Here is a 115343-nt window from a genome sequence, read left to right on the forward strand (position 1 = left end):
CATCGTTGATCACCTTGGCCACACCGGCGGCCAGGCGCGGCGCCATGGACTTGTCCAACAACCCCTCGTCCGTGTTGATGACGGCGGTGGCCTTGTTGATCTCGCCCAGCCAGAAGAACGGATCGCGCGGCACCGGGGCCGGCGATTGCGCCTGCTGAGCCGAGGCGGCCTGGGCGCCGAGCGACAGGGCAAGGGCGGCGCCCAGGGTGGAAAGTAGATGTCTCATGGCCTTCTCGTTATAGGGGGGTGGGGGAAAAACAGTGTATCGGCGGGGCCACCCGCGGCAAATACCGGATTTCACGGAGTCGGCCGCAGCTAGGCCGCAGGCATCGGAGAAAATCCCTTGCCCCCTTCAAAAGCGGTCTGCCCATTGATCCCAATGTGGCATGAACCAACCGACCGCACCAATCCTAGACTTCCCCTTCGCCCCCTGGCCGTTCAGCCGGGTTTTCACACAAACGCGGAGTGAATCATGAATGCATCGCCGGCCGGCCTTCGACCCGCCGATTTCTTTTCCCCCACCATCGCGGCGCTGATCTCGGTGCTGGTGAACTATGGGGGGACCTTCGTCCTGGTGTTCCAGGCCGCCGAGCTTGCCCAACTGTCGCCCGCCCAGACCGCGTCCTGGGTCTGGGCGGTATCCATCGGCGTGGGCGTCACGGGCGCGCTGCTGAGCTTGCGCTACCGGGCCCCCATCATCACGGCCTGGTCGACGCCCGGGGTGGCCTTTCTTGCCACCGTGATGCCTTTCACGCCCTACGGAGAAGTCATCGGGGCTTACGTGATTTCGGCGCTGGGCTTCATCGTGCTGGGCCTGTCCGGCGCCTTCGACAAGCTCGTGCGCATGATCCCGGGCGGCATCGCCGCCGGCCTGCTGGCGGGCATCCTGCTGCAATTCGGCGTCAATGCCTTCGGCGGCGCGAGCGTCGATCCGGTGCTGGTGATCGTGCTGGTGATCTCGTATGCGCTGCTGAAGCGATTCACATCGCGTTTCGCGGTGGTCGGCATTCTCGTCATCGGCGTGGGCCTGCTCATCGCGCAGGGCCGGATCGATTTCTCGGCGATCCACCTCAGCCTGGCCGCGCCAGTGTTCGAAATGCCCCGGTTCTCGCTGCAGGCCCTGCTGGGGGTCGCGCTGCCGCTGTTCGTCATCACGCTGACCGGGCAATACATGCCGGGCATGCTGGTGCTGCGCAACGACGGCTACCAGACCAGCGCGAACCCCATTCTTACCGTAACGGGCCTCGGATCCCTGATCATGGCGCCCTTCGGGGCGCACGCCTTCAACGTGGCGGCCATCACCGCGGCGATCTGCACCGGCAAGGACGCGCACGAGGATCCCGCCAAGCGCTACGTGGCGGGGCTGGCCTGCGGGCTGTTCTACATTCTGGTGGGCACCTTCGGCGTCACGCTGGCCACCCTGTTCATGGTGCTGCCCAAGGCGTTCATCACGACGCTAGCTGGGCTGGCGTTGCTGGGCGCCATCGGCGGCAGCCTGGCGAACGCCATGGCCGATACGCGTACCCGTGAAACCGCGCTGATCACCTTCCTGGCCACCGCCGCCAACGTCACGATGCTGGGCGTGGGCGGGGCGTTCTGGGGGCTGGTGGCGGGCCTGACCGCGCACCTGCTTATCCACGGCGGCCAGCCCCGGCTGGCCGGCAGCCCGGCCAAACCCTGACGCCCCCGCGCCCCCGCCCGCCCCGCATCTCCCATACAGGAACGGCCATGAACGGTATCGCCCGGCGCTTTCCCCTGCCTTACTGAGACCGCGCCGGGCGGCGCCCCCGGCGCGGCGGCGGCTTGCTGCCCAGCGCGTTGGCCAGGCGCAGCATGGCCGCTTCGATCTCGTAGGCCGTCAGCGAGGCGTACCCCAGCAGCCAGCCCTGCTTCCGGTCTTCGCCGGCGTACAGCCGGCTGAGGCCGGGCAGTTGCAAGCCTGCCCCCGCCGCCCGCCGGATGGTCTCCTCTTCCGACCATCCGCGCTCCAGCAGGCAGGGGATCTGCAGCCCGCCCGGCGGCCGCGCGGCCGTCGCAATGCCGCCGAGATGCCTGCCTATCGACTCCAGCAGCGCCTCCCGGCGTCCCGCATAGAGCTTGCGCATCGCGCGCACGTGCGAGTTGTAGTGGCCATCTTCCATGAAACGCGCCAACGTCAGCTGAAGGATCTGCGGCGTGTGGCCGTCCATGATGCTGCGCGCGCGGGCGAACGCGCCGACCAGCTCCTGCGGCAAGGCCATGTATCCCATCCTGAGGCCCGGATAGAGCGTCTTGCTGAAGGTGCCCAGGTAGATCGTCCGCTGGTGCCGGTCCAGGCCCTGCACGCACGCGGTCGGCAGGCCGTCGTAGTGGAATTCGCTGTCGTAGTCGTCCTCGATGATCCACTTGCCGTTCGCCGCGGCCCAGCCGGTCAGCTCCAGGCGGCGCGCCAGCGACAGCGTGGCGCCCGTCGGATACTGGTGCGACGGCGTCACATAGACGCAGTTGGCGCCGCTGCGGTCCGCCTTCAACAGATCGGTGCGGATGCCATGAGCGTCGACGTCGACGGGGACGATCCGGGCCTCGGCGGATTCGAACGCCTTCCTGGCGCCGAAGTAGCCGGGGTTCTCCATCAGGATGGGTTTGCCTGCGTCCGCCAGCAATTGCGCGCACAGGAACAAGGCCTGTCGCGTGCTGCTCAGGACCAGGATCTGCGCCGGGGCGACCTTGGCCCCGCGCTCCAGGTTCAGGTAGGCGGCAATGGCCTTGCGCAGCGGCTCCGCGCCTTGGGGATCGCCGTGCAGCAGAACGCTGGCGCGGTAATCCTTCAGCACCTGGCGCTGCAGGCGCTCCCAGACGTCGATCGGAAAATTCCGGGTCTCGGGCAGTCCGGTGGCGAACGCCTTGATCGATTGCTGGTCGGCGACGCCGCCGCTCTCCAGAATCGCCCTTCCGCGCCGGCTCAGGCCCGCCCCAGGCTCCGCCGCGCGGCTTTCCGGCTCCGTTCTTGCGCGCCGCCGCGCCGCCCCGCGCAACTGGATTCCCACCGAGTCGGACACGTAGCTGCCCGAGCCCTCGCGGCGGACGATGTAGCCATCGCGATGCAGTTGCACATAGGCGTTTTCGACGGTATCGCGGGCAACGCCCAGCGACTTTGCCAGCACGCGGGTCGCGGGCAGCTTCGCACCCGGCTCCAGCGCGGCGTCGAGAATCAGCGCGCGCAGCGCCCGCTGGATGCGCTGGTTCAGGTCCAGACGCAGGAAATCCGCGTCGTTCAAGCGCATCTTCAGCGTCTCGAGCTCGAATGTCTTTGCCATGCGGTCTGCCCAATTGGGTAAAACTGGCCTGCCAGGACCGGCCATTCTATCCGTAGCCTCCGGAAGGCCGCATCGCCATCGCGGGCGCCAACGCGCCCCGGGGCCCGGGGCCCAGGCAATATGGGATACGCACCAGGCACGGGCGGATTCCATGCCCGATACGCCTGCCGCCTACCGTTCGCCGTCGAATGGCCGCCGAAGCGGCCGTCGGCACGCAATGCAAGCCGATAGCGACGCCGTCAACGGCCGTTCAGAGCCCGTCCAGCCACAGATCGAGCGCCTGGCGCGCACTGCGCGCCAGCGCCGGGCCATGCCGTTCGGCGTCGCGGCGGATGGCGGCCGGATCGACGCCGCGCAGGCTCAGTTCGCAGGCGTGGCCGATCAGCCATTGCTCGATCTTCGATGCGTCGGCCTCCAGGTGGAATTGCAGGCCCAGTATCCTCGGCCCCAGCGCAAACGCCTGATTGGGAAAGCCCGGCGTCTCGGCGAGCCGCCGCGCGCCGTCGGGAATGGCGAACTGGTCGCCGTGCCAGTGCAGCACCGGCACGGACTGGACCGCCCGCAGCGGCGACTCCAGCCCTTCCGCGGTCAGCGTCAAGGCCGCATAGCCGATCTCCGAGCGCCCGGTCGGCGCCACCTCTGCGCCCAGGGCCGCCGCCATCAGCTGCGCGCCCAGGCAGATGCCGAGGGTCGGCCTGTCCCGGCGCAGCCGTTCTCCGATCGCGACCAGTTCCTGCTGCAGGAACGGATAGCGGCCGGTTTCGTAGACCCCGACGGGCCCGCCCAGGATCACGGCGAGATCGGCGCCAGCCACGGCCTCGGAGTCGATCGCATCGACGCCCGCCTCCAGGTACTGCACGCGGTAACCCCGGTCCGCCAGGGCCGGCGCGAGAATGCCCAGGTCTTCGAAAGGAACGTGGCGGACCGCGAGAGCAAGGCGGCTCATGGCAATGGCTCCGGCCAGCGGAAAGCGTGGCCGTCCGCGTTGCTCGGCGGTTCTTCCGGGACGGATTTGAACAGCGTTTCCGAGGCCAGAAGGCGGATGCCGGCCGGCGAACTCTCCAGCAGCCGCCGCTCGCCGGCGGCGACCTGCAGGCTGACCTGGTAGCCGTCCGCAGGCGGCAGGCGCGACGCGATTTCTTTGCTGTCAGCCAGCGTCGAGGCGGCGGTCGATTCGAAATGGCCGACGAGCCGGCCATTGCGCATGATGACGAGTCGATGAACCGGCATGGAGGCTCCTGTGCGACGGGGTGGCGATGACGGCGCTCAGGCCGCGGCATCCGGGCCAGGGTCGGCCGGCCAGTAATACGAATCGGGTGTGTTGCGGGCGCCGAAGATGGCTTGCCCCACGCGCACGACCGTCGCCCCTTCCTCGATGGCGATCTCGTAGTCGCCGGACATGCCCATCGATAGTTCGTCCAGGCCGATGCCTTGCGGACAGTCCTGGCGCAACCGGTCCCGCAGCGAACGCAGAAGGATGAAGCATTGCCGCACGCGCGCAGCTTCGGCCGAAAACACCGCCAGCGTCATCAGGCCGCGCACGCGCAGCGCGGAGAAGGATGGCATCTGCCCCAGGAAGGCCGCCGTCTCATCCGGATGCAGGCCGTACTTGCTGGCCTCGCCCGACGTATTGACCTGCACGAACACGTCCAGCGCGCGGCCCTCGGCCTGCAGCCGCCGGTCCAGCGCCTCGGCCACGCGCAAGCTGTCCAGCGCCTGGAATTCGGCGGCGTAGCGCGCCACCAGTTTGGCTTTGTTGGTCTGCAGATGCCCGATGACCGACCATTTCAAATCGGCCAGATCAGCCATGGACTCCCATTTCCGCGACACTTCCTGGAGCTTGTTTTCGCCAAGGTAGCGGCAGCCCGCCGCATAGGCCAGCCGGATCCGCGCCTCTTCCACCGTCTTGCTCACGGGCAGCAGGCGCACGCTTGCGGGGGCGCGTCCGGCACGCTGGCACGCCGCCGCGATGCGGCCGTTCACCGTGGCCAGGTTGCGGTGGAAGTCCTCTACCGATTCGGCCTTCGGCCAGCGGCCGTGCTGGTCGTGCTGCGTCTGGGTATCGCTGCCCAGGTCCTGGATGTCTTGGTTCATGCCTGCACCTCGCGTAGAAGCATAACGCGCGGCGGAAGCGATTTCGCGTCCGCCGGTTTTGTCATAGGTCAAATACTATCATGACCTATCATTATCGATGCGACCTGAGGGATGGCGCGCCGCTAGCCGTTGGCTGCCAGCCACAAGCGTGGAGACATGCCCACCCGCTGCCGGAACGCCTTGGACAAAGCGGATGCGCTGGCAAAGCCCAGCTCCGCCGCCACCTGTTTCACCGGCCGGCCGGTGCGCATCATCGACGCCGCGAGGCTCAGGCGCCAATCCGTCAGGTAGGCCGCCGGCGTGGTGCCGGTGGCCTCCTTGAAGGCCGCCGCAAAGGCGCTGCGCGACATGCCAGCGACCCCCGCCATTTTCGCGAGCGGCCACTCGTCGCAAGGCGCGCGGTGCACCGCTACCAGCGCCCTGGCCAGCCGCGGGTCCGACAGGCCCATGATCAGGCCGTTCGTCACGCCGGCTTCCGCCGGATGATCCAGGATCCACCTGAGCAACTGGATCAGCACGACCTCAAACAGGCGGTCGGCCAGCAGCCGCGAGCCGCAGCGGACGTGGTCGGCTTCGGCGAAGAGCAGGTCCAATGCCGGACCCAGCCCGTCGACGGCGGCCAGCGGCACCCGGATCAGCGGCGGCAGCGACTGCACGAGAGGATTGCGCTCGCCACCATCAAAATCGAGCGCCGCGCAAGTAAAGTCCGAGCCATCCACGGGCGGGTTCACGAACTCGTGCCGCAGCGCGCGGGGATAGAAAAGGAGCGTTGGCTCGTCCAGGCGCAGGCGCGGCACGGGGGTCTCGCCCGGGCGATGCCGCAGTTCCATTTGGCCGCGCCGCAAGACGTGCAGGAAGCCGCGCCCCGGCACCGCTTCGAACGCCTGGGTGCCGCAAAGCGTGCCCGTATGGAACAGCGTGGCCCGCACGCGGAAGCGGTCCAGCAGCGCCGAGAGCCGGTCTACCTGGGAAAGCGCGACATCATTCATGATTTGGACGCATGGACATTTTTTATGGACATAAAAGCACCATTCGTCCAGACATTCTACGTACGATTCCCACTAACCACCCGACAGGGATGGCCTCTTTTTCATTTCCAGGAGTTACCGTCATGTCCCGAGTCCCCCTTATCGACGCCAGCGCCACCACCGCTGACCGCCAGGCTCTGCTGGAGCAGATCCACGGCGCATTCGGCGCCACGCCCAACATGTTCCGGGCCGTCGCCAACTCGCCCGCGGCGCTCAAGAGCATGTGGGGCGCGTTCGGCGCGCTGGGCGCGGGCGTCATTCCCGCCAAGCTGGGCGAGCAGATCGCGGTGGCCGTTGCCGACCGCAACGCGTGCGAATACTGCCTTGCGGCCCATACCGCCCTGGGCCGCAAGGCCGGCGCCAGCGCCGAAGAAATGTCCGCCGCCCAGGGCGGCAATGCCGCCGATCCCAAGACAGCGGTGGCGCTGCGCTTCGCGCTGCAACTGGTCGAGGCGCGCGGGCAGGTTAGCGACGCCGACGTGCAGGCCGTGCGCGCCGCAGGCTTCAGCGACCAGGAGATCGTGGAGATCCTGGCGCACGTCGCGCTCAATCTGTTCACGAACTACGTCAACGTGGCCTTCGCCGTTCCGGTCGATTTCCCGGCGGTGAAGCTGCGCCGGGCCGCGTAGGAGCGGGCAGGACGGGGCGCCTCGCGGCCCCGTCCGCTCTTGCTAGCCCAGGCTGTCCCGGATATCCCTGGCGAGAGCCTGGCACTGGCCCGGTTCAAGGCCGGAAACGGTAATGCGCAGCCCCCTGACGGGCTCCTGCACCCCGAACGCCTCGCCATGGCGCACCAGCCAGCCCCGATGAGCCAGAGCCAGGGCAACGGCCTGATCATCGGTGTCCAGCGGGATCCAGAGGTTCAGGCCATCGCCCTGCGCCGCGCAGGGGATGCCGTGCTCCCGCAAGGCGTCCTCCAGCATCCGCCGCCGCCGGGCATAGTCCTCGCGGGCCCGCGCCATCTGCCTGGCCACCTCGGGCCGGCCCAGCGTGACCTCCACCATGTCCTGCAGCAGATGGCTGACCCAGCTCGTGCCGGACGCCAGCCGCAAGCGCAGCTGCCGGGAGGTCGCGGGATCGCTCGCGACCATGGCCAGGCGCACGTCCGGCCCCAGCGTCTTGGTCAGGGACCTGACCAGCGCCCACCGCTGCGCGCCCGACGCCAGCACCGAGTGGTATTCCGAGTTGGACAGCAACGCGAAGTGGTCGTCCACGATGACCATCACGTGCGGGTACTTCGCCAGCACGCGCGCCAACGCCCGCGCTCGCCGGGCGCTCAGGCTGCAGCCGGTCGGGTTGTGCGCGCGCGGTGTCAGGATGACCGCTTGCGCGCCCTTGCCCAGCGCGGCTTCCAGGGCCTGAACCTGCATTCCTTCGGCATCGACCGGCACCCCGGCCGCCTGCAGGCCCGCGATGCGCAGCATATTGATGCTGCTGAGAAAACAGGGGTTCTCGACCGCGACCTTGTCGCCCGCGACCAGGTGCGAGCCAAGCAGCCGCTCGATGGCGTCCACCGCCCCGTGGGTCAGGTTGATGTCGAACGGCGCGGGGCAATCCGGCGCGAACCAGGCCCGCGCATAGTGTTCCAGGCCCGCGTTGACGGTGGGTTCGCCGTAAAGCCGCGGCACGTAGGGCCGGGTGGCAAGCGCCGCGGTGATGTCCGGCAGCCAGGCCGGGGCCGGATTGCCGCTGGCCAGATCCACCAGCGGCGAATTCGTCAGCGCGCCTTCCTGCTCGCCGGGGCCGGAGGGTTCGCGGATGAGCGTTCCCAGGCGCCCCTGTGTCACGGCGATGCCGGCGGCCGCCAGCCGCTTATAGGCGGCGGCGACCGTATTGCGGTTGATGTCCAGCTCGACCGCCAGGTCGCGCACGGGCGGCAGGGCCTGGCCCGGCCGCAGCTGCCCCGACTGGAGCAGCGCACGCACGCAGTCGAAGATCTCGGCGGCGGTCTTTCCTTGTATTTTCATGTCGTCCCAAGACAATGCCGTTCCAGGCGATGACAGCCCTGAGGCCATGTCGAGTCAATGCGCAAGTTTGACACGATTTGTCTTAGGACAACATCGCGCGGCATCCGGCGCCGCGCTATAGCGCTTCGGGGCTTCCCTTCAGCCGGATCTCGGCCACAGTCCTATCGCCGCGCTGCTCCAGCGAGAACGCGTATCTGCCGGCGTATCGCAGCGCCAGCCGGCGGCAAAGGTTGCCCAGCCCGCCCCCGCCCTTGGCAAGGTCGAAAGGCGCGTGCAGCTCGCCCGGGTTGTCGACTTCGATGATCAGCTCGTCGCCCTGGAGCCGGGTGCGGATCCGGATCTGGAAGCGGTCATGCTGCGACCGCATGCCGTGCTTGATCGCGTTCTCGGCAAGCCCCTGCAAGGTCATGCGGGGGATGCTGAGATCCAGCGTGGCCGGATCGATCTGGCAGCGGCATTCGAGCCGCTTGTCGAAACGCAAGGCCTGTATGCGGATATAGGCCTGGGCGGCGTCTATGTCTTCTTCCAGCCGGGAAAGCCCGCGCCCGCGCCGGTCCAGCGAGTAGCGCAGGTAGCCGGCCAGGCTGCGGGTCATCTCCTCGGCAATCGCGGGCCGGTCGGCAATCTCCGCGACGATGGTATTGAGCGCGTTGAACAGGAAATGCGGTTCGATCTGCAATTGCAGGTGTTCGAGCTCCAGCCTCAGGGAGCGGGTTTCCGCCTTCATCTTGGACATCCGCTCGGTGCGCGCGGCAAGCTCCGCCGAAACGCCGAAATAGATCAGCGTCCAGATGGACAGGATCCCCATGTAGTAGATGAAACCCAATCGGTACTGGTTGCCGGGGATCACCCGGACCGTTTCCGGCGAAAACAGGCCATGGATGGCGTAGGCGATGAACGCCAGCAACGCCGACGCGGCGACGCACAGCAGCACCGCACAGGCCGCGACCAGGATGGGCGCGTCGTTCTTGTCCGACCGGCGTCCATGCAGCACGGCAGCCCCGCTCGTCAGGGCGAACGCCAGCGGCTCCAGCCCTATCGTGAGCCAGAACGCGGCGACCGCATTGCCGAACACCGCCAGGCGGATGAAGAAGCCCACGAACGCCAGGAACACCCATCCCACGATCTGGGCGCGCCAGAACCCCGGCGCGGAATCCCCTTGGCTAAGCCCCTGGCTGACGGATGTGAAGATCATGGACTCCCCCCTTGAAACCAAATTCCTGCGGCGGACCGGGTTCACTGAACACCCATATGGCCTTATATTTATCCGCGTGCTGGACCGGAAAACTATACCCGCCTCGTCCGGGCGGCTGGGAGGAAAATGCTGCGCGTGCTGATCGTCGACGATGAAGCCCCAGCGCGGCGCTACCTGCGCCGCCTGCTTGAAGCCTCGGCCGACGTCCATGTCGCAGGTGAAGCCTCCACGGTCGAACAGGCGCAGGCAATGCTCCGGGATCTCAGTCCGGATGCCGTTTTTCTGGATATCGAACTCACGTCCGGCACCGGATTCGACCTCCTATATGGTCCCGCCCCCACGCCTGCCATCGTTTTCGTCACCGCGCACGACGACTACGCCGCCCGCGCCTTCGACGTCCAAGCCGTCGACTACCTGCTCAAGCCCGTCCGCCCGGACAGGCTGCTCCAGGCGCTGGCGCGGCTGCGGCCCCGTTCCGCGGGCTACCTGTCCATGCGGACGAAAGCCGGCACGAAACTCATCAAGGTCCAGGAGCTAACGCTCGTGCAGGCGCAAGGAGACTACGTGCTTCTGTGCGGCGCCGACCGCGCGAACGAGCTGATGCACATCACGCTCAAGCGGCTCGCGGCGCAGCTGCCGTGCCCGCCCTTCTGCGCCCTGTCCCGGTCGGTGATCATCAATCTCGAGCATATCTCCCATCTGTCGCAGCTTTCCGGCTCCCAGACCGAAGTGGCGTTCGTCAACGGCGTCGCGCCCGTCGTCCTGGGCCGCGTCGCATCGCTGCGGCTGCGGCGGGCCGTGGCGCGTTCCTGAGCGGCGCTCAGAACGGCACCATCACCTTCAGCGTTGCGCTGTTGCTGCGCACGTGCTCGGAGAATTGCCCGTCGTACTGCAGGCGGAAGTCCACGCCGCCCGCGTTCATCACCTGCAGGCCCGCCCCTACCCTGCCGACCACGTCGTCGATGGGCAGCGTGGTGTCGAACGATCCCGTGCCCGCCGGGGCGCCGCGCAGGCGCGCGCTCGAGGTCCAGTCGTCCTGGGACAGGAAAGACACGCCTGCGTACAGGAATGGACGCAGCATGGCGCCGTTCTTCAGTTCCGACCGGCCGCCGAACTCGATCATGGGCGACACACCCATGACGAAGCGGTCGCTGCTGTCGACCGACAGCGCCAGCGGATTGGAGCCCGATTCCGTGTATGCGGGCATGCGGCTGTAGCTGAAGTCCAGGTCCACGTAGGGTTTCACGTACATGTTGCTGTAGGCGAAGGTGCGCGCCGCGCGCAGGCGCGCGTTGAAACCATAGACGTCCGGCCGGCTGGTGAGCGTGTCCTGGTAGCCCGCGATGTCGATGTCGCGGTCCATGCGATAACCGCCGTAACCGCCGCCCAGCGCGGCCGAGAACACCCACGGCCCTTCCTCGCGCTTGAGCACCACCCCGGCATAGCCGCTGTCGCCGTTGCCGCGCACGCTGCCGTCGCTGGCGCGCACGTGGCTGTTCTCGTAGGCCATGGAGCCGCCCAGGAACCAGCCGGGGCTGACCTCGCGCTGGCCGCCGAACTGGTACGTGACGGTGTCGTAGTCGAAACCCGCCGTGCCTCGGCTGCCGTCCTGGTTCGTGGCCCGGCCGGTCACCTGGCCCCAGAAGCAGTTCTGCTCTCCGGTCAGCGCGTCCACGCCGGTGAAGGTCGGGCACGACATCATAGCCCCGGTGAACTGCCCCAGATTGGCAGCGGACTGCACGGCCGGCGCGATGGTCACGCCCGGAGACAGGTTGGCGACGCTGTCGCCATACGCGCCCGCGCCCTGGCGCGACGCCAGGTCCAGCTGCGCGAAGAGCGGCGCCAGCGCGGAGTTTCCGCCCGCGTCCCAGATGCGCTGCAGATGGCCGGCGACCTCGCTCTGATTTCCCTTCAACTCCATGGAAGGCGCGCTGAAATTGGCCGACGCAACGCGAATGCGGGTGTCCGGCCCGGCCTGGCTCGCTTCGTAGTCATAGACCGGGCTGTCCACCGCGGTAAGCGCTCCCTGCGAACTCCCCTGCACCGTCACGACCGAAAGCTCGCGATTGGGCAGCAGCGCCTGCGGCAGCACGTCGATGCCTCCCGCCAGGCTGGCGTCGCCCTCCACGACCATGCGCGAGGACCGCAGTTTGTCGAAGTCCACATCCGCGCGCAGCACGCCGCTGCCGGACTGGGTCAAGCTGCCGCTGACGGTAAGGGTCTGGAACTGGCCGGGCTTACCGATCACGATCAGCCCGTCATTGTGGACGTCGGCATTGTAGGCAACGGCGTCGGTCGCTACCGCGCCTGCCTCGTTGTTCAAGACGCAGGCGTTGCTGCCGTCGGCGTTGTTGCACAGCGTGCTGCCGGCCAGCTTGCCGGCGTTATCGATGGTCAGCCTGGAACCCGACGAGGCGCCGTAGCCGTCGTAGCGCACGGCCACGCCCGACAAGGCGCCCACCGAAGCGCCGGCATTTACAACCAACTGGTTTTCCTTGCCTGCGGCGATCCACACGCCGCTGCCCGATCCCGAGCCGCCCTGCACATCTCCGTTGACGACGACCCCAACCGGATCCACCCATGCCTGGCCGTCGCTTTGCGCGAAGATGCCCGCCGATCCCTCGCCCGTGGCATTCAAGATTCCCCATTGCTCGACGGAGACGGGGCTCGCAGTGCCGTTCTGTCCGGCGGCTCCCGCGAATCCGCCCTGCGGGCCGCCGGCAAGCCCGCCGCCGCCGCCGACCGATTGCGCGACGATGCCGTGCGCATTGGCGCCGGTGGTGGTCAGGGTGCCATTGAAGGAAACGTTGACGGTGTTGCCCCCGCCGCCATTGGAATTGACCGACACCGACTGCCTGTTGAAGCCCTGTGAATTGAACTGGATGGCTTGGGACACATCGCCGATGATGCCTCCGCCCCCGCCGATGGATTGGGCGACGACGCCGTGAGCGCCCGCTCCGCGTGTCGTCACGCTGCCGGTCAGGTCGAGTTTCACGCCGCTAGCGTTGGCGCCGGAACCGCTGTTGCGCTGGCTGCCGAGCTGGAGCGAGCTCACGCCGTCCGCGGCGCCAGAGGTCGCGACACCGCCGCCAGCGCCAATGGACTGCGCGATGACGCCCATCGCCCTGTCGCCGTAGGTGTTCAGGTTCAAACCTGCGGAAATCGTGACTGGGCTGCCATAGCCGCCTCCGGCGCTGTTGCCCGCGACCATCCCGAACTGCAGGCTGCCGGGAGTTGCCGCCGAACCGGCGCTGCCCGCCATGGCGATGCCGCCGCCGCCACCGATCGATTGCGCGACCAGGCCGTAGGCGCTATCGCCCTTGGTTTCGATATTGGCCCAGCTGCCAGGCGTAACGGTGATGCTTCCGCCGAACTCGTTCGTGCCTCCCAGCAACAGTTGGCCGCTCGCTCGCGGGGATCCGGAGCCCGCCATGCCGCCGCCCCCGCCGATGGACTGCAGGACGATACCCGCCGCGCCGTAGCCGGCAGTGTTGAAACCATTGCCGCCGTCGTCATTCAGCGCGGCCGTGATGGCGCCTCCCGAGCCGCCGTTGCCGCCGCGGCCGCCGACCGCCAACGTCACATTGGACATGGAGAGGCTGGACGACACCGTGGAAGCGCCGCCCGCGCCGCCGCCCCCGCCGATGGATTGCACCACCGCCGCGTCCGCATAGTCGCCGTAGGTCTGGGTGTATGCGCCCAGGACGGCGGGCGCGCTGCTGCTGCCTATGGCGCCGCCATTGCCGCCCGCCCCACCCGTTCCGCCCACGTATACGTGGAATTGATAAGTGGTTCCGGAATCGTTCACCGAAGGCAGCGGAGAGGTCGTGGCGCTGTTGCCGCCCACCGCGCCGCCCAGACCGCCGGAGCCGCCGATGCTCTGCACCAGCAGGCCGTCCGCATCGGCGCCATAGGTGGTGATATTGCCGTCGCTGTTCAGGTCGATCACGCCGCCATTGCCGCCGCCCCCGCCGCCGCGGCCGACTTCCACGGAACCGTTGAAGTCCGTGGTGCTGTCCTCTTCGGTCGCCTGGACTTCCAGGCCCACCTGGCCGCCCTGCGACGCGCCGCCCCCGCCGCCGATGGATTGCACCAGCACGGCGCGCGCGCCGTCGCCATTCGTGGTCACGGAGCTAGCCGAATCGATGGTCAGGCTGGCAAGCCCGCCATCGCCGCCCGAGTTTCCGGTGCCGCCCAGCGCCATCGAGATCGACACATTGGCATCGGTATTGGCGCTGCGGCCCGTGGCCGACCCCACGCCTCCGGCCCCGCCGCCGCCGCCCACGCTCTGCACCAGGACCCCATTGGCGGAGTCGCCTGCGGTGGAGACGTTGCTGCCCGTCATCGTCAGCGTCGCGCTGCCGCCCGTGTTGCCACTGCCCCCGCTGCCGCCCAGCGACGCCTGCAGCGACCCGCCGATCGAGTCGCCCGTGCCGATGACCGTCGACGTGGCGGACGCGCTGCCGCCCATGCCCCCACCCCCGCCGATGGCCTGCACGATCACGCCCTGCGCGTTCGCGCCCTGCGTCGAGACCCCGGCGCTGGTCAGCGTTGCCGCCGCCGAGTTACCGGCGCCGCCCGAGCCTCCCGTGCCGCCCATGGCGAAACTGACCGCCACGCCGAACGAAACATCATCGGCAGGCACCGCAATGGTCATGGCCTGGGCCACCGACGCGCCGCCGGCGCCGCCGCCTCCGCCGATCGATTGCGCGATCACGCCATGCGCGTCGCTCCCGCTGGTCTTCACGCTGGCGTTGCTCACGTTGGCCTGCGCCACCCCGCCGGCGCCGCCGTCGCCGCCCGTGCCACCCACCGCCACCGCCATGGAGAACCCCACGCTGGCGTCGTAGGCCGAGGCCGCGCCGCCCGTTCCGCCGCCGCCCCCGATCGCCTGCGAAACAATGCCATAGGCATGATCGCCGCCGGTGGAGACCGAATATCCGTTCAGGTTGGCCGTCGAATTGCCGCCCGCCCCCCCGCCGCCGGCCGTGCCGCCGATCACGGCCACGCCATTGGCGCCGCCGCCATCTCCGCCGCCGCCGCCAATGGATTGCGTCAGTATCCCCATGGCCCCGGAACCCGAGGTGCTCAGGTTGCCGTCCTGATTGACGGTCACCGTGCCGCCGGCGACCGCGCTCCCGCCCGCGCCGCCCACCGCGACGATGCCGCTGCTGGGGCCCGCCGTGCCGCCGCCCCCGCCGATGGCTTGCGCCACGATGCCGTGCGACGAGGCGCCGAACGTCGTGATGCCGGTGCGGCTGTCGATATTGACCGTGCCGCTGGCGCCGCCGTTGCCGGCATTCGCTCCGGCATCGCCGAACAGTTCGAAATTGCCGGTGGTAGTGCCGCCGATGCCGCCCATGGACTGGCCCAGGATGCCGATCGAATTGTCTCCCTGGGTCTTGATCGTGCCGCCGGCGATATTGTTCGTTGCATCGCCGGTTGTCACCGTGACCGCGCCGCCCGCGCCGCCCACGCCGGCGTTCTCCGGCGTGAAATCGACAAGGCCGCTGCTGGTCAGCACGCCGCCGCCCCCGCCGCCGTAACTGCGCGCGACGACGCCGTGCGATTGCGTGCCATACGTCGAAACGCTGGCGGTGCCGCTCATGCCGATCTGAACGGGGCCGCCCTTGCCGCCGTCGGCCCCATTGCTGTCTTCGCGCCCCGCCCCGCCGTTGCCGCCCTGGCTGACCACGCTGACGCCGGGCAGATAATCGCCTGTGGTCGTGATCGAAGATCCGTTGTTCAGCGTGACGCTCGCCACGTAATTGGACGTGCCCCCCACGCCGGCAATCTCGCCGGTGGTGTTGGTGATGGTCTGGGGGCCGTCGCCGCCATCGCCGCCCAGCCCAACCACCACGATGCCGCCGGACAGGCTCGACAGGGTCGTCGGCGCCGGCACCGAGTAGCTGGTGACTGAGATCTGGCCGTTATTGACGGCCGCGACCGTGCCGAACCCGCCGCCCGCTCCGCCGTTGTCGCTGCCGTCGCTGGACGTGAATCCCGCATTGCCCTGGCTGGTGGCGTACAGCCCCCGCACGCCGTTGGTCAGGAGATTGCTGGTAGCGCTGCCGGGAACTTCGACCTGCACATCCACCTTTCCATTGTTCGTGATGATGGTGGTGCCGTCGGGGTTCCCGCCTCCGCCCGTGCCGCCCCAGCCGTTGGCCACGCCGCCGGCGCCGCCGATGGATTCCGCGCCGATGCCCCAGGCATAGCGGCCCGCATTGTTGGACGACACCGAGACCGAACCGGTATTGGTGATGTTGACGATGTCGCTGTTGCCGCCATTGCCGCCCACCTGGTCGCCCGTCGCGGCGCTCATCTGGTCGGCGCCCAGCCCGCCGATGCTGGCTCCGTAGATGCCCACCCCGCCATAGGGCAGGCTCTGCAACGTGACGCTCCCGTTGTTGCTGATGGTGACCGGCGAACCGTTGCCGCCGCTGCCCCCGCTGCCGCCTCCGATGTCGTCCGGAGGGGTGCCGCCCGTGCCGCCCACCGAGGCGCCGTAAATACCGAATTGGGCGCTGCTGTCGTCCCAGATGCCGGGCGCGGTGCCTTGCGCGGCCTCGGCGGGAGTGCCGTTGGCCTCGATCGATTGGTTATTGGTGATGGTGATCGTGCCGCCCCAGCCGCCGAACGTGCCGCCGTCGTCGCCGTCCGGCGAACCGGTGCCGCCTTTCAGGCGCACCAGCAGCGCCGCCTGCTGGGGATTGGGCCCCAGGTAGCCGTTGTTGACCACGATGTAATTGCCGCCATAGCCGCCGCCGCTGGTGCCAGTGCCCGTGGCGCCGGTGTAATCGACGGTCAGGTTGCCGCTCTCGGTGGAATCGACGTTGCAGGTGGTCGTCGAAGAAGTCGAAGAGCTGGGCGTCGGGCAGGAGATGTCCGCCATCGCAGGCTGGGCCAGGATCAGCCCCACCGCTGTAGCCGACAGGGAAGAGAGCAGGCTGAAATGCGGCCTCGCTATTCTCGGGCTCCGTCCGAATACCGTCGTTACATTCCGGCGTATCGTCAGGCTGGTCGTCAGCTTCTTCATCGCTAATCCTTTGCGGACAGCTCCGGCCGTCACTCAGCGGAAGCTGTTTCGATTTAAATCGAAGAAGTTTCGATTTTTATCACCGCCCCAAGACAGATCTCAGCGTTTTTCGACGAAACGTGGATTCGGCTCGACAAAACGGCGCGCTGCTATCTGCAACGCGGCATTCGAGCCTAATTTGATAGTATTTGTTTCATTTGAGCGGTGGGTATACGTAAGCGATTGCACCAGCCCGCAAGGCCGGCGCGTCACATCCCGCTTCGTCACGCGTCGCATCGCTGGCTGGCGAGATCACGCTCGCCGAACCGCTGGCCAACGGCGCCCTGGTGGCGGTCGCACTGCAACAACAGGTGTTTGCCGAACGCACGCTGCAGATGCAGACCGCCAGCCACGTCACGCTACCCGACACCACCGAGAGATTCGTGCGGCACATGATCCAGGCGCTGGCCGCCGAATCCGGCGGCCCCCGCGCCTGACCCGCGTATCGCTACGCGCGCGGCGCGTCGGGATCCTCGCGCGCCTCCAGTTCGTTGCCCAGCACCTCGGCGGAGTCCTCGCTGGGCGCTTGCGGTTCCAGGCGTCGCCGCGTATGCCCCGCCGCGCGGGCGTCCTCGCCCTCGTCGGGACGTTCGGCCTGCAAGGTCACATTGGCCGCGGGCGCAAACCCGCGCTTGTCCTGCCCGAAATACACCACGGTGTGCGGGTACGGCAGTTCGATGCCGGCGGCGTCGAAATGCTTCTTCAACAGCCGGTTGTAGCCGCGCTGCACGGCCCACTGCATGCCGGGCGTGGTCTTGATCAGGATCCGGATGGTCACGCCCTTTTCGTTGACCGCCGTGACGCCTGCGACCGTCATCTCTTCAAGGATCTCGGGCCCCAGCACCGTGTCGGTCATCAGCTCTGCGAAGGCCGCGCGCAGGTGCACGATCGCGTCGTCTACGCTTTCGCGGTGGGCGATGGTGTATTCGCCCAGGTGGTACGAGAAATCGCGCATGTGGTTGGCCACCACGTCCACCGAAGAGAAGGGCACCAGGTGGTAGCCGCCGTCCAGCGTGCGGATGCCCACGGAGCGTATCGTCATCTTCTCGACCGTGCCGAACACGCCCGCCACCTGCACCACGTCGTTCTCGTTCATGCCGTTCTCGAGCTGGATGAAGATGCCCGTGATGATGTCCTGCACCAGCTTCTGCGCGCCGAAGCCGATGGCCAGGCCCACCACGCCGGCACCGGCGATCAGCGGGCCCACGTCGATGCCGATCTGCGACAGCAGCACCATCAGCGTCATCGTCACGATGACGATCAGCGCGGCGTTGCGAAACAGCGCCAGCAGGGTGCGCTCGCGCGCGCTGGGCATGCCCCGCCCTTCGCTCTGGCTGAGACGGTGTTCGATCACGCTGGCGACCACGGTCCAAGCCAATGCCGCGATCAGCAGCACGATGGCGATGTTCAGCACCATCTTGATGGCCGCGCCGCCGGCATCCGACGCCAGCCAGCTCGACAGGTCGAAGGCGTGCCAGGCGTCAAGAACCAGCAGCACCAGGACGATGCGGATGATCAGGCCGATCAGCTTCAACATGGCCGGCACGTAGGCGTTGACGCGGGCCTCCAGCAGCGGCAGGCGCTGGCGCAGGTCCGCCGGCAATTTGATCGGCTTGGCCAGCACGGCGTTCAGCAGTAGGATCAGCAGGCTGCCCACGCCGATGACCAGGAGCGTCTGCGCGGTGGCGCGGGCCATGAATGGCAGCGCGTTGGTCGGGTCTATCTGGCTGACGACCAACAGAATCGTGAAATAGCCGATGCCCAGCACATGCCACACTCGCGACAGGATGTGCAGGCGCGATCCCATGAACGTGGTGGCGCTGGCGGCGCGGCGGTCCAGGCGTTCGCGCACCGTCTGGCGGTTGCGCCAGATGACCCGCACGGCATATGCGTAGACTGCCAGCATTATGATCAGGTTGGCCAGCCTGCCCAGGGCGGGCGACAGCGAGGCCGACACCACGGGATCGACCAAGAGCGTGCCGTAGCCGGCCGCCACGACGATGCGCAGCAGCCAGGCATTCCAGTACTTGGCATGCTCGTCGGCCATGGGCAGCAGGCGCAGGTGCGGATGCTTCACGGCGAATACCGTGCGGACCGCCACCTTGACGATCTCCACCGACACGAAAGCCTTCAGGAACACGGCCGCCAGCGTATCCAGCGTCCCGCGCCCGGGCGTGCTCCACAGGGCCGCTGCTCCGCCTGCCATGGCGGCAAGCACCACCACGCCCACGTCGATGGCCAGCGCGCCCACGATGGCCCCCGCGCGCCGGTACAGCACGCGCATGGAGGCCGGCGCGCCGCGCTTCGGCGGCGTTTCGGACGCGCGGCCCTGCTCGGCCACCCAGCGGTCGATGCGGGTGTAGACGTACATGGCGATCATCCGCAGCAAGATGAACGCAATGATCGTGACCGCGGCGGCCAGCACCAACGGCAGCAGGGCATGGCCCGCGGCGCCGCTGTCCATGCGCAGGCTGCGCCCCGAAGCCAGTGCGCGCATGTCTTCCACGCCCTGGCCCATATCGGTGGCCAAGCCGGTCAGAAATCGCTGCACATCATCGGCCATGCGTTCCCGCAGCCCGGGCGCTGCCGGCTGCGCGGGCGGCGCAGCCGCGCCCGCGGTGCGGGACGAAGCCGGCTTCGTCCCGGACGCCTGCCCCCGCAACTCATCCACCAGCGCCTTGCGCGCCTCGGGATTCTCCAGCAGGTCGGCCAGCGCGGCCGGCGTCAGCCCGGAGGCCGGCGCGGCCGTTTCCTGCGGCAGCAACGGCATCGCAGCCTCTGCCTTGGCCTGCCAGCCAAGCGATACGCAACACAGCATCACTGCCAGCAGCAGGGCCGCCAGCCACGGTCTTTCCCGTCGGCGCCGCCAGAAACTGGCGGCATGCGTGCAGGGCAGGAAAGAAATCGATGCTGTCGTCGCGGATCTAACCACTAAAGAGTCTCCTATACGATCAAGGCCCAGGGAGCGGCGCGCGGCCGCGGTCGCGCGGCCGCCACAGGTCCGATGATAAAGGCCACCCGGCCGCGACTCCGATTTCGAAGCGAAAAAATGGTGTCAGACTGAACCCGCGCGTGTCGAGTTTCTCGACCGGCCGTTCTGGATCGCTGCGAAGAAGAAGGCCGTGGTAAGACCGAACAGAACAAGTCCGTTCACCGCTTCGATGGCTCCGATGAGCCGCCAGTGAGGCGGCAGGAATGCCGGCGCGTGCCCATAGCTGGTTATCGCCTCCAATGAATAGAGGATCGCCTCGGCCAGGTTGGGCACGGCGCCGATATGCACATACAGGAATGCCCACGCCAGCGCTTCCAGGGCATGGACGACCGCGGCGAACAACGCAAAGATCGCGACGGAAACGCCAAACAGGATCTTGCTTTGGGCCAGATGGGCTGGCGCGGATGCCAGCAACCTGCCCATGGCCAGAAATGCCGTCACGTGCACGACGATCGTCGCGACGAACAGGGGCAGGCCCAACAACCAGTCGTCTTCCCAACTCATGCGACGCCTCCTGGCCCGGACGGGCCGATCACCCGGCTCGATTCGCAAGGTATCCCTTCAAACGAACAGGAGATTGTAGAGGCAGTTTATGCGAGTGGCTGTTCACCTTTTGGGCTAAACCGCACTCTTCGCCGCTATGCCGTGGACGATTTCCGTGGCGCAGCCCGGTCCGTCGGCGTTGTGCAAAGCAACAAAAAAGCCCGGCCCAAATCCCGATTCTTTTCGTTGTTGTAAAACGGCAGCACGGACCATCGGCTGGTCCCGGCGCCTGTAATATCGATCCACCAAGAAGAAAACGGCGTCTGCAAGGCAGGGAAACGCCGGAAGATTCACGCCACTACAGGGGAAGGGTAGTCATAAGTGAATCAAGCCACCACTCATTTGACGCCACCGCCCGCCCGGCCGGACCTACACTTCGGAACGCGCGCGCCACCGGTCATTTCAGTCACGACCCTGGCCGGCATATCCGGACTGATACGAAATACCTTTGGCGACAAGATCCTGAGGCAAGCCAAGCAAGCCGTGATGCTCGACTTCGAGCTGATCGAAAACCGTGAGTGCTTCGTCCCGCAGGCCCTCATGACCGATTTCCTCTGGGAGATCGAACGACGCTCCGGCGGCGTGAACCTCGGCCTGTTTTCCGCTCCGCACCTGTCGCTGACGACGTACGGGCGCTGGGGCGAATATGTCCTGGCCGCCGACAGCCTGGGCGAGGCCCTGGCCCGCGCGGCCTCCTCCTTGACGTATCACAGCACCGGCGACCGGATGAGAGTCTCCGTCGAGGGAGGCATCGCCCGCGCCAGCTATTTCACTGCCACGCGAGGGCGCCCCGGCTACGTACACATTGCAAGTGGCACCGCCATCGTGTTGCTCAGCATTCTGCGCACCTACCTGGGGCCGGACTTTCTGCCGGATTGGATCGAACTGGACATCCCGCGTCCGGCGGCTGTGGCCCCGTTCGAAGACGTATACCAATGCCCGGTGGTGTTCGACACCAATGCCGTATCCGCGTGCATCGACGCCCGCCTGCTTGAGCGCCGCGCCCACGGCCGCCTCCAGCCGCGCTTGGTAACGGTCGAAGACGTGGCGCGCGCGATTTTCGAACCCACCGGCCTGGGAAATTTCATGGGAGTCGTCGTGGCGCACATCCACGCGCAGGTTCAAGCCGGCTCCGTATCCATCGACAGCACGGCACGCGCGCTCGACACCAGCGTGCGCACGCTGCAACGGATTCTGCGGCGCGACAGCGGATCCGACTTCCGAGAGCTGGTGAACGTCGTCCGCATGCGGCGGGCCAAGGAGTTGCTTGCGGGCACCAGCGCATCGATCACGGAGATCGCGATGGAATTCGGATATTCCAGCCCGGCGAATTTCGCCCGCGCCTTTCGCAACGCCGCCGGGCTGGCGCCGCATGAATACCGGCTGAGCCTGGGTCTGGAGCGCGGAAGGCCAACGGAAGCTGTTCCGCAGGATACCCCGGGGGCTCGACTGTAACGCCCTGGACTACGCTTTCAACGCCATACTCACTTCGGCCTGGGATCCTCAATCCCCCGGTCCGGCACCGTCAGTTCTCCCCGCCGCAGCCGCGGCAGGCAATTGACCATGGCGCGCGCCACATTGCGCACTTCCTGCTGCACCGCCTGGTCCCTTTCCAGTTCGTCATGGCTGGTGGCATAGGGACGGTAATAGCCGATATAGCGCTCCAGCCGCGAGGCCGCGCCGGCGTCGATCAGCCCCATCCAATCGAGCCAGTCGCTCAGAGCGCGCCGCTGCCCTTCGATGCCGGCCACGTCGCCGTGCACCACCAGCCCGTAGGCACGGCCGGCCAAATGCTTGGGGTACGGCCAACCCGCCAGTTCGACCTGCTTGGCCTTAAGCGGATCCTTGCCGCCGGTGAGCGTCGGGTCGGGATTGCCGCCATCGGCGCACACCAGTCGGTCGATCATCAGCTTCAAGGGGCTGGGCGACTGGTACCAATACGTGGGCGCGACCAGGATCACGCCGTGGGCCGCCACCCATTTCTCGTAGATTTCCGCCATGGCGTCGTTGTCCTGGCCCAGCGAATGATTCGGGTAGCAACTGCAAGGCCAATGGCATAGCGGCATCGCGGTCGAGACGCAGCCCTTGCAGGGGTGGATCTGGCACTGGTATTCGTACACCAGGCGGCTGAGGTCCAGCATGTCTGCATGCAGGCGCGCCGCCCGCAATTCCTCCATCACGATGCGCGCCAGCCGCCAGCTCTTGGAGACCTCGCCCGGACAGGTGCCGTCGTTGCGCGCGGCGCCGACGATCACCAGCACACGCGACGGCGTGTCCGCATCCTGCTGCACTTGCGCGGCGCGCGCCAGTCGGTCGCGCGTCTCCTTCCATTCGACCGACAGGTCGAAATCGGGATCGGAGAATTCGGGGCCCGCCTTCACGGTAACGGGCGACTTGCGGCCCTGTTCGTAGGCGTCCCAGGCGATCGCCTCCAGGCGCTCCAGCGCCTCCCGCTCGGCCTGGAAGGCCGGATCGTAGAAGCGCCGCATGAAGCGCTCGCGGAAAGCCTCGCGCGCGAGCGGGCCCGGGTATTGGCCCTTGCGCACGGTTGGGGTCGGCTTGCTCATGTGCGCGCGGCGAAACAAGCGTTCGAGTACGGCATGTCGGTCCTCCCGGTACAGGCAGGTCCCACGAGCAGCAAGCGGCGTGCCCGGCCCTTCCCCGCCGTTATTGGTGCGCGCAGCACAACAGAGTGCTTCCGGCGCCGGGCCTACCGCGCGCAAGTCGCCGGACCTACGATGCCTTCACCATCAGCGCAGTCCTCTTCCCAACCGGAGCACACTCATGGCCAAGCACATCATCACCACCACAGACGGCACGCAGATCTACTACAAGGACTGGGGCGCAGGCCCGGTCGTCACTTTTTCTCACGGTTGGCCGCTGAACGCGGACGCCTGGGACGGGCAGATGCACTTCCTGGCGCAGAACGGCTTCCGCGTCATCGCGCACGACCGCCGCGGGCATGGACGCTCGTCGCAGCCCTCGTCCGGCAATGACATGAATGGCTACGCCGACGATCTCGCGCAGCTGATCGAGACGCTCGACCTGAAGAACATCACGATGGTGGGCCACTCCACCGGCGGCGGCGAAGTGGTGCGCTACATCGGCCGCCACGGCACCGGGCGCGTGGCCCGCGCGGTGCTCATCGGCGCGGTGCCGCCGGTGATGCTGAAATCGGCCGCCAATCCCGAAGGGCTGCCGCTCGAGGTCTTCGACGGCATCCGCAGCGGCGTGGCGGGAGACCGCTCGCAGTTCTACAAGGACCTGGCCATTCCCTTCTATGGCGCCAACCGCGCCGGCTCCAAGGTCTCGCAAGGCGAGCTGGACCAGTTCTGGCTGTGGAGCATGCAAAGCGGCCAGAAGAACGCCTATGAATGCGTGAAGGCCTTCTCCGAAACCGACTTCACCGAAGACCTGAAGAAGGTCGACGTGCCCACGCTGTTCATGCATGGAGAGGACGACCAGATCGTGCCCGTGCACGATTCCGCGAAGAAGGCCGCGCGGCTGGTGCAGCACGCCAAGGAAATCTATTACCCCGGCGCCCCCCCACGGGCTCACCGCCACCATGCAAGACCGCATCAACGCCGACCTGCTCGCCTTCATCCGTACCCCGGCCTGAGCGCCCCACTCTCCTGGAGATTCCACCATGCTTGCCATAGACAACGCCTTGCCCCCCAGCGTCGAAACGCCCATCGATCTGGTCCCGTCCCGCTACGCGGTGCAGATCGGAGAAATCGATGCGCTGGTGGTCAGCGACGGAGTGCTGCCGCTGCCGACCTCGACGATGGCCACGAATGCCGATCCGGCCGATCTGGCGAACTGGCTTGATTACATGTTCATGCCGCCCGACGCGTTCGACTGGCCGCTGAACGTGATGGTGGCCCGCAGCGGGGACCAGACCATTCTTATCGACGCCGGGCTGGGCGGGCAGTTCGCGGGCTTCCCGCGCGCCGGGCAGTTCCCCCAGCGGCTGGAAGCGGCCGGCATCGCGCTGGAGTCCGTGACGGACATCATCATCACCCATATGCACATGGACCACGTGGGCGGGCTGCTCGTGCCCGGCGTGAAGGAGCGCCTGAGCCCCGACGTGCGCATCCACGTGTCGGCGACCGAAGTCGAATTCTGGACCTCGCCCGACTTCTCCCACACCGTCATGCCCAAGCCCGTGCCGGCAGTGCTCCGCTCCACCGCCACCAGCTTCTACAACGAATACCGCGGCCAGCTGCGGATCTTCCAGGACAGGCACGAGGTTGCGCCGGGCGTGATCGTCCGCCTCACCGGCGGCCACACCCCGGGGCACAGCGTGGTCGACCTGGTGTCGGGCGATGAACGGCTGACCTTCGCCGGCGACGCCGTGTTCCCGGTCGGCTTCGACCACCCCGAGTGGCACAACGGCTTCGAACACGATCCCGTGGAATCGGCCCGTGTCCGCATCGCGCTTTTCCAGGAACTGGCGCAGAACCGCGGCCTGCTGGTGGCCGCCCACCTGCCGTTCCCGTCCGTCGGGCGGGTGGCGGTCGATGGCGAAGCGTTCCGCTGGGTCCCGGTCATCTGGGACTACTGATCGATACACCGCTCGCGCGTCGGCCGGCTGCTGGTAGCGCCGGCCGCCGCGCCCATGAAGGAATGCAGATACAAAAACTCTCTGGCAAGACCGCCGTCGTCACCGGCGGCAGCAGCGGCATCGGCTTCGCCGCGGCGCAGGCCTTCGTGGCCGAAGGCGCGCGCGCCGCCAGCTACGACGCCCAGTTCGCCACCAACACGCGGGCCGTGTTCGAATCGGGCCGCCCCGCGTTCGAGCAGGGCATGGCCTCGGCCATCCCCCTGGGGCGCCAGGCACATTCGGAAGAGCTGGCGAGCGCCGCTGTATTCCTGGCTTCGGACGACAGCAGTTTCGTCACCGGGGCGGACCTGCGCGTCGATGGCGGGATCGCACTGACGTAGCGCTCAAGGCAGCCCGGCATGCGCCTACATATAGCAGGGCTACTGCCGAAAGCGCTCAATAGTGAGCCCATCGAGGTCGATTTCAGGCTCGCGGCCGCATACCAGGTCCGCCACGACCCGGGACGTTCCGCATGCTTGGGTCCAGCCGTTCGAGCCATGTCCGCTATTGAGAAACAGCCCGTCCCAGCCAGAGATTCCGAGGATGGGGGGCCCATCCGGCGTCATAGGGCGCAGCCCCGTCCAGAACGTAGCGTTCTCGTAGTCGATTCCGTTGGGGAGCAGGCTGCGCGCCACCCGGACCAGCACATCTCGACGATCCGCCTTCAATGACAGGTCATGGCCAACCAGTTCGGCCATGCCTGCCACGCGGATTCTATTGCCCAACCGAGAAATCATGACCTTGTTGTGTTCGTCCATGACCGACATGGTGGGCGCTTGATCAGGATTGGTCACCAGCGCGGTAATGGAAAAGCCCTTGAGCGGATATACGGGAAGCTTGATCCCCAACGGAGCAAGCAATGCCGGAGCCTGGTTGCCCAAGGCGACAACCGTGGCATCGGCCTTCAGCGCGCCGGAAGCGGTCTCGCAGCCCACCACCCGGCCGCCCTCATGCAGCAATCGCCTTACCTGGGTGCCAAAGTGGAATTTCACGCCCTGGCCCCGAAGCCAGGCGGTCAATGCCTGGCAGAAAATGTGGCTGTCGCCCGATGCATCGGACGGCAAATGAAGGCCGCCCGCCACCTTGGAGGTGGCCTCCCGCAAGGCCGGCTCGACCGCCAGCGCATCGCGTCCGTTCAACACATTGTGCGGAATGCCGAATTCCTTCAGCGCGCTGGCAGCGATGTTGCCGTACTGGCATTCCGCTTCGGTCTGGAATAGTTGCAACACGCCTCCTGCATGAAAATCGAACGCGATCGGCGTCTCGGCCATAAGCCGTTTCAGACAGGCAAGGCTATAGTGGGCCACGCGCTGCATGCGCAGCTTGTTGATGCGAAATCGCGTCGCATTGCATTCCATCAGCCATCGCCTCGTCCAACGGAGCCTTTCAAGTTCCGGCCAAAGCGAAAAACGCACAGGGGGGTCGGCCTTCAACGCCATCTTCAATACCTTCATCGGCATTCCCGGCGCGGCCCATGGCGCAGCGAAGCTCGGGCACAAACCGCCAGCATTGCCGAAGCTGGTTTCCATTCCGGCCGCCGAGTGGCGCTCCACGACTTCGACTTCATGGCCTTCTCGACAAAGATAGTAGGCCGTTGCGGCGCCGACCACGCCGGCTCCGAGGATGAGAACTTTCATGGTTGTCCTGGTCGATCCCTATATCTGCGGCGTTGGCGGAATGCGCAGGCCGGCAATGCCATGCCTGACCGGGTCCAAGACTAAAGGTTATCGAAGGGAAATTTATTTCATTGTTTTGACGTCAAACCGTGCGAATGGGAAAAAAATTCACCTGCTCTGTTGTTAGCATTGACAGTGCGTTGGATGTCCGCAGTCGATCCGGGTCTTTGGAATGCGCGATCCCTGGGCCAAAACCTTGTCAAATCATGTCTAAACAGATTCGCCGCTTCCCCTCGCTCTCCCACTGGGGCGCATTCACCGCAGTCACGCAGGGCGGCCGGCTGATAGATTGCGAGCCGTTCGCCCACGACAGCGCCCCCTCGGACATCCTGCGATCGATGCCCGCCATGGTCCACTCGCCTCTACGGGTGGACCGGCCAGCCATTCGCAAGGGATGGCTGCGCGATCGGCACCTGTCCGACGGGAGCGAGCGCGGGCATGACGACTACGTGGAGGTCAGTTGGGACGAGGCCCTTGCTGCCGTCCATTCGGAACTCCAGCGAGTCAGGGCGGCGCATGGCAGCGAGGCCATCTTCGGTGGCTCATATGGCTGGTCCTCGGCAGGCCGGCTGCACCATGCGCGTACCCAGACGCACCGGTTCCTGAACGCCGGCGGCGGCTTTACGAATCAGGCGGGGAATTACAGCTGGGGCACCGCGCAGTTCCTGCTTCCCCATGTGATCGGCACCTATACGCCGGTGACTGGCCGCGTGACGGACTGGAACAGCGTCACGGGCCACACGCGCCTGTTGATCGCATTCGGCGGCATGCCGCTACGCAACACTCAGATCACGTCGGGCGGCGCCGGGGACCATCCCTTGCGCGGGCAACTCGAGCGGGCTGTAGCGGCGGGCATTGAGTTTGTGGTCATCAGTCCAACCCGGGGGGATGTTCCTCCCGGCGTTCAGGCGCGCTGGATTCCCATTCGTCCCAATACGGACGCCGCCTTGATGCTGGCAATGATCCAGACGCTGGTCGCCGATGGCATCCACGACGAAGAGTTCCTCCAGGTCCATTGCATTGGATTTCCGGCCTTGCGCGATTATCTGGAAGGCAAGACGGACGGAATCCCCAAAACGCCGGAATGGGCCCAGACGATCTGCGACGTCCCTGCCGAGACGATCCGGGCGCTCGCGCGCCAGGCGCGCAACGTTCGCACGATGATCACTTGCGCATGGTCATTGCAGCGCGCCCATCGCGGCGAACAGCCGTACTGGGCCAGCATTGCGCTTGCCGCTGCATTGGGGCATATCGGGCTGCCTGGCGGCGGTTTTGCGTTTGGACATGCCTCCATGAACGGCGCCGGAAACCCGCGCATGGAGATTGCGGGGCCGGCCATGGAATCGGGGCGCAATCCCACCGGCTCGGTGATCCCCGTTGCCCGGGTCACCGACATGCTGCTGCATCCTGGCCAGCACTACGAATTCAATGGGCGTGAAGGCGCCTATCCGGACATCAAGATGGTGTACTGGGCTGGCGGCAACCCCTTCCATCACCAACAGGACCTGAATCGCTTCAGCCGGGCATGGAGCCGGCCGCAAACGATTGTCGCTCACGAGATTTGGTGGACACCCATGGCGCGCCGCTCGGACATCGTGCTGCCGGCCACCACCACACTGGAAAGAAACGATATCGGCGGCTCCACGCGCGATCGCCATGTATTCGCCATGCACCAGGCCCTGGCGCCGATCGGCTCCAGCCGCAATGACTTCGACATATACCGGGAACTGGCCGCCCTGGGCGGCTATGAGCAGAGTTTTACGGAAGGCCGTGGCGAGATGGAGTGGATACGGCATATCTTCGAATCCATGGCTCGGGCATGGCGCGGCAGTGGCCATACGGCCCCTGATTTCGATGCATTCTGGAACCGGGGATTCGTGGAGATCCCCGAGCCGGAAAGACCATTTGTGCTATTCGAAGAGTTCCGCCGGGATCCCGAGGCAAATCCGCTGCGTACGCCGTCGGGCCGCATCGAACTGTATTCGGAAAAGATCGCCGGGTTCGGCTATGCCGATTGCCCGCCCCACCCGACCTGGCTGACGCCGGAAGAGTGGCTAGGATCACCCAAGGCAGCCCGGTGGCCGCTGCACCTGCTCACTCCCCAGCCCGCGGGCAAGCTCCATTCCCAGATGGACGGCGGCCAGGCATCGGTAGATCTGAAAATCAATGGCCGGGAAGCCCTGCGCATCTCGCCGCCGGACGCAAAAGCTCGCCGCATCGGCCAGCATGATCTCGTCAAGGTCTACAACGACCGGGGCGCGTGCCTTGCAACCGCGCTCATCGACGCCGACCTCAAGCCTGGCGTGGTGGCCCTGCCCACCGGAGCATGGTTTGACTCGGTCGACGAAAGCCTGGAACTACACGGCAATCCCAACGTGTTGACGATCGACGTAGGCACGTCCCGCCTGACCCAGGGAAGCAGCGCTCAGTCCGCGCTGGTGGAGGTGGTGCGGTGGGAAGAAGCCGCGCCTTTGGTCCAGGCCCTGGAGGTACCGGCGATTGTCAGATCTGGCAGCGCCGCATAGGCATGATCCTGAGCCGGAAGCGGTGCTGCCCTGAAGCGGTCAGAGCGCCCCTCGATGGGGCGCTCTGGCTTATGGGCAACCGACTCAGTCCGCGGTGATATTGGCCTGTTTGATGATGGCGCCGTATTTGGCCGTCTCGGCCTGTATGTACTGCGCGAAGTCCGCGCTGTTCCTGTAGGAGCTTTCAAAGCCGAGGTTCTCGAGCTGCTCCTTCATGCTGGCGGACGTCGTGACCTTCTGCGCGGCGGCGTCCAGCTTCTTGAGAATCGGCTCCGGCAACTTGGCGGGGGCCCACAAGCCATACCAGGAATAAAACTCGAAATCCTTCAGCCCGGCTTCCCGCATCGTCGGAACATCCGGAAGCAATGGGCTGCGCTTGTCGCCGGTTACCGCCAACGCGCGTATCTTGCCCGACTTGACCATGGGCAGCGAGGAGAGCATCGGATCGGCGAGCGCGTGAACCTGCCCGCCGATCAAATCGGTCAAGGCAGGGCCGCCGCCTTTGTACAGGACGATCGGGACCTGCAGATCGGAAAGGCCGGCTTCATATGCGAACTGCGCGATGGCGAGGTGCCCCGCCGAACCAAAACCCGTGGTCGCAAAATTGTATTTGTTGGGTGCCGCCTTCACTACGCCGACGAATTCCTGCACGGTCTTGGCGGGAACATCGTTATTCACACTGAATATCAACGCGCCCTGGGCGAGACCGCTGATCGGGGTGAAATCCTTCACCGCATCGAAGGTCATCTTCTTCCCATAAAGCAAGGGATTGATATTGTGGATCGACGCGTTCAGGTACAGCGTATAGCCATCTGGCGCCGCACGCGCGACCACGCCTGCGCCCACCATCCCGGACGCACCCGCCCTGTTGTCGATGATGACCGATTGCTTCAGCTCCTCGCCAAGCTTCACCGCAAATATGCGGGCCAGGCCATCGACGGAACCGCCGGGGGGATGAGGCACCACGATGGTGATCGGACGGCTGGGATAGGAGGCGTCCGGCTGCGTTTGCGCCTGCACCGAACCCAGCCAGGCCAGGCCACCGACAACCGCCGCAATGCCTTTGATGCAAGAGCGGCGAGAACGAAAAGGGATATTAGGCATGACGAACGGTCTCACTGAAAATAGTTATGCAACGAATACCGCCCTCCCTCCTCTGACCCGCAATCCATGAGAGAGGGGCGTGGAAAGAGGAATGATCGTAAGCGAATCAGTAGGTGCCGGGATAGGCGGCGCCGTCTATTAAGATATTCTGGCCGCATATATAGCCGGATTGGGCGGCGCAGATGTATGCGCAAAGCGCGCCCAATTCCTCGGGCTCCCCGTAGCGTCCAGCCGGATTATTGGACCCGCGCTCCGCCCATAGCTGCTCAAAAGTCTTGCCGCCCGGCTCCAGCATCCCTTCTATGTGATGCCGCTGCGCATCGGTGGCGAAGACGCCCGGCAACAGGTTGTTGATGGTGACGTTATGCCGCACCGTCTGGCGGGCCAGGCCCGCAACGAAGCCGACCAGGCATGAGCGCGCGCCATTAGACAGGCCGAGTTCAAGCTGCGGGGTTTTAACGCTGCGTGAAACGATATTCACGATGCGGCCGAAGCGGCGTTCCATCATGCCGTCCACGATCCTTCGAATCATATCGATCGGCCCAAGGGCCATGGCGTCGAGGGCCGAATGCCAGTCGGCCTGGGTCCATTGGCGAAAGTCGCCGGGCGGCGCCCCGTCTGCGTTGTTGACGAGAATGTCGGGCGCCGGGCAAGCCGAGAGAGCCGCCTCCCGTCCTTCATCCGTGGTGATATTGGCAACCACATACCGGACCCGGGTTCCCGTGGCCTCCGTGATCTCGTCAGCCGCCTTGGCCAACGTGCTTTCCGTGCGCGCCGCAATGGTCACGTTGACACCTTCGCTCGCCAACTGATGGGCGCAGGCGCGGCCCATTCCCTTACTGCCGCCGAAAACCAGCGCATGGCGGCCTCGAATTCCCAAATCCATAGCGTTTCCTATTCCAAAGGCGCTGCCCAAGCCATGACATGAGGAGGCCGGAAGGAGTTCCGTCAGTTGGAGGCCGCAAGGCAGGCCTTCTTCAAACGCAAATCCTTTCCGGACTCATCCTGCTTCGGATCAAGCGGCCTTCAGCTGCAGCGAGCTCCAGCCGTACTTCTTGTCGAGGCCCAGCGCTTTGACCGTGCGCAGTCCCTTGAGCAAGGGCTCGCCTTCCAGCGCGCGCAGCGGCTTGCGCAGTTCGCCTGCCGGCAGGCCCACGGCCTTCATCAGCGACTTGATGGCCACGGGATTGATGGCCGAGTACGAGTAGTGCAGCAATTGCAGATTGCGCAGATAGGACTCGCGGAAGCTGGTGCTGACCTCGGGCGACGTCCAGGGCTGGGAAATCTCCGCCAACTCCGCCGGAGCGATGTTTCCAGTCATGTTGGCCGTGCCATGGCCGCCCAGGCTCATGGTCGGCACGACCAGGCCCAGATTGGGCGAATCGCAGCACATCACGGAGACGTCGGGCGCGCCATATAGAACTTGCGCCACCTGGCCCACGCGCGTGGTGGATTCCTTGTGGACCACATAGTTCGGGTGTTTGAAAATGCGCAGCAACTGGTCCCAGTGCAGGTCGCTCTTGACGCGCGGGGGATTGTTATAGATGCCCAGCGGCAGGTCGGTTGCGTCGGCGACTTCGAGGAAATAGCTTTCGATGTCCGATTCGGACGCGCAGATATACGCGGGCGCGGCCAGAATGGCGCCATCGGCGCCGTTGGCCCGCGCAAAGCGCAGGTAATCCATGGTGGCATCGGTGTTGTTGCCCGTGCAGCCATAGAAAAGCTTCATCTTGCCGGTCTTCATCTTCGCGGTTTCCACGATGATGTCCTGGCGCTCCTTCTGCGACAGCATGGACACCTCTCCCGTGGATCCCATGATGAGGACCGCGCTGGTGCCGTTGTCTTCCTGGAACTTCAGCAATTCCCGGAAAGCTTCGTAATCGGGGCTGCCGTCCTTGTTGAAGGGCGTAATCAGAGCCACGAAGGACCCGGTGATCTTCATCTTGCTCATGTGTACTCCAGTAATGGAAAAGTCAAAAATGGCAGAGACGCTCAAGCCGAACGAACGACTTCTTTCCGAGCATCCTGCTGCGCCTCTTTGCAGGCAACCATCGCAGCCAGACCCTGGTTCAGGTCGGCGATCAGGTCTTCCGGATCTTCCAGCCCCACGTGCACGCGTACCGCCCTGCCCTTGTAGGGCCATCGGTCGCCGTGGTGCTTTCCCGGACTGAACGGGATGGCCAGGCTTTCATAGCCGCCCCACGACACGCCGATCCCAAAATGATGCAACGTATCGACGAAAGCTGCCACTGATTCGTCATCGCTTGCGCGCAGGACCACGGTGAACAGGCCGCTCGCGCCCCTGAAATCACGTTTCCAGATGGCATGGCCCGGATGCGATGGCAGCGCCGGATGCACCACGGCCTCGACCTCGGCTTGCTGCTCCAGCCACTGCGCCACGCGGATTCCCGACGCCATATGTTTCTGCAGCCGCACGCCCATGGTGCGCAGCCCGCGCAACGCCAGGAAGATATCGTCGGGGCTGGCCGTCTGCCCCATTTCTTGCGTCGTCTCCTTGACCTTGGGCCAGGAGGCTTCGTTGCAGGTCACAACGCCGAGCATGGCATCCGAATGGCCCACGATGTACTTGGTGGCGGCGTGGATCGACACATCGACGCCATGCTCGAAAGCCTTGAAGAACAATGGCGTGGCCCAGGTGTTGTCCATGACGACGAAAGCGCCGTGCGCGTGCGCGGCCGCCGCGATGGCGGGAATATCCTGGATTTCCAGTGTTTCGGAGCCTGGCGATTCGACGAATACGACGCGGGTATTGGGCTGCATGAGCGATTCAATGCTCTTGCCGCAAGCGGGGTCGTAGACCTGTACTTCCACCCCGTAGCGGCTAAGCACGCGATCGAGGAAGGAGCGGGTCGGCGAATAAGCGCTATACGACACCAGGATATGGTCGCCGGCCTTGAGCAATGCGGTGAGCGCCGTGGCGATGGCCGCCAGGCCCGAGGGAAATACCAGCGAGCGGTGGCCTCCCTCCAGGGTGGCCATGGCCTCCTCGAATGCATGGGCGGTGGCGGTTCCATAGCGGCCATAGGTGGTGGCGCCCGGCTCTTGCGCGGCGCGGGCGCGCTTCATGCCTTCCCATTCCGCCATGCTGCCGGCGAGAATCGTCGACGCCCTGCAGATCGGGGTATTCACCAGGCCGCCAAACCGCTCCGGATGCCGGCCTGCGCTGACGAGTTGAGTATTTTCCCTCATGAACTTCAATCTCCGTGGATACGCAGCCAGCGCTTCTGCGGGAAGTCGAAGGCCACTGATGACGCGATCAAGTTTATGGGGCCAGTCGGTGAAAACTCTTCGATTTTTTACCGCTTCCGACGGAAAAAAGAGAAAAATAATCACCGCCGAATTCCGACAATCCTTGCGACGGCGGACAGGACGTAGCAAGATCAGGTTCAACTCGGATCTTGATCCGCCCCTATTTTCAGTATTTGCGCGGTCAGTCCATGTCCCGCAACAACCGATTTTCAAACCTGATGGGATCTGTCAATGTCCAATACTTCCATCCATCCGCCGCAACGTAGCGAGGCCCAGCGCATAGGCGTGCCCCGGGAAACCTTCCCCTTGGAAAAGCGCGTCGCCACGGTGCCCGACGTCGTCGAGAAACTGATCAAGCTTGGGTTCAAGGTCGCCGTCGAATCCGGCGCCGGCGAAGCCGCGAATTTCAGCGACGATGCCTATCGCGCCGCTGGAGCCGAGATCATCGATGGCGCCGCGGCCCTCTGGGCCGCCTCGGACATTGTCTTCAAGGTACGGCCGCCCAGCCCCGATGAAGTCGGCCTGATGCGCGAAGGCGGCATGCTCATCGACTTCATCTGGCCGGCCCAGCACCCCGAGCTGATGCAGCAGCTGGCCGCCCGGAAAGCCACGGTACTGGCCATAGACTGCCTGCCGCGCACGCTTTCGCGCGCGCAGAAGATGGATGCGCTGACCTCCACCGCAGGCGTCAGCGGCTATCGCGCCGTCATCGAGGCGGCCAATGCCTTCGGCCGCTACTTCAACGGCCAGATCACGGCGGCGGGCAAAGTGCCGCCAGCCAAGGTCTTCATCGCCGGCGCGGGCGTAGCGGGCCTGGCGGCCATCGGCACGGCCGCCAACCTGGGCGCCATCGTACGCGCCAACGACACCCGGGCCGAGGTGGCCGACCAGGTCAAGTCGCTGGGCGGCGAATTCGTCAAGGTCGACTACGAGGAGGACGGCGCTGGCGGCGGCGGATACGCCAAGGTCATGAGCGAGGGCTTCCAGGCCGCGCAGCGCCAGATGTATGCGCAGCAGGCCAAGGACGCGGATATCATCATCACCACCGCCCTGATCCCCGGCAAGCCGGCGCCCAAGCTCATCACGGCCGAGATGGTGCAGAGCATGAAGCCCGGCAGCGTGATCGTGGACATGGCCGCCGAACAGGGCGGCAATTGCGAACTCACCGTACCCGGCGAGGCCGTGGTGCGCCACGGCGTGACCATCATCGGCTATACCGACCTGGCTTCGCGCCTGGCCAAGCAATCATCCACGTTGTACGCCACCAACCTGCTGCGCCTGACCGAGGAGTTGTGCAAGGCCAAGGACGGGCTGGCGATCGTCAACATGGAAGACGATGCGATCCGGGGCCTGACGGTGATCAAGGACGGCGCCATCACCTGGCCCGCACCGCCACTGAAACAAGCGCCCCCACCCGCGCCCAAGGCGGCCGCCGCCCCGGTGGCCGAGAAGAAGAGCGGCCACGGCCATGGCGCCCGCGCCCCCATGTCGGCCAAGACGCTGGCCCTGGTCTTCCTCGTGGCGGCCGGGCTGTTCGCCTGCGTAGGCGCCTACGCGCCCGCGGCCTTCCTGGGCCACTTCACGGTGTTCGTGCTGGCCTGCTTCATCGGCTACATGGTGGTGTGGAACGTCACGCCCGCGTTGCATACCCCGCTGATGAGCGTGACCAACGCCATCTCCAGCATCATCGCGATCGGCGCACTGGTGCAGATCGCGCCGCCCGAAGCCGGCACAGCCGGCCGGCCGGACGGGCTGATCCTGTGGCTCGCTTTCGCCGCGCTGGTGCTCACGGCCATCAACATGTTCGGCGGCTTTGCCGTCACACGCCGCATGCTCGCCATGTTCCGCAAGTAATGACTATCAGAGCATAAGGAAAACGAACATGTCCCAATCGCTCGCTACCGTCGCCTACCTGGGCGCGGCCATTCTCTTCATCCTCAGCCTGGGAGGGCTGTCCAACCCGGAAACCTCGCGCCGCGGCAACCTCTTCGGCATGATCGGCATGGCTCTGGCCGTGCTGGCCACAGTGCTCGGCCCGCGCGTCGGCTCCTCCGGCATCGCCTGGATCGTCGGCGCGCTGGTCATCGGCGGCGGCATCGGTCTCTACGCTGCCAAAACCGTGAAGATGACCCAGATGCCCGAGCTGGTCGCGCTCATGCACAGCTTGGTGGGTCTGGCCGCCTGCCTGGTCGGCTACGCCAGCTATGTCGATACCTCGGTGCAATTCCAAGGCGCGGAAAAAGCCATCCATGAGGTGGAGATCTATGTCGGCATCCTGATCGGCGCGATCACATTCAGCGGCTCCCTGATCGCCTTCGGCAAGCTCAACGGCAGGATCGGCGGCAAGCCGGTGCTGCTGCCGGGCCGCCATTGGCTCAACCTGGCGGCGCTGCTGGTGGTGATCTGGTTCGGCAGACAATTCCTGAACGCCGCCGAGCCCGGCGCGGGGATGACGGCACTGGTCGTCATGACGGCGATCGCGCTGCTGTTCGGCGTGCACATGGTCATGGCTATCGGCGGAGCCGACATGCCGGTAGTGGTTTCCATGCTCAACAGCTACTCGGGCTGGGCGGCAGCCGCCACGGGCTTCATGCTGAGTAACGACCTGTTGATCGTCACCGGCGCGCTGGTGGGTTCTTCGGGCGCCATCCTCTCCTACATCATGTGCCAGGCGATGAACCGCAACTTCATCAGCGTGATCGCCGGCGGCTTTGGTTCCGGCGCGCCGAAAAAGGCCGCCTCGGGCGACAAGGCCGCAGAGCCGCAGGGCGAGGTGGTTCCCGTCAGCGCCACCGAAACGACCGAAATGCTGCGCGAAGCCAAAAGCGTGATCATCGTGCCCGGTTACGGCATGGCGGTGGCCCAGGCTCAGCACACGGTGTACGAGATCACCAAGGCCCTGCGCGAAAAAGGCGTGAACGTGCGCTTCGCCATCCACCCGGTGGCCGGCCGTATGCCGGGCCACATGAACGTGCTGCTGGCCGAGGCCAAGGTGCCCTATGACATCGTGATGGAGATGGACGAAATCAACGAGGAGTTCCCGGACGCCGACGTGGCCATCGTGATCGGCGCCAACGACATCGTGAACCCCAGCGCGGCGGAAGACCCGACGAGCCCGATCGCCGGCATGCCGGTGCTTGAAGTATGGAAAGCCAGGCACTCCATCGTGATGAAGCGATCGATGGCCTCCGGCTACGCGGGCGTGGACAATCCGCTGTTCTACAAAGAGAACAACCGCATGCTGTTTGGGGATGCGAAGAAGATGCTGGACGAGGTGCTGTCCGCGCTCAGGGGCTGACCGGCCCCGCCCGTGCCGGGCGCCATCGTGGCCATGGCGCCCGGCACGGACGAAATGCGTCAGCCTCGCGCACCGGACCGGGACCGGGACTGGGACCGGGCTCGTCTCGGCTTGCTTGTGTCTAGGAAGCTCCAGCGGCCCGCGCGCTCTTCGATGATTGTGGGAAATGTCTCCAGGCAAAGCTTGTGAAGCGCGCGCACGAACGGATTCGATTTCAGGAACATGGCTTCGCCGAAGTAGATGGGAATCCGCGGCGCGTTGGGGAGCGCGATGCAGTTCAGGCGCCTGTCCGACTCGTCGATGCACCAGGTGGGCAGCAAGGCGAAGCCCAGGCCTTCGTCGACGCAGCGCTTGACGCTCATGCTGGTCGAGGTAGATACCGCGACCCTTGGCTGCTCGTTGCCGACCGACAAATAGTCCAGTGCGATATTGCGCAGCATCTGGCCCGGTTCATAAGTCACCAGCGGCCGTCCGAGCGCCCATTCCGGAACCGCCGTCTCATCGGGCGGCGCGGGCCAGCTCGAAGGGAACGCCAGCGCCGGCTGATAGTGGCAGATCACGCGCTGCGGAATCACCGTATCGCCAAAATAGCGCTCGCTCAAACACACATCGAGCGTGCCATTGCGGATCAGCTCCGGCAGCGAAACGTCTTTTTCGTAGCCGACGATCTCGACGTTGGGATACATCCGCTGGAATTTTGTCAGCACCGGCGGCAGCAAGTAGAAAAAAATCGCGTGCGGCATTCCGATACGGATGACCGGCCGCTCCTTATCGATCAAGCTGCCCAGGCGCGTCAGCATGACATCGAACTCCGGCGCCAGCAGCCGGTAAAGGCTGGTGCCGCGCGGAGTGAGCTTGATCGACTTGGCGCCCCGCCCGGCCACCACCAGCTTCTCGCCGACGCGCTGCTCAAGGCGCCGGATGTGATTGGCCACCGACTGGTAGGTGATGTTCAGCCTGCGCGCCGCGGCGGAATAGGTGCCCTCCTGTGCGACAAGGAAAAAAGTCTGTGTGAGAGTGAGGTCCACCTCTTTCATCGTGCCTCCGGCTTCCCGGCTCAAATATAAAATTTCTTGTAGGTTTGGATCGATGAATTGTATCGCTCCAATCTGAGGCCATCTATAACATCGACTTCAGGTTTGGCCTCCGAACCGCGCAGCAGCTGCATGCTTGCCGTGCAGAAAGGAGGGTAAGCAGAGTGAGCCATTGACAGTCGTCGCTGACTCTCCGACAAAAATATGCAGTCGCCTTGTGCGCGGCTCGGGCCAAGCGCGGGGGTCAACGCTATGGACAAGAAAGATCGATGCATCCTCGCGCTGCTTCAGGCAGACGCGCGCCTCTCGAACAACGAAATCGCGGAACGGGTCCACCTTTCGCCCACCGCCTGCTGGAAGCGGATTCAACAATTGCAGGCGTCCGGGCTCATTCGCCGTCAGGTTTGCCTGCTGGACAACAACAAGGTGGGGCTGGGCCTGACGGTGTTCGTCTCGATAAAAACGAACCGCCACGATCTCAATTGGCTTGAAAAATTCGCGCTCGGCGTCAAAGACATGCCGGAAGTCATGGAGTTCTACCGGATGACCGGCGAAACCGACTACCTTCTCAAGGTGGTGGTGCCCGATATCGCAGGGTTCGATCTCGTCTACAAGAAGCTCATCCGGGTCGCCGAATTGTTTGACGTCAGTTCGAGTTTCGCGATGGAAGAGCTGAAGTACACCACGGCCTTGCCGCTTGATTATCTTTGACTCGATAAGCGCGGCAGGCAGCGAAAATACGGCGCGCCACGTCGGTGAGCGCAAAACATACCGAACTTGCTCGACAGACCGGCCGTTCGGCATTCGCGCGCGTTCCGTCTTAAAATAGCCGCTTTTTGCCGAAAGAACCGTCATGGCCATAGCCATGAAGGGCTTTCATCCTTTACAAATAAGTGTGGTGAAGATGAACAAGCCTTTCATTTCGCTGTGCCCTGAAATCACCCGGGCGCACGCGCTGACTCTGATGGATTGGTTGGAAGACGAACGCGTCACCTGCTATCTGAGCGATTCGCGCCATGTCTCCCGCTTCATCGAGCAAGCCATCGATCGGACCCAGCTGCCGATCTTGACTCATCTGTTCAACCAGGGCGGCCGCTTCTTCATGGCCTATGACCGGCATGACGCCCCGGTGGGTTTCGTCCGCCTCATCAAGACCGGCCCGGACTGCGAGATCGTCCTGGTCATCGGAAACAGCGACAACTGGGGCCGGAACCTTGGCGCCAGCACGATCCGCGAAGGCATGAAACTGGCCTTCCTCGACATGCGGTCCGAGAAGCTCATCGCCAAGATCCATCCTGACAACGCGCGCTCGCTGAAGGCCTTTCTGCGCATCGGCTTTCTGCTTGAAGGCGAAACGCCGACATTGAAGTCACTTTCCATGACTGCGGGGCGCTATCTCCGGCTCCTGCGCGAAGGCGCCGTCGGCGACTCCAACGATATCTACATCACTGAGATCGACAAGGCCCGGCTCAAGAGCCTGATCGAGCTCGAACAAGGCCCGGCGATCGTCGAACTCGAGCACGAGCTCGAGCGGGCCATTGTCGTCAAGCCGCAGCAGGTGGCGCGCAATGTCGTCACGATGAACTCCAGGGCCTTGCTGCAGCTGGACGACGAAGAAATGGAAGTGGCCCTGGTCTACCCTGAAGACGCGGATAGCAGCGCCGGTAAGTTTTCCGTGTGTTCCGACGTCGGCGCTGCCATCCTGGGCTATCAGGAAGGCGACGCCATCGATTGGCGGATTTCGGACCGGACCCGCCGGATCGGGATCAGGAAAGTGCTTTACCAGCCGGAAGCCGCGGGCGATTTCCACCTGTAGCTCGGCGCTCACGGATCAGGCGCGCTGGCCTTCGAAAGGTATGACGGGGCCGCGCTTTCCGTCACCATCCCAGCCAACAAGCATGTAGGGAACCTTCATGCTGCATTACACCTGTCTTTCCGCCCACGCCCAACTTCTGCCTCGGATACGGACTGGGACCCGGACAACGGCGGCTTCGACGGCTGGGCCGAATGGTTTGAAGAGCTGCCGCTGCTGTTCCTGTACCTGATCGGCGATGCACATCATCCGCCGCGGGTGATGGCTCTTATTTGATTTACCAGCCTGCCGCTTGACAACGCGCGACCCGTTTAGTTGTCTCTCAACGCACGCCCATACTTTGATGAAGCACGCCACTCAATCGCGGCGCAGCGGCGGGCGGGCAGATTCCCTTGCCGAAACACTCCCTTATTTGGAAAAACGTCAATGGTGCCTGGTTTTTGCACCGCGTTTATGCATCGGATTATCTTCTGCCCATTGAGAATATTGACGCCACGATAAAGGCAGTCAGCGATTTCAATCAGACAACCCTTCAGCAGCGCGGCGCTGAGCATCTGGCATTCAATAGTCGATATGACCCTATACGGAAAAGATTTCGTCGCAATTCTGCCGACACAAAACCGAACTTATCGAGGCATTACATCAAGGCATCCGGGAATTTTCAGGAGAAAAGAATTCATATATGGATCGCTACGTAGAAAAATTATCCAAGAATTCTAAAAACGACCTGACCAATGAATTTATAAGTAACGCAATCATTTCACTTCGGCGCAAATATGTGGCGGATATTTACGCTCAGCAGGGTCGATGCATAGGATTTATGCGTATCCAATAAGACTTCGAGAATTTTCTTAGTTTTTTTTGTTACCCCACTTCATAGAATTCTTAAGCTCCTCAAAACAAGGCGCGCAAGCAGGTCGCGATAGGTTCATATGCGGCTTGCGGGGGTTTCCACACCAGCATTCTGGTGTCCGGAAACACTTTCTTGATCTTCAATCAACAAAGAGTCAACTATGAAAAAACTCGTTCTGAGCCTGGCCATTCTGTCCGCATGCGGCGCGGCTGGTTTCGCCCAAGCCGCCCCGGCCGACGGCGCGAAAGGCCTCATCAAGTTCACCGGCAACATCAATGCAGACACGTGCACCCTGAGCAGCCCGAACGGCTCTATCGCCGGCAAAACCCTGACCGTGGACATGGATGAAGTCCCCGCCGCCTCGCTGGGCACCGAAGATGCGCCCTCGACGTCGGGCACGGGCCTGAACGCCGAGGCGAAGGATCTGGATCTGGACATTCAGTGCGCCACCGGCACCAAGGTCTCGATGACACTCACCCCGTCCGCCATCTCGGGCAAGGGTATTGCGGTGGAAGGCGGCGCCAAGAACGTGCAAATCGTGTTGACGCGTGACGGTTCCTTGGTGGACTTCACGAGCGGTTCCGCTGACGTGAACGCCAACGCCGCAGTCGACGGCAAATTCCGCGTTCCGCTGAAGGCCTACTACACCCGCGTCGCCGGCAAGGCAGTTGCCGACGTCACGGTCGGTAAGGCCAACGCGACGGTCAACTACGTTCTGAAGTACGAGTAAGTCTCGATATGCCGCGGCGAGTCGGCGAGCCGGTTGCGCCGCGGCGAAAACGAAGGGAGTGCAATGACATCTTTCGCCCAAATTCAACGTGTGTTGGTTGGCGGCCTTGCCGCGGCAACATTGCTGTATGGAGCGTGCGCACAGGCATCAATCTCTCTGAGCGCCACCCGCATCATCGTGCTGGAAAGCAAACAGGAAGCTTCCATTTCCGTCCGCAATAGCGGCACTCCTGTGCTTGTCCAGTCATGGCTGGAATCGAATACGGCGGGCACCTCTGACGACCTGCCCTTTGCAGTCACGCCGCCTCTGGCCAAGGTCGCGGCTCCTGGCCAACAGTTGATGCGCGTGCTTTACGCCGGGGGCCACAGCGGCCTTCCCCGCGACCGTGAGTCGGTCATGTGGTTGAACGTGCAAGAAATCCCCCAGTCGACTGGCGGGGACAATCAACTTCAGATCGCAGTTCGGCAGCGGATCAAGGTGTTTTTCCGCCCGACCATGATCGAGGGCGCCTCCACCGACGCGCCAGGTTCTTTGCGCTGGGCCGTTGCGCAGGACGCAGGCCGGCCGGCGCTCAAGGTCACCAATCCCAGCATGTACCACGTCTCGTTTGCTTATTTGGGCATCGTCGGCGGTAAGGAATTGCCGACGCCAGAGATGCTTGCCCCTGGCGAGACACGCTTGCTTCGCGCCGACGGCGTCGCGCGCAACTCCAAGATCAGTATCCGAATCATCAACGACTTCGGTGGCGTTGACGCCTTTGACGTTCAACTGTCTGGGGAAGACGCGACGTCTCCTGCAGCAGTCCAAACAGACTAGTAGTGGCGGGGCGCCCCCTTTCTCCTGCGCCCCGTCTTACACATTCCCGGGTTCGGACAAACATTCCGCTGCGAATCAGCGGACAGGGATCCCTTACGCCTTGTTTTTGTGCCGGCCCGCCAATTTGGTCGCCACCTATGCCACGCAATTACGAGTTCCGTCGCCACGACACATCCCCTAATCATGTTCTTCGTCGCTGGCTGGCAGGCATGCTATGCGCCTCCCAAGCCGTGGCTACCGGCGCGTGGGCGGACCCGGGACCTGCGCGCCTGGCGCAAGACGGGGCAGCGGTTTCACCCAAGCAGCGGCCGCCCGTGCAGGTCGCTGCGCTGGATGGCGTGATCGTCGGCTACAACACGGCTTTCCTGTACGGAATGACTTCCACCACGGATATCCGGACATTGCTGGCCGGCTCAGGCGTTCCTCCAGGGTTTCAACGCGTCGACCTCTACATCAACCAGATGCTTGCCGGCCGCCTGGATGTCGAATTTGCACACAACCCGAAAAGCGATGAAGTCGAACCGTGCTTTTCCGCATCGATGCTGGAACAGGGCGGCGTAGACCTGGCCAAGTTGCCCGGTCCTTTGGACCCAAACGCCACATGTCTGCGCATACAGGACGTCATACCTGATGCAAGCGCTGCATACGATATGGCAAGCCTGCGTCTGAACGCGAACGTGCCGCAGATCTACATGACTTCGCTTCGCCGCGGCTATATCGATCCTTCCCTCTGGGAGCCAGGCGCCAACGTCGCATTCCTAAATTACAGCCTCAACGCTCGTCGCAATAAGTCACGCTACAACAACTCCCAAAATGATCTCAGCGCCAGCGTACGCTCAGGCGTCAACCTGGGCGAATGGCGCTTGCGCAACGATGCGTATCTGAGTTCAGGAAGCCGTCGGCCATCCAACTTCACTAGCCAGAACACCTATCTGCAGCGCGGTTTCAACGCCATCAAGAGCCAGATGGTGGCGGGAGAGGCCTACACTTATTCGCCCTTGTTCGATAGCGTGCGCTTTCTGGGCATGCAACTGGCCTCCGATGAAGCCATGCGTCCTGACGAGGAACAGGGTTACGCGCCGGTCATTCGTGGTACCGCGGAAAGCAACGCGACGGTCGAAGTCCGCCAGAATGGCTATTTGATCTATACGACTACCGTTGCCCCTGGGCCGTTTGCGATCACTGATTTACAGCCTTCTGGCACGAACGGCGACCTTGAAATTGTCATCGTTGAGGCCAACGGCACTCGCCGAGTATTCCGACAGGCTTTCTCGAGCCCCCCTCTGATGGTCCGCGAGGGGCGGGTCAAATACAACGTTGCCGCCGGTCAAGTGCGCCTGGATCGGCGTCAGCGGGAGCGGCCGGGTTTCATCAGTGGATCGATGATCTACGGTCTGACGGCGAACTCAAGCCTGGCGGCTGGCCTGCAAGCCTCGCCTGGGTATCTATCGTACTCGTTGGGTGCGGGCCTCAACACGCCGGTTGGCGCCGTGTCCCTGGACGCCATTCACTCAAGTAGCAATGCCGGCGGTTCATCCGCAAGCGGCGATCGCCTCAACCTTCGCTATGCAAAATTCGTCGAAGCGACGGGGTCCCAGGTCTCCGCCAATATGCAACATGGCCTGCGCGAAGGATTCCGCTCACTCTCCGATCACGTCGAGCGGAATGGTGCGCGATCTGGGTCGCGTTGGAACTCGGGGCACGGAAGTCGACAACGTTTGGACGGCTACGTATCTCAACCTATTGGCGACGGCTATGTCTACCTGAACGGGTCCTACGGCAAGAATTGGAATGGAACCTCTTCCCGCAGCGTGTCGCTGGCGTATAGCAATTCGATAGGCAGGCTGAACTACAACCTCTCCTACACTCAATCGAGGAACATATATTCGTCATGGGAGAACGGTCGAGATTCCCGCCGTGACAACACGGTCATGCTCACACTCAGCATGCCGTTGGGAGGTACAGGCAGCTCTACGTACGCATTTTCCACTCTAAGTCGACAAAGTGCCGGGACAAGCGCACAGGCAGGCGTGTCCGGTTCACTGCCGCTCGAACGAAATGTCAGCTATACCGTAGCCGGCAACAAGGATACAGATGGCCAGCGCGACGCCTCAATCGGCGTGGGTACCGCAGCCTCCTTCGGCCGTCTGAATGCAAGCTACACCCACGGCGATCGATACCGCGCTAGCAACTTTTCGGCGTCGGGGTCCATCGTGGCCCACTCGGGCGGCGTCAATCTCGGACAAGGTTTGAGTGAAACGTTCATGCTCGCCAAGATCGAACCGCCGGTATCCGACGTAGCAATCTCCAGCTTTGCCGGCGTAGAGACCGGGCGCAATGGTTACGCAATCATCCCCAGTGCCACTCCTTTCCGCGGCAACTGGGTGACCCTCAAGACGCAAGGGCTATCCAAGGATGTCGACATCACCAACGGCACGCAGATGGTGGTGCCTACGCGGGGCGCGGCAGGACTGGCCAAGTTCAAGGCGGTAACCGGACGCCGCGTTCAATTTGAACTGCATGGGGCCGACGGCCAACCCCTGCCGTTTGGCGCGACAGTTGAAGAATGGGATGGCACTAGGCTGGGGATTACCGATCCGCGCGGACGTGTCCTCACGCTACTTCCGACGGACCGCGAACATGGCGAACTCGACGTGCGCTGGAATGAGGCTACATGCCGGGTTGCCTATGCACTACCGCCCAAGCTCGAAGGCGAGAATTATCAGCGCTTGACCCTCACATGCTCGACACCGATTCCGCCTGCTCCCGAGAATAAGGGGCCTGGGTCGATTGCGGCAGGAGATCCACGGCGCGACAAGGCAAGTGCTTCATAAGCAAGAAGGGTGGGATCTTTCCCACCTTTTTTTGCGTCAACGTCCCGGCATGAAGCCTCATCATCGGCAAGGCGCAATAAGCAGTCGACAAGGCAGTGCACTGAACCAATGCGCCCCGGATCAACCCTCCGTCGGCAGGATCAAGCTCTTCATAGCTTGCCTCTTCGCAAACCCCTGATCCATCTCTGCGATCTTCCTGGCATTTTCCAATCGCGCCGTGGAACGCGACTGCTCCGTCCTTTTAAGCGCAACGCATACCGAGCAAAAGGTGCTGAGCAAAAAAATGAAGCCATCATGAAAAATGGCTATCACTTCCCAATAGGCACGGTGGGCTAACGTAGCGCTCAATTTCCATGGTCGCGGCACAGTTCACAGCAATTCTCCCGCAAACAAAAAAACCTGGCCCCCTCGACGGGGGCCAGGAAATTTTCTTCGGTTCACGGAGTTTCAGTTGCAGCGGAGGTTCAACATACCGATATGCGCGTGGAGCTCTAAATCGGAAACTATCCGGCGTTGCTCGACGTCACTTGTAGTTTATCGTGAAGGTTGCATTTGCATTTGCACTTCCAGACGTTGGCGCTTGATCCATTGACGTTCCAACGTAGCGCGCCCTCAGCTTGATGTCTACCGGCACATTACCAAACTCGCCAACCATCCACTGATTTTGCGCTCCGCTTTCCGGCCCGTAGTGAACAAGCTCCCCGTTTTCTCGCAAAATTTCTATGCCGACGTTTTTTGCCACGGAATCTTTGGTAAGAGAAAGCGTGCTTGAACGATTGGAGGGATTCGTCGAATCCGAGAACACGATGAACATTCTGGTCGTTGAACCCCGATCTCCGCCTGAGCACCGCAATCGTATATTGAAGTCTTTTGTTGGCCCGGCTCGCTTACCTGAAAGCGAGCTGGCTTCGCCTTCCAGTTCGACGCTGACCAACTTTGTTTCCAGCGCGCACGAGGGAACTCGCGGCTTGACCTCAATTCCATCGCCGGCAAGTGATATACGCCGTACGGCATACCCCGTATTTACTAGAGTAGATTCCGCTACCAATCCCTGTATTTTTCCGCCCGCAGTGATCTTGCTGATCTTGACCAATTCCACCGTGAATTCGTCGGCGGGCAGCATGATGAGCACACGCTCAGAGCCGAAGTCTTTGTATTGCGGCCACCATTCTTGGTTAAAACCACCTTTGATTCGAATTCCTATGCCTTGTATCCCAGTTAGGTAAGTATTCCAACCACCACCGGTCCGACTCGTCTCAACCGAATAGACCAATGTACCAACTGCGTACGGACATACCAGTCTTCCCCCCTGACCAGTAGCCCTCGAGTTGCTCCGGTAGATTACCGTTCCATTTGCAACATTGGGGTCAAATTCTTCCGCATTAAAAACCGGTAGGGTCCAGTCCAAACGCGGTGCGGGGGTTCCATCATTCAGCGTCAGCTTGCAATCAGTGTGGGCTGAGGCAGCCGCTGAAAGAAAGGCAGATAAGATAAGTAACCCAATTCGCGCAGAAATTTTCGACGAGTTCTTTGATCGAAGTCGCAAGATTGCCATTGCTCATCCAGTAGCATTTTTGTCATGGCATCGTATCTGGCAGAAGCGTGCGCATGCTTAGGATTATTCCTAAAAGCCCAGCAATCGACCGGCCGGCTAAAGAAGGGTAAGCAGAGTGAGCTATTGGCAGCCGTCGCTGGGAGTTGGTGCGGGAGCAGTTGCCGCAGTGGGTACGGACTTCCCGAGGCGGCAAAGCACGGGTTGGTCGTCCCACTTCTGCCAAAGAAGACACCGCCAATGACACCGATGAGTTGGAGAGAGTGGGCCGCGGGAAGCGACATCCTGGAACAAGCAGGAGCAGACAGGCCCTACGCCGCAACCGCCCGGGCCAGCATCTGGATGGACAGCGGCGCGCAGCCCTCGGCATCGTTGCTGATCGTCACGTAGGCCGGTTGGCCCGCGCCCGTGATTCCGCGGATCGTACGCGCCAGCACCGTGCGAGTAGAGATATCCTCACTGAGGATGGCATTGAACGGATCGTGCTTTTTCTGCGCGTCGGCATAACCATACGCGCCGAAAATGCGGTTCAGGTTCCACCGGCAGACCAGCGGCCCCGGCCATAGCGCGCGCAGTATCGGCAGTTGCGCTTCGATCGGCGGCATCTTGCCATGCAAGCCCAGGCAGAAAGTGGCCCCTTGCGCCTTGAGCGTATCGACCAGCGCCTGGCCCAGCAGTTCAGGGTCCCGCACTTCCACCGCGACGATCACGGCGCCATGCGCGGACAATGCCGCCCGGACAGCCGCCAGCATGTGGCCCAGCTTCTCGAACAGCGCTGCCGGGCGACTCAGCCACCCCCAAGGCAGAGGACTCAACTGGAACACCAGGACCCCGAGCTTGGCGCCCAGGCCTTCGAGCGTGGGCCGCACGAATTCCTGGACGACCAGCGACGGATCGAGGAAAGCCGGGTTGACCGCGCGCGCCCTGCCCTCTTCGCCACGCGCCTGAGCGTCGGTAATGCTGGCGGGACACTTGACGACGAAGCGGAAGTCGTCATCGACCTGCCCCGCGTAAGCAGCATACTGGCTTGCCGTCAACGGGCGCCAGAACGTGCGGTCCACACAGACCGTGCGCAAAAGCGGATGCTGATGGTAGGCGCCAAGACCATGCTTGGACAGCGTGCTCGAATCGTATTCTCCATCCCAGACCAGCCCTTCCCAGCCGGGATATGACCAGGTAGAAACGCCGAAGCGCAGCTGTGCCGGAAGCTGCCGCGCGAGCGCGCCCAACTCCTGCGCCGCAGGCGCGGGAATCACCTTGGCCATGCTCCGCAGGAGAGAAAAGTCCGGCTGGGCTTCAGACGCCGTCTGATTCGAGGAGTGGGCAGGAGGCTGGAGCGGCGCATCTCCGAAAAGATCGTCTTGCATATTTGTCATGTGGCACGAGAGCAGGCTAAAGGGTACTTGAATAGCGCCGGACATGTGTCCTCACCATCGATGGCAAGCAGAGCCTGTCGCTTCCGACACCTTGCCAAGGCGATCAAACCCTCGTCAGCCTCAAACGACGAGGAATCGACATGAGCGCGCAGGACAATACCCTGGAAGTCTGGCTGAATGGCGTTCAATATCGCGGTTGGCAACCGCGACGACCACCTTCGCAATCACGGCTTCGTGCTTGGCAAGACAGGATGGAGACTTGCTCCCGCGTTTGACGTCAATCCGAATATCGACAAGGCCGAGCATGTCTTGAATATTGACGACGTCGACAATCGACCTAGCCTTGAAACTGTCCTCAACACGGCTGCTTTTTATGGGTTGGACGATGTGCAAGCTCGACAGATTGTGGATAAGGTAGTCATGGTTGTCGATCGTTGGCAGGACGCTGCTCGTCGGATGCGCATTAGCGGTGCGGATATTGATTTGACTGCGGGGGCGTTCTCGGCAAATAAAGCATAGAGAAGATGGCTGCCGTGCGGACGACTGCTTTCGACCGAGGCGGTGTGCCCCCCTTTGACGCTGCTACGGTTGTGTAGATAGAGTTTTGGTATCTCGATTCCGGGAGTCGACATGCCCCGATTCATCGAAGGTCAGGACCGGCAGCAGGTAGCGTTGATCCAGGAATGCCTGGATGACTTTATCGCCGACGACATTGACGAGTACTAACCTCTATCAACACATCACCAAGCATCCAGGCGGATACGTGCTACCCCTGCAGAAAATCGCAGCGAAATCTGGCCCCGGGGCGTCTGGCGCACCTGGGGACAATCTTGGGACACTGCGCCCTATAAGCGGCCACCAGCCGTCCGCATGCCTCCCGGACGGGCGCGCAGTAACTGCTTGATATTTGGTGAAAAGTGGAGCGGGTGATGGGAATCGAACCCACGCTTGAGGCTTGGGAAGCCGCCGTTCTACCATTGAACTACACCCGCCTGGGTGTCGTGCCCTCGGCGCAAAGCCGAAGCAGAGGCGGCGATTATAGCGCGGGATTTTCATTGCCGGGCGCGATGGCCGCGCGGCTATTCGGCCGCCGTGCCAAATATGTCCCTAATTTAGTGCGTCTGGGCGACACCCGTCGCCCCGGCCTCCCACTACAATTCGGGCTATGAATACGAACACCCCCGAGAATCCCCCCGCGACGCCCGCGGCCGCGCAGGCCCCGGCTTCCGTGAACACCCCCGAAGCGCCCGCCGCCGTTTCCCCCCAGACGCAGGCCGCCCTGGCCAGCGCCGCGCATGCGCCCAACAGCCCGGGCGCCACGCATATCCGCAGCTTCGTGCATCGCCGCGGCCATATCACGCAGGGTCAGCAGGCCGCGCTGGAACGCCTGATGGACCAGTGGTCCATCCCCTACGCGCCGCGCCGGCTGGATCCGGCCGCGGCGTTCGGCCGCGAAGCCCCGACGGTGCTGGAGATCGGCTTCGGCATGGGTGAGACCACCGAGAAGATCGCGCTGGCCCGCCCTGGCGACAACTTCCTGGGCGTGGAAGTCTTCAACGCCGGCGTGGGCTCGCTGCTGCGCCGCATCGAAGACTCCAACATCCAGAACCTGCGCATCGTCCAGCACGATGCCGTCGAGGTGGTGCGAGACATGATCGCGCCCGACTCGCTGGCGGGCGTGCACGTTTATTTCCCGGATCCGTGGCCGAAGAAGCGGCACCACAAGCGCCGCCTGCTGCAACCCGCGTTCGTGTCGCTGCTGGCCAGCCGCATCGCGCCCGGCGGCTACATCCATTGCGCGACGGACTGGGAAGATTACGCGGTGCAGATGCTGGAAGTGTTGAGCAACGAACCGCTGCTTGCGAATACCGAGGACGGCTACGCGCCGCGCCCCGACTACCGCCCTCCGACCAAATTCGAGACGCGAGGCCTGCGCCTGGGCCACGGCGTCTGGGACCTGATCTTCAAGCGAGTCGCCTAATGCTCTATCCGCCCATCGAACCCTACCGCCAAGGCACGCTGGATACCGGCGACGGCCACCAGATCTATTGGGAACTCTGCGGAAATCCGCAGGGCAAGCCGGCCGTGTTTCTGCACGGCGGCCCGGGCAGCGGCTGCTCGCCCGTGCACCGCCAATTGTTCGATCCGCAGCGCTATAACGTGCTGCTGTTCGATCAGCGCGGCTGCGGCCGCTCGCAGCCGCATGCCAGCCTCGAAAACAACACGACCTGGCATCTGGTGTCGGACATCGAGCGCTTGCGCACCGAGGTGATGGGCGCGGAAAAGTGGCTGGTGTTCGGCGGGTCGTGGGGCTCGACGCTGGCGTTGGCCTATGCGGAAACGCATGTGTCCCATGTCAGCGAACTGGTGCTGCGCGGGATTTTCGGATTGCGCCGCGCGGAGATCCAGTGGTTCTACCAAGAAGGCGCGTCGTGGCTGTTCCCCGACCGCTGGGAAGAATACCTGGCGCCCATTCCGGAAAGCGAACGCGGCGACCTGGTGGCGGCCTACCACAAGCGTTTGACGGGCGACGATCCGGCCGAGCAGCTGCGCGCCGCGAAGGCATGGAGCAAGTGGGAAGACAGCACCATCACGCTGCTGCCCAGCCCGCGCCATCAGCAGAGCCACGCCGCCGACCGGGCGGCGCTGGCCTTTGCCCGCATCGAGAACCACTATTTCGTGAACGCCGGCTTTATGGAAGAAGGCCAGCTGATCCGCGACGCCCACAAGCTGCGCGGCGTTCGCGGCACCATCGTCCAGGGCCGCTACGACGTCTGCACTCCCGCGCGCACCGCCTGGGACCTGCACCGCGCCTGGCCCGAGGCGGACTTCCACCTGGTCCCGGACGCGGGCCACGCCTTTGATGAACCCGGCACGCTGGCGCGGCTGATCGGCGCGACCGACGCCTACGCGCGCTAACTGGCAAGGAGACCTGCATGCACATCACCCTGAACGGAGACGCCCGGGAGTTCCCCCTGGACACGACCGTGAACGAACTGCTCGAGACCCTGGGCTATGCCGGCAAGCGCGTGGCCGTGGAACGCAACGGCGAGATCGTGCCCAAGAGCCAGCACGCGCAGACCCCGCTGGCCGATGGCGACCAGATCGAGATCGTGGTGGCCGTGGGCGGGGGCTGACGCCTACGCATCGCGCACGTTGTCGCGCGCCGAGCATTGCAAACGAGGGCCGCTGATGTAGCGGCCCTCGTCGCATGTAGCCCGCTGCCGGATGCGGTTTAGGTCCACGCATGCGCATTCCCTGCAAAGTGGCCAGCATTCTTGCGTAGTCTGCCAACAGGCTAGCAACCTGTTACACGTTAACCCCTCGTCGCATGGGGAATCTGCGAGTCATAATCGTTCCTGCTGGTTTCGCACTATTGTCTTGCTGTTGTTCTAGCGTTGCACATCGCCCCACGGGGCAGAGGAGGCATCATGGACACCGCAGTCATCGTCAACCTGATCATCCAGCTGGTCGCCGGCGCCGCCGGGGGCAACGGTCTGGGGAAAATGCTTCAGCAGTTCAATCTGGGGCCATTGGGCAACACCATCGCGGGCGCCATCGGTGGCCTGGCGGGGGGTTCCTGGCTGGCCCCCATGATCACCGCGGGAGCCGGAGCGGTTGCGGCAGGCAATGCGGGGCTGGATCTTTCAGCGATAGCCGGTAGCGTGGTCGGCGGCGGCGTCGGTGGGGCCGTGCTTACCTTGATCGCCGGCATCGTGCGCAAGATGTTCGTGGGCCACAAGCCCTGATGGCACTTCGTTTTCTCACCGCAACATAGATAAAGGAAACACTATGGGTCTGCTCAATTTCATCAAGGACGTCGGGGAAAAGCTCTTCGGCGCCAGCGAGGCCAAGGCCGCGACGGCGGACGAATTGAAGAAAGAGCTGGATAAGCACGGCCTGAATGCCGATGGCCTGCAGATTTCGGTCGACGGCGACAAGGTCACGGTGGCGGGCGAGGCCCTCAGCACGGAAGCGGCCGAGAAAATCACCCTGGCCCTGGGCAACACCGTCGGCGTCGCGCAGGTGGACAACCAACTGAAGGTGAAGCAGGCCGCGCCCGAAGCCAAGATGTACACGGTGCAAAAGGGCGACAACCTGTGGAAGATCGCGGAAGCGCAATACGGCAAGGGCCAGGGCGCGAAAAATACGCTGATCTTCGAGGCCAACAAGCCGATGCTGACCAGCCCCGACAAGATCTATCCGGGCCAGGTGCTGCGCATTCCGCCCTTGGCTTGACCCACGGAAACGAACAAGCCGGAAGGCACCCATGCGCTTTCCGGCTTGCATCGCGGCAGCGCCCCCTGCTCGCCGCGATTACTTGGCCAGACGCAATGTCTGGCCATTTTTTTGGCGATGAGCCTGCGGCACCACGCAAGCCGCGCCCCTGTGTCTGACACCCGTACGAGATGCTCGTCCGGCTCAAGCAGACGCTGCCGGGTGTCTGACACCGGCGGAAGCTTTATGGACTGTTGGCGCCTTAAAGTAGTGCCATGGGTGTCTGACACGCGAGGTGTCAGACACGCGGAATCACCGGAAACGGCCCATCCCCTTCATGCCGCCCATGGCACGCATCATCTTGGCCATGCCGCCCTTCTTCATCTGCTTCATCATGCCCTGCATCTGGTCGAACTGCGCCAGCAGGCGGTTGACCTCTTGCACGGGCACGCCGGAACCCGCGGCGATGCGGCGCTTGCGCGACGCCTTGATGAGTTCGGGCTTGGCGCGTTCGGCCGCCGTCATGGAGTTCAGGATGCCTTCGGTGCGGCGCAGCTGCTTTTCAGCCTGACCGCCCTGCAGCTGGCCGGCTGCCTGCTGGAACTGCGCGGGCAGCTTTTCCAGCAGGGAGCCCATGTCGCCCAGCTTCTTCACCTGGCCGAGCTGGTCGCGGAAGTCGTTCAGGTCGAACTTGTTGCCCGACTTGATCTTCGCGGCCAGCTTCTGGGCTTCGGCGATGTCGATATTCTTCTGCGCCTGCTCGACGAGCGACACGATGTCGCCCATGCCCAGCACGCGCTGCGCCATGCGCTCGGGGTGGAACGGCTCCAGGCCGTCCAGCTTTTCCGATACGCCGACGAACTTCAGCGGCTTGCCGGTGACGTGGCGCACCGACAGGGCGGCGCCGCCGCGGGCGTCGCCGTCGAGCTTGGTCAGGACAACGCCGGTCAGCGGCAGCGCGTCCGCGAAGGCGCGCGCGGTGTTGACCGCGTCCTGGCCCTGCATGGCGTCCACGACGAACAGCGTTTCCACCGGTTTGACGAGGTCATGGAGTGCGCGGATTTCGCGCATCATGGCTTCGTCGATGCCCAGGCGGCCGGCCGTGTCCAGGATCAGCACGTCGTAGTGGTGGCGGCGCGCGTGGTCCACCGCGTTGCGGGCGATATCTTCGGGCTTCTGGCTGGGGTCGGACGGCAGGAAGTCCACGCCCACCTGCGCCGCGACGCTCTTCAACTGGTCGATAGCGGCCGGACGGTACACGTCGGCGGACACCACCAGCACTTTCTTCTTGCCGGTCTTGCGGCCGTGCTGGGTATGCTGGCCTTCGGTGAGCCAGCGCGCCAGCTTGCCGGTGGTGGTGGTTTTGCCGGCGCCCTGCAGGCCCGCCATCAGGATGACGGCGGGCGGCTGCACAGCAAGCGAGAGCTCACCGGAATCGGCGCCCAGGTCGCCGCCCATCAGGGAGGTCAGCTCCTTGTGGACGACGCCCACCAGGGCCTGGCCCGGGCTGAGGCTGCCGGCGACTTCTTCGCCCAGCGCCTTTTCCTTTACCCGCGCGACGAATTCGCGCACGACGGGCAGCGCCACGTCGGCTTCCAGCAATGCCATGCGCACTTCGCGCAGCATTTCCTGGGTGTTGGCCTCGGTCAGGCGAGCTTCCCCGCGCAGCGTCTTGACGACGCGCGAAAGGCGTTGAGTTAGGTTATCGAGCATGAGAGGCGTTTCCGCTTAAACTAGTTGATTGAACGGTGGCCGCAGGCGCGGATTCTGCGCTTTCGGGTGGCATGCACCCCAAGGCCCCATCCAGACAACGGTTTCTATGTCACTAGGCATTGTATTTCACACGGCGGCTGCCTTGGCGTACGCAGTGCTCGGGGGGTCGCTTTGGATCCGCCTGGCCGGCGCGGGCGGCGTGGAGCAGACGGGCAAGGTCGCCCGTCTGTGCCTGCTGGGAGCCCTGGTTCTCCATGGAATCGGGCTGCAACAGTCGATGCTGGGCTCCCAGCATTTGTTCATTGGATGGGCCCTGGCCCTGTCCGCCGCCATCTGGCTGGGCATGGTGGTGTTCTGGCTGGAAAGCCTGGTGGTCCGCATAGACGGCCTGCAACTGCTGCTGCTGCCCGCCGCCACGGCCGCCAGCGGCCTGGCCGCGATCTTTCCCCAGGGGCAATTCGTGCCCCACGCCAACGACGCCTGGCTGCGCGTGCACCTGCTGATCGCGCTGGCGGCCTATGGCCTGATCACCATCGCCGCCCTGCACGCCATGATGATGGCCCTGCTGGACCGCCACCTGCACCGCCCGCTGGACGCGCCGGCCGAACGCAGTATCGTGGGCCGCGTCCTGGATTCCCAGCCACCCCTGCTGGTGCAGGAGCAGCTGCTGTTCCGCATCATCTGGATCGGCTTCGTCGTGCTGACCCTGGCCGTGGGTACGGGGTCGGTGGCGTCCATGAAGCTGACCGGCAAAATCCTGCCGTTCGACCACAAGACCGTCTTCACGCTGCTGTCCTGGCTGACGTTCGGCGTGCTCCTGGCGGGCCGCCATGTCTGGGGCTGGCGCGGCCGCGTCGCCCTGCGCTGGACGCTGACGGGTTTTGGTTTCCTGATTCTGGCCTATACCGGCAGCCGGTTCGTGCTGGAAATGATTCTGCACCGAGGTTGACGTGGGCAAGCTGCTGTTCTGGATTTTTGTGGTCATCGCGGTGCTGTTCGTGGCCCGCATCGCCGGCCGCATGGCGGCGGCGAAGCAGGCCGGCGCGCAAACCAACCGGACGGCCGCCCGCGGCCGGGCGCCGCAGCCCAAGCCGGTGGAATCGATGGTGCGCTGCGCCCACTGCGGCATCCACATGCCGCGTTCCGAAGCCCTGCTGCAGAACGGCCAGACCTGGTGCAATGCGGAGCATGCTCGGCTGGGGCCCCGAAAGCACTGAGAGGGGTGTCAGACACCCTTGCGGCCTGCCAGCAGCTTGAAGGCCGTCTCATCGGGTGTCAGACACCGGCGGCAGCATCTGGAACGGATCAGGACCTCTCCTCGGGGGCTGACACCGGCGGCAGCATCTTGGAACGAGCCAGCGGCTCTCCTCGAAGGTCAGGCACCGGCGGCGGCAGCTGGAGCGGGTCGTCAGGTGTCTGACACCCGAGGAGACGGCCTTCAGGCGGCGCTGCCCGCCCACGGGTGTCTGACACCCCGCCATCTCCCCATCAAATAGAAGCCTGCCTTTTCCCACGGCATAATGCATGTTGGACTCCACACATGCTCCCTTCCCATGGCCTTGCGACTGGATCGTCATGGCTGGCTGGCGCCGGCCCCAGGTGTTTCGCTCCTGCCCTCCCCCAACCGCGACACGCGGCCCGCGGGCGCGCAGGTGTCCCTGCTCGTGCTGCACAACATCAGCCTGCCGCCCGGCCGGTTCGGCGGACCGGAAGTCGCCGGGCTGTTCCTGAACACGCTGGACTACGGCTCGCACCCCTGGCTCGAACGCCTGCGCGGGCTGCGGGTATCCGCGCATTTCTTCATCCGCCGCGACGGCAGCATCATCCAGTTCGTCTCCACCGACGAACGCGCCTGGCACGCGGGCGTGTCGCGCTATGCGGGCCGCGAACGCTGCAATGACTTTTCCATCGGCATCGAGCTCGAAGGCACCGATACCCTGCCCTACGCCGATGAGCAATATCTGGCGCTGCGCAAACTGACACCGGCGCTGCGCGCGCGCCACCCCCTGGCGGCAGCCTGGGGCCACGAGCACATCGCCCCGGGGCGCAAGACAGACCCCGGGCCCGCTTTCAATTGGACGCGCTTTTCGCGCGACAGCGGTTTTGCGCGGCGGCAGTTGCCGCCCGCCTGACACCAAAAGGACTGGTTATGTTGAAGATCTGGGGACGCCTGACTTCCGTCAACGTTCAAAAAGTCATGCTGGCCGTGCGCGAGCTTGCGCTGCCGCATACCTTCACGCAGGCCGGCGGGCCGTTCGGCGTCGTCGACACGCCGGAGTTCGCCAAGCTCAATCCCAACCGCACCGTTCCCGTCATCGACGACGGCGGCTTCGTGCTGTGGGAGTCCAACGCCATCGTGCGCTATCTGGCTTCGCGCTACGGCGTGGGCACGTTGTGGCCCGAAGACGCCTGCCTGCGCGCGGACGCCGACCGTTGGATGGACTGGCAGGCCACGGAATGGCAAGGCGCCATGGGCCCCGCCTTTCTCGGCCTGGTCCGCACGCCCGAAGACAAGCGCGACAAAGCTGCCATCGAAAACTCGGTGAAGCGCTCGAATGCGCGCGCCCTGGTCCTGGACCAGGCCCTGCAAGGCCGCGAATTCATCGCCGGCCGGCACCTGACCATGGGCGATATCGCCCTGGTGTGCTCGGCGCACCGCTGGCTGGCCCTGCCGATCGAACGCCCGGACACGCCGGCGCTGTCCGCCTGGTACCGCCGCGTCATGATGCGCCCCGCCCCGCAGGGCGTGCTGACGCTGCCGCTGGAGTAAGGAACGCGGGCGCGACGAATCAGGCGCGCTCGACTTTCCATCCCAATTCGGCCGAGATCCCCGCCGCCGCGCCCTGCACCACGGCGACCATTTCCCGCATGCGTTCCAGCGACATGTACGGCACGGTGCTGGACACGCTGATCGCGGCCACGATACCGCTGGACGCGTCCCGCACCGGCGCCGCCACGCAACGGATCGATGGCTCGTTGTCTTCGAGGTCGAAGGCATATCCGTTGGCCGCATATTCGCGCATGCGTTCGCGGAAGGCCTCCCAGGTCTGACGGCCGCCGGGCGCGCGCGACGAGACCGGCGCGCCGATGCGGTGCAGCGCCTTCCACTGCGGCTCTTCCGTATCCAGCAACAACGCCTTGCCCACGCCCGTGGCGGCCAGCGGCATGCGGTGCCCCACCCGCGAACGCATCTCCAGCCCCTTCTTGCCGGGGATTTTCTCTAGGTACAGCACGTCGTCGTTGTCGCGCACGGCCAGGTGGATGGTGTCGCCCGTCAGTTCCGCCAGGCTGTCCAGGTACGGACGCGCCAGCGTCGCCATCGGAAAGGCTTCGCGCGCCTGGAATCCGAGTTCGATCAGCTTCGGCCCCAGCACATAGCCCACGCCAGGCAGGGAACGCAAATAACGCTCCTGCACCAGGCAGCTTGCCAGCCGGTGCGTGGTGCTGCGCGCCACGCCGATGCGCGCGCAGATCTCCTTCAGGTCGCGCGCGCCATCGGACACGGCCTGCACGACGGCCAGGCCGCGCATCAGGGTCTGCGTGCCCGCGGGCGCGGCGGCATCAGGATCCAGGGTGGAAGAAGGTTCGGGAATAAGCGTGGCGGTCATGAAAAGTCGGAACTGGGCGGCAAACAAGGGAAGAAGCATACCTGGCGCACCCGCGCCGGCATGCGGGAAAAAGACGGAGCTTCCAGGCGATACCTGACGGCTGGCTCAGGGGCGCATGGCTTCCAGGCCTGCTTTTATTCCCTGTATGTGGGATTTAATTCTATATTTTGAGATTTTTCAAGCGCTGATCTAGAATTTTTCCCATCGCCCGTCAGCGCCCCCGAACGCCGGCCGGCCTCAGACAACAAGGTCCGTGCACCCCTGCCGCAGTGGCAGCCGGGTATACGGCCAAAGCCGAGACAGATTTCTGATGACTACCGGATTGCCCGCCCGCGCGGCGCTTATCGCGCTGGACTGGGGCACCTCATCGCTGCGCGCCTACCGCCTGGACGGCGCCGGCCGCACGCTCGACACCCGCCATTTGCCCTGGGGCATCATGCGCCTGCCGCAGCCGCTGCAGGACGGCGCGGCCACCATGGCGCTATCGGGCTTCGAACTGGCTTTCGAGCAGGCTTGCGGCGACTGGCTGCGGGCCGAACCCTCGCTGCCGGTGATCGCCTGCGGCATGGTCGGCAGCGCCCAGGGCTGGAAGGAAGCCGCCTACCTGGACGTGCCGGTCGACCTGGAACGCATCGGCACGCTGCTCACCGTCGTGGCGCGCCATGGCGCCACGCCCGTGCACATCGTGCCCGGCCTGATCCAGCGCCACGGCCTGCCCAACGTGATGCGCGGCGAAGAAACCCAGGTTTTCGGCGTGCTGTTCGACCAGGCGGACGGCGGCGCGGACAGCGTCCTGATCGGCCTGCCCGGCACCCATTCCAAGTGGGTCAATGCTCGCCGCGGGCGCGTCACGCATTTCGATACCTTCATGACCGGCGAGGTCTACGCCGCGCTGCGCGGCCACACCATCCTGGGCCGCACCATGGCGGACGCCCCCAGTGCGGACATGGCCGCCTTCGAACGCGGCCTGAAGGTGGCCGGCGCCCCCGCCGGCCGCGCGGGCGTCCTGTCCACCGTGTTCAGCACCCGCGCGCTGGGGCTGACCGGCGAACTCGCGCCCGAATCGCAGGCCGACTACCTGTCGGGCCTGCTCATCGGCCATGAGATCGCGGCGCTAGCCGAGATGCTGCGCCAGCAAGGCGAGCTGCCCCGCATCGTGCTTTGCGGCGAGCCCGCGCTGTGCCGGCGCTACATCCAGGCCATGCGGCACTACGGCCTGGGCACGCCCGAGCAGGCCCAGGACGCTACCGAACGCGGCCTGTGGCACCTGGCCGTCAGTGCGGGACTGGTCGCCTCCCCATCATCGGCTCACGCCTAGGAACCGAACATGAACCATCCTGGTCTGCAATCCGCCATGGCCCACTGCGGCCTGATCGCCATCCTGCGCGGCATTACGCCCGCCGAGGCCGAGCCCGTCGGCCAGGCGCTGTACGAGGCGGGCTTTCGCCTGATCGAAGTGCCGCTGAATTCGCCCGATCCGCTGGACAGCATCCGCGCCATGCGCGCCGCCCTGCCCACCGACTGCCTGATCGGCGCGGGCACCGTCCTGAACCCGGACGATTGCGCCCGCATCCAGCAGGCGGGCGGCGAACTGATCGTCATGCCGCACAGCGACGCCGCTGTGATCCGCGCCGCCAAGCAGCTGGGCATGGCGTCCTGCCCCGGCGTGGCCACGCCGACCGAGGCCTTCGCCGCATTGGCGGCGGGCGCCGACGTGCTGAAGATGTTCCCCGCGGAGCAACTTGGACCTGCCGTGCTGAAAGCCTGGCGCGCCGTGATGCGCCCGCCCATCGCGCTGGTGCCCGTGGGCGGCATCACGCCCGGCAATCTTTCCTCATACGCCCAGGCGGGCGCCAGCGGCTTCGGCCTGGGCTCCGCCTTGTACAAACCCGGCCTGTCGGCCGACGCAGTCGGCCAGAACGCGCGCGCTTTCCTCGCCGCGTGGCAAGGCGCCTATCCCGCCCAGGAGACCCAAGCATGAAGATCACCAAGCTCACCACCTACATCGTGCCGCCCCGGTGGTGCTTCCTGAAGATCGAAACGGACGCAGGCATCGTCGGCTGGGGCGAGCCCGTCGTCGAAGGACGCGCGCATTCCGTGGCTGCGGCCGTCGAAGAGCTGTCCGACTACCTGATCGGCAAGGATCCCCGCAACATCGAAGACCACTGGACGGTGCTGTACCGCGGCGGCTTCTATCGCGGTGGCGCCATCCACATGAGCGCACTGGCCGGCATCGATCAGGCCCTGTGGGACATCAAGGGCAAGCATCTGGGCGTGCCGGTGTCGCAGCTGCTGGGCGGCAACGTGCGGGACCGCATCCGCGTGTATTCGTGGATCGGCGGCGACCGGCCCGCCGACACGGCCGCCGCCGCCAAGAGCGCGGTGGAGCGCGGCTTCACCGCCGTGAAGATGAACGGCACCGAAGAGCTCCAGTACATCGACTCGTTCGACAAGGTGGAAAAGTGCCTGGAGAACGTGGCCGCGGTGCGCGACGCGGTCGGCCCGAATGTCGGCATCGGGGTGGACTTCCATGGCCGCGTGCACAAGCCCATGGCCAAGGTGCTGATGAAGGAGCTGGACCCGTTCAAGCTCATGTTCATCGAAGAGCCCGTGCTGAGCGAGCATTACGAGGCCCTGAAGGAACTGGCGCCCCTGACCTCCACGCCGATCGCGCTGGGCGAACGCCTGTTCTCGCGCTGGGACTTCAAGCGCGTGCTGTCCGAAGGCTATGTCGACATCATCCAGCCCGATCCGTCGCACGCCGGCGGCATCACGGAAACGCGCAAGATCGCCGCCATGGCCGAGGCCTATGACGTGGCGCTGGCGCTGCATTGCCCGCTGGGCCCCATCGCGCTGGCCACCTGCCTGCAGATCGACGCCGGTTGCTACAACGCCTTCATCCAGGAACAGAGCCTGGGCATCCACTACAACGCCGCCAACGATCTGCTGGACTACGTCAGCAACCGCGAAGTCTTCGCCTACGACGACGGAATGGTCGCGATTCCCCAAGGCCCGGGCCTGGGCATCGAGGTAAATGAGGAATACGTAAAGGAACGCGCCGCCGTGGGCCACCGCTGGCGCAACCCCATCTGGCGCCACGCCGACGGCAGCTTCGCCGAGTGGTAAGCCGATAAAGAGAAAGAGGAGACTTCCCTTGTCCACCGCTACCCACGCCGGCCTGCAGGGCGCCCAGCGCCCCACGCGCAGCCGGTACCTCATCATGGTGATGCTGTTCATCACCGTCGTCATTAACTACCTGGACCGCAGCAACCTGTCCATCGCCGCCCCCGCCCTGAAGGACGAGTTCGGCCTGGACACGGTGCATGAAGGCCTGATCCTGTCCGCTTTCGGCTGGACCTACGCCGCCATGCAGATCCCCGGCGGCTGGCTGGTGGACCGCGTGTCCCCGCGCCTGCTGTACGCGGCCGCGCTGATCCTGTGGTCGGCGGCCACGTTCTTCATGGGCTTCGCCGGCAGCTTCGTCATTCTGTTCGTGCTGCGCCTGGCGGTGGGCGCGCTGGAAGCGCCCGCCTACCCGATCAACAACCGCGTCGTCACCACCTGGTTCCCGGAGCGCGAGCGCGCCACGGCCATCGGCTTCTACACCTCGGGCCAGTTCGTCGGCCTGGCGTTCCTGACGCCGGTGCTTGCCTGGCTGCAGCACCACTACGGCTGGCACATGGTCTTCGTCAGCACCGGCCTGCTGGGCATCGTCTGGGGCGTGCTGTGGTTCATGATCTATCGCGAGCCGCGCCAGTTCAAGGGCGCGAACACCGCCGAGATCGAACTGATCCAGCAAGGCGGCGGCGTGGTCGACCTGGACCGCCGCGCGCGGGAGAAAAAGGCCCCGTTCAGCTGGAACGACCTGGGCCTGGTAATGAGCAAGCGCAAGCTGTGGGGCGTCTACCTGGGCCAATTCTGCCTGACGTCCACGCTGTGGTTCTTCCTGACCTGGTTCCCCACCTATCTGGTGAAATACCGCGGCATGGACTTCATCAAATCCGGGTTCCTGGCGTCGGTGCCGTTCCTGGCGGCGTTCATCGGCGTGCTGTGCTCGGGCGTGCTGTCCGACTTCCTGATCCGCCGCGGCGCCACCGTCGGCCTGGCGCGCAAGCTGCCCATCATCCTGGGCCTTTTGATTTCCACGTCCATGATCGGCGCCAATTTCACCGATTCCACGCCCTGGGTCATCTTCTTCCTGGCCGTGGCGTTCTTCGGCAACGGCCTGGCATCGATCACCTGGTCGCTGGTGTCGACCCTGGCCCCCGTGCGGCTGCTTGGGCTGACAGGCGGCGTGTTCAATTTTGTGGGCAACCTGTCGTCGATCTGCACGCCGATCGTGATCGGCTTCCTGGTGACGAAAGAAAGCTTCGCCCCCGCGATCGTGTACGTGTCGTCGCTGGCCCTGCTGGGCGCGCTGTCGTACATCCTGCTGGTGGGCAAGGTGGAGCGGATCGAGGCCTGAGGCCCCTCTCCGGGCCTGCCTAGCGCAACAGCGTCTGCGCCAGATGCACCCAGAAGCTGCCGCCCACCAGGATCAGGTCGTCGTTGAAATCGTAGCCCGCGTTGTGCAGGGCGGCCCCTTCGCCCGCGCCGATGTTGATGTAGCACCCCGGCACCCGCTGCGCCATGAAGGCGAAGTCATCCGCCGCCAGAATCGGCGGATGATCCACGGCGCAGTCCTCGCCAAAGTGCCGCTGCGCGACTTCGCGGGCGTCCCGTGTGGGTTCCTCGGCATTCACCAACACGGGATAGCGGGCCCCGGCTTCCTGTATCCGCGCGCTTGCGCCGAAGCAGGCAGCCTGGGCCTGCACGATATCCCGGATGCGGGCCAGGATCAGGCTCCGCTGCGCCTCGTCGTAGGTCCTGACCGATAACTTCATTTCGAGTTCGCCCGGGATCACGTTGAACGCGCTGCCGGCATGGATGCTGGTGACGCTGACGACGGCGCAGTCATGCGGATTGACGTTGCGCGAAACGATTGTCTGCAGCGCCTGGATGATCGACGCTGAAACGACGACGGGATCGCACGTAAAGTGCGGCGACGCCGCGTGTCCGCCCTTGCCGCTGACTTCGACGATCATGCTGTCCACGGACGCCATGATCGCTCCGGGCACGATAGCCATCTGCCCGAATTTCAAGGTGGGCGTCGGATAGTTGTGCAAGGCGTAGACCGAATCGCAAGGCGCGGCATCGAACAGCCCGTCATTCAGCATGGCCAGCGCACCCGCGCCGCCTTCCTCGGCGGGTTGGAAAATCAGATTCAACGTACCGGAGAAGTCGCGGGTTGCCGCCAGGTGCTTGGCGGCGGCCAGCAGCGTCACCGTGTGACCGTCATGGCCGCAGGCATGCATGATGCCGTCATTCACGCTGGAATAGGACTGCCCGCTGGCCTCGCTGATGGGCAACGCGTCCATATCGGCCCGCAAGCCGATAGCTCGCCCGCCCTCCCCGGCCTGCAGCGTTCCTACGCCCCCGGTGCCGCCCACTTCCCGCCGGACCCGGTAGCCCCAGCGTTCCAGGTAGCCCGCGACGATTGCGCTGGTGCGCCGCTCTTGATAGCCCAGCTCCGGGTGCTGATGGATATCATGGCGGATGCGCTTCATTTCATCGAATGAATCGAGCAAGCCGGGCACGATGCCGCGATGCGATCCTTTCATGGATTCAACTCCCTATTCTGAAAACTGGCGGTTGTGCCCGCATGACGATCCCGGTCATTGGCCGCGACGCTCCTTGAACAGGCAGGTGGCGACCAGGCTGATGGCCAGCATGCCGATCACATACCACGCGGGCGCCATGGAATTGCCGGTCGTCTTCAGCAGCCACGTCACGACCACTTGCGCCGAGCCTCCGAAGATCGTGACGCCGAACGAATAGATCATGGAAACCCCCGTCGCCCTCACGGCTCGCGGCAGGGCCTCGGCGATCAGCATGGTGCTGGTCAGTACGTTGATGCCAAGCGCCACGATGAGCAACATGCGGAAAACGACGGCCAGCCAGAGGTAGCCGGGAATCTCCAGCATCCGGAACGTCGGGTAGGCCATCGCCATGCCGATCAGGATCGACAGGATCATGGCCTTTTTGCTGTTCTTGAAGCGGTCCACGTACCTGCCGGTGAAATAGACCGCGACCACCTGCACGATCGAGGCGAGGCAGCTGAACAGATAGGCCGTGGACGCCTCGATGTGGTGGGTCTGCATCATGTAGGTCGGCATGTAGAACAGCACGATGTACACCATCACGGTGCCCGACATGATCATCAGAATGCCCAGCACCAGATCGCGCGTATGGTCCGTCAGAACCGTCCGGACCGGGGTTTTCTTCTTGGCGGCGCTGGCGTCTCCCGCATAGGTTTCCTCGATATGGCGCCGGATGTAGACGCCGACCGGCACAATCAGCAGCCCCAGGATGAAAGGCACGCGCCAGCCCCAGGAATAGAGCGCCTCTTCGGACAGCGTCGAGGTCAGCAGCAGCCCCAGCGACGCGCCCAGCAAGGCGGCGATTCCCTGGCTGATCGATTGCCAGCTGACGAAGAACCCGCGCTGGTTGGCGCCAGCCGATTCCAGCAGCAGCGTCGTGGCGGCGCCGACTTCCCCGCCCGCCGCGAATCCCTGCAATAGGCGGCCCGCAACGATCAGGCACGGCGCCAGTATCCCGATCTGCGCATGGGTGGGTGCAAACGCGATCAGGGCGGTGCCCATGCCCATCAGCATGATGGTCGCCATCATGGCGGCCTTTCTACCCTTGCGGTCCGCGTAGGCGCCCAGCACCATGCTGCCCAGCGGCCGCATGATGAAGCCCACGCCGAAGACAGCGACCGCCATCAACAGCGAGCCGTAGTTGGATTCGCTTGGGAAGTACAGCTTGCCGATCACCGCGGCGAAAAAGCTGTAAACCGTGAAATCGAAAATCTCCAGCCCGTTGCCAAGGCTGGCGCCCATGATCGTCCGTCGATTGCCTGCCCTGCTATCGAGCGCTGTCTCGATGGTCCTGTTTGCCGCTACTGCCGTCGCTTCCACGGATTCCCCTTCATTCGATTCGCTGCAATTTCTGCGCTTGATCTTGTATATACAATACTAGACAAGCCAAGCATGAATGCAACTTAGGGAAAACGTGGAACCTCTCTTTGGTTGATAAAAAACAAGACTGAGTTACTGCTCATCCCCGATGAACCAACACCGGCCCCAGGGGCAAAAAAAGGCCGCGTCCAAGACGCGGCCTTCAGGCTTGGCTGACTTGAATCAGCAACCCTGCATTTCCAGCTTGCGGCGCCGCACGTTGCCGGCGCGCTGCAGCAGCACCAGCGCCAGGCCCGCCGCCGCAATGACCGCGCCGGCGATCGGCACGGCGGCATAGCCCAGGCCGGCGGAGATCACGGCGCCGCCCGCCGCGGCGCCCACCGCGTTGCCCAGGTTGAAGGCGCCGACGTTCACGGAAGAGGCCAGGCCGGGCGCATCCTTGGCGGCGCGCATCACGCCCATCTGGAGCGGAGGCACCACGGCGAAGGTCGCCACGCCGAAAATCAACAGGGAAATCGCCGCGCCGGCCTGCGTCGATGCAATCCACGGGAAGGCCAGCAGATCGACGATGACCAGCGTCAGGAAGGCGATCAGCGTGCCGTCCAGCGAGCGGTCCGCCATACGGCCGCCCACGCCGTTGCCCAGCGTGAAGCCCAGGCCGACCAGCACCAGCATGCCGGTGATGAAGGCGGGCGAGGCGCCCGTGATGTCGGCCAGGGTCGGGGCGATGTAGGTGTACAGCGTGAACATCGCGCCCGCTCCCAGCACGGTCGTCAGCAAAGCCATCAGCACGACCGGGCTCTTCAGCACGGACAGTTCGCGGCCCACGTTGGGACGGCTGCCGGCTTCGCCCGCCGGCAGGGCCCGCCACAGCGCCAGCATGGCGATCAGGCCCAGCCCGGCGGTGGCGACGAACGACATGCGCCAGCCGATCGCCTGCCCCAGCCAGGTGGCGGCGGGCACCCCGCCCACGTTGGCGATGGTCAGGCCCATGAACATCGTCGCCACCGCGCTCGCCTGCTTGTGGCGCGGCACCACGCTGGCGGCGACCAGCGAGCCCAGGCCGAAGAACGCACCGTGGTTCAGGCTGGTCACCAGGCGGGCCAGCAGCAGCGTCGTGTAGTTAGGCGACAGCGCCGACAGCACGTTGCCGATGGTGAAGATGGCCATCAACAGGATCAGCGCCTTGCGCTTGGACCAGCGCGAGAAGGCCAGGGTCATCAGGGGCGCGCCGACCATCACGCCGATCGCGTAGGCGCTGATCAGCATCCCTGCGCTGGGAATGGATACGTTCACGCCCTCGGCGATGACGGGCAAGAGGCCCATGGGGGAAAACTCGGTCACGCCGATGCCGAACGCGCCGACGGCTAGCGCCAACAATGGCAGGCCGGCCTTCACCGGTTGAGTGTCTTTGGGGGTCATGCGGATTTCCTCGGTTCGAAAGCGCCGACCGGGAGTTCGGGATTGCGCCAGCGGTTGGGAGCTGGCGCATCGACGGGGCCGATCGGAAGACAGGCGGCCAGTATGCCGCGTCCATCCTTGCGGGAATAGGGGTAAACCAGCGAAAAACTTTTGACTTGGAGTCACAAATACCCCAGCAGCCGTTCCGTCTCGCGGGCCAGCGCGACCAGCCTGGGGCCGATGTCGGCCGCCCGCTCGCGGTAGGGCCCGTCATTGGCGGGCACGCCGCAGTTGAAGACGTAAAGCAGCGACTGGTGAGGCCGGCCCAACGGGGCGGCGAAGCCGTAGGCGTCGGGACGCCATTGCAGGTTGTTGCCGCAATAGCCCTTGCGCTCCAGGTCGCGGCGGGCCGCCGCCAGCGTGGGGAAATGGGCTTCGTAATGGGCGGGATCGGCAACGCGCAGCTGGTTCAGCACCGCCGCGCGCTCCTCGTCGGAAGCCCGGGCCAGCCAGGCCTTGCCGGCGGCGCTGGACAGCAGGGGCAGCGAGGCGCCGATATCGGGGCGGGTCTGCAGGGCCTCGTTCGACCGGGCCGTTTCCACGTACACCATTTGCAGGCGGTCGCGCACCACCAGCGACACCGCGCCGCGCGCATGATCGGCAAGCTGCTTCATCAGCGGGCGCGCCAGTTGGCGGATCTGCATGCTGGCCAGCAAGGGATAACTCAACGCCAGCACCGACGCGCCCAGGCGGTAGCGGGCGGGCTCGCCTTCGCGCTGCAGGAAACCCAGCTCGACCAAGGTGTGTGTCAGGCGGGCCACGGCGCTGCGCGACAGGCCGGTCTGCTGCGCGAAATCCTTGTTGGCCAGCACGGGCCGGTCCGCCCGGAAGCAGGCCAGGATATCGATGCCGCGCGCCAGCGTGGTGGTGAATTCGCGGTCGCGCTCATGCCCCATCGCCGCGCTCCATCATTTTCTCGACGCGCGCGGCCAGAGTCAGCAGGCGCGGCGCGATGCGGCCGCGCGGGTCGCCGGGGCGCAGCCGCGCCACCGGCACGCCGCAATTGAAGACCAGCGCCTGGCCATCGACCCGCAAGCGCATGGGCACCGCAACCGCATGCACGTCCGAATGCCAATCGCCCTGCCCAACGCAATACCCGTACTCTGCGTAATCACGCCGCGCCTGCTCCCAGTCCGGCGCGTAGCGCCGCCAGGCCGCCGGGTCCTGCCGCCGCAAGGTTTCCAGCACGGGCTCGGCCTCGCCGCCGGCGCCTTGCGCCAGCCAGGCACGGCCCATCGCGGACGGCAGCAAGGGCAGCAGGGCCCCGATGTCGGGCCGGAACGACACGGCATCGTGCCCGCGGCAGGTTTCCAGGTAGACCATGTTCAGCCCGTGATGCATGCCCAGGGAGGCGGACCCGCCCGCCGCGTCGGCCAGCCGTTTCATCAACGGACGCGCCAGTTGACGGACCTTGATGCTGGCCAGCAGCGGATAGCTCAACGACAGCACGGCCGGCCCCAGGCGGTAGCGGCGCAGGCCGCCGTCGTAGCGCAGCAGGCCGCGCTGCATCAGCGTGGTGGTGAGCCGGGAGATGGTGGCCTTGGACAGGCCGGTGCGGTCGGCCAATTCCCGGTTGCTGAGGGCCGACTCGCCGTGGCGGAAGGCCTGCAGCACGGACAGCCCATGCGCCAGCGTGGTGGCGAAGGCGGGGTCGGCATGGCGCTCGCCTGGGCGGGAAGTCATGGTCGCTGTCCTGGATTCGGGGCCGCCCGGAAGCGCGGCCCGTCCCGCCGATGATAGAGCAGGACCCGATTGAGGGGCGCACACGGCATTCAAGATAGCGAAACACTTGTCTCATATCTGCCAGCCTTTTGCTAGCCTGGATTCAACACGGCGCCATGACGGACAGGAAAGGCACGGCGCCCCGACAACACGGAGACTAGCCATGATCAGGGACCCCGACGGATTCCCCCAATTCCTCGACTCGCTGCGCCGCTACGTGCGCGAACGGCTGGCGCCGCGCGAGGCCGAAGTCGCCCGATTGGACGAGGTGCCGCAGGATCTGGTGGCCGACATGGCCGCCCAGGGCCTGTTCGGCTATTCGATCCCGGAGCAGTATGGCGGCGCGGGCATGACGACCGAAGAGCTGGTTCTGGCCGCCATGGAACTGTCGCAGTGCTCGGTGGCGTTCCGCGCCCGGGTCGGCACCAATACCGGCATCGGCTCCGAGGCGCTGGTGGCCGACGGCACCGATGAACAGAAGGCCCGCTACCTGCCGCGGCTGGCCTCCGGCGAACTGACCGGCTGCTTCGCGCTGACCGAGCCGCAAGCCGGATCCGACGCCACCGCGCTGCGCACGACCGCCGTGCGCGACGGCGACCACTACGTGCTGAACGGCGAGAAGTGCTTCATCACGAACGCGCCGCTGGCCGGCCTCTTCACCGTCATGGCGCGCACCGATCCCGACGCGCCGGGCGCCAAGGGCATCACCGCCTTCATCGTGGAACGCGGCACGCCGGGCCTGTCTACCGGGCAGCCCTACGACAAGATGGGCCAGGCCGGATCGCCCGTGTCCGCCGTGCACTTCCAGGATTGCCGCGTGCCGGCCGCGAACATCATCGGCGGCAGCGAGGGCATGGGCTTCAAGACCGCCATGAAGGTTTTGAACAAGCAGCGCATCCATCTGGCGGCGCTGTGCATCGGCCCGGCGATCCGCATGCTGGACGACACGCTGCGCTTCGTGGCCGAACGCCAGCAGTTCGGCAAGCCGCTGATGGATTTCCAGCTGATCCAGGCCATGCTGGCCGATTGCCAGACCGAAATCCAGGCGGCCCGCGCGCTGGTGTTGCAGACCGCCCGCGAACGCGACGAAGGCCGCGACGTGACACTGAACGCATCGATCTGCAAGTACTTCTCTTCCGAGATGTGCGGCCGCGTGGCGGACCGCTGCGTGCAGATGCATGGCGGCTACGGCTACATCGCCGACCACGGCATCGAACGCTTCTACCGGGACGTGCGCCTGTTCCGCCTGTACGAGGGCACCAGCCAGATCCACCAATTGACCATTGCCCGCCATACGCTGACCCAGGCGGGCTACACGCCCGGCCGCTAGGCCGGACACAACGGGACCGCAGCCGCGAGAAGCCGGCGGCCCGCACAACCAAAGGAGACTTCCATGCTGCACAAGCACCTGCCGAAATGGATCGCGGCCATGGCTGCCGCGTTCACCTGCGCCGCGCTGCCGCCCCAGGCCGCGGCCGCCTATCCCGACAAGCCCGTAAGGCTGATCGTCCCGTTCGCCCCGGGCGGCTCCACCGACATCCTTGGACGCCTGCTGGCCGAAGCGCTGCATCCGATCCTGGGCCAGCCCGTCATCGTGGAGAACAAACCCGGCGCCGGCGGCAACATCGGCGGGGACTTCGTGGCCCGGGCCGCGCCCGACGGCTACACGCTGCTTCTGGCGGCGGCGGGCCCCACCGTCATCAATCCCAGCCTGTACGCCAACATGCCGTTCAATCCGGCCAAGGACCTGGCGCCCATCAGCTGCCTGGAGCGCGAGCACAACCTGATGGTGGTGACGAAATCCATGCCGGTGAAGAACCTGCAGGAGTTCCTGCAATACGCGCGCAGCCATCCCGGCAAGCTGTCTTTCGGATCGCCGGGCAACGGCTCGCCCGCGCAGCTGGCCGGCGAACTGCTCAAGCAGCAGGCCGGGCTGCAGGCGGAACACGTGCCGTACAAGGGCACGGGGCCCGCCATCACCGACCTGGTGGCCGGCCATATCGACTTCATGATCGACAACATGCCGGCGCTGCTGCCGCAGGTCAAGGCCGGCAGCCTGCGCGCGCTGGCCGTGCCCAGCGACCAGCGCGCCACCGCCGCGCCCGACATCCCCACCTTCGACGAAGCGGGCCAGAAGGGCTTCGTGGTGATGGCATGGAAGGGCTTGATGGCGCCCGCCGGCACCGACGCCGCGGTCATCGAGCGGCTGCACGCGGCAGTGGTCAAGGCGTTGCAAGACCCGAGGCTGCGCGCCCGCTTCCAGGAACTGGGCGCCGAACCGCTGGGCAGCTCCCCGGCCGAGTTCGCCAAGCAGATCGCGGATGAAACCGCCTGGTGGGGCAAGCTGGTGCAGTCCACCGGCACCCGCATCCAATAGGCGCAAGCCGGGAGACAGCCATGCATTCCTTCATCCGTACACTGCGCGCCCTGTGCGCGCTTGCCCTGGCCGGGATGGCCGGCACGGCGGCCGCCGCCTATCCCGACAAGCCGGTCCGCCTGATCGTGCCCTATGCCGCCGGAGGCGGCACCGACACCGCAGCGCGCATGATCGCCCGCAAGCTAGCTCCGCTGCTCGGCCAGCCCGTGGTGGTGGAGAACAAGCCCGGCGGCGCCACGCAGATCGGCACCGCCTATGTCGCGTCCGCCGCTCCCGACGGCTATACCCTGCTGATGGGCACCGCCAACCTGGCGACCAACAGCGTGCTGTACGCCAAGCTGCCCTATGACGTAAAGCGCGACCTGGCCCCTGTGGTCTGGGCCACCGACGTGCCGGTCTACCTGCTGCTGCCGGCCGCCAGCCCCTGGCGCACGCTGGACGATCTGAAACGCGCCGCGGCCCAGCAGCAAGGCCTGACGTTCGCCACCGCCGGCACGGGCAGCATTCCGCACCTGGCGGGCGAGCAGTTCTCGCACCAGACCGGCATCGCGCTGCGGCACATCCCGTACAAGGGCAGCAGCGAGGCCGCCACTGCGCTGGTGGGCGGCCAGGTCCAGATGAGTTTCGACAACCTGCCGCCGGTGTACGCGCAGGTCAAGGCGGGCCGCCTGCGCGCCGTGGCCATCGCCGCGCAGGCGCGCAACCCCGAGCTGCCCGACGTGCCCACACTGGCGGAGCTGGGCGTGCCGCTGGCGGCGTCGTCGTGGTGGGGCGTGATGGCGCCGGCCGGCACGCCGAAGGAAGTCATCGCCCAATTGAACCGCCAGGTCAACGCGGTGCTGGCCGACCCCGAGGTGCGCAGCTATTTCACCGGCCTGGGGATGCAGCCCACGGGCGGCACGCCGGAGGCCTTCGGCCGACACATCGCCGACGAAACCGATCGCTGGCGCGCCGTCGTGAAACAGGCCGGCGTGAAGATCGAGGAATAGCCATGACGCAACCCAGGCAAGAACGCAATGACGACGCGGCCGTGCAGAATCTCTGCGAACGCATGCGCCGCTTCGTGGACGACATCGCGATACCCGCCGAATCGCCCGCCATTGCGCGCGACGTGGCCGCGCTGGACCGTTGCGTGGCCCAGCTGCGCGCGCAGGCCCGCGAAGCCGGTCTGTACGCGCCGCAGCTGCCCCGGGAATGGGGCGGGCTGGGCCTGGGCTGGCGCGCGCTGGCTCAGGTGCTGGAAGAGGCCGGGCGCGGCTTCCTGGGGCCGGCCGCGCTGAACTGCGCCGCGCCCGACCAGCCCAATATGCTGACGCTGCTGCGGCTGGCCAGCCCGGCCCAGCAGGAACGCTTCCTGGCGCCGCTGGTGCGCGGCGAGCGACGGGCCTGCTTCGCCATGACCGAGCCCGCCCCCGGCGCGGGCTCCGATCCCTCCATGCTGCAGACGCGCGCCGGACGCCGCGGCGGCCGATGGGTACTGAGCGGACATAAGCAGTTCATCAGCGGCGGCGTGGGCGCGGATTTCGCGCTGGTGCTGGCGCGGGCGGAAGAAGGCGCCACCCTGTTCCTGGTGCCTGCCGACACGCCGGGCTACCGCGTCGTGCGCGATATCGGCATGGTCACCGGCTACCAGATCGGCGGCCACGCCGAGATCCTGCTGGAAGGCTGCGAGCTCGACGACGACGCGGTGCTGGGCGAACCCGGCCGCGGCCTCGAATACGCGCAACTGCGGCTGGAGCCCGCCCGCCTGTCCCATTGCATGCGCTACATCGGCCGCGCCCGCCGCGCCCTGGAAACCGCGCAGGCCTATGTCGTGAAGCGCGATTCATTCGGCTCGCGGCTGGCGGACCTGCAGCAGATCCAGGCGATGGTGGCCGATTCCCACATCGATCTGCACGCCAGCCGCCTCATGACGCTGGACTGCGCCAGCCGCATGGATGACGGCCTGCCCGTGAAGCAGCACAGCGCCATGGCCAAGGTCTTCGTGTCCGAGGCAGTGAACCGCGTGGCGGACCGGGCCGTGCAGATGATGGGCGCGTCGGGGCTTTCGGACGACACGCCCGTGGCCATGGTCTGGCAGGAAATGCGCCCCTTCCGCATCTACGACGGCGCCAATGAGCTGCATCGCGCCACCTTGGCGCGCCGGCTGCTGGCGCGTGCCTGAGACTCCAAAGGAGACCACGATGGATAACCCTACCTTCCAGGCCTACCGCCTGCACGCCGGCGCGGCGGACGCGCCTCCGCAAGGCCGCTTCGAAACCTTGCGCGCGGACGAGCTGTCCGAGGGCGACACGCTCATCAAGGTGGCCTACGCCGGCCTCAACTACAAGGATGCGCTGGCCCAGGCCGGCCGTGGCGGCATCATCCGCGCGTATCCGCGCATTGGCGGCATCGATCTCTCGGGCACCGTGGTGCATTCCGCCGACCCGGCGCTGGCGCCGGGGCAGGAGGTCGTCGTGCACGGCTTCGGCATCGGCGTGGACTGCGACGGCGGCTATGCCGAATACGCGCGGGTCCGCCACGACTGGGTGCTGCCGCTACCCGCCGGCATCAACCTGCGCGATGCGGCGGTCCTGGGCGCGGCCGGCTACACCGCCGCGCTATCGCTGCACTGGATGGAGCATTGCGGGCTGACGCCGGAGCAAGGCGAGGTGCTGGTCACCGGCGCGACCGGCGGCGTCGCGGGCATCGCCATCGACATCCTGAGCCAGCGCGGCTATCGCGTATGCGCCATGACCGGGAAACCGGATGCCGAAGACTATCTGCGCTCCCTGGGTGCGCAGGAGGTGATCGCGCCGCCCGACCTGTCGGCCAGCATCAAGCCGTTGATGAGCGCCCGCTGGGCCGGCGTCATCGATTCGGTGGGCGGCAAGCTGCTGGCCCATGCGCTGGCCAGCCTGCGTCCGGATGGCGTCGCCGCCGCCTTCGGCAACGCGGGCGGCGCGGAGCTGCCGTCCTCGGTCATCCCCTTCATCCTGCGCGGCGTCAAGCTGCTGGGCATCAACGCCAACAGCCCCATGCCGCTGCGCCGCCAGGTCTGGAACAAACTCGCCGCCGGGTACCGGCCGGCCCACCTGGACCTGATTTCCCGCGTCATCGAACCCTCCGACCTGCCCCAGGCGCTGGCCGCCATGCTCGAACGCGGCAGCATCGGCCGCAGCGTGGCGCGCTTTTCCTGAACTCCCTTGCCCGCACCATGACCCAGCTTCCCGACTCCACCTTGTCCCGCCTCTTCGACCCGCAAGGCATCGCCATCGTGGGCGCCTCCGCCACGCCAGGCAAGATCGGCGCCATGCCCGTCACGCTGCTGCGCCAGCACGGCTACGAAGGCCGCATCGTTCCCGTCAACCCGCGCGCCGACACCATCCAGGGCCTGGCCGCCTTGCCGTCCCTGGACGCCCTGGACGGGAACATAGACCTGGCCATCCTGGCGGTGCCCGCCGCCCACGCCGCGCAGGCGCTGGAGCGCGCGCGCCCCGGCCAGGTCGGCGCGGCGGTGGTCTTCACCTCGGGCTTCTCCGAAACCGGCGCGTCCGGCGCCGCGCAGCAGGAACGGCTCTGCGCCGTTGCCCGCGAGCGCGGCATCCGGCTGCTGGGCCCCAACTGCCTGGGTTTCATGAACGTGCGGCGCAAGGTCTACGCCACCTTCTCGCCCGCGCCCGCCAACGGCATCGTGCCGCCCGGCGGCATCGGCATGGTGTCGCAGAGCGGCGCGTTCGGCGCTTATGCGTACAGCATGGCGCGCGAGCGCGGGCTCGGGCTGTCGCACTGGATCAGCACGGGGAACGAGGCCGACATCGACGTCGCCGATTGCATCGAATGGCTGGCCCACGACGCCGACACCCGCGTCATCATGGCCTACATGGAAGGCTGCCGCGACGGCAACAAGCTGCGCCGCGCCCTGGCCGCGGCGCGCGCGGCGGGCAAGGCCGTCGTCGTCACGAAGATCGGCCGCACCCAGGCCGGCGCGCAGGCCGCCGCCTCGCACACCGCCGCGCTGGCCGGGGACGACGCCGTCTATGACGCGCTGTTCCGCCAGTACGGCGCCCTGCGCGCCCGCAGCATCGAGGACTTCTTCAACCTGGGCTACGCGCTGGACACCTGGAAGCGGCCTCCCGCCGGCAAGCGCCTGGGCATCTTCACCATCTCGGGCGGCGTCGGCGCCTTGATGGCCGACGAGGCCCAGGACGCCGGGCTGGCCCTGCCGGAACCCGCCGCCCCGGCCCAGGCGCGTCTGCTGGAGCGCGTGCCCTTCGCCAGCGGACGCAATCCCGTGGACGTCACCGGCCAGGCCGTCTCCGAGCCGGGATTGCTCCTGACGACCGCCGACGACGTCCTCGCGGATGGCGGCTACGACGCGCTGGCGGTGTTTCTCGCCGCCGCCGGTTCGTCCGAAGCGCTGTGGCCTACCTTCGAGGCCTTCGCGCGCGAGATGCAAGCCCGCCACCCCGGCGTACCGCTGGCCATCAGCGCCCTGTTCCCGCCCGCGCGCCGCCGCGAACTGGAACGCCTGGGCTGCCTGGTGTTCCCGGACCCCAGCGCCGCCATCCGCACCATCGGCACCGTGGCCAGCCTGGCGGACCGCGCGGATATGGACGCCAGCGCTATCGCTCCCTCAGCCTCGCCAGACGGCGCCCCGCCGCTGCTGGACGCCTACAACGAGGTGCAGGCCATGGCGCTGCTGCGCCATGCCGGGCTTCCCGCCACGCCCTGCACGCTAGCCGCCGATGCCGGCGCAGCGGTGCGGGCCGCTACGGCCCTGGGCTGCCCCGTGGCGCTGAAAGTGGTGTCGCCCGACATCGTGCACAAAAGCGACGTAGGCGGCGTCAAGCTCAATGTCGCGGGCGAGGACGCGCTGCGGCGCGCGCATGCGGACATCATGGATGCGGTGCGCAGGCGCTGCCCCCAGGCCCGCATCGATGGCGTGCTGGTCGCGCCCATGGCGCCCAAGGGCGTGGAGTGCATCGCCGGCGTGCATTGCGATCCGGTCTTCGGGCCGGTGGTGATGTTCGGACTGGGCGGCGTCTTCGTCGAGGTATTGAAGGACGTGAGCTTCCGACTGGCGCCTTTCGGCCGCGACGAAGCCCTGGCGATGATCCGCGAGATCAAGGGATATGCCTTGCTGCAAGGCGCGCGCGGCGCGCCGCCCTGCGACATCGGCGCGCTGGCCGACGCGCTGGCGGCGCTATCGCGCTTCGCCCATGCCCGCCGCGCGGACTTCAGCTCGGTGGAGATCAATCCCCTGCTTGCGCTACCCGACGGCCAGGGCGCGCTGGCGCTGGACGCGGTGGTGATACGAAGCGGCGCTTAAGGGTTCCAGCCCCAGCGCTTCGCGAGCTTTTGGGTGTTTTTCCGAATCCACATGCCCAGGCGCTCCACCAATGCGCGCTCCGTGTCGGCGGCGACCTGCTCCAGCAGCGCCGCCTGCACCTGTTCCAACGCCGCGGGCAGCTCATTCGTCAGCGCCTCGCCCACCGCGTTGACATATCGCCAAGCAAAACCCAGCTCTCGCGCCATCGTCTCCAACTGCTCCGGTCCGATGGCGCCCGGCCTCGCCTGCCCACCGATCGACAAGGCAAAATTGCGGGCCAACCCTGGGTAGATCGAGGTGCACATCAAGTCGTAGAAGGGCGCCAAACGGTAGTGCCCGCCAAGCATCTGCAATACGGACAGATTCTTGGCATGGCTATCGTTGTTGCCCACGCACAGATTGAACAGCACCCATTGCAGCAATCGCTTCAAATCCGCAGCGCCGACTCCCATCCTTCCCAGTAATTCGCGGCACTGAGCCAGTGACGGGCCGCCGTCCGATTCGTATTTCACGTCGGATGGTTTACCGGCCAGCTGGCATAAGTCCAACTGATGCATGCGCAACAAACCGCCCTTGTCGTCGAATGCGCGGTCATAGCGCCGGATAAGGCAGGCTCGCGTGTCGCGCTGATAACTGGCCTGCGCCACGCCCAGGCCCAGTCTGTCCGCCAACTGCATCACCAGGGTTTCATTGAGAGCCGACGACCAGACCTTGTCGAAACCCCGTATGTCCGGCTTCAGGATGTGCGAGGATGGCGCCGCCCCCTCGGGCAGCGCAGGCGACCCATCCGGCATTACCATCAACAGCAGCTTGTCCTGGGCACCCGCCAGGGATATCCGCGCTCCGTCCGCGTTCTCCGCGACCAGCGCCGGCACCGCCGCATCCTTTAGGCGAGCCGCGATTTCCTGCCAGGTAGCAGGCCGATAGCGCGCCGGCGCTGGCCGCTCGCCCTGCGGCAATATGGTCAAACCGCTGGCGGTATCGCCTCCCACACTGCGCAACAGCCCGAACACGGTCGTGGCATGACGGCTGGCCTGCAGGAACTTGCGGACCTGCCCTTCGGGCAACAAGTTTTCAAAAAAGGCATGGACGGCCCCGCCCGCGTGATCACCGCTACGCATTGGCATCGATGGCGAGATAGCATGCGCGCCGGGCAGGCCCAGCCAGGCATCGTCGTAGACAAAGCGCAAGGGCCGCTCGTCGAACAAGCGGCCGACCTTGCGGTCGGCGTGATAAATGTCCAGCCCATCGGCAGCGTTCATGACAGGCTCGCGCGCTTGGGCGCCACCCGCACTTCCAGGCCCAGCAGATCCAGCATGTCCAACACCTTCTGCAGCTGCAGTGTCGGCTTGCCGCGCTCCAGATCCACCACATAGCGATTGCCCGTGCCAGACAGGCCAGCCAGATCCGCCTGCAACAGGCCCTGAGAGCGCCGGACCTCCTTCACCAGCGCTCCCAGCTCGGCCGAGCTGCGGATAGTCACACCGGATTCGCCTGCGAGAGCGGCGGGAATATCGTTCGCGGCCATGAGCGCCTCCAGAATTACCGTTCGGTAATTCTAAGCGAATAAATCGCCATGTCGCTCAAAAAATTACCGATCGGGAATAATTAATATCCGACATCTGTTTCCACGCCAAATAGTTACCGATCGGGAATCTTTTCTCCCTCTCGGAAGCTCAGTCCAGCACGGTCCTGCCCACGTTCCAGTGCAGCGGCTTCGCCCCCGCCACGGGCGCCTGCCACACCGAAATGCCCGTATTGAAAAGGCTGCCCAGGTAGGCGGTGCGCAGGTCAGGCCCGCCAAACGCAATGCTGGAAATATTGCGCAGGCCGTAGTGCTTGCCGGTGCTGATTTCCTCGAAGCCGAACGCATTGGCGGCGAAGGCCCGTTCCGCCGCGTCGATGGCGCCGTCGTCGCAATCTTCGATGTGCACGGTGCAATGGCCGTGCCGGTCCACCTGCAGCACGCGGTTGCTGACGACGCTGGTCAGCCAGATGCCGCCCTCTTCGTCGAACTCCAGGCCGTCAGGCCAGGTGCCGCGCCCGAATTCGCACACAAGCTCCCGCTTGCCCAGGGTTGCCCCAGGCAGGATTTCAAAGCGCGACATGCGGCGGGCGATGGTCTCGTTCACGTACAGCCAGCGGCCCGTCGGGTCCACCCGCAACTCATTGCTGAAGCCCAGCCCGCGCGCCACGATCTCGACGCGGCGGCTGCCCGGGCGCATCACGCCGATCATGGCGTCGGCGTTCTCCGTATGGAAGGCCAGGCTGCGCGGCTCCCGCTGCGTGCACAGCGACAGCCAGACGTTGCCATGTTCGTCCGGGAACAGGAAGTTGAGCGGCGAGCGCGGCAGGCCCTGCTCCTCGGTCAGGAAGGGTTCGAGCTGGCCGGGCGCGACCAGCTTCCATGCGCCGCCGCGCGGGCCGACGTTGGCGATCAGGAAGGTGCCGTCATCCAGCAGCGCAATGCCGTTGGCCACGAATTCTTCCGCCGGCCATTGCACCGCGGGCTGGCCGTCCGGGTCCCGGTCCACGCGCACCACACCGCGCTGGCGGTCGCAGGCATAGAGGCGCCCGTCGGCAAGCGCGATCACCGATTCGGGCCGGTTCAGATGATTGCCGATGAGCGGCAGGGGCTGCTGCAGGACTGTCATGTCGATGGATTCTCCTAGTGAACGGGTGCCGCGGCCCTCCGCGGCGCGCAACGGCCCGCCCTACTCGATCTGGACGCGGGAGTTGCGCACGATGCCGCCCCAGCGCTGGTATTCGCTTTGCAGGAAGGCGCGGTATTCCTCGGTCTTCATGATCTGGGGCACGATGTACTGCGTGCGCAGGTTCTCCTGGACGGTGGCGTCGCGCATCACGTTGCCGAGCTCGTCGTTCAGGCGCGCCAGGATGGGCGCGGGAATGTTGGCCGGGCCCAGCAGGCCCACGGCGCTGCGCAGGTCCAGGTCCATCCCCTGCTCCTTCAGCGTGGGCAGGTCCGGCAAGGTGGCGTAGCGCTCGGGCGAGCCCAGGCCCAGCATCCGGATCTTGCCCTCTTTCACATAACCGTCGGTGATCTGCATGGGCAGGATGGCGGCGTCGACCTGCCCCGAGGCCAGCCCCAGCAGCTCCGGCGCGGTGCCCTGATACGGCACGTGCAGGATCTCCAGTCCGTTCTCGGCCTTGAAGTTCTCCATCACCAGCTGCGCCGTGCTGCCGATGCCCCAGGTGCCATAGGTGTACTTGCGAGGAGACTTGCGGACCAGCGCCAGGAACTCCTGCGCGTTGCGCGCCGGAATGGACGGATGCACGGCCAGCCCGAACTGGAAATAGCCAATAGGCGCCACCGGCGAAAAATCCCGCAACGCATCGTAGGGAGACTGCTTGTACAGCTGCGGAAAGATGAAGTGCGAGTCTGCCGTGGCATACACCACGGTATAGCCGTCGGGCTTGCTGCGCGCCGCCTGGGCGCTGCCTATCGTGCCGGTGGCGCCACCGCGGTTCTCCACGACGATGGGCTGGCGCACCCGGTCGCTCAGCTTGGAAGTCAGCATGCGCACGACGATGTCCCCGCCGCCGCCCGCGGCCCAGGGCACGATGAACGTCAGAGGATGGGAAGGAAAATTGCCGGCGCCGCCGGTGCTGGCCCGGGCGGATCCCGCGGCAAGCGAACCGGCGATGGCGCCGGTCATCCAAGGCGCCAGGGCCAGGCCGCGCACGACCCGGCGCCGCGCCTCCATGAATGCGCGATGTGTCATGTCTCTCTCCATGCCCCGCATGGCCCGCGGGATTCTTATGGCGGAAGAGGCTACGCCGCACGCGGCCGGCCGCTACCGTGGCAGCAATAATCGCGCAATTCCCATCGCGGATGGCATCGTAAATTCTCGGGCTGCCATGGCAAACGGCGATGGCTTGCGGGCACGCTCCGGCTGGACGCGCCCGGCGCGGGCTAGGCCTGGGGGACGCGCAGGATGGCCTCGATGCGCGCGGCCTTGTCCGGGTCGATCCCGCCCGCCGCAAGCGCCAGCGACACGCTGCGCAGGCACAGTTCGCGATAGAGCCGCGCCGTATCGCCGTCCAGCTCGGACAGGGCCGCCACGTGCTTCTCGACGGTGCCCGCGTCGCCGCGCGATACCGGGCCCGGCATGCCCTTGGCCAGCCCCGCGGCCTCGATGGAGGCCAGCGTGCCCCGCACCATGGGCACAAGCGCCGGCAGGGCCTGGGCCTCGGTCGCACCCCACGACTGCCAGATGCGCACGGCCTCGCCCAGCACCACGTTGATGTACTGCGAGGCATACCCCGCCGCGGCATGGTACCTGGCCCGCATGCCCGGAGGCAGCTGGTTGGCGGCGCAGCCCAGGCACTCGACCAGCCCCAGCAGGGTGCGGCTGAGCTCGCCTTGTGCTTCTATCGTGATCGTGGAGCCAGGCAGGGACTTGGCTGCCGCGGCCGGGTCGGCGAACGTCTGCATGGGATGGAAGCCGCCAACCATGGCGCCGTCGGCGGCGGCCTTGGCCAGCGCCGAGACTTCCGTGGCGCCGCTGCAGTGCACGACGCCCTGGCCCTCGCGCCATTGGAGCTCGTCCGCAATCGCCTGGATGGCGCCGTCGGGCGTAGTGATGAACACCAGGTCGCATTCGTCGGCAAGCCGCTGCGCCGGATACTGGAGGCAATGCGCAATGGGCGCCGCCAGCTCGGCCGCGCGCGCGGCGCCGCGGCTGGCCACCGCATGCACCCGGCAGCCGGCCGCATCCAGGCTCCACGCCAGGGCGCGGCCCAGGCGGCCCGCGCCGATGAAACCGATCTTGAGTTCTGCAATGGGTGCGCGGGTGTGGGGCATGGAAGGCTCGGCAAGGTCCGACAAGGCGTCAGCCCGAAGGTTAACGCCTGCGCCCGCATAAGCCCCTGTTTATTTTTTCCAGGCGCCATCGCCTCGCGCGAAGGCGGCGGAAAAAACAAAAGCCCCTGGCGCCATGCCAGGGGCTCTTGCGTGCCGACTGCTTGCCGCTTACTTCAACAGCAGCGCATTCAACCGCTTCACGAACGCCGCCGGGTCGGCGATCTGCGCGCCTTCGGCGAGCAGGGCCTGGTCCAGCAGCAGACGGGCCCATTGGTCGAACTCGCCATCGTCGGCCGCGCGGATGCGCGCCAGCAGCGGGTGCTCGGGGTTGATTTCAAGCACGGGCTTCACGTTCGGCGCTTCCTGGCCCGCGGCCTTCAACATGCGCAGCAGGTGCGGGCTCAGTTCGTTCTGCCCCACCACCACGCAAGCCGGCGAATCCACCAGGCGCAGCGTCACGCGCACTTCCTTGACCTGGTCTTCCAGCGTCTTCTGCAGGCGCTCGACCAGCGGCTTGAAGTCCTCGGCCACTTCGGCCTGGTGCTTCTTTTCTTCCTCGTCGGCCAGCTCGGCCAGGTCCAGGCCGCCCTTGGCCACCGACACCAGCGACTTGCCGTCGAACTCGCGCAGGTAGGACAGCATCCATTCGTCCACTCGGTCCGACAGCAGCAGCACTTCGATGCCCTTCTTGCGGAAGATCTCCAGGTGCGGGCTGTTGCTGGCCGCGGCGAAGGTGTCCGCCGTGACGTAGTAGATCTTGTCCTGGCCTTCCTTCATGCGCGACACGTAATCGGCGAAGGACACGGTCTGGGCCTGGTCGCCGGTGTTCGTGGACGCGAAGCGCATCAGCTTGGCGATGCGTTCCAGGTTGGCGTGGTCTTCGCCCGCGCCTTCCTTCAGCACTTGGCCGAATTCCGACCAGAACGTGGCGTAGTCTTCCGCCTTGTTCTCAGCCATGTCTTCCAGCAGCGACAGGATGCGCTTGGCCGAGCCTTCGCGGATCGCGCGCACGTCGCGGCTTTCCTGCAGGATCTCGCGCGACACGTTCAGCGGCAGGTCCGCCGAATCGATCACGCCGCGCACGAAACGCAGGTAGGAAGGCAGCAGCTGATCGGCGTCGTCCATGATGAAGACGCGCTTCACGTACAGCTTCACGCCGCGGCGGCCGTCGCGGTCCCAGAGGTCCATCGGCGCATGCTTGGGCACGTACAGCAGCTGGGTGTATTCGCTGCGGCCTTCCACGCGGTTGTGCGTCCAGGCGAGCGGGTCGTCGTAGTCGTGCGACACCGTCTTGTAGAACTCGCGGTACTGCTCTTCCGTGACGTCGGACTTGCTGCGGGCCCACAGCGCGTTGGCCTGGTTCACCGTTTCCAGTTCGTCCGTCTTGACCTGCTCGCCCTTTTCCTGGTCCCACTCTTCCTTGGCCATGCGGATGGGCAGGGAGATGTGGTCGGAATAGCGGCGCAGGATCTCGCGCAGCTTCCAGCCGTTGAGCAGCTCGTCCTCGTCGGCGCGCAGGTGCAGCGTCACGTCGGTGCCCCGCGTGGCCTTCTCGGCCGCGGCGATCGTGAATTCGCCCTGGCCGTCCGATTCCCACTGGATCGCGTCGGCGGCGCCGGCCCGGCGGCTTACCACCGTGACCTTGTCGGCCACGATGAACGAGGAATAGAAGCCCACCCCGAACTGACCAATCAGCTGCGCATCCTTCTGCTTGTCGCCCGTCAGCTGCGAGAAGAATTCGCGGGTGCCGGAGCGCGCGATCGTGCCCAGGTTGGCCACCGCCTCTTCGCGCGACAGGCCGATGCCGTTGTCCGAGATCGTGATCGTGCGGGCGGCCTTGTCGTAGCTGACGGTGATGGCCAGCTCTCCGTCGCCGCCGAGCAGCTCCGGACTGTCGATGGCTTCGAAGCGCAGCTTGTCGCAGGCGTCCGACGCGTTCGACACCAGCTCGCGCAGGAAGATTTCCTTGTTGCTGTACAGCGAATGGATCATCAGGTGCAGCAGCTGCTTCACCTCGGCCTGGAAGCCCAGGGTTTCGGACGTGGAAGGCGTGGCGGTTTGGCTCATGGTTCTACGTGGCTAGGTAAATAAATTAGGGACGGTTAACAGCGGCCGGGACGTTCAGCCCGCGCGGCCGCCGGGAAACCCTACTGATGTGGGGGCCAATCGCTCGCTTTCAAGTCCCGGCCGATGTCCCCCACCCGATGCGCTCCCGAATTCCTGTCTTCGTCTCAGAAAATCGAGAAGACCTTGCGGTAACGCGTCTTGGCTTCCAGCAGGGTCTCGCTCTGCGGCGCCGCCAGCTTGCCGTCCCGGATCAGCTTGCGGATATCGGCGGTGGTGATCTGCCGCGTCTCTTGCGAGCGCAGCAGGAAGTCCGCCGCGGCGCCGTCCAGAATCCTGTAGACCGGGTGGAAGACCAGTTGCGATGGGCCCAGCTCATCGAGGTAATAGAGCGCATCGCCCTTCTGCCAGACCGTGCCGAAGTTGTGATAAACCACGCCGCGCTTTTGCCATTCCCCGTCCGGCGCGCCTTCCAGCCGGTTGATCAGCGTAGAACGGGAAACCAGCCCGCCGCCGCTGCCCCTCGAAGAGCGGGCCCAGACTTCCCTGGCCTGCAGGAACAGCACCTGCCTGCCGTCCGTGTACACGTACGGCGACAGCGCGATGTAGGTTCCCGAGGCGTAGGGATCGTCGCCGGCCCGCTCCACCTGACGCGTCTGCGTGTTGTAGAAATACATGCCGTCCTTGCCGCGGAACAGCGCCTGGTACACATGCCGGCCCTGCTCGCTCAGCAAGCGGTACGGCGCATGCGCCGCGTCGAAGGGCTGCGCGCCCACGTACACCATGCCGTCGCGCGGGTCATGGAGATAGGGCTGGCGGTACAGATCTCCCACCATGAAGGTATATAGCGCGGGATCGTCCGACAGCGGCAGCAGTTGCTCGTGGAAATAGACGCTGCGGCCATCGGCGAAAAAGTCATCGCTGGCCCGCACATCGCCGTCCCGGCCCGCCGGCAGGCGGCGCAGCGAGGCCGGATCCGCCTGCGCCATTTCCCGGCCCCGGTAGAACACGCGCGCCCCATCCGTGACCAGGTCGCGGTCCAGCAGCGGCCGGTACGGCCGGGCGCTGGCCGGCAAGGCCGTGAACGGATACAGGTAGGTCTGCGGCTTGGGGCCGGCGTCCGCCCGGAACAGCACCTTCTGCCAGAACTCGTCCAGCCTGCCCAGCTCCCGGTTGAGCACGCTGTGCATCGAGCAATAATAGGTGACGGCGCCGTCCGTGAAATGGCTATTGCCCAGATAGCGCGCCGACGCCGGCTTCATGTCCGGCAGGATGAGGTTGCCGCAATACACATTGCGCCGGTCCCTGGCCGCCTGCCTGCCATCGAAAGCCCCCGTATCGAACGCCTCGAAACTGGCCGCGTCGGCCTCCGCCACACGGTAATAACCGTTGCTGGGAACGGCGGCGTAGACGCCACCCTGATAGTTCTTGTAGATGCTGCTGCCGTAGGACCGCCCGCGATCGACGGCAGAAAAATCGTCGCCGTCCATCAGCCAGAACAGCAGGACCAGCGGCAGCGCGGAGAAGATCAGAACCAGCGCGATCACTGTCCATTTGGCGCGTTTTTGCATGGCGTGGGGTCCGGCGGACCCGTTATTGGCGACACGGGATTCTAACTAGCGCCCGGGCGCCGCCTGGGACGCGCAGGGCCTTCCCCGCTAAAATCCCGCACTTTCCTCTCCCTTCCCGCCCCGGCCGGCCCTCCGCCATGCAACCCGCCTCCTTGACCCAACCCGCGCCCCAAGACGCCTCCGACGCCGACGAACCCAGCTACGACCTGGTCTACGGCCCCGACGACCGCCCCGCCCCTCCAGTCGCCTTCGTCGCCGCCCTGCAGCACCTTCTGGCCATCCTGGTCCCCATCGTCACCCCGGGCCTGCTCATCTGCCAGGCCCTGGACGTCTCCAGCCGCGACACCACCCTGATCGTCTCCATGTCGCTGGTCATCTCCGGCATCGCCACCTACGTCCAGTGCAAGCGCTTCGGCCCCCTGGGCGCCGGCCTGCTGATCGTGCAAGGCACCAGCTTCAACTTCGTCGGCCCGCTGATCGCCGGCGGCTCCGTCATGGTCAAGCAAGGCACTCCGGTCGAGACCGTGATGGCCGCGATCTTCGGCGTCGTCATCGCCGGATCCTTCATCGAGATGGGCATCAGCCGCATCCTGCCCTTCGTCAAGCGCCTGATCACCCCGCTGGTCACCGGCATCGTCGTGCTGCTCATCGGCCTGACCCTGATCAAGGTCGGCCTCATCAGCATGGGCGGCGGCTACAGCGCCATGGGCAACGGCACCTTCGCCAGCGCCGAGAACCTGACCCTGTCCGGCCTGGTGCTGGGCACCATCATCCTGCTGAACCGCGTGCCCGTCGTCTGGGTCCGCAGCACCGCCCTGGTCCTCGCCCTGGCCGTCGGCTACATCGCCGCCGCCACCATGGGCCGCCTGGACTTCACCGGCGCCCGCGAAGCCTCCCTGTTCCAGATCCCCACCCCGCTGCACTTCGGCCTGGGTTTCTCGTGGTCGCTGTTCGTGCCCATGCTGATCATCTACCTGGTCACCTCGCTGGAAGCCATCGGCGACGTCACCGCCACCAGCAAGGTCTCCAAAGAGCCCGTCGAAGGCCCCCTCTGGATGCAGCGCATCAAGGGCGGCGTTCTGGTCAACGGGGCCAACTCCCTCCTGGCCGGCGTCTTCAACACCTTCCCCAGCTCCGTCTTCGCGCAGAACAACGGCGTCATCCAGCTGACCGGAATCGCCAGCCGCCACGTAGGCATTTGGATCGCTGGCATGCTGATCGTGCTGGGCCTCTTCCCGCCCGTCGCCGGCATCCTGCAGGCCGTGCCCGAACCCGTGCTGGGCGGCGCCGCCATGGTCATGTTCGGCGCGGTCGCCGCGTCCGGCATCAATATCCTGGCCGGCATCCAGCTGGACCGCCGCGCGCTCCTCATCATCGCCGTCTCCCTGGCCCTGGGCCTGGGCGTCTCGCAAGTGCCGGAAATCCTCTCGCACCTGCCCCACGCCGTGAAGAACGTGCTGGAATCCGGCGTGGCCACCGGCGGCATCTGCGCGCTGGTCATGAACTGGTTCCTGCCCGAGAAGAAGTAAGCCCCGGCCCGGCAAGGGGCGGATCCGCCCCTTGCCTGACAATTTTTCCCAGACCGCATATAATTGCCGTCTTCGCTTCTCCCGCGACCGTCATCAGCATGTGTCCGCGACCAGCCTGCCCGGGTGGTGAAATTGGTAGACGCAGGGGACTCAAAATCCCCCGCCGCAAGGCGTGCCGGTTCGATTCCGGCCCCGGGCACCAGAATATTGAAAAGCCGTTGGCGTTATGCCAACGGCTTTTTTCATGGGTGTGCGCGGAGGGGAATTCCTGGGTAGAGAGCCTTTGCTTGAACTCGGCAGCGGCGCCGGATATCGGCTACGTCGATAACCTCAAGATAATGCGAAAAAACACCGCCGGCATGAGGGTTGCGACTGAACAAATCGCATGATTGCAAGCAACGCCATCTGGATCCCGCCCCTATCGGCAGCACGTCTTGCAAAACATGGGCAAGAACTGGGGACCGGCAACGGGCGGCTGCGTCAACGGTAAGTGATGTGCATGTTGCGTCCGCATCGGCCTCGCCATCAGCGAGGCCTTTTCATTTATGGCCGCACATATCTCCGCGCTACGCTTGGGCAACCCCTTCGGTTGCATCCCGCGTCCGTTCTTGCCGGACTGGCCGCGGGGGCAGGCCCAGCGGCTTCGCCTTGCTCCTCCCCCCGGCCGACAGGCTGCATGGCTTCCAGAGGCATCAAGAGTGAAGGCTTCGCCCGGGATCCTCACCCGTTCCCTGCGCTGCGCTTCGGGCTGCGGCTTCCGGTCCCGCCCTTGACACCTCTTGCGGCCAAACGACGTCAGTAGCAGTGCCGTCGAGCGGATGACGGGTCAAGGGGTTGGTGCGGCCCGCAGCCCACAGGGCGAGGACACGGCCCCTTGACGCGGCAGGAGCGCCCCACGCTATGCCCGGGGGCAGGAGTTCAGGGCCAAGGGCCCGCAACCCCTGCTCCCGAGGCTCCCGCCGGCGAGGGTGGAGAGTCCAGAGAGGCAAAGCCTCTTTGGAAACTACGGCTAGTACGCAGCCGATATTGGCGTCCATAGCAGGCAAAACAAGACACTCAGCGCACCACCTCTGTGGCTGCGCGTACCTAAACCAGATTACCCATACTTCTTGTAAGATCGAGTTACCTGCGGCAAGGAGACACCATGGCTGGCAAGGGTAAATGCAGGCAACAGCCCCGCAAAACCATATCGGATATCGAACGCAGCCGCCGGCAATCGGCAGTTAACTATGCGCGGGCCTCCGTCGGTCTAGAAGGTTTCTCGCTCAGTGAAGCAGATGAGGCCCACGCTCAGCGTTTCGTCGATGGTCAGATAAGCCTGCAAGAGTTTGTGCAGCCGCGCGCTGGCGCGTTAACTCTCCCAAAGTCTTCGTCATGACGAAGAAATTTAGGATTGGGGGACTAGTGCAGGATAGGCTGTCGCCGGTTTTTGTTTTACACACCCCAATTTATCGCTCAAATTCCCGATGTTCAACTAAGTCATATATTGGTTTATCACTGCACAATGGACATTCCTCACTATCTAATTGACCAGATTCGCGCGGGAAAAGTAATCTTGTTTTTAGGAGCCGGTGCATCATGGGGAGCTAAGGCCTCTAGCGCACCCGAAAGCCCTCCTTCAGGAAGGGAACTAGGTAAATTGCTTTCGGACAAATTCCTCGGAGGTGATTCCCTTGACAAGGCGCTTTCACTTATTGGCGAGTACTGCATTGCAGAGTCCGATCTCCGTACGGTACAGCGATACATTGCTCAGATTTTTGAGCGGTACAACCCCAGTAACACACACAAAGCTATTGCGGACTTCCGGTGGGCCGCGGTTGTAACAACAAACTATGACCAAATACTCGAAAAAGCATACGCAGAGAACAAAAGTCGACTTCAGACCTTAGTTCCGATACTCAGAAATTCCGACAGAATTGACCACGAGTTGCGTGCCCCGGATGCCGTCCCACTGTTGAAACTACATGGCTGCATTTCGATGGTGGACGAAGTGACTTGTCCACTTATCTTGACAATCGACCAATACGTCAGCCATATGACCGGAAGAGACAAACTCTTCCACAGATTCACCGAATATGCAGGTGAGTACAGCGTGGTTTACGTAGGCTATCAAATAGAAGACAGTGACATTCGCTCAATACTTCTACAGTTAACCCGTCCAGAAATTTCTAGGCCAATGCAATACGTGGTGACACCCAACCCATCCGAAAGAGACCAACGGATCTGGGCAGATAAAAGGATTACCACTATAAGTGGTACTTTCGATGAGTTTATAACAGAGCTGCAAGGCAAAATCCCCAAGGCTTTACGGGGAATAAAATCTACTATTCATAGCCACCCAATTGCAGCAAAGTTCGCAACTCACGCAGCCCCTTCCGATGAACTTCTAGCATTTCTTACGAACGACGTGATGTACGTTTTCGGGGGTATGCCACCAGAAACGCCTAATCCCCAAGCATTCTATAAAGGAGCATCATATGGATGGGGTTCAATTGCTGCCGCGCACGATGCGAAGAGGACACTGACCGACACCATATTATCTGAGGTGATCCTTGTAGACGAACCAAATCGACCCAGAGCAACGGACTTTTATCTCATCAAAGGCTATGCAGGATCAGGAAAGACCGTGCTTCTAAAACGAATTTCTTATGAAGCGGGGATAACATTTGAGAAGATAGTTTTATATCTACGGTCCGACGCTCGTCTGCTGATTGGACCAGTAACAGAGTTGTGCGATCTGTTGAAAGAGCGAATTTATATCTTTATTGATGGAGTTGCGCGCCGGTCAACTGAACTATCGAGTTTTCTTACTGCCGCTCGAAACAAAAACCTTCCAGTCACGGTTATAGGCACAGAACGGAGCAACGAGTGGAATGTAGACGGTCAAGACTTGTCTCCAATGTTGGACGGAACACATCAGCTTAGATCGCTCTCTTCATTGGAAATCGACTCTCTTATCGAAAAACTGGATATTTTTAAATGTTTGGGAGTTTTGTCAACTAAAACGCAATTGGAGCGGCGAGAAGCTTTTCTATCATATGCTGATAGGCAGTTGCTAGTTGCATTGTACGAGATCACTAGCGGGGCAGATTTCCCCGATATTGTATTTGACGAATACAAGCACATAGTCAGTGACCGAGCCCGTCGAATATACCTCTTTGTCTGCGCTCTTAATCGACTAAATGTGCCAGTGAGGGCCGGCTTAATCTATCGACTCACCGGTGTGTCATTTAAGGACTTCAAACAAGACTTTTTTTCACCATTAGAGTCTATTGTATTATCCGAGGAATATAAGCCTGCGCTAGACATGGCCTATCGCGCAAGACATCCCTGGGTTGCCCAGATTGTTTTTGAGCGTGCTCTGCCGCAAGAACAAGACCGCTTCGATCTGTATATGTCTATATTGAAAGAGATTGATGTCGGCTACACTCCTGACCGTTCTGCATTCAGGGAAACAATTCGCGCCAAAAACTTGAGAGACCAATTCTCGGACCCATTGAGAATAGAGGAGATATTTCGTGCGGCCCATGAAGCGAGCCATGACGATGGCTACACGTTTCAGCAGCATGCTATCTATGAGATGCGCCGTCCGAATGGAAGCCTAACCCGAGCGAATGAATTATTAGCTGATGCTAGACAATTATTGCCACATGACAAATCCATTACGCACACGATGTCTGAGTTAGAGATGGTGCGCGCGGAAGCCTCTAAGACAGATGTCGAACGGAACATGCATCTTGAAAAGGCTCGTCAACATGCATCACGCCTGATAGGCTCCACCGCAAATAGCAGCCATGGACACGTAACCCTCGTCAAACTAGCGATGGGGCATTTGCGCGATGTGCTAGAGCAATCGGAACCTGCAGAAGAGGATGTCACGGCCGCGACTAAGCAAGTTGAACAATCATTGAGCGAAGGCTTACAGCGGTTCAGAAATGATGAGTACTTGCTTGCTGCAGAAGCTGATTTTTCCACTTTATTGAATAACAAAGAACGTGCAAAAAAAGCGTTAACTACTGCTATATCTAAAAACGCTGCCAGTATATATATCGCTAAGGCTCTAAGTCGTATGCAAGAAGCCGAAGGAGAATTTTCCAGCGCCCGCAAAACACTTGCCGATGCACTCAAAGTACTGCCTGGCGACAAACTACTTAATTCGGCCCTTGCAAGACTTCTTGAAAACCGTTTTCCAGAAGAGACCGTTGAAGCAGAAAGCTGCTGGCGTCGCTCGTTTACCGAAGGTGATACAAACTACACATCACAGTTCTGGTATGCACGCCGCCTCTATTTGAATGGAAAAATTGATGACGCAATGGCAAACTTCTCTAAACTGAAAGTTGCTCGCGTTCCATTTGAAACGAAAATTGCAATTGCTGGCCGAATACGTGAACAGGGTTCAATAAAGAAATTTGAAGGTACGATATCTCGCCTCGAAAGCGATTATGCGTGGTTGTCGCCATATGGTCAGCAGCGCTCGATTTACCTACACTGTTCTCAAGTTAAGGCCGACGTTTGGCAACAGTATCAACGAGGCGACGCCATAAAGTTCAGTATCGGATTCAATTATATGGGGCCAGCAGCGACATTTCGTGGCATTCAATAATGCCATCAGCGTGTGTTCGTATCGCAGCCCGTGTTTCGGAGTTAACGTTGGTGTACCTGTACTGTACCGAAATTTCGGTACAGTACAGGTACAGTGACCAGCTTTCAGCAATTCAGTTAAAATACGCTAACCTACTGATTTGAAACTGGTTTTACCTATTTCAACCTTCACTAGATTTCGCCCCATTTCCCTGTAGAAACACTGTAAATCACCGACTCAAAATCCCCCGCCGCAAGGCGTGCCGGCTCGATTCCGGCCCCGGGCACCATCAACAAAATCAAACACTTAGGCGACTAGCAACCGCTTTTTCCGCCCAAGCGTTCCGCATTCATTCCGCACTCCGTTCCGCAATTTCATCAGCTCTAATCACATTGGATTGATATCGTATTCTGGCGGGGAGTGGAGGATATGCCGCTCTCTGCCCCTTCCCTCTCATACGGGAGCTGGCTGAGTCGAGTCGTTCTTGATGGGCGCAGTCGAAGCGACGGGTGGCTCAGCAATCGCGGCCGGAGAAATAGCGCTCGCTTCCTTCTTCAACCTGATGTATTGGACATTCAGCGTGATCACCTCATCGTAGTGGAGCACGAAATAGTCCCCAACAATGGGATAAAAGCGGTTCGGGTTGGCAGGTTTCTTGTGCTTAGATCGCCGGCCCACAAACACGCCCTTGCGCCGCGTACGTACTGGAGCGTCTGGGCCCATCTGCTTGCTATCCCTTGCCCAACCAAGCCCGCCAGGAAGGAATACCGCATCTGCAGATAACGGCCGGCGCGATGCTTGGCTGATCACCAACCGGTCCAATTGCCCGTGTTCGTCTACAAAGTAATGCTCAAGGAAGCCCTGCCCCCAAGGGTGCATGCGGTGATGGAGTCACGCCATTGATGACAACATGGCCAATGATGCCCCTGGCTCGCACCTACGCTCATCCCCGGGGCCTCGCAATGAGCTAACATTCCTTGCCGCTCCGAAGCGCCCACGAACGCGGAATGACCGCTGTGTCTCAGGAGGGATGGAGCGCCGTCAAAGAAACCACCAGGGCCGGCAGGAAGCACTGGACAAAAAAACAGTGATTGATACACTCTCTCCTCAACAGCGATCGGAACGCATGGCGCGCGTACGTGGTCGTGATACGAAGCCCGAGTTGACGGTTCGCAGGGCCCTCCACGCGCGTGGGTTTAGGTACCGATTACACGACAAACGCCTACCTGGAAAGCCAGACATGGTCTTTCCAGGCCGACGAAAGGTCGTGTTCGTGCACGGTTGCTTCTGGCATATGCATGGTGGTGCTTGTTCGCTCTCGCGCATGCCCAAATCGAATCTTGAGTTCTGGCGTCCGAAACTAGAAGGAAACCGGGTTCGCGACGCGATGAAGCTCGAACAGTTGCACGCGTTAGGTTGGAAAGTATTGGTGGTATGGGAATGCGAACTGCGTGACATGGAAAGTCTCCTAACGCGGCTTGAAGCATTCTTGAATGAAGACGCAGGAGGAACGAAATGATGAGAGCCGTGGAGTTATTCGCGGGAGCCGGGGGGCTGGCAATGGGCGTAAGCCTGGCGGGCTTTAGGTCTCTGGCCGTGGTGGAATGGGACAAATGGGCCTGCGATACCGTGCGGGAGAATCAACGTCGCGGCTACCCATTGGTTTCTGGCTGGCCCCTGAGCGAAGGAGACGTACGCGCGGTGGATTGGTCCTCCATCCCGCAAGACATCGAGCTATTGGCGGGCGGCCCTCCCTGCCAACCCTTCTCGATGGGAGGGAAGCACCAGGCCCATGACGACAAACGCGATATGTTCCCCGCCACGGTGCAAATCGTGCGTGGACTCCGGCCCAAGACCTTCATCGTGGAAAACGTGAAAGGCCTCACGCGCTCGAGCTTCGCGAATTACTTCGAGTACATCAAGCTGCAGTTGGAATTCCCGGAGGCGCCACGCCAAGAAGGGGAATCTTGGTTTGACCATTTGATGCGCTTGCAGACCGAAAAGACGAGCGGCCGCATGCATGAAACTGGGCTCACCTACAATGTGACCGCGACCCTCGTGAACGCGGCGGACTACGGCGTGCCCCAAAAGCGGGAGCGTGTTTTTATCGTGGGTACCCGCTCGGACCTCGGTATCGACTGGCATTTCCCCGAGGCGACTCACAGCGAAGACGCTCTCATATATTCTCAATGGGTATCCGGCGAGTACTGGGAGCGTCACAAGATCGCGAAGCGGGATCGTCCTATGCAGCCCGCCAAGCTGGCCAAGCGTATCCAAGCACTTACCACCAAGCCTCCCACGACCTTGCCTTGGCGTACGGTGCGCGATGCCATCGCCGATTTACCCGACCCACGATCACGCGCGGCCGCCAACGTCCGTGACCATAAGTTCCAGGATGGTGCCAAGGTCTACCCTGGGCATACCGGAAGCCCGTTAGACCAACCCGCGAAGACCATAAAAGCCGGCGATCATGGCGTGCCGGGTGGCGAAAATATGATGGTGCTAACCGATGGTAGCGTGCGTTACTTCACCGCGCGCGAGACGGCGCGCATTCAAACATTTCCGGACGGCTACGTTTTTCATGGTTCATGGACGGAAACCATGCGTCAACTGGGCAATGCCGTGCCTGTGGCGCTTGGACGCATCGTCGCGTCGTCTGTAGCCGAGGCGTTGATCCGCAGCGAACTGCACCGCATTCAAGCCAATATGGACGCAAACAAGAAGAAATCGGCCGCATGAAGAACAAATCCCACACAGCGGAAATCATCCCTTTCAATCCGCTGGATAAAAAGAATCTAGGAGCCAGTGTCGCCGAGGCACTGGTAAGCCAACCAGCTCATCCATTAGGCGCGATAACGTCTTTTTTTGGCGCTGGTATCTACGCGATTTACTATCATGGCGACCACGCGGCCTATGGTCCGATTTCCAAGCCGAATCAAGTAGACACGACCAGCCCAAGCATCCCAATTTACGTCGGCAAGGCCGTACCGCAAGGCGCGCGCAAGGGCAAGATAATGCCCGACCCCACCAGGTCGAAGGCACTGTTTAGCCGCTTGCAGGAACATGCCGAATCCATCCAAGCGACCGAAACGCTTAGCATTGACGATTTCACGTGTCGTTATCTGGTGGTGGATGAGATTTGGATCCCCCTGGGTGAATCCCTGATGATCGCTAAGTTCTCCCCACTGTGGAATCTAATAGTGGAGGGTTTTGGAAACCACGATCCTGGCGCCGGTCGCTACAACGGTCTTCGCCCGCGGTGGGACACGCTTCATCCCGGACGAGCGTGGGCGCTGAAGTGCAAGGAACGCAGCGAATCCGAAGCCGAGATTGCGTGCGAGGTAAGGAACCACCTCGCCAACACGGTGTTGCCGGAAACTCCGCACTTTGTTGGTCGTCATGACCTTTAGCGCGTCATTTCGATAACCGCTCTATTAGAGATTTCACGTGTCCGCGATGAAGACCGATTCGGTCATGCCAACGTTGGGGTCGCTCAGGTACAGTACAGGTACAGTGACCGGTTTTCACCGATTTCACGAAATTGCGCTAACCCATTGATTTTAAATTTTATTTAGCTGTATCAACTTGCTCTAAGCTTCGCGCAACTTACCTAGACAAGCACCTTCGCACGCCAACGCAAAATCCCCCACCGCAAGGCGTGCCGGTTCGATTCCGGCCCTGGGAACCAGAATTAAAAAAGCCGTTGACGTTCGCCGTCAACGGCTTTTTTTCTCGACCTTGGCACAGACCACCTAGACGGTTTTCAGTCCTGTACACAGCCTCGCGCAGCCTCATCGGCACGCGTTCACTGATACCCCTTCGCCGCCTCGGCGCAAACCCAAGCGGCAGAATCGGTCAATTAACAGTCACGCCCGCCTGGCGCACCACATCGCCCCACAAAGAAATCTCCTTGACGATCTGATCGCGAAAGGCCTGCGGACTGCCTGGCGCGGCTTCTTCCCCGGTTGCCTTGAGACGGTCGACCATTTCGGGCGTCACGACGGCCGCATTGATCGCGGCGTTGAGCTTGGCCTGCACCTGCGGCGGTACGCCCTTGGGCGCGATGATGCCGTACCACACCGTTACGTCGTACGGCACGCCGGCCTCGCGCACCGTGGGGATATCCGGCGCCGAGGACACCCGTTGCGGTAGGGTCACGGCCAGCACCTTCAGGCGCTTGTCCTCGCGGTAGGGCAGCGTGGAGCCCGCCGTGGTCAGCATCGCGTTGACCTGGCCAGAGACGGTGTCCGTCAGAGCCGGGGCGGATCCCTTGTAGGGTATGTGGACCATGGAGATACCGGCCGTCTTCAAGAAGGCTTCCATCGCCAGATGCGATATCCCGCCCGTGCCCGACGAGGCATAGGTCAGGCCGCCCGGTTTCTTCTTGGCCAAGGCCACCAGTTCGCCCAGGCTGTCCACCGGCACGCTGGGATTGACCGACACGAAGAAAGGCGCGCGCGCGATCATGCCGATCGGCGTCATGTCTTCCACCGGATCGAATGGCAGCTTGTACAGGCTGGGATTGACGGAATAACTATTGGAAATCAAGGTCAGGGTGTAGCCGTCGGGCGCTGCCTTCAGGCCCTGCTCCACGCCCAGCTTGCCGCCCGCGCCTGGGCGGTTCTCCACCACCACGGGCTGTTTCAGGCCATCGGACAGCACCTGCCCGAGGAGACGCGCTATCCCGTCATTGCCGCCTCCGGCGGCAAAAGGCACGATCAGCTTGATCGGCTGCGAAGGATAGTCGTCCGCATGCGCGTTGGGAACCGATGCGGCAAACGCCGCGGCAGCCAGCGTCATCCCCAGTACCGCCCTGCCCAGTTTGGCGCCGGATAGCATTGCCATGTTTGTCTCCTCCTTGATCGGCCGCTGTGCGGCGGCCACGCTAAATGGTGAAAGGCGTCAGACTATAAACTTAACGAGTGAAGTTGTAAGCCGGTGCCTTTCTTTCGGGATCTCCTCGCGCGCGTTGAACGGCGCTTTTAATGTTGTATGCCAAGCCTGGAACGCAACTGGATTTTTTAGCGCGGCATCTTTCCGGAACTGCTCCCGACCTTCCCCGTCACCTGCCCCAGCGCAGCACCAGCGGATCCAGCCGGCGGGCGGTGGCCAGCAGCCCCTTGCGGGTTTCGGGATGCAGCGCCGGCCACGGATGCCGCGGGGCGTCGCAGTCGATGACGCCTCCTTCCTTCATCAATGCCTTGGCCGCCAGAAAGCCAGCTTGCCTGTTTTCGTAGTTGATCAGGGGCAGCCAGGCCTGGTATTGGGCGAAGGCCCGGTCATGGTCGCCGTTGCGGTGGGCTTCGATGATGGGCTTGATGCCGTCGACGAAACCGCCGCCCGTCATCGAGCCGGTGGCGCCCGCGTCGAGGTCCGCGAGCAGCGTAATGCCCTCTTCGCCATCCCAAGGGCCTTCGATGGCGTCGCCGCCGAGTTCGATGAGTTCGCGCAGCTTGCCTGCGGCGCCCGCCGTCTCCATCTTGAAGTACGAGACGTGCTCGATCTCCCGGGCCATACGGGCAAGAAATGCCGGCGACATGGGGGTTCCGGCCGCCGGCGCATCCTGGATCATGATGGGGATGTTCAATGCATCGGACAGGCGCGCGTAGAACTCGTGGATCTGGGCCTCGCCCACGCGGAAGGTTGCTCCGTGATAGGGCGGCATCACCATTACCATGGCCGCGCCCATCTCCTGGGCGCGGCGGCTGCGTTCGATGCATAGCCGGGAGCTAAAGTGGCTGGTCGTCACGATCACCGGAACGCGCCCATCGACGGTTCCCAGTACATGGCGGGTCAGGACTTCGCGCTCGTCGTCGGCCAGCAGGAACTGTTCTGAGTAGTTAGCCAGGACGCACACCCCGTCGGCGCCCGAATCGAGCATGAAGTTGACGCAGCGCTGCTGCCCCTCGAGATCGAGGGAGCCGTCCTCCTTGAAGATCGTCGGAACGACGGGGTAGATGCCGCGATGGCGAGGGTTCTTGTGTCGGGCCATGAGGCTCCTCCGTGAACAATGGAAGTGGGCGGATCAGGTAATGACGCTGATCTGCCAGGGAACGAATTCTTGCTGTCCGTAGCCGTGAAGCTCGCTGCGCGACTGCTTGCCGGAGGCGGTTTCGAGCAAGCGCCGGAACAGTTCTTCGCCAAGTTCGGGGATGCTGCGCGAGCCGTCCAGCACGCCGCCGCAGTCCAGGTCCATATCGTCGGCCTGCCGCTGCCAAAGCGCGGTGTTGGTGGCCAGCTTGAACGAGGGCGCAGGCGCGCAGCCGTAGGCCGAGCCGCGGCCGGTGGTGAAGCAGATGAGATTCGCGCCGCCTGCCACCTGGCCGGTGGCCGACACGGGGTCATAGCCCGGCGTGTCCATGAAAACCAGGCCGCGCGCGCGCACCGGCTCGGCATATTGGTACACCTCGATCAGGTTGGTGGAGCCTGCCTTGGCAATGCCACCCAGGGACTTCTCCAGCACCGTGGTGAGGCCACCCGCCTTGTTGCCGGACGAAGGGTTGTTGTCCATCGAGGCACCGTTGCGGGCGCAGTATTCCTCCCACCAGCGAATACGCTCGACCAGCTTGCGGCCGATGTCGGGAGTTTGTGCGCGGCGGGTCAGCAGATGCTCGGCGCCATAGATTTCTGGCGTTTCCGACAGGATGGCGGTGCCGCCGTGCCGCACAAGCAGGTCCACGGCCGCGCCAAGCACCGGGTTCGCCGAAATGCCGGAGTAGCCGTCCGAGCCCCCGCATTGCAGGCCGATGCGCAGGTGGCTGGCGGCTACCGGTTGCCGCGAGACGGCGTTGGCCTGGGGCAGCATCTCGCGGATGAGTTCGATGCCGCGAGCGATCGTGCGCGTGGTGCCTCCGGTGTCCTGGATCGTGAAGGTACGCAGGTTGGGGCCATCGCTCAACCCCTGGGTGGCGAGCAGGCTGGGGATCTGGTTGGTTTCGCAGCCCAGGCCGATGATGAGCAGGCTGGCGAAATTGGGATGGGTTGCGTATCCGCCCAGAGTCCGCTGAAGCATCTTCAGGCCATCGCCTGCTGCGTCCATGGCGCAACCGCTGTGGTGCGTGAGAGCCACGACGCCGTCGACGTTAGGATAGTCGGCCAGCGCTTGCGGATGAATGTCGCGGCGGAAATGGTCGGCGATGGCGCGAGCGACCGTGGCCGAGCAGTTGACGCTGGTCAGGATGCCGATGTAGTTACGCGTGGCCACCCTGCCGTCGGCACGGACGATACCCTGGAATGTGGCGGGCTCGACGGCCATGACAGTGGGACGGGCGTCGGCGCCATGGGCGTAGTCGCGCGCAAAATCGCCGATGGACAGGTTGTGCGTATGCACGTGCTGTCCGGGGCGGATAGGCTGGGTGGCGAAGCCGATGATCTGGCCGTAGCGGCGCACGGCCTCCCCCTGCGCGATGCTGCGGGTCGCCATCTTGTGGCCGGGCGGGATCAGGCCCGCCACGGTCAGGCCTTCGCTGGCCACCGGCGTGCCGGCGATCATCTGATCCAGCACGACGACCACATCGTCTTGCGGGTGCAGCCGGATCACTCGCGCCGTGCCTCTCGATGGCTGCAGGTTTCCCGCATGGTTGCTGAGCATGGGATTCTCCTTGACGGTCAGCGTTGCATTTCGGCGGGCAAGGGCATGCCGAAGTAGCGCTGGTAGATCTCGTTGAACTTGCCGTTCTTCAGATTCGCCTCGACCCAGCCGTCGAGCCACTCCTTTAGTTCAGGGTCGTTCTTGCGCAACCCCACGGCGTAGGGATACGACTTCGCGATGAACTTGGGCACGATGTCGCGCGAGGGATTGGCCTTCTTGATAGCCGGCAGCACGCTTGGCGCGCCGACCAGGAAGTCCTGCTGGCCGGTGGCGACCGCGGTGTTCGTCGTGGCGTCATCCTCGTAGCGGACGATCTGCGCGCCGGGGATGTCTTTCAGGCCCCGGGTGAGTTCCTGGTCGCTGGTGGTTCCGCGCGTGACGGCGATCGTCTTGCCGGCAAGGTCGCTGAAGCTGGCGACCGAGGCCGAACCGGGCCCGGCGACAAGTACCGGAACCACCCCATACGGCGCGGAGTACGCAACGACCTTCTTGCGCTCCTCGGTAATGGAGAAGGACGCCAGCACCACGTCCACTTTTCGGCTCAGCAGGAACGGGACGCGGTTGGGGCCGTTGACCGGAACGATCTCCAGCGCGACGCCAAGGTCCTTGGCAAGCAATTGGGCCGCCTCGACGTCGGAACCCGTCTGGCGCGCTTGCCCATCCAGCATGCCGTATGGCGGCGCGCTGATGTCGACGGCCACGATGATTTTGTTGCGCTGTTTGATCGCTTCCAGGGTATTGGACCGGGCGGCGAAAGGCGCAGCCAGCAGGAGAGAAGCCGCAAAAGCGGCGAGGAACCGAGGCAAGGCTTTCATAGGGAGTCTCCCAAGTGTTTTTAGTGGTGCAATGAGTGGTGGGCGGCCCGTTCCAGGGCGGCTACAGGCCGTTGGAAACGAACTGCTGCAGTTCAGCGGTACGCGGTTGGCACAGCATCTGGCCGTCGCCCTCCTCCCAGACGACGCCCTGGTGCATGAACAGGATCTGGTTGGCGACCGACTTGGCGAAGGCCATTTCATGAGTGACCAGGACCATGGTCATGCCGTCGCTGGCCAGGTCCTCGATAACGCGCAGCACCTCGCCGGTCAGCTCCGGATCCAGCGCCGACGTGACTTCATCGAACAGCATCAGCTTCGGTTGCATCGCCAGCGACCGGGCAATGGCAACGCGCTGCTGCTGCCCGCCGGAAAGCTGCTCCGGGTAGTAATGGGCGCGGTCCTGCAGCCCGACCTTGCCCAGCATCTGCATGGCCAGAGCCTGGGCCTCGGACGCAGCGATTCCCTTGACCTTCCGCGGCGCAAGCGTGATGTTCTGCAGCACCGTCAGATGAGGGAACAGGTTGTAGGCCTGGAAGACGATACCCACCTCCTGGCGCAGCGCCAGCAGGTCGACATTGCCCCGCTCCAGGGACCGGCCACAGACCTGCAGCTGGCCGCCCTGGATCTCCTCCAGCCCGTTGATGCAGCGCAATGCCGTGGTCTTGCCCGAGCCGCTGCGGCCGATCAGGGCGACCACCTGCCCACGCCCGACCGAGAAGCTGACGCCCTTCAGCACCTGCACATCGCCGAAGGACTTGTTGACCTGCTTGAAGCAAATGATCTCGTCCATGAGACCGGTCTCCTTTGTTTGTTTTTCTGGTGTGCGCCTATGCGCGCTTCAGGCGCTTTTCCAATCGGTACGACAGCACCGACAGGGGGTAGCAGATGGCGAAATAGAGAACGGCCGCGATGCTGAACACCGCGAAGGGTTCGAACGTCGAGTTGTTCACCACCCGTGCCGAATAGGTCAGGTCGAAGAAACCGATGACCACTGCATACGAGGAGTTTTTGACGATCTGCACCAGGAAGCCGACCGTGGGCGCGACAGCGATTCGCGCGGCCTGGGGCAGCACGACGTACCACACGCGTTGGAGCGGGCGCAGCGCCAGGCATTCGGCCGCTTCCCATTGGGTCTTCGAGACTGCCTGGATACAGGCCTTCCAGATTTCCGCGAGAAACGCGGCGGAATACGCGGTCATCGCCAGCCCGGCAGCCACCAGGCTCGGCAAGTCGTATCCAGCGATGCTGATGCCGAAGTAGCAAAGAAACATCAGCACGGGCAACGGAATGCCCTGCACAAGTTGGATAAGGCCGCCCGTTATCACCCTCAGCAGGCGCCCGCCACGGCTGCGGGCAAGCGCCAGCGGCAGGCCCACCGCTGCCCCGCCCAGAAAGCCCATGGACGAAAGCAGCAAGGTCCAGCCAGCGCCCCGCAGGATGAACTGTAGTTGTTCGAGGGAAATGCCGAGCATCGCCTGCTCCTTGGAGGGAGAAAGAGGAGGATTTACAGAGAAGTGCCGAGACGACGGCGACGGCTGAATGCCAGTTGCGCCAGGCCAGCCATCAGCAGGCGCAGCAACCAGGACATGACCAGGTAGAGCGCGGCGACCACCAGGTAGATCTCGAAACCGCGAAAGGTCTCCGACTGGACGCCGTAACCGGCGGAGGTCAGCTCCTCTACAGAGATCTGCGACATGATCGAGGTCGCCAGCATCATCAGCACGAATTGGCTGGCGAGCGCCGGGTACATGCGTTCCACGGCCTGCGGCAGGATCACCAGGCGCAGGACTTTCCAGCGGCTCATTCCCAGACAGGATGCCGCCTCGATCTGGCCGCGGGGGATTGATTCGATGCCGGCGCGCATGATCTCGGTCGTATAGGCCGAAACGTTGATCGTCAGCGCGATTACCGCGGCGGCGATCGCCGGCACGCGAATCTGCAAGGACGCCAGACCGAAGAACAGCCAGAACGCCTGGATCACCAGAGGCGTATTGCGGATCACATCCACATATGCGGTGACGGCCCGCCGCGCCCAGTTCGGGCCGTGCGTGCGCAGCACCGCCAGAATCGCGCCAAGCGCAAACCCCAGGACGATGGTGGCGAGGGACATGCGCACCGTAGACCAGGCCCCGGCGAGCAGTACATCCCAGTGCGTAGGCAGGAAGCTGAAATCGAAGTCGTAGGCCATGGTGTCGTAACGAAAGGGAATTGCGGCTGTCTCGCACAAATGAACAATGCCGACAAAAGCCAAAGTAAACGAACTTTGCCGGCAACAGCCATTCGCGTTTTCCCTAGCGTCGAACCTGACGGGGACGGACTACCGTACGATGTGAGCAGATACACAATCATTCGCCACCGTGAAGCAGAATCCGACCGCCGCCTCTCTTGAAACGTCCCCTCCCGGGGCCAATTCCCGGACTCCTCTCTATGCGCGAGTCGCAGACCTGCTGCGCGCCGCCTTGGCCACGGGCACGCTTCCGCAAGGCATCGTCCTGCTTGAAGGACCGCTGGCCGAGCTGCTGGGCGTGACGCGCAGTCCCGTACGCCAGGCGCTGCGCGAACTGGAAGCGGAGGGGTTGGCGAGGCGCTTTGACGGCCGGGGTCTTCTGGCGGGTGGCGACGCCGATAGCGGCTCCCCGGTACGGCTCCCCCTGTCCGCCGACATGCTGGGCCTGGAAGCGGCTTCGGAACCGGTGCGCAAGCCGCAAGGCTGGGAGAACATCTATCACGCCGTCGAGCATGACGTCGTGCATCTGTCGGTATTCGGTTCCTATCGACTCAACGAGGTCGAGCTGGCGCGGCACTTCGGGGCAGGCCGAACCGCCGCCCGCGACGTGCTGCTACGGCTGGAAGGCCTGGGGTTGGTAGGCAAGGACGACCGGCAGCGCTGGACGGTGACCCCGCTGGAGGAACGCCGCATCCGCAATCTCTATGAGCTGCGCTGGCTGCTGGAGCCCGCAGCGCTGGCGGGCGCCGCCCGCAAGATTCTGCCCAAGGAGCTTGCCGGCATGGCGGAACGGCTGCGCAAAGCCAAGTCCCGGTATCCCAGGCTCACGCGCGCAGCGCTGGACGGCATGGAGCACGACCTCCACGTCGAACTGCTGAGCCACTGCCCCAACGACAGCATTCTCGAAAGCCTGCAGCGAACCCGCTGCATTCTCACGCTCAGCAAGCACGTGCTGGGCGCGGCGGCGCCCATGCCGAATCTCGATCCGTTCATGCAGGAACACCTGGAAATAATCGAGGCACTGGAGCACGGAAGCCTGGCGCAAGCGCAGGAAGCGCTGAGGCTCCACCTGGAAGCGTCGTGCGAGAAGGTGGTCGAGCGGGTTGGCCTGGTACAGCAACGGGTGCCGCCGCCGCGGCTGTCGTACGTCAGCTGATTCGACTCAAGCAACCGACCCATTCAACACCCGCTCATACAGGGCAAGGTCTTCCGCCGAAAAACAACAGAAAACCACCTCCTGAACCGGCGAGTCCCTGGACAGGCTTTCGCGAACGCTTCTGACGGCGACCTCCGCCGCCAATTCCACGGGATAGCCGTATACACCCGTGCTGACGCCAGGAAACGCAATCGAAGCAACCGCGTTCTCCTCCGCCAACTCCATGCACCTGCGATAGCAACTGGACAGTAACTCCGGCTCTCCTCTGTCTCCGCCCCTCCATACCGGGCCCACAGTATGGATGACGTATCGAGCAGGAAGCCGGTAGCCCTTGGTCACCTTCGCATCGCCGGTTTTGCAACCGCCCAGCCCCCTGCACTCCTGCAACAGCTCGGGGCCTGCTGCGCGATGGATGGCGCCATCGACTCCGCCTCCGCCTAGCAATGAGGAGTTGGCAGCATTGACGATGGCTTCCACGTGAAGCTTCGTAATATCCGAATGGATGGCACGCAGGCTGGTGGGCATGTTTTGCTCCTTGCTGGGGTGAACGGAGCTGCCGCGGCAACCATGCAGCAACTCACACGCGCGGACGCTGCTTTCGGCAGCCCTGCGGCGGCTCCGTTCATGCTACCCCTCTAGAAGCGATACGCGAACTTCGCGGCGATATTGTGCGATTTCGCTTCGCTGCCCAGTTCGGCGTCGTAGCGGATCTGGAAATCCACCTGTTTGTTCGCGTATAGCTGCGCGCCGGCGCCCAGGCGCAGCGCCGCGCGGTCCAGGGGCGCTTGCATGCCGAAACTGGGGGAACGTTCGCCGCCGATGAATGACGCGCGTCCCTCCCATTCGTCGTTGGAACGAAGGCTTACCCCGGCGAGCGCGAAGGTGCGCAGGACGCTGCCGCCCTTCAGGTCGATACGGCCGCCGACTTCGATTTCGGGCGTGAGGATTGCGGTGTTGTAGCTTGAAGACGCGATCTTCAGGCCCAGGTCGCCCGCTCCCTTCTCGTTGAACGAGTTGCTGTGGGCATGCACCAGGTCGAGATTCACGGAGGGGCGCAGATAGAGCTGTTCCGTGCCGGTGGTGTAGGCGATACGGCCGCGCACGCCGAGCGAGTACATGGGCGCTTCGCCCTTGGCGGTCGCGGAGAAGCCGGGCGCGCCGATATGGCGCTTGGTGTCGAATTCGCCGTAGTTGCCGAACAGGGCGCCGCTCACTTGCCAGGCGCCCAGGTTTTTCTTCAAGGTGATGGCGCCCTGCACGCTATTGCCGTCGGCGGATACGCCATCGTGGCTGCTGAAGCTGTCTGCCTGGTACGCCAGCGATCCGCCCAGCAAGAGGCCGGCGCCGACCTCGCGCTGGCCGCCGCCTTGCAGCGCAAAGGATTTCAGGCGCGAGCTGCCGCGGTCCGAGTCGCCGCTGAGGGAGGTCGTATTGCCCCGTACGGTGACGTACCCGCATTCGCCTTCGACCAGGATGGCGTCCGCCTGCCCGGAGCCTGAAGCGAACTCGGGGCAGCTCATCGAGGCGTCGGCGATGCGCGACGCGTCTGCCGCCACGCGCGAAAGCAGCGTCATCGTGCTGCGTGGAGACAATTCGCCGATCGCGTCGCGATAGTCCGCCAGGCTCGACCTGGCTGCCGCGTCCAGGCCCGCGAAGAAGGGGCCCAGCGCCGCATTGCTCGAAGCAAAGACGTTTTCGAGCGTATGCGCAACACCGCCTTTGTGTTTGTTCAAGCCCAACGCGGGCGCGTTGAAATGCGTGCCGGTGATCGCGACGTCGCGCCGATTTCCAGTCTGGCGCGTGGTGTACGCAAACAAGGGGCTATCCGGCGTGTGCAATGTTCCGGTAGTGGGCCCCTCGGTGGTGAATACCGGCAGATACTTGTTCGGCATCGCGCTGGCAAGGGCGGGTTCGATCGTTCCGGCAAGCGTGGCGGAACCGGTGACCACATATTGCCCGCTGATGTCGTTGCTGTAATCCAGATGCGGAACGATGCGGCCGGCGGCCGTCTGGATCAGATGGCCGTCCACATACGAGACCTTGCCCGGCATGGCGACCAGGGAACCGGCGTTGGTCAATGTGCCGCTTTGAGCGCCGGGAGGCGTCCCATTGGGATTCTGGAAATTGCCCGAGATCGAGCCTCCCTGGAGCCAGGTGTTTCCGTAAATCTGGCCTTGATTGTCGACATCGACCTTCTGCGTGCCGTACGTTCCGACCGTTTTGATGGCGCTTCCGGAAGAGGCCCAGACCCAGGAGTTCTGGCCGATGGTGACCTTGTTGCCGCTGTTTCCGCCAACGACCAGAATGCCTACGCCCTGGTCGCCGGAGCCGCCCGACACCGTGCCGGGGCTGGCTCCGCCCACGTTGACCTCGATTTTTCCGGTTCCCCGGCTTTGCGCCAGGACGCCAATGCCGTTCTCGCCACTGGCGGCGATCGATCCCTGAACATTGACCGCAACGCCACCAGATGCCCCCCAACCGGAACCCGCCGGATCCTGACCGAGGGAGACATTGCCGTCCGACGTAAACAACCCGCCACTGCCGGCGATGGATTGGGCGACCACCCCATAGGCGCCGGCGCCTGACACACTGATCTGCCCATTGGTGGAAACTGTGACCGCGCCGGCATTTCCGAACGTTTCCGTCGAGCCAAAAAATGGGCTATCGACGAGCTTGGGAGTCTGGCCGTACTGGTATGACGTGACGACACCGCCACCGCCGCCGATCGACTGCGCAAGAATGCCGTGAGCACCCGTTCCCACAGCCTTGATCACGGTATCCGCAGGAAGGGCGATTGAAATGGCTCCGGCGTCGCCCTGAGCCGAGTATTGGTCGCCGCTCTCGTTCTGCGTTCCGATTAACGAGTAATCCAACGCAACGCCCTGGCTGACGCCGACCAGGCCGCCCCCGCCGCTAATACTCTGCGCCAAAATACCGAAAGCTCCATTCCCCGAAGTCGCTATCTTCAGCGCCGCGCCCTGGTCGTACGTGACTTGCACGGTGTCGCTGCCGAGGGTCGACGGTCCTGCTATCGTCGCGCCAAGTCGCACTGTGATTTTTCGGTTGGAACCATCGGGCACGTTGAGCGCGGACGAACCGAAATTGGCAACGCCGCCACCGCCGCCGATGGATTGGAGCACCGCGCCGTGGGCGCCATCGCCGTAGGTCTGGATGCTGGTGCTATTGGTTCCTTGCCCGATGTGCAGCGTCACCGTACCGCCGGCGCCGTCCGCGAGGCTCGGGGCGGAGAGCCCCCCTTTCCAAGAGTAGTTCAGCCCCAGGGTTGCCGAGCCATTGGGATCGGCGGATCCGTCAATCGCAAGCCCCCCGCCGCCCCCGATGCTCTGGGCCAGGATGCCATAGGCATGAAGGCCGCGGTTCGGCGTCGATGACGTCGGGCCGTTGGCGCTCTGCTGGCCCGTCGAAATCGTCGCGCCGTTCAGAACGGCCTGTACATCGTTGCCATGTCCCAGTGTTGGCAGCATGTCGCCCAGGCCAACGAATAGACTCCCGAGATTGAGGTCGGTCTTGACCGATAGTTGGGAGGCGCTGTCGAGCGCGCCACCGGTCTCCGCGCCGACGGTCACGACACGAGCGCGCCCACCGCCACCGCCCAGGCTCTGGGCGATCACGCCAGTGGAATAGTCGCCCAGCGTCGTGATATTGCCTCCGGTGCTGCTGACCTTGACCGCGCCCGCGCTGCCTGTGCTCCACGTTGTGGTACCCATGTTTATCGTGCTGGTTATATTGACGGGAACGGTGACCGTTACCCCGTCGGCCACCAGGTCTTGAGCCGTGGAAGTGCCGGGCACGCCCGGAAGCACACCCGTCGATGCGTCGGCGCCGGCCGATCCGGCAGAGCCACCGCCGCCGCCAATGGACTGGGCAACGATGCCGGCCGCGTCGATGCCTGAGGTGGCGACAGTCCCGTTGTGCGTCACGGTAACCGTATTGGAGTGCCCACCGAAGCCGCCCTGCGCAGCCATATTGATCGTCCGCTTGACGTTCATGCCGACGGCGATCTTGTTGCCGTCCTGGTCGATCTCGCTTCCGACTGGAATGTTGCCCACGGCCGTCGCCCAGGTATCCAGCCCGGTCACGTTGACGGCCGACCCGGAGCCCACGCCGCCGCCGCCGCCAATCGACTGGGCGAGCAGCCCTTCGGCGCCGTGGCCGTGGGTGGTGATTACGCCATTGGCGTTGACCGTGGCGTTGGCCGAGCCGCCGTCGCCGCCATGGCCGCCCTTGCCTCCCACGCCGATGCTGAAGTCGGCGTTCTGGCTGGTCGACCAGCTATTGACGGCGGCATTGCCGATGCCGCCGTTGCCGCCGCCCCCGCCGATGGACTGGACCAGCGCCCCTATGGCTAGGTCGCCCGTAGTCGTAACGCCAGAGGTCGATTGGCTGCTGGTGTCGCCCAGCGTGAAAGTGGTGGTTCCCCCATTGCCGCCGGATCCGCCCGAGCCGCCGACACTGTGCGACACATTGATTGCGTTGGTCGAGGGCGTGATCTTGGTGCTGAGGAACGGTATCGGTATGCCGTAGCCTATCGTGCCGGCCATGGCCGAGCTGTCGCCGCCGTTGCCGCCGCCTCCGCCGATCGAGTGGACGATGACGCCGATGCTGCCATCGCCCGCGGTCTTGACCGTGGAGCCGTCGCTGATGGTGGCGGTCGCGTGGCCGCCGCTGCCGCCCGAGCCGCCCGAGCCGCCGGTGGAGAAAGCCCCGGAAAAGGTGATTTTTGCGCCGGGATCTTCCGAACCATTGGGAATCGCGATAGCGTACGACGCCGCCGAGCCGGCGCCGCCATTGCCTCCGCCGCCGCCGACCGACTGGGCAACGATGCCGTGGGAATCGACGGCCGGCAGATTTACCGTCGTGACCTGGCCGTTCCTTGTGATCTGTAGGTTCTGGCCGCTCTTGCCGGTCGAAATGCTGGAGTCCTGGACGGTGACGGTCGCCGTGCCTCCGTTGCCGCCGCTATTGGCCGTGCCGCCAACCGCCACGGCGATATCCAGGATCGGACCCGCCGACGTAGAGTAAGCGCCGCCGCCCGCGCCGCCACCACCGCCGATCGACTGGGCAAGCAGGCCCGTCGATGCCGTTCCTCCCGCGCTCAGCGTCAGGCCGCTGGTGGAGATGTTCGCAGATCCGCCAGCGCCGGCTATGCCGCCATTGCCGCCTACCGTGCTGGCGCCGATGGCGCCCGCGCCGGTGGCGACGCCGCCCATTCCGCCTCCGCCGCCAATCGACTGCGCAACCGCGCCTTGCGACAGCTGATTGCTGGTGCTGATGGTTCCCGCAAGATTGGAGAGATTGACGCTGCCGCCGTCTCCGCCAGCCCCGCCGGTGCCGCCGTCGATATTGATCATGCCGCCGGCATCGCCCCCCATGCCGCCGCCGCCGCCCAGCGACTGGGCCACAATGCCCTGGGAGTTCGCGTTGTAGGTGATGATGGAACCGGTATTCGTGATGGTGATCGTGCCGCCGTCCGGGGTGTTTCCACCCGCGCCGCCCTTGGCGTCGAACAAGCCCGATGCGCTGCCTCCGATACCGCCTGCACCGGACACGGACTGCGCCAGGACGCCAGGAGCGTAAAGGCCGCTGGTCTTGATTTCGCCTGCATTGCCTATGGATACCCCGCCGGCGGCTCCGCCATTGCCGGCCGCCCCCGCATGGCTGCCCCCGACGTCCTGGGAATTGCCGCCGGCTCCGCCGCTGCCCGTGATGGATTGGGCGAAGATGCCTATGGCGCCCGTGCCGGCCGTGCTGATGGTTCCCAGATTATTCACGGAGACGTTTTCCGTGACGCCGCCGTTTCCGCCCGTGCCTCCTTTGCCGGTACTGATCGGGCCCGCGGAGGATGTGCCATCGCCGCCATTGCCGCTGACGCCGCGGGCGACTATGCCGATGGCGTTGGTGCCGGAGGTCGTGATCGCCATGTCGCTGCCCATGGTCACATTGACCGTGCCGGAGTTGCCGCCATGGCGGCCATTGGACAGGTCTTTGAAGTCGATAACGACGTAATTGGTGCCGTTGGTGCCCGTGCTTCCCGCCACCGAGCTCGCCTGCACGCCGAATGCGTTGGCGCCGGCAGTCGATATCAGGCCTGAACCTTGCGAGAAATCGACGGTCACGTTCCCCCCGTACCCGCCATAGCCGCCAAAGTAGCCAGGGCCATCGCCTTCGGACCCCGCGAACCCGCCCTGCCCGCCGGTGGATGTCGCCTGGACGCCGATTGCGTTGTCGCCCGTTACGGTGACGCCGACATTCCCGATTCCGGTCACGCTGACGTCTCCGCCCGCTCCGCCATTGCCGCCGCCTGGCCCCGTATCGCCGACACCAGGCACTCCGTTCGCGCCGGTGCCGCCCGTGCTGTTGGCCTGCACGCCTGGAGCATTGCTGGTGGTAATGTCGACGCCTGTCGAACTCCCCGTCAGCCCGACCGTCACACTCCCCGCCGTCTGCCCGCTGTCCCCGGTGTTCTGCGTTCCGCTACTGCCGGTTTCGCTTCCCCCCGCCGTGGAAGAACGGCTTCCATCGGTGTAGTTATAGACGGCATCTCCTGCATGAGCCGGAGCCGAGACAGCAAGCGACAACAACAAGGGGGACAACGTGCGTTTCATTTTTCAGGCCTCCGGCAAACGCGCCGCGGACGCCCGCAAGGGCTTGTTCCGTGGTCAGTACAGACAATTGCGACGCCCGGGATTCGGCGGGCATGCGCAGCGCGTTATGGTCGTTTCCGTCCGCCGGAGCGTCTATCGGTTTCACGCCGCCGGCTATCGGAAAAGCGCACTTTTTTGGCACGGCGCGAAGAATGCCCAGTAATATGTGGAGCCCCCGCAGACGTGAACTCAGATGACTGCCGCCCTGTTTGCCCAAGTGCCGTTCGAGCAGTATCGGATCGTGAATACCGCCGACCTCGACGAAGCCCGGCAGCAGATAGGCCAGGTGCTCAATTCGTACCGGCTGCACGTTATTCGCGGGCGGATCGTCCACAGCCGGCTGGAGCTCGTTCCCTGCGGGCGCCTGGCGCTGCTCAAGCTCAGGCATGGATATGGGGCGGACATCGGCATCGACCCCGACTGCGACGGCCTGGACGGCTATTACCTGCTGGTGCTGCCCACCCAAGGGCATGCGGAGTTTCATTTCGATGGGCATCGCATCGAGGTGTCGCCGGACAAGGCGTTTCTCCTCAGCCCCGACAGGCCGTTTCATTTCACGGCCAGCCACGACTACGAACAGGTCCTGCTGCGCCTGGACAGAACGGCCATCGCCGATGCCTGGCACCGCCTGACGATGCAGGAGCAGGCGCCCGATATCTGCTTCGATGCGGTCATTCCCTTGCATACGCCGGGCTGGCAAGCGCTGCTGCCCATGCTGCAGTGGGTGGTGCGGTGCTCCGGCCTGGACCTGGACGCGAACGTCTCGCAGGCAGCCCTGCTGGCCCAGACCGAGATGCTGGTCGCCACCACACTGTTGCTGCACCAGCCGCACAGCATGGCGGCGCACCTGTGGCCGGCGCCGCCGCCTTCCGCGCCCCAGGCCATCCGCCGCGCGCAGGGCTACATGCTCGAGCACCTGGGCGAACGCCTGCCGGTGGCCATGGTCGCCAGCCATTGCGGCCTGTCAGTCAGGCGCTTGCAGGCATTGTTCCAGGACGAGTGCGGGCAATCGCCGTTGCAGTGGTTGCGCATGCAGCGCCTCCAGGCGGTCCGGCAAGCCTTGGCGCAGGACGGAAATGCGGACAAGGTCAGCGAGATCGCGGCGCGCTTCGGTTTCGCCCATCTGAGCGATTTTTCGCGGGCCTACCGCCGGGCTTTCGGCGAAACCCCGCGGCAGACGCGCCGCATGTGAATTTCAGTGGCAACGGCACCGCGCCCGCGCGGCCCCGCGAAGCCAGATTCCAACAGATGTATGATTCGCCGATGATAAAAATCAGACCTTCCCTTCCTGGCGAAGGCGCGCGCGCCGTTGAAATCTGGCGAGCCGCGGTTGACGCCACCCATGACTTCCTGACGCCGCAAGACCGACTGGCCATCGATGAGATGGTGTGCGGCTTCCTGCCCCAGGTGCCGCTCTGGCTAGCCGTGGATGACAAAGACTATCCCATGGCCTTCATGCTCATCGACAACGGCCACATGCAGGCGCTGTTCGTCGATCCCGCCGGCCGCGGCACCGGAATCGGCGCAGCGCTGGTTCGTCATGGCCTTGCGCTGCACCCCAGGATGACTACCGACGTCAACGAGCAGAATGCCCAGGCCATCGGTTTCTATGAAAAGATGGGCTTCAAGCGCACGGGACGCTCGCCGCTGGACGACCAAGGCAGGCCCTATCCGCTGATCCATCTCGAATACCAGGGCTAGTCCACGCAATTCCAGCCACCACCGGGTGGCTTGTCCCTATCATCGGCCCAAGGTGGCCGGTCTCCGCATGCCTGCCGTTAGAATCCGATCACGATGCAGCCGGTTCCCATCCTCGAACAGGCCGCAGCGCGTTTCTGACACAGCAGGAGGCCCAATGGCGATCAAGGCCGTGGCGTTTGACGTATTCGGGACATTGGTCCGCATCGAGCGGCCGACCCGCCCATTCCGGAAGCTGGTCCGTCTGCTGGGCCAGGCAGGCCGCCCGCGGCAAAGCGACGATGGCGCGCGGGCGATGAGCAGCGCCCTCGATCTCAGGCAGGCAGCCCATCTGTTCGGGGGCATGGTCAGCGAGGACGAGCTGCGCGCGCTGGAAGCGGACCTGCGCGATGAAATACAGTCCATCACGCTCTTCGAGGATGCCACACCCACCTTGACCGCCCTGAAGGACAAAGGCATCAAGGTCGCGCTCTGCTCCAACCTGGCCGCGCCCTACGGTCCGCCCGTGCTGACGCTGCTGCCCGTGCAGCCGGAATTCTGCGCGTGGTCGTATGAGGCCGGCGCGGTGAAACCGCAGCCGGCGATCTACCAATACCTGTGCGATGGCCTTGCCTGCCAGCCCCATGAGGTTCTTATGGTTGGCGACACGCCGGACGCCGACATGGCCGGTCCGCGGGAGTTCGGCATGCATGGCTATCACCTCGACCGGCGCGCAGCGCAGGCGCAGGGCAACGGATCGCTGCAATCGCTGGGCGAGGTCCTGCGCCTTGTCGATCGGCTTTGAACAGGCTTCAAGCGGTGAGGAAAGCGCCGTCGCGAAGCGCAGCAACGGGGCGCGCGGGGCGACGGCATCGCTGGCTGATCTGGCTGGTGCCCGCGTTCATCGCCCTATATGCGTTGACGGCCGTGCTGTGGCGGGTGCCGATCGCCGTGGGACTGGGCTATCTGGCGCTAAGCGTGCTGACCTTTGCGGTCTACGCCGCCGACAAGGCCGCGGCCCGGGCCGATCGGTGGCGGATATCCGAAAGAACCCTGCATTTCCTCGCGCTGGCCGGAGGCTGGCCCGGCGCCTTGATCGCCCAGGAATGGCTGAGGCACAAGTCCGTCAAGCCGGTTTTCCGGGCGGTGTTCTGGGCCACGGTTACCGCGAACGTGACGGCGTTCCTGATACTGGGTTCGCCTTACGGCAGGCCGCTACTGGCGGCGCTGCTGCCGGGCTGAAGCGCCAGGCGGCGTTTGCGCTACCCTCCGCGTTTCGGCGCGGCGTCCTCATCCAGCGAATCGAAGGCCGCCTGACGGAAGGGCTTTCGCCTCCCTTTCTTCAGATCCACACATCGTTCGGGGCCGTCCGCTCGCCGCCCTGGTCGCCGGTATTGACGACGCCTCGCGGCTCGATCAGCAGCATCTGCACTTCCTGCGCCGCGTAGGGCTTGTGTTCCACGCCCTTGGGCACGACGTACATCTCGCCGGGATTGACCAGCACATGGCCGTCATGGAAATCGATGCGCAGCTGGCCATGCAGCACGATGAAGGTTTCGTCGGTATCGGCATGCGAGTGCATGACGAAATCGCCCGCAATCCTGACGAGCTTGAACTGGTAATCGTTCATCTCGGCGACGACGCGCGGCTGCCAGTGGTCGGCGATCAGGGATAGCTTCTGCCCGAAGTTGATCGGGTGCGGGGCGCGTTGCGCGGAGACAGCGGATTGATGGGTCGGCATGATCGGTTCCTTGTGCGGGGCGGACGCATATAGTGTCCCGCGATCCGCCCGCAAGGTCTTGTACGATCGTGCAACTTCAACCGGCGTCCGGCCCGCCCTTCAGGGCGCGCAGCCAGCGCCCTGGAGAATGTCCGTAGGCCCGGCGGAAATGCCGGGTCATGTGGCTTTGGTCGGTGAAGCCGGCCCATGCCGCGGCCAGCGCCAGGGGCTGGCCCGCCGCGGCCAGCCGGCGCACCCGCTCCAGCCGCCGCATCGTCAGGTAGCGGTAAGGGCTGGTTCCATACAGCACGCGGAAATCGCGCGACAGGCGCCAGCGATCGCGCCCGCTGGCCTGCTCCAGCTCGCTGAGCGTGACGGGATGCTCCAGCCGGTCCAGCAGGCAGGCCCGAGCCAGCTCCGCCGCACGGTAGTCCACGGCCTGCCGCCCGCGCCGAACACCGGCCGCGGCGGCCAGCGCATGCGCAAGCTCGTAGATTGCGTCGTCTTCCTCCAGCGGGTCCGGGCTGTCCAGGGACCGCAGCAAGGCGTCGGAGGCGACGTAGAGGCGCGGGTCCGCCGACAGGCCGCCCGGGATGAAGGGCAGCGGCTTGCCGCCCAGGACACGCTGGATGAGCGCGGGTTCGATGTAGGCCATGCGGTAGCGGAAGCCCGCGTCCGTTCCCGCATGGCCGTCATGGGGCTCGTCGGGATGCAGCACGATCGTGCCGCCGGGCAGGCTGTGCGCCATGCCGCTGCGGTAGTGGAAGCTCTGCACGCCCGCCAGGGTGCGGCCGATGCCATAGGTATCGTGCCGGTGCATATCGTAGCCATGCCCGCCGAAGTAGGCCTCGATGCGCTCTACGTTGCGGGCGGATGAGGCGCGCTGCACCCAGTCGTGCTTGCCGGGCAATTCGATATCGGACTTTTCCATACCGCCGGGATAAAGTGTGAGACTACAATTTTTCTCGAAAATTCTAGCCTGATATTTTCCTCAAAGAATATTGACCACCTCTACAAGGACGCGATGATGCGAAACGATCGCAGCACTATCACCATGTATCCGCTTGTCTGGCATTGGGCAGGAAGAGCGCTGATATATCTGATACTCCTCCTGGTGCCTGCTTTCGCAATTCAATGGCTGGTCGAACAACTGCCCAAGAATGCCCAGTCGACGACCGCGATAGTGGCAAACGTCGTCGCCCTGCCGCTGATCTATATGGCGATCTATCTTGGCCTTCGCAAAATCGGCGCTCGCTCCCAGAAGTTCATTTACTTCGTCATCCTGCTCTTCATCGCACTGGGCTATGCAGAAGGAAAAAGAGCCTTCACCACTGGCCAGTTCCAGAGCTGGGCGGGTTTAGTGATGTCGATTTTCTATGTCGGCGCATTTTCGTGGATCGCCTTTCGCGGGGCAAAAGCAAACCGGAACGACACCATCGCCGCCTATGACGCTGCGCGAGAGGAACAAATTTCAATCCAGGCTGAAGCCATACTGCGAGCCCAACAACTGCAACAGCAACGGACGGCCAGAGGGAAATAAGCGTGTGAGGCTACGATTTCGTTCGAAAATCGTAGCCTCACGCGTTAATTCACGCGCCTGGGCAACACGGCCCGCATCCAGCGCGAAAGCAGGGGCCGGATGCGCTGGTTGTGCAATAGCACCGCGCCCAGGGCGCCGATGAACGCGCCGGTGACCGTATCCAGGAATCGCGCTTCGATGACGACCGCGGGGTAGCCCTGCCCCAGGTGCGGGGCTTCGGCGAGGAAGATCGTCAGAGGCGTGATCAGCACCACCGCGCTGGCATAGTGCCGCACGACCAGTGTTTCGATCCCGAACGACAGCGCCATCATCACGAGGCTCAGGGTCCAGACGTTCAGCGGCAGGCTGAGCAAGGCCCACGCCACGACCAGGCCCACGGCCGTGCCCAGGATGCGGTGCATCTGGCGGCTCCAGGCCGCCCGCAGGCTCGCGCCCTGGATGATCGCCAGGCAGCTGACGGGCACCCAGTAGGGGCGCTGCAATTGCAGCAGTTCGGCCACCAGCAGGGAAACGCCCACGAACAGGCCGATGATCACGGAGTCGTAGACGACGAAATCGAAGGTAGGCCTGGGCAGCTGGGTTTCCGGCGGAGGCGGCGCCACCCGGGTCATATGCAGCGAATACGCAAAAGCGACCAGGCAGGCCACCAGGGCGCCCAATGCCACCATGCCCACGCGCAGCGGAACATCCTCCACGCGGCCCGGCGTGTAGGCTGCGATCGCCGTCGCCATGATGAAGAACAGGCTGCCTGGCGGGCCCAGCCGGTAGCATCGACAGATCATGTTCACCACCATGGCGATCAGGGTGAGCGCGGCGATCATCACGGCCGGCCAGAACTGCGTCAGCGCGCCCACGGCATAGCACGCGACCATGCCGAAGGAGGCCGCCAGCAGCATCATCATCCGATGCTGCAGCGAAGAATTGGGCAGGCTCAGGAACACCATGCCGCCCAGACTGGACATTAGCCCGTAGTCCATGCGCCCGAAATAGGCCCCCACCATCAGGGGCAGGCCGGACGACAGCGCCGCGGCCAGAGGCATTTCCCAGGGCCGGTCGCTGGAATTGACCCGGATCAGGTCGCGCCATACGGCCAGCAGCCGCGCTTTGGCCGAGGCGAAGGAATACCACGGCTCGTGGCCGCGCCCACCGATTTTCGGGTCATCGTTTCTGTTCATGATTCAACCTTGCCGGCAATCCCGCTGCTTGCCCGCCCTCTCGCCTGCTGGGGCGGGAGCTGGCCCAGTATGGGCGATCCGTCCGCCGCGGGCAATCTCGCCCCCTTGCGCCGGGTAAATTCCGATGGGCGAATTTAACGGGAATTCCCTGATATTCCCACCCAGGGCCGATGGCTACCATTCCGCGCACCTACGCCCACCGGCGGACGGAAATAACTCAGTATTGCGCCGACCGCGCGGAGACATCATGAAAGCACTCAAACTGGCTGCGGCAGGCACCGCCTTGTTCATCTCGTCGTGGGCCGCCCAGGCGGGCGTGACGTTCGACAACATCAAGAGCAAGGGCTTTGTCCAGTGCGGCGTGTCCACCGGCGTTGCCGGGTTCTCCGTGAACGACAGCAAGGGCGGCTGGACCGGCCTGGACGTGGAGCTGTGCCGCGCGCTGGCCGTCGCCATGTTCGGCGACGCCTCCAAGAGCAAGATCATGGCGATCAGCGCCCTGCAACGCTTCACTGCCCTGCAATCCGGCGAAGTCGACGTGCTGCCGCGCAATACGACGCTGACGCTGACTCGCGACACGACGCTCGGCCTGATCGGCGTGGGCGTGAACTATTACGACAGCCAGGGCATCATGGTGAACAAGTCCCTGAACGTGAAAAGCGCCAAGGAATTGGAGGGCGCCACGATTTGCGTGCAGCCCGGCACCACCACCGAACTGAACCTCGCGGACTGGTTCCGCTCGAACAACATTTCGTTCAAGCCCGTCGTCGTCGACCGCATGGACGAAATCATCCGCGCGTTCGCGGTCGGACGCTGCGACGCCTTCACCGGCGACAAGTCGCAACTGGCCGCCGCCCGCAGCGGCCTGGAAAATCCGGAAAAGTACGACATCCTGCCGGAAGACTTCTCCAAGGAGCCGCTGGGCCCGATGGTGCGCCAGGGCGACGAACAATGGTTCAACGTGGTCCGCTGGACGGTGAACGTCATGCTGGAAGCCGAGGAATACGGCATTACGTCCAAGAACGTCGATGAAATGTTGAAGAGCACCAACCCCAATATCCAGCGCATCCTGGGCGTGACGCCGGGCATGGGCAAGAACC

95 protein-coding genes, 2 tRNA genes and 1 pseudogene (2 of these 98 cut by a window edge) are annotated in these 115343 nt (G+C 64.4%); 50 read left to right on the plus strand and 48 right to left on the minus strand.

Annotated elements, in window-relative coordinates; all coding sequences use genetic code 11:
* A protein-coding gene (locus tag AGI3411_RS08220) for an argininosuccinate lyase (RefSeq protein WP_129526888.1) crosses the window boundary here: on the minus strand, positions 1-226 show its beginning. Its footprint begins 1313 nt before the window's first position; the window shows 226 of its 1539 coding nt (coding positions 1-226); the start codon lies at positions 224-226; its stop codon lies off the left edge, out of view.
* Positions 227-472: 246 nt separating this feature from the next.
* Between AGI3411_RS08220 and AGI3411_RS08225 the strand changes: the two genes are divergently transcribed.
* A complete protein-coding gene (locus tag AGI3411_RS08225; RefSeq protein ID WP_129526889.1) occupies positions 473-1681 on the plus strand; it encodes a benzoate/H(+) symporter BenE family transporter in 1209 nt (402 codons plus the stop codon).
* Positions 1682-1760: 79 nt separating this feature from the next.
* On the opposite strand, the gene pdxR is transcribed toward AGI3411_RS08225, so the two are convergent.
* The 5 genes from pdxR to AGI3411_RS08250 all read right to left on the minus strand — a co-directional run bounded on the left by pdxR (position 1761) and on the right by AGI3411_RS08250 (position 6379).
* A complete protein-coding gene (gene pdxR, locus AGI3411_RS08230; protein ID WP_129526890.1) occupies positions 1761-3296 on the minus strand; it encodes a MocR-like pyridoxine biosynthesis transcription factor PdxR in 1536 nt (511 codons plus the stop codon).
* Between the two features lie 250 nt (positions 3297-3546).
* Positions 3547-4242, minus strand: coding sequence for a glutamine amidotransferase (locus AGI3411_RS08235; RefSeq protein WP_129526891.1), 696 nt, complete (start codon positions 4240-4242; stop codon positions 3547-3549).
* On the minus strand, positions 4239-4526 hold the full coding sequence (locus AGI3411_RS08240; RefSeq protein ID WP_129526892.1) for a cytoplasmic protein: 288 nt from the start codon (positions 4524-4526) through the stop codon (positions 4239-4241). Before AGI3411_RS08240 ends, AGI3411_RS08235 begins: the two co-directional genes overlap by 4 nt.
* A 36-nt stretch (positions 4527-4562) precedes the next feature.
* A complete protein-coding gene (locus tag AGI3411_RS08245) occupies positions 4563-5369 on the minus strand; it encodes a YggS family pyridoxal phosphate-dependent enzyme (RefSeq protein ID WP_425265325.1) in 807 nt (268 codons plus the stop codon).
* Between the two features lie 143 nt (positions 5370-5512).
* Positions 5513-6379 (minus strand): AraC family transcriptional regulator, encoded by an 867-nt coding sequence (locus AGI3411_RS08250; protein WP_129526894.1) that lies wholly within the window; start codon positions 6377-6379, stop codon positions 5513-5515.
* A 122-nt stretch (positions 6380-6501) separates the two neighbouring features.
* Here AGI3411_RS08250 and AGI3411_RS08255 point away from each other — a divergent pair, with 122 nt between their 5' ends.
* Positions 6502-7047: a carboxymuconolactone decarboxylase family protein gene (locus tag AGI3411_RS08255; protein ID WP_129526895.1), complete on the plus strand. Its 546-nt coding sequence runs from the start codon at positions 6502-6504 to the stop codon at positions 7045-7047.
* A gap of 42 nt (positions 7048-7089) precedes the next feature.
* On the opposite strand, the gene ptsJ is transcribed toward AGI3411_RS08255, so the two are convergent.
* Together ptsJ and AGI3411_RS08265 are read right to left on the minus strand one after the other, a co-directional pair.
* Entirely contained in the window at positions 7090-8385 is a 1296-nt protein-coding gene (gene ptsJ / locus AGI3411_RS08260) for a MocR-like B6 salvage transcription factor PtsJ (protein ID WP_129526896.1), read from the minus strand.
* Positions 8386-8500: 115 nt separating this feature from the next.
* Positions 8501-9580: a sensor histidine kinase gene (locus AGI3411_RS08265; RefSeq protein WP_129526897.1), complete on the minus strand. Its 1080-nt coding sequence runs from the start codon at positions 9578-9580 to the stop codon at positions 8501-8503.
* Between the two features lie 126 nt (positions 9581-9706).
* Between AGI3411_RS08265 and AGI3411_RS08270 the strand changes: the two genes are divergently transcribed.
* Positions 9707-10393 carry a LytR/AlgR family response regulator transcription factor gene (locus AGI3411_RS08270; RefSeq protein WP_129526898.1) on the plus strand — a complete coding sequence of 229 codons (687 nt, stop codon included), beginning with the start codon at positions 9707-9709 and terminating at the stop codon, positions 10391-10393.
* A gap of 7 nt (positions 10394-10400) precedes the next feature.
* On the opposite strand, the gene AGI3411_RS08275 is transcribed toward AGI3411_RS08270, so the two are convergent.
* Complete coding sequence (locus AGI3411_RS08275; RefSeq protein WP_129526899.1) at positions 10401-16619, minus strand: autotransporter outer membrane beta-barrel domain-containing protein; 6219 nt, start codon at positions 16617-16619, stop codon at positions 10401-10403.
* Between the two features lie 326 nt (positions 16620-16945).
* Between AGI3411_RS08275 and AGI3411_RS30070 the strand changes: the two genes are divergently transcribed.
* Positions 16946-17095, plus strand: coding sequence for a hypothetical protein (locus AGI3411_RS30070; protein WP_165359107.1), 150 nt, complete (start codon positions 16946-16948; stop codon positions 17093-17095).
* Between the two features lie 11 nt (positions 17096-17106).
* Here AGI3411_RS30070 and AGI3411_RS08280 read toward each other — a convergent pair whose 3' ends face one another.
* The gene (locus AGI3411_RS08280; RefSeq protein WP_129527010.1) at positions 17107-19476 is read right to left on the minus strand and encodes a mechanosensitive ion channel domain-containing protein; all 2370 of its coding nucleotides are present in this window, start codon (positions 19474-19476) and stop codon (positions 17107-17109) included.
* Positions 19477-19713: 237 nt separating this feature from the next.
* The gene (locus AGI3411_RS08285) at positions 19714-20154 is read right to left on the minus strand and encodes a hypothetical protein (RefSeq protein WP_052097466.1); all 441 of its coding nucleotides are present in this window, start codon (positions 20152-20154) and stop codon (positions 19714-19716) included.
* 360 nt (positions 20155-20514) lie between these two features.
* Between AGI3411_RS08285 and AGI3411_RS08290 the strand changes: the two genes are divergently transcribed.
* Positions 20515-21648 (plus strand): helix-turn-helix transcriptional regulator, encoded by a 1134-nt coding sequence (locus AGI3411_RS08290; RefSeq protein ID WP_129526900.1) that lies wholly within the window; start codon positions 20515-20517, stop codon positions 21646-21648.
* Between the two features lie 29 nt (positions 21649-21677).
* Here AGI3411_RS08290 and AGI3411_RS08295 read toward each other — a convergent pair whose 3' ends face one another.
* Complete coding sequence (locus tag AGI3411_RS08295) at positions 21678-22760, minus strand: flavodoxin family protein (protein WP_129526901.1); 1083 nt, start codon at positions 22758-22760, stop codon at positions 21678-21680.
* Between the two features lie 217 nt (positions 22761-22977).
* On the opposite strand from AGI3411_RS08295, the pseudogene AGI3411_RS08300 reads away from it, so the two are divergent.
* The 3 genes and pseudogenes from AGI3411_RS08300 (at position 22978) to AGI3411_RS08310 (ending at position 25137) form a co-directional block, all read left to right on the plus strand.
* Positions 22978-23812: pseudogene (locus AGI3411_RS08300) on the plus strand (alpha/beta fold hydrolase).
* A 27-nt stretch (positions 23813-23839) separates the two neighbouring features.
* Positions 23840-24757 (plus strand): MBL fold metallo-hydrolase, encoded by a 918-nt coding sequence (locus tag AGI3411_RS08305; protein ID WP_129526902.1) that lies wholly within the window; start codon positions 23840-23842, stop codon positions 24755-24757.
* Between the two features lie 62 nt (positions 24758-24819).
* Positions 24820-25137, plus strand: coding sequence for an SDR family oxidoreductase (locus AGI3411_RS08310; RefSeq protein WP_425265323.1), 318 nt, complete (start codon positions 24820-24822; stop codon positions 25135-25137).
* A gap of 39 nt (positions 25138-25176) precedes the next feature.
* Here AGI3411_RS08310 and AGI3411_RS08315 read toward each other — a convergent pair whose 3' ends face one another.
* Positions 25177-26433, minus strand: coding sequence for a D-amino acid dehydrogenase (locus AGI3411_RS08315; protein ID WP_129526903.1), 1257 nt, complete (start codon positions 26431-26433; stop codon positions 25177-25179).
* Positions 26434-26678: 245 nt separating this feature from the next.
* Between AGI3411_RS08315 and AGI3411_RS08320 the strand changes: the two genes are divergently transcribed.
* Positions 26679-28997 (plus strand): molybdopterin-dependent oxidoreductase, encoded by a 2319-nt coding sequence (locus AGI3411_RS08320; protein WP_129526904.1) that lies wholly within the window; start codon positions 26679-26681, stop codon positions 28995-28997.
* Positions 28998-29081: 84 nt separating this feature from the next.
* Here AGI3411_RS08320 and AGI3411_RS08325 read toward each other — a convergent pair whose 3' ends face one another.
* From AGI3411_RS08325 to metC, 4 genes are all read right to left on the minus strand, one after another.
* Positions 29082-30101: a Bug family tripartite tricarboxylate transporter substrate binding protein gene (locus AGI3411_RS08325; protein WP_129526905.1), complete on the minus strand. Its 1020-nt coding sequence runs from the start codon at positions 30099-30101 to the stop codon at positions 29082-29084.
* Between the two features lie 106 nt (positions 30102-30207).
* A complete protein-coding gene (locus AGI3411_RS08330; RefSeq protein ID WP_129526906.1) occupies positions 30208-30987 on the minus strand; it encodes an SDR family NAD(P)-dependent oxidoreductase in 780 nt (259 codons plus the stop codon).
* Positions 30988-31116: 129 nt separating this feature from the next.
* Entirely contained in the window at positions 31117-32052 is a 936-nt protein-coding gene (locus AGI3411_RS08335; protein WP_129526907.1) for a 4-hydroxy-tetrahydrodipicolinate synthase family protein, read from the minus strand.
* Positions 32053-32093: 41 nt separating this feature from the next.
* Positions 32094-33311 (minus strand): cystathionine beta-lyase, encoded by a 1218-nt coding sequence (metC, locus tag AGI3411_RS08340; protein ID WP_129527012.1) that lies wholly within the window; start codon positions 33309-33311, stop codon positions 32094-32096.
* 291 nt (positions 33312-33602) lie between these two features.
* On the opposite strand from metC, the gene AGI3411_RS08345 reads away from it, so the two are divergent.
* Both AGI3411_RS08345 and pntB read left to right on the plus strand, forming a co-directional pair.
* Positions 33603-35225, plus strand: coding sequence for a Re/Si-specific NAD(P)(+) transhydrogenase subunit alpha (locus AGI3411_RS08345; RefSeq protein WP_129526908.1), 1623 nt, complete (start codon positions 33603-33605; stop codon positions 35223-35225).
* A gap of 28 nt (positions 35226-35253) precedes the next feature.
* The gene (pntB, locus tag AGI3411_RS08350) at positions 35254-36669 is read left to right on the plus strand and encodes a Re/Si-specific NAD(P)(+) transhydrogenase subunit beta (protein WP_129526909.1); all 1416 of its coding nucleotides are present in this window, start codon (positions 35254-35256) and stop codon (positions 36667-36669) included.
* A 59-nt stretch (positions 36670-36728) separates the two neighbouring features.
* Here the strand turns inward: pntB and AGI3411_RS08355 are convergent, their stop codons facing one another.
* Positions 36729-37706, minus strand: coding sequence for a LysR family transcriptional regulator (locus AGI3411_RS08355; protein WP_129526910.1), 978 nt, complete (start codon positions 37704-37706; stop codon positions 36729-36731).
* 249 nt (positions 37707-37955) lie between these two features.
* Here AGI3411_RS08355 and AGI3411_RS08360 point away from each other — a divergent pair, with 249 nt between their 5' ends.
* The 5 genes from AGI3411_RS08360 to AGI3411_RS08380 all read left to right on the plus strand — a co-directional run bounded on the left by AGI3411_RS08360 (position 37956) and on the right by AGI3411_RS08380 (position 44749).
* On the plus strand, positions 37956-38414 hold the full coding sequence (locus AGI3411_RS08360) for an Lrp/AsnC family transcriptional regulator (RefSeq protein ID WP_129526911.1): 459 nt from the start codon (positions 37956-37958) through the stop codon (positions 38412-38414).
* 142 nt (positions 38415-38556) lie between these two features.
* The gene (locus AGI3411_RS08365; RefSeq protein WP_129526912.1) at positions 38557-39519 is read left to right on the plus strand and encodes a bifunctional GNAT family N-acetyltransferase/nucleoside diphosphate kinase regulator; all 963 of its coding nucleotides are present in this window, start codon (positions 38557-38559) and stop codon (positions 39517-39519) included.
* A gap of 1010 nt (positions 39520-40529) precedes the next feature.
* Complete coding sequence (locus AGI3411_RS08370) at positions 40530-41099, plus strand: fimbrial protein (protein WP_244240287.1); 570 nt, start codon at positions 40530-40532, stop codon at positions 41097-41099.
* 63 nt (positions 41100-41162) lie between these two features.
* Positions 41163-41915: a fimbrial biogenesis chaperone gene (locus AGI3411_RS08375; RefSeq protein WP_129526913.1), complete on the plus strand. Its 753-nt coding sequence runs from the start codon at positions 41163-41165 to the stop codon at positions 41913-41915.
* A gap of 137 nt (positions 41916-42052) precedes the next feature.
* Positions 42053-44749: a fimbria/pilus outer membrane usher protein gene (locus AGI3411_RS08380; RefSeq protein ID WP_244240288.1), complete on the plus strand. Its 2697-nt coding sequence runs from the start codon at positions 42053-42055 to the stop codon at positions 44747-44749.
* A 523-nt stretch (positions 44750-45272) separates the two neighbouring features.
* On the opposite strand, the gene AGI3411_RS08385 is transcribed toward AGI3411_RS08380, so the two are convergent.
* Together AGI3411_RS08385 and AGI3411_RS08390 are read right to left on the minus strand one after the other, a co-directional pair.
* On the minus strand, positions 45273-46304 hold the full coding sequence (locus AGI3411_RS08385) for a fimbrial protein (RefSeq protein WP_129526914.1): 1032 nt from the start codon (positions 46302-46304) through the stop codon (positions 45273-45275).
* A 308-nt stretch (positions 46305-46612) separates the two neighbouring features.
* Positions 46613-47668 (minus strand): DUF72 domain-containing protein, encoded by a 1056-nt coding sequence (locus AGI3411_RS08390; protein WP_425265326.1) that lies wholly within the window; start codon positions 47666-47668, stop codon positions 46613-46615.
* Positions 47669-47854: 186 nt separating this feature from the next.
* On the opposite strand from AGI3411_RS08390, the gene AGI3411_RS08395 reads away from it, so the two are divergent.
* Complete coding sequence (locus tag AGI3411_RS08395; RefSeq protein ID WP_244240289.1) at positions 47855-48196, plus strand: HipA domain-containing protein; 342 nt, start codon at positions 47855-47857, stop codon at positions 48194-48196.
* 399 nt (positions 48197-48595) lie between these two features.
* Here AGI3411_RS08395 and AGI3411_RS08400 read toward each other — a convergent pair.
* Positions 48596-48669 (minus strand) — tRNA-Gly (locus AGI3411_RS08400).
* Between the two features lie 173 nt (positions 48670-48842).
* Between AGI3411_RS08400 and trmB the strand changes: the two genes are divergently transcribed.
* From trmB to lysM, 5 genes are all read left to right on the plus strand, one after another.
* Positions 48843-49658, plus strand: a complete 816-nt coding sequence (trmB, locus tag AGI3411_RS08405; protein WP_244240290.1) for a tRNA (guanosine(46)-N7)-methyltransferase TrmB — start codon at positions 48843-48845, stop codon at positions 49656-49658.
* On the plus strand, positions 49658-50596 hold the full coding sequence (gene pip / locus AGI3411_RS08410) for a prolyl aminopeptidase (RefSeq protein ID WP_129526916.1): 939 nt from the start codon (positions 49658-49660) through the stop codon (positions 50594-50596). The genes trmB and pip overlap by 1 nt, the downstream gene beginning before the upstream one ends.
* 17 nt (positions 50597-50613) lie before the next feature.
* Positions 50614-50814: a sulfur carrier protein ThiS gene (thiS, locus tag AGI3411_RS08415; RefSeq protein WP_043546494.1), complete on the plus strand. Its 201-nt coding sequence runs from the start codon at positions 50614-50616 to the stop codon at positions 50812-50814.
* Positions 50815-51108: 294 nt separating this feature from the next.
* Complete coding sequence (locus AGI3411_RS08420; protein ID WP_043546495.1) at positions 51109-51426, plus strand: hypothetical protein; 318 nt, start codon at positions 51109-51111, stop codon at positions 51424-51426.
* A 43-nt stretch (positions 51427-51469) separates the two neighbouring features.
* On the plus strand, positions 51470-51916 hold the full coding sequence (gene lysM, locus AGI3411_RS08425; RefSeq protein WP_043546496.1) for a peptidoglycan-binding protein LysM: 447 nt from the start codon (positions 51470-51472) through the stop codon (positions 51914-51916).
* A gap of 291 nt (positions 51917-52207) precedes the next feature.
* On the opposite strand, the gene ffh is transcribed toward lysM, so the two are convergent.
* Positions 52208-53608 carry a signal recognition particle protein gene (gene ffh, locus AGI3411_RS08430; RefSeq protein WP_129526917.1) on the minus strand — a complete coding sequence of 467 codons (1401 nt, stop codon included), beginning with the start codon at positions 53606-53608 and terminating at the stop codon, positions 52208-52210.
* Positions 53609-53714: 106 nt separating this feature from the next.
* On the opposite strand from ffh, the gene AGI3411_RS08435 reads away from it, so the two are divergent.
* The 4 genes from AGI3411_RS08435 (at position 53715) to AGI3411_RS08450 (ending at position 56378) form a co-directional block, all read left to right on the plus strand.
* Positions 53715-54557, plus strand: coding sequence for a cytochrome C assembly family protein (locus AGI3411_RS08435; protein WP_165359108.1), 843 nt, complete (start codon positions 53715-53717; stop codon positions 54555-54557).
* Position 54558: 1 nt separating this feature from the next.
* Positions 54559-54825, plus strand: a complete 267-nt coding sequence (locus AGI3411_RS08440; protein WP_129526918.1) for a PP0621 family protein — start codon at positions 54559-54561, stop codon at positions 54823-54825.
* Positions 54826-55161: 336 nt separating this feature from the next.
* Complete coding sequence (ampD, locus tag AGI3411_RS08445; RefSeq protein ID WP_129526919.1) at positions 55162-55740, plus strand: 1,6-anhydro-N-acetylmuramyl-L-alanine amidase AmpD; 579 nt, start codon at positions 55162-55164, stop codon at positions 55738-55740.
* 17 nt (positions 55741-55757) lie between these two features.
* A complete protein-coding gene (locus AGI3411_RS08450; protein WP_129526920.1) occupies positions 55758-56378 on the plus strand; it encodes a glutathione S-transferase family protein in 621 nt (206 codons plus the stop codon).
* Between the two features lie 19 nt (positions 56379-56397).
* On the opposite strand, the gene AGI3411_RS08455 is transcribed toward AGI3411_RS08450, so the two are convergent.
* Entirely contained in the window at positions 56398-57216 is an 819-nt protein-coding gene (locus AGI3411_RS08455; protein ID WP_129526921.1) for an IclR family transcriptional regulator, read from the minus strand.
* A gap of 310 nt (positions 57217-57526) precedes the next feature.
* Between AGI3411_RS08455 and AGI3411_RS08460 the strand changes: the two genes are divergently transcribed.
* Genes AGI3411_RS08460 through AGI3411_RS08475 form a run of 4 tightly spaced genes read left to right on the plus strand, consistent with a single transcriptional unit; the run spans position 57527 to position 61681 of the window.
* Positions 57527-58534 carry a 2-dehydro-3-deoxygalactonokinase gene (locus tag AGI3411_RS08460; RefSeq protein WP_129526922.1) on the plus strand — a complete coding sequence of 336 codons (1008 nt, stop codon included), beginning with the start codon at positions 57527-57529 and terminating at the stop codon, positions 58532-58534.
* Between the two features lie 9 nt (positions 58535-58543).
* The gene (locus AGI3411_RS08465; protein WP_129526923.1) at positions 58544-59197 is read left to right on the plus strand and encodes a 2-dehydro-3-deoxy-6-phosphogalactonate aldolase; all 654 of its coding nucleotides are present in this window, start codon (positions 58544-58546) and stop codon (positions 59195-59197) included.
* Positions 59194-60342 carry a galactonate dehydratase gene (gene dgoD, locus AGI3411_RS08470; protein WP_129526924.1) on the plus strand — a complete coding sequence of 383 codons (1149 nt, stop codon included), beginning with the start codon at positions 59194-59196 and terminating at the stop codon, positions 60340-60342. The genes AGI3411_RS08465 and dgoD overlap by 4 nt, the downstream gene beginning before the upstream one ends.
* 28 nt (positions 60343-60370) lie before the next feature.
* Positions 60371-61681, plus strand: a complete 1311-nt coding sequence (locus AGI3411_RS08475) for an MFS transporter (RefSeq protein ID WP_129526925.1) — start codon at positions 60371-60373, stop codon at positions 61679-61681.
* Positions 61682-61700: 19 nt separating this feature from the next.
* On the opposite strand, the gene AGI3411_RS08480 is transcribed toward AGI3411_RS08475, so the two are convergent.
* From AGI3411_RS08480 to AGI3411_RS08500, 5 genes are all read right to left on the minus strand, one after another.
* Positions 61701-62876: an amidohydrolase gene (locus tag AGI3411_RS08480; protein ID WP_129526926.1), complete on the minus strand. Its 1176-nt coding sequence runs from the start codon at positions 62874-62876 to the stop codon at positions 61701-61703.
* A 54-nt stretch (positions 62877-62930) separates the two neighbouring features.
* Complete coding sequence (locus AGI3411_RS08485; protein ID WP_208748043.1) at positions 62931-64157, minus strand: MFS transporter; 1227 nt, start codon at positions 64155-64157, stop codon at positions 62931-62933.
* 300 nt (positions 64158-64457) lie between these two features.
* Positions 64458-65657, minus strand: coding sequence for an MFS transporter (locus tag AGI3411_RS08490; protein ID WP_129526928.1), 1200 nt, complete (start codon positions 65655-65657; stop codon positions 64458-64460).
* Between the two features lie 161 nt (positions 65658-65818).
* Positions 65819-66592 carry an IclR family transcriptional regulator gene (locus AGI3411_RS08495; RefSeq protein WP_129526929.1) on the minus strand — a complete coding sequence of 258 codons (774 nt, stop codon included), beginning with the start codon at positions 66590-66592 and terminating at the stop codon, positions 65819-65821.
* Positions 66582-67379 (minus strand): IclR family transcriptional regulator, encoded by a 798-nt coding sequence (locus tag AGI3411_RS08500; RefSeq protein WP_129526930.1) that lies wholly within the window; start codon positions 67377-67379, stop codon positions 66582-66584. Before AGI3411_RS08500 ends, AGI3411_RS08495 begins: the two co-directional genes overlap by 11 nt.
* Before the next feature lie 202 nt (positions 67380-67581).
* Here AGI3411_RS08500 and AGI3411_RS08505 point away from each other — a divergent pair, with 202 nt between their 5' ends.
* The 6 genes from AGI3411_RS08505 (at position 67582) to AGI3411_RS08530 (ending at position 75106) form a co-directional block, all read left to right on the plus strand.
* Entirely contained in the window at positions 67582-68748 is a 1167-nt protein-coding gene (locus AGI3411_RS08505; RefSeq protein WP_129526931.1) for an acyl-CoA dehydrogenase family protein, read from the plus strand.
* 63 nt (positions 68749-68811) lie between these two features.
* Complete coding sequence (locus tag AGI3411_RS08510; RefSeq protein WP_129526932.1) at positions 68812-69795, plus strand: Bug family tripartite tricarboxylate transporter substrate binding protein; 984 nt, start codon at positions 68812-68814, stop codon at positions 69793-69795.
* A gap of 20 nt (positions 69796-69815) precedes the next feature.
* Positions 69816-70784: a Bug family tripartite tricarboxylate transporter substrate binding protein gene (locus tag AGI3411_RS08515; RefSeq protein ID WP_129526933.1), complete on the plus strand. Its 969-nt coding sequence runs from the start codon at positions 69816-69818 to the stop codon at positions 70782-70784.
* 2 nt (positions 70785-70786) lie between these two features.
* A complete protein-coding gene (locus AGI3411_RS08520; RefSeq protein WP_129526934.1) occupies positions 70787-71959 on the plus strand; it encodes an acyl-CoA dehydrogenase family protein in 1173 nt (390 codons plus the stop codon).
* A gap of 19 nt (positions 71960-71978) precedes the next feature.
* A complete protein-coding gene (locus AGI3411_RS08525; protein WP_129526935.1) occupies positions 71979-72974 on the plus strand; it encodes an acrylyl-CoA reductase family protein in 996 nt (331 codons plus the stop codon).
* 17 nt (positions 72975-72991) lie between these two features.
* Positions 72992-75106, plus strand: coding sequence for an acetate--CoA ligase family protein (locus AGI3411_RS08530; protein ID WP_129526936.1), 2115 nt, complete (start codon positions 72992-72994; stop codon positions 75104-75106).
* Here AGI3411_RS08530 and AGI3411_RS08535 read toward each other — a convergent pair.
* From AGI3411_RS08535 to AGI3411_RS08565, 7 genes are all read right to left on the minus strand, one after another.
* Positions 75103-76368 carry a type II toxin-antitoxin system HipA family toxin gene (locus AGI3411_RS08535; RefSeq protein WP_129526937.1) on the minus strand — a complete coding sequence of 422 codons (1266 nt, stop codon included), beginning with the start codon at positions 76366-76368 and terminating at the stop codon, positions 75103-75105. The genes AGI3411_RS08530 and AGI3411_RS08535 overlap by 4 nt on opposite strands.
* Positions 76365-76634, minus strand: coding sequence for a helix-turn-helix domain-containing protein (locus tag AGI3411_RS08540; protein WP_129526938.1), 270 nt, complete (start codon positions 76632-76634; stop codon positions 76365-76367). The genes AGI3411_RS08535 and AGI3411_RS08540 overlap by 4 nt, the downstream gene beginning before the upstream one ends.
* A gap of 148 nt (positions 76635-76782) precedes the next feature.
* The gene (locus AGI3411_RS08545; protein ID WP_129526939.1) at positions 76783-77760 is read right to left on the minus strand and encodes an SMP-30/gluconolactonase/LRE family protein; all 978 of its coding nucleotides are present in this window, start codon (positions 77758-77760) and stop codon (positions 76783-76785) included.
* Positions 77761-77820: 60 nt separating this feature from the next.
* Positions 77821-78849 (minus strand): Bug family tripartite tricarboxylate transporter substrate binding protein, encoded by a 1029-nt coding sequence (locus tag AGI3411_RS08550; protein ID WP_165359109.1) that lies wholly within the window; start codon positions 78847-78849, stop codon positions 77821-77823.
* 191 nt (positions 78850-79040) lie between these two features.
* Positions 79041-79931 (minus strand): Rossmann-like and DUF2520 domain-containing protein, encoded by an 891-nt coding sequence (locus AGI3411_RS08555; RefSeq protein ID WP_129526941.1) that lies wholly within the window; start codon positions 79929-79931, stop codon positions 79041-79043.
* Between the two features lie 168 nt (positions 79932-80099).
* Complete coding sequence (htpG, locus tag AGI3411_RS08560; RefSeq protein ID WP_129526942.1) at positions 80100-81998, minus strand: molecular chaperone HtpG; 1899 nt, start codon at positions 81996-81998, stop codon at positions 80100-80102.
* A gap of 164 nt (positions 81999-82162) precedes the next feature.
* A complete protein-coding gene (locus tag AGI3411_RS08565) occupies positions 82163-83566 on the minus strand; it encodes a DKNYY domain-containing protein (protein WP_129526943.1) in 1404 nt (467 codons plus the stop codon).
* A 137-nt stretch (positions 83567-83703) separates the two neighbouring features.
* Between AGI3411_RS08565 and AGI3411_RS08570 the strand changes: the two genes are divergently transcribed.
* The 4 genes from AGI3411_RS08570 (at position 83704) to AGI3411_RS08585 (ending at position 89698) form a co-directional block, all read left to right on the plus strand.
* Positions 83704-85095, plus strand: coding sequence for a uracil-xanthine permease family protein (locus tag AGI3411_RS08570; RefSeq protein WP_129526944.1), 1392 nt, complete (start codon positions 83704-83706; stop codon positions 85093-85095).
* A 117-nt stretch (positions 85096-85212) separates the two neighbouring features.
* Positions 85213-85297 (plus strand) — tRNA-Leu (locus AGI3411_RS08575).
* Positions 85298-86239: 942 nt separating this feature from the next.
* Positions 86240-86473: an antitoxin VbhA family protein gene (locus AGI3411_RS08580; protein ID WP_129526945.1), complete on the plus strand. Its 234-nt coding sequence runs from the start codon at positions 86240-86242 to the stop codon at positions 86471-86473.
* Positions 86474-86599: 126 nt separating this feature from the next.
* Positions 86600-89698, plus strand: coding sequence for an SIR2 family NAD-dependent protein deacylase (locus AGI3411_RS08585; protein WP_129526946.1), 3099 nt, complete (start codon positions 86600-86602; stop codon positions 89696-89698).
* Positions 89699-90130: 432 nt separating this feature from the next.
* Here the strand turns inward: AGI3411_RS08585 and AGI3411_RS08590 are convergent, their stop codons facing one another.
* Entirely contained in the window at positions 90131-90487 is a 357-nt protein-coding gene (locus AGI3411_RS08590) for a hypothetical protein (RefSeq protein ID WP_129526947.1), read from the minus strand.
* A 220-nt stretch (positions 90488-90707) separates the two neighbouring features.
* Here AGI3411_RS08590 and AGI3411_RS08595 point away from each other — a divergent pair, with 220 nt between their 5' ends.
* From AGI3411_RS08595 to AGI3411_RS08605, 3 genes are read left to right on the plus strand one after another with little or no spacing between them, the layout of a single operon-like run.
* Positions 90708-91196, plus strand: a complete 489-nt coding sequence (locus AGI3411_RS08595; RefSeq protein WP_208748045.1) for a very short patch repair endonuclease — start codon at positions 90708-90710, stop codon at positions 91194-91196.
* Entirely contained in the window at positions 91193-92416 is a 1224-nt protein-coding gene (locus tag AGI3411_RS08600; protein WP_279638343.1) for a DNA cytosine methyltransferase, read from the plus strand. The genes AGI3411_RS08595 and AGI3411_RS08600 overlap by 4 nt, the downstream gene beginning before the upstream one ends.
* On the plus strand, positions 92413-93087 hold the full coding sequence (locus AGI3411_RS08605; protein ID WP_129526948.1) for an Eco29kI family restriction endonuclease: 675 nt from the start codon (positions 92413-92415) through the stop codon (positions 93085-93087). The genes AGI3411_RS08600 and AGI3411_RS08605 overlap by 4 nt, the downstream gene beginning before the upstream one ends.
* A 445-nt stretch (positions 93088-93532) precedes the next feature.
* Here the strand turns inward: AGI3411_RS08605 and AGI3411_RS08610 are convergent, their stop codons facing one another.
* From AGI3411_RS08610 to AGI3411_RS08640, 7 genes are all read right to left on the minus strand, one after another.
* Positions 93533-94522, minus strand: coding sequence for a tripartite tricarboxylate transporter substrate binding protein (locus tag AGI3411_RS08610; protein ID WP_129526949.1), 990 nt, complete (start codon positions 94520-94522; stop codon positions 93533-93535).
* A 217-nt stretch (positions 94523-94739) separates the two neighbouring features.
* Positions 94740-95669 carry a dihydrodipicolinate synthase family protein gene (locus tag AGI3411_RS08615; RefSeq protein ID WP_129526950.1) on the minus strand — a complete coding sequence of 310 codons (930 nt, stop codon included), beginning with the start codon at positions 95667-95669 and terminating at the stop codon, positions 94740-94742.
* Positions 95670-95702: 33 nt separating this feature from the next.
* Positions 95703-97268: a UxaA family hydrolase gene (locus tag AGI3411_RS08620; protein WP_129526951.1), complete on the minus strand. Its 1566-nt coding sequence runs from the start codon at positions 97266-97268 to the stop codon at positions 95703-95705.
* A 17-nt stretch (positions 97269-97285) separates the two neighbouring features.
* On the minus strand, positions 97286-98083 hold the full coding sequence (locus AGI3411_RS08625; protein ID WP_129526952.1) for a transporter substrate-binding domain-containing protein: 798 nt from the start codon (positions 98081-98083) through the stop codon (positions 97286-97288).
* Between the two features lie 61 nt (positions 98084-98144).
* Complete coding sequence (locus AGI3411_RS08630) at positions 98145-98873, minus strand: amino acid ABC transporter ATP-binding protein (protein ID WP_129526953.1); 729 nt, start codon at positions 98871-98873, stop codon at positions 98145-98147.
* 37 nt (positions 98874-98910) lie between these two features.
* Entirely contained in the window at positions 98911-99555 is a 645-nt protein-coding gene (locus tag AGI3411_RS08635) for an amino acid ABC transporter permease (RefSeq protein WP_129526954.1), read from the minus strand.
* Positions 99556-99587: 32 nt separating this feature from the next.
* Positions 99588-100271 carry an amino acid ABC transporter permease gene (locus AGI3411_RS08640; protein WP_129526955.1) on the minus strand — a complete coding sequence of 228 codons (684 nt, stop codon included), beginning with the start codon at positions 100269-100271 and terminating at the stop codon, positions 99588-99590.
* Positions 100272-100440: 169 nt separating this feature from the next.
* On the opposite strand from AGI3411_RS08640, the gene AGI3411_RS08645 reads away from it, so the two are divergent.
* Entirely contained in the window at positions 100441-101466 is a 1026-nt protein-coding gene (locus AGI3411_RS08645) for a GntR family transcriptional regulator (RefSeq protein WP_129526956.1), read from the plus strand.
* A 6-nt stretch (positions 101467-101472) separates the two neighbouring features.
* Here AGI3411_RS08645 and AGI3411_RS08650 read toward each other — a convergent pair whose 3' ends face one another.
* The gene (locus tag AGI3411_RS08650; RefSeq protein ID WP_129526957.1) at positions 101473-101991 is read right to left on the minus strand and encodes an O-acetyl-ADP-ribose deacetylase; all 519 of its coding nucleotides are present in this window, start codon (positions 101989-101991) and stop codon (positions 101473-101475) included.
* Between the two features lie 110 nt (positions 101992-102101).
* Positions 102102-108092, minus strand: coding sequence for an autotransporter outer membrane beta-barrel domain-containing protein (locus AGI3411_RS08655; protein ID WP_129526958.1), 5991 nt, complete (start codon positions 108090-108092; stop codon positions 102102-102104).
* A gap of 232 nt (positions 108093-108324) precedes the next feature.
* Here AGI3411_RS08655 and AGI3411_RS08660 point away from each other — a divergent pair, with 232 nt between their 5' ends.
* The 4 genes from AGI3411_RS08660 to AGI3411_RS08675 all read left to right on the plus strand — a co-directional run bounded on the left by AGI3411_RS08660 (position 108325) and on the right by AGI3411_RS08675 (position 111050).
* On the plus strand, positions 108325-109323 hold the full coding sequence (locus AGI3411_RS08660; RefSeq protein ID WP_129526959.1) for an AraC family transcriptional regulator: 999 nt from the start codon (positions 108325-108327) through the stop codon (positions 109321-109323).
* Between the two features lie 71 nt (positions 109324-109394).
* Positions 109395-109832 (plus strand): acetyltransferase, encoded by a 438-nt coding sequence (locus AGI3411_RS08665; protein WP_129526960.1) that lies wholly within the window; start codon positions 109395-109397, stop codon positions 109830-109832.
* Positions 109833-109986: 154 nt separating this feature from the next.
* The gene (locus AGI3411_RS08670; protein ID WP_129526961.1) at positions 109987-110613 is read left to right on the plus strand and encodes an HAD family hydrolase; all 627 of its coding nucleotides are present in this window, start codon (positions 109987-109989) and stop codon (positions 110611-110613) included.
* A gap of 86 nt (positions 110614-110699) precedes the next feature.
* Entirely contained in the window at positions 110700-111050 is a 351-nt protein-coding gene (locus AGI3411_RS08675; RefSeq protein WP_244240292.1) for a DUF1294 domain-containing protein, read from the plus strand.
* 100 nt (positions 111051-111150) lie between these two features.
* On the opposite strand, the gene AGI3411_RS08680 is transcribed toward AGI3411_RS08675, so the two are convergent.
* Together AGI3411_RS08680 and AGI3411_RS08685 are read right to left on the minus strand one after the other, a co-directional pair.
* A complete protein-coding gene (locus AGI3411_RS08680; protein ID WP_129526962.1) occupies positions 111151-111549 on the minus strand; it encodes a cupin domain-containing protein in 399 nt (132 codons plus the stop codon).
* A 76-nt stretch (positions 111550-111625) separates the two neighbouring features.
* Positions 111626-112459: an AraC family transcriptional regulator gene (locus AGI3411_RS08685; RefSeq protein ID WP_129526963.1), complete on the minus strand. Its 834-nt coding sequence runs from the start codon at positions 112457-112459 to the stop codon at positions 111626-111628.
* A 123-nt stretch (positions 112460-112582) separates the two neighbouring features.
* Between AGI3411_RS08685 and AGI3411_RS08690 the strand changes: the two genes are divergently transcribed.
* Positions 112583-113068, plus strand: coding sequence for a hypothetical protein (locus AGI3411_RS08690; protein ID WP_165359110.1), 486 nt, complete (start codon positions 112583-112585; stop codon positions 113066-113068).
* Between the two features lie 44 nt (positions 113069-113112).
* On the opposite strand, the gene AGI3411_RS08695 is transcribed toward AGI3411_RS08690, so the two are convergent.
* Positions 113113-114243 carry an FUSC family protein gene (locus tag AGI3411_RS08695; protein WP_129526965.1) on the minus strand — a complete coding sequence of 377 codons (1131 nt, stop codon included), beginning with the start codon at positions 114241-114243 and terminating at the stop codon, positions 113113-113115.
* Between the two features lie 247 nt (positions 114244-114490).
* Between AGI3411_RS08695 and AGI3411_RS08700 the strand changes: the two genes are divergently transcribed.
* Positions 114491-115343: the 5' portion of an amino acid ABC transporter substrate-binding protein gene (locus AGI3411_RS08700; protein ID WP_129526966.1), read on the plus strand. The gene runs 164 nt beyond the window's last position; only the first 853 of its 1017 coding nucleotides appear in the window; it begins with the start codon at positions 114491-114493; the stop codon falls past the right edge of the window.

The sequence above is a fragment of the Achromobacter agilis genome (assembly GCF_900496965.1).
In the GTDB taxonomy this organism is placed as follows: domain Bacteria; phylum Pseudomonadota; class Gammaproteobacteria; order Burkholderiales; family Burkholderiaceae_B; genus Achromobacter; species Achromobacter agilis.

Coding starts and splice junctions, on each gene's coding strand:
- AGI3411_RS08385 (WP_129526914.1), bottom strand. CDS start 46,304: ATGGCAATCTTGCGACTTCGATCAAAGAACTCGTCGAAAATTTCTGCG.
- AGI3411_RS08375 (WP_129526913.1), top strand. CDS start 41,163: ATGACATCTTTCGCCCAAATTCAACGTGTGTTGGTTGGCGGCCTTGCC.
- AGI3411_RS08455 (WP_129526921.1), bottom strand. CDS start 57,216: ATGACCGCCACGCTTATTCCCGAACCTTCTTCCACCCTGGATCCTGAT.
- pntB (WP_129526909.1), top strand. CDS start 35,254: ATGTCCCAATCGCTCGCTACCGTCGCCTACCTGGGCGCGGCCATTCTC.
- AGI3411_RS08665 (WP_129526960.1), top strand. CDS start 109,395: ATGATAAAAATCAGACCTTCCCTTCCTGGCGAAGGCGCGCGCGCCGTT.
- AGI3411_RS08565 (WP_129526943.1), bottom strand. CDS start 83,566: ATGCAAAAACGCGCCAAATGGACAGTGATCGCGCTGGTTCTGATCTTC.
- AGI3411_RS08595 (WP_208748045.1), top strand. CDS start 90,708: ATGGAGCGCCGTCAAAGAAACCACCAGGGCCGGCAGGAAGCACTGGAC.
- AGI3411_RS08390 (WP_425265326.1), bottom strand. CDS start 47,668: ATGCAAGACGATCTTTTCGGAGATGCGCCGCTCCAGCCTCCTGCCCAC.
- AGI3411_RS08685 (WP_129526963.1), bottom strand. CDS start 112,459: ATGGAAAAGTCCGATATCGAATTGCCCGGCAAGCACGACTGGGTGCAG.
- AGI3411_RS08305 (WP_129526902.1), top strand. CDS start 23,840: ATGCTTGCCATAGACAACGCCTTGCCCCCCAGCGTCGAAACGCCCATC.
- AGI3411_RS08225 (WP_129526889.1), top strand. CDS start 473: ATGAATGCATCGCCGGCCGGCCTTCGACCCGCCGATTTCTTTTCCCCC.
- AGI3411_RS08670 (WP_129526961.1), top strand. CDS start 109,987: ATGGCGATCAAGGCCGTGGCGTTTGACGTATTCGGGACATTGGTCCGC.
- thiS (WP_043546494.1), top strand. CDS start 50,614: ATGCACATCACCCTGAACGGAGACGCCCGGGAGTTCCCCCTGGACACG.
- AGI3411_RS08435 (WP_165359108.1), top strand. CDS start 53,715: ATGTCACTAGGCATTGTATTTCACACGGCGGCTGCCTTGGCGTACGCA.
- AGI3411_RS08680 (WP_129526962.1), bottom strand. CDS start 111,549: ATGCCGACCCATCAATCCGCTGTCTCCGCGCAACGCGCCCCGCACCCG.
- AGI3411_RS08600 (WP_279638343.1), top strand. CDS start 91,193: ATGATGAGAGCCGTGGAGTTATTCGCGGGAGCCGGGGGGCTGGCAATG.
- AGI3411_RS08315 (WP_129526903.1), bottom strand. CDS start 26,433: ATGAAAGTTCTCATCCTCGGAGCCGGCGTGGTCGGCGCCGCAACGGCC.
- AGI3411_RS08615 (WP_129526950.1), bottom strand. CDS start 95,669: ATGGCCCGACACAAGAACCCTCGCCATCGCGGCATCTACCCCGTCGTT.
- AGI3411_RS08280 (WP_129527010.1), bottom strand. CDS start 19,476: ATGCTGTGTTGCGTATCGCTTGGCTGGCAGGCCAAGGCAGAGGCTGCG.
- AGI3411_RS08355 (WP_129526910.1), bottom strand. CDS start 37,706: ATGAAAGAGGTGGACCTCACTCTCACACAGACTTTTTTCCTTGTCGCA.
- AGI3411_RS08335 (WP_129526907.1), bottom strand. CDS start 32,052: ATGAGCAAGATGAAGATCACCGGGTCCTTCGTGGCTCTGATTACGCCC.
- AGI3411_RS08585 (WP_129526946.1), top strand. CDS start 86,600: ATGGACATTCCTCACTATCTAATTGACCAGATTCGCGCGGGAAAAGTA.
- AGI3411_RS08555 (WP_129526941.1), bottom strand. CDS start 79,931: ATGCCCCACACCCGCGCACCCATTGCAGAACTCAAGATCGGTTTCATC.
- lysM (WP_043546496.1), top strand. CDS start 51,470: ATGGGTCTGCTCAATTTCATCAAGGACGTCGGGGAAAAGCTCTTCGGC.
- trmB (WP_244240290.1), top strand. CDS start 48,843: ATGAATACGAACACCCCCGAGAATCCCCCCGCGACGCCCGCGGCCGCG.
- AGI3411_RS08610 (WP_129526949.1), bottom strand. CDS start 94,522: ATGGCAATGCTATCCGGCGCCAAACTGGGCAGGGCGGTACTGGGGATG.
- AGI3411_RS08495 (WP_129526929.1), bottom strand. CDS start 66,592: ATGGGGCATGAGCGCGACCGCGAATTCACCACCACGCTGGCGCGCGGC.
- AGI3411_RS08465 (WP_129526923.1), top strand. CDS start 58,544: ATGAACCATCCTGGTCTGCAATCCGCCATGGCCCACTGCGGCCTGATC.
- AGI3411_RS08480 (WP_129526926.1), bottom strand. CDS start 62,876: ATGAAAGGATCGCATCGCGGCATCGTGCCCGGCTTGCTCGATTCATTC.
- AGI3411_RS08545 (WP_129526939.1), bottom strand. CDS start 77,760: ATGACAGTCCTGCAGCAGCCCCTGCCGCTCATCGGCAATCATCTGAAC.
- AGI3411_RS08325 (WP_129526905.1), bottom strand. CDS start 30,101: ATGCCTAATATCCCTTTTCGTTCTCGCCGCTCTTGCATCAAAGGCATT.
- AGI3411_RS08635 (WP_129526954.1), bottom strand. CDS start 99,555: ATGCTCGGCATTTCCCTCGAACAACTACAGTTCATCCTGCGGGGCGCT.
- AGI3411_RS08330 (WP_129526906.1), bottom strand. CDS start 30,987: ATGGATTTGGGAATTCGAGGCCGCCATGCGCTGGTTTTCGGCGGCAGT.
- AGI3411_RS08580 (WP_129526945.1), top strand. CDS start 86,240: ATGGCTGGCAAGGGTAAATGCAGGCAACAGCCCCGCAAAACCATATCG.
- AGI3411_RS08365 (WP_129526912.1), top strand. CDS start 38,557: ATGGCCATAGCCATGAAGGGCTTTCATCCTTTACAAATAAGTGTGGTG.
- AGI3411_RS08525 (WP_129526935.1), top strand. CDS start 71,979: ATGGATAACCCTACCTTCCAGGCCTACCGCCTGCACGCCGGCGCGGCG.
- AGI3411_RS08570 (WP_129526944.1), top strand. CDS start 83,704: ATGCAACCCGCCTCCTTGACCCAACCCGCGCCCCAAGACGCCTCCGAC.
- AGI3411_RS08690 (WP_165359110.1), top strand. CDS start 112,583: ATGTATCCGCTTGTCTGGCATTGGGCAGGAAGAGCGCTGATATATCTG.
- AGI3411_RS08515 (WP_129526933.1), top strand. CDS start 69,816: ATGCATTCCTTCATCCGTACACTGCGCGCCCTGTGCGCGCTTGCCCTG.
- AGI3411_RS08630 (WP_129526953.1), bottom strand. CDS start 98,873: ATGGACGAGATCATTTGCTTCAAGCAGGTCAACAAGTCCTTCGGCGAT.
- AGI3411_RS08485 (WP_208748043.1), bottom strand. CDS start 64,157: ATGGGCGCCAGCCTTGGCAACGGGCTGGAGATTTTCGATTTCACGGTT.
- AGI3411_RS08450 (WP_129526920.1), top strand. CDS start 55,758: ATGTTGAAGATCTGGGGACGCCTGACTTCCGTCAACGTTCAAAAAGTC.
- AGI3411_RS08240 (WP_129526892.1), bottom strand. CDS start 4,526: ATGCCGGTTCATCGACTCGTCATCATGCGCAATGGCCGGCTCGTCGGC.
- AGI3411_RS08275 (WP_129526899.1), bottom strand. CDS start 16,619: ATGAAGAAGCTGACGACCAGCCTGACGATACGCCGGAATGTAACGACG.
- AGI3411_RS08510 (WP_129526932.1), top strand. CDS start 68,812: ATGCTGCACAAGCACCTGCCGAAATGGATCGCGGCCATGGCTGCCGCG.
- AGI3411_RS08505 (WP_129526931.1), top strand. CDS start 67,582: ATGATCAGGGACCCCGACGGATTCCCCCAATTCCTCGACTCGCTGCGC.
- AGI3411_RS08235 (WP_129526891.1), bottom strand. CDS start 4,242: ATGAGCCGCCTTGCTCTCGCGGTCCGCCACGTTCCTTTCGAAGACCTG.
- AGI3411_RS08250 (WP_129526894.1), bottom strand. CDS start 6,379: ATGAATGATGTCGCGCTTTCCCAGGTAGACCGGCTCTCGGCGCTGCTG.
- AGI3411_RS08320 (WP_129526904.1), top strand. CDS start 26,679: ATGTCTAAACAGATTCGCCGCTTCCCCTCGCTCTCCCACTGGGGCGCA.
- AGI3411_RS08550 (WP_165359109.1), bottom strand. CDS start 78,849: ATGACACATCGCGCATTCATGGAGGCGCGGCGCCGGGTCGTGCGCGGC.
- ampD (WP_129526919.1), top strand. CDS start 55,162: ATGGCCTTGCGACTGGATCGTCATGGCTGGCTGGCGCCGGCCCCAGGT.
- AGI3411_RS08380 (WP_244240288.1), top strand. CDS start 42,053: ATGCCACGCAATTACGAGTTCCGTCGCCACGACACATCCCCTAATCAT.
- AGI3411_RS08460 (WP_129526922.1), top strand. CDS start 57,527: ATGACTACCGGATTGCCCGCCCGCGCGGCGCTTATCGCGCTGGACTGG.
- AGI3411_RS08660 (WP_129526959.1), top strand. CDS start 108,325: ATGACTGCCGCCCTGTTTGCCCAAGTGCCGTTCGAGCAGTATCGGATC.
- ffh (WP_129526917.1), bottom strand. CDS start 53,608: ATGCTCGATAACCTAACTCAACGCCTTTCGCGCGTCGTCAAGACGCTG.
- AGI3411_RS08370 (WP_244240287.1), top strand. CDS start 40,530: ATGAAAAAACTCGTTCTGAGCCTGGCCATTCTGTCCGCATGCGGCGCG.
- AGI3411_RS08255 (WP_129526895.1), top strand. CDS start 6,502: ATGTCCCGAGTCCCCCTTATCGACGCCAGCGCCACCACCGCTGACCGC.
- ptsJ (WP_129526896.1), bottom strand. CDS start 8,385: ATGAAAATACAAGGAAAGACCGCCGCCGAGATCTTCGACTGCGTGCGT.
- AGI3411_RS08265 (WP_129526897.1), bottom strand. CDS start 9,580: ATGATCTTCACATCCGTCAGCCAGGGGCTTAGCCAAGGGGATTCCGCG.
- AGI3411_RS08285 (WP_052097466.1), bottom strand. CDS start 20,154: ATGAGTTGGGAAGACGACTGGTTGTTGGGCCTGCCCCTGTTCGTCGCG.
- pdxR (WP_129526890.1), bottom strand. CDS start 3,296: ATGGCAAAGACATTCGAGCTCGAGACGCTGAAGATGCGCTTGAACGAC.
- AGI3411_RS08345 (WP_129526908.1), top strand. CDS start 33,603: ATGTCCAATACTTCCATCCATCCGCCGCAACGTAGCGAGGCCCAGCGC.
- AGI3411_RS08650 (WP_129526957.1), bottom strand. CDS start 101,991: ATGCCCACCAGCCTGCGTGCCATCCATTCGGATATTACGAAGCTTCAC.
- htpG (WP_129526942.1), bottom strand. CDS start 81,998: ATGAGCCAAACCGCCACGCCTTCCACGTCCGAAACCCTGGGCTTCCAG.
- AGI3411_RS08530 (WP_129526936.1), top strand. CDS start 72,992: ATGACCCAGCTTCCCGACTCCACCTTGTCCCGCCTCTTCGACCCGCAA.
- AGI3411_RS08655 (WP_129526958.1), bottom strand. CDS start 108,092: ATGAAACGCACGTTGTCCCCCTTGTTGTTGTCGCTTGCTGTCTCGGCT.
- AGI3411_RS08270 (WP_129526898.1), top strand. CDS start 9,707: ATGCTGCGCGTGCTGATCGTCGACGATGAAGCCCCAGCGCGGCGCTAC.
- AGI3411_RS08640 (WP_129526955.1), bottom strand. CDS start 100,271: ATGGCCTACGACTTCGATTTCAGCTTCCTGCCTACGCACTGGGATGTA.
- AGI3411_RS08540 (WP_129526938.1), bottom strand. CDS start 76,634: ATGGCCGCGAACGATATTCCCGCCGCTCTCGCAGGCGAATCCGGTGTG.
- AGI3411_RS08420 (WP_043546495.1), top strand. CDS start 51,109: ATGGACACCGCAGTCATCGTCAACCTGATCATCCAGCTGGTCGCCGGC.
- AGI3411_RS08500 (WP_129526930.1), bottom strand. CDS start 67,379: ATGACTTCCCGCCCAGGCGAGCGCCATGCCGACCCCGCCTTCGCCACC.
- AGI3411_RS08295 (WP_129526901.1), bottom strand. CDS start 22,760: ATGAGCAAGCCGACCCCAACCGTGCGCAAGGGCCAATACCCGGGCCCG.
- AGI3411_RS08360 (WP_129526911.1), top strand. CDS start 37,956: ATGGACAAGAAAGATCGATGCATCCTCGCGCTGCTTCAGGCAGACGCG.
- AGI3411_RS08695 (WP_129526965.1), bottom strand. CDS start 114,243: ATGAACAGAAACGATGACCCGAAAATCGGTGGGCGCGGCCACGAGCCG.
- AGI3411_RS08625 (WP_129526952.1), bottom strand. CDS start 98,083: ATGAAAGCCTTGCCTCGGTTCCTCGCCGCTTTTGCGGCTTCTCTCCTG.
- AGI3411_RS08520 (WP_129526934.1), top strand. CDS start 70,787: ATGACGCAACCCAGGCAAGAACGCAATGACGACGCGGCCGTGCAGAAT.
- pip (WP_129526916.1), top strand. CDS start 49,658: ATGCTCTATCCGCCCATCGAACCCTACCGCCAAGGCACGCTGGATACC.
- metC (WP_129527012.1), bottom strand. CDS start 33,311: ATGAGGGAAAATACTCAACTCGTCAGCGCAGGCCGGCATCCGGAGCGG.
- AGI3411_RS08490 (WP_129526928.1), bottom strand. CDS start 65,657: ATGACCCCCAAAGACACTCAACCGGTGAAGGCCGGCCTGCCATTGTTG.
- AGI3411_RS08535 (WP_129526937.1), bottom strand. CDS start 76,368: ATGAACGCTGCCGATGGGCTGGACATTTATCACGCCGACCGCAAGGTC.
- AGI3411_RS08605 (WP_129526948.1), top strand. CDS start 92,413: ATGAAGAACAAATCCCACACAGCGGAAATCATCCCTTTCAATCCGCTG.
- AGI3411_RS08310 (WP_425265323.1), top strand. CDS start 24,820: ATGCAGATACAAAAACTCTCTGGCAAGACCGCCGTCGTCACCGGCGGC.
- AGI3411_RS08620 (WP_129526951.1), bottom strand. CDS start 97,268: ATGCTCAGCAACCATGCGGGAAACCTGCAGCCATCGAGAGGCACGGCG.
- AGI3411_RS08395 (WP_244240289.1), top strand. CDS start 47,855: ATGGCGTTCAATATCGCGGTTGGCAACCGCGACGACCACCTTCGCAAT.
- dgoD (WP_129526924.1), top strand. CDS start 59,194: ATGAAGATCACCAAGCTCACCACCTACATCGTGCCGCCCCGGTGGTGC.